At 38.0% G+C, this 91,161-nt stretch carries 76 protein-coding genes and 2 tRNA genes; 15 read left to right on the top strand and 63 right to left on the bottom strand.

What is annotated here, in order from left to right:
- Nucleotides 1-181: 181 nt before the first annotated feature.
- From QME58_01445 to QME58_01410, 8 genes are all read right to left on the bottom strand, one after another.
- Complete coding sequence (locus QME58_01445; protein MDI6802494.1) at nucleotides 182-829, bottom strand: response regulator transcription factor; 648 nt, start codon at nucleotides 827-829, stop codon at nucleotides 182-184.
- Nucleotides 830-842: 13 nt separating this feature from the next.
- Entirely contained in the window at nucleotides 843-3,974 is a 3,132-nt protein-coding gene (locus QME58_01440; protein MDI6802493.1) for a two-component regulator propeller domain-containing protein, read from the bottom strand.
- A 133-nt stretch (nucleotides 3,975-4,107) separates the two neighbouring features.
- Nucleotides 4,108-6,996, bottom strand: coding sequence for a right-handed parallel beta-helix repeat-containing protein (locus QME58_01435; protein ID MDI6802492.1), 2,889 nt, complete (start codon nucleotides 6,994-6,996; stop codon nucleotides 4,108-4,110).
- A 122-nt stretch (nucleotides 6,997-7,118) separates the two neighbouring features.
- Nucleotides 7,119-7,943, bottom strand: coding sequence for a metal ABC transporter permease (locus tag QME58_01430; protein MDI6802491.1), 825 nt, complete (start codon nucleotides 7,941-7,943; stop codon nucleotides 7,119-7,121).
- A complete protein-coding gene (locus QME58_01425) occupies nucleotides 7,936-8,697 on the bottom strand; it encodes a metal ABC transporter ATP-binding protein (protein ID MDI6802490.1) in 762 nt (253 codons plus the stop codon). The genes QME58_01430 and QME58_01425 overlap by 8 nt, the downstream gene beginning before the upstream one ends.
- Before the next feature lie 5 nt (nucleotides 8,698-8,702).
- Nucleotides 8,703-9,590 (bottom strand): metal ABC transporter substrate-binding protein, encoded by an 888-nt coding sequence (locus QME58_01420; protein MDI6802489.1) that lies wholly within the window; start codon nucleotides 9,588-9,590, stop codon nucleotides 8,703-8,705.
- A 13-nt stretch (nucleotides 9,591-9,603) separates the two neighbouring features.
- Nucleotides 9,604-10,773, bottom strand: coding sequence for a hypothetical protein (locus QME58_01415; protein ID MDI6802488.1), 1,170 nt, complete (start codon nucleotides 10,771-10,773; stop codon nucleotides 9,604-9,606).
- Nucleotides 10,774-10,850: 77 nt separating this feature from the next.
- A complete protein-coding gene (locus QME58_01410; protein MDI6802487.1) occupies nucleotides 10,851-11,210 on the bottom strand; it encodes a hypothetical protein in 360 nt (119 codons plus the stop codon).
- Nucleotides 11,211-11,322: 112 nt separating this feature from the next.
- On the opposite strand from QME58_01410, the gene QME58_01405 reads away from it, so the two are divergent.
- Nucleotides 11,323-11,859 (top strand): redoxin domain-containing protein, encoded by a 537-nt coding sequence (locus QME58_01405; GenBank protein MDI6802486.1) that lies wholly within the window; start codon nucleotides 11,323-11,325, stop codon nucleotides 11,857-11,859.
- Between the two features lie 96 nt (nucleotides 11,860-11,955).
- A complete protein-coding gene (locus QME58_01400; protein ID MDI6802485.1) occupies nucleotides 11,956-13,764 on the top strand; it encodes a M28 family peptidase in 1,809 nt (602 codons plus the stop codon).
- Between the two features lie 626 nt (nucleotides 13,765-14,390).
- Here the strand turns inward: QME58_01400 and QME58_01395 are convergent.
- The 21 genes from QME58_01395 to rfaE1 all read right to left on the bottom strand — a co-directional run bounded on the left by QME58_01395 (nucleotide 14,391) and on the right by rfaE1 (nucleotide 38,650).
- On the bottom strand, nucleotides 14,391-14,807 hold the full coding sequence (locus tag QME58_01395) for an HI0074 family nucleotidyltransferase substrate-binding subunit (GenBank protein MDI6802484.1): 417 nt from the start codon (nucleotides 14,805-14,807) through the stop codon (nucleotides 14,391-14,393).
- Nucleotides 14,795-15,091: a nucleotidyltransferase domain-containing protein gene (locus QME58_01390; GenBank protein ID MDI6802483.1), complete on the bottom strand. Its 297-nt coding sequence runs from the start codon at nucleotides 15,089-15,091 to the stop codon at nucleotides 14,795-14,797. Before QME58_01390 ends, QME58_01395 begins: the two co-directional genes overlap by 13 nt.
- Nucleotides 15,092-15,153: 62 nt before the next feature.
- Nucleotides 15,154-16,683, bottom strand: a complete 1,530-nt coding sequence (gene gpmI / locus QME58_01385; protein ID MDI6802482.1) for a 2,3-bisphosphoglycerate-independent phosphoglycerate mutase — start codon at nucleotides 16,681-16,683, stop codon at nucleotides 15,154-15,156.
- Nucleotides 16,684-16,726: 43 nt separating this feature from the next.
- The gene (gene pnp, locus QME58_01380; GenBank protein MDI6802481.1) at nucleotides 16,727-18,898 is read right to left on the bottom strand and encodes a polyribonucleotide nucleotidyltransferase; all 2,172 of its coding nucleotides are present in this window, start codon (nucleotides 18,896-18,898) and stop codon (nucleotides 16,727-16,729) included.
- A gap of 4 nt (nucleotides 18,899-18,902) precedes the next feature.
- Nucleotides 18,903-19,172, bottom strand: a complete 270-nt coding sequence (gene rpsO, locus QME58_01375; protein MDI6802480.1) for a 30S ribosomal protein S15 — start codon at nucleotides 19,170-19,172, stop codon at nucleotides 18,903-18,905.
- Nucleotides 19,173-19,191: 19 nt separating this feature from the next.
- Entirely contained in the window at nucleotides 19,192-20,130 is a 939-nt protein-coding gene (locus tag QME58_01370) for a bifunctional riboflavin kinase/FAD synthetase (protein MDI6802479.1), read from the bottom strand.
- The gene (gene truB, locus QME58_01365; GenBank protein ID MDI6802478.1) at nucleotides 20,099-20,830 is read right to left on the bottom strand and encodes a tRNA pseudouridine(55) synthase TruB; all 732 of its coding nucleotides are present in this window, start codon (nucleotides 20,828-20,830) and stop codon (nucleotides 20,099-20,101) included. The genes QME58_01370 and truB overlap by 32 nt, the downstream gene beginning before the upstream one ends.
- Nucleotides 20,817-21,179, bottom strand: coding sequence for a 30S ribosome-binding factor RbfA (gene rbfA / locus QME58_01360; GenBank protein MDI6802477.1), 363 nt, complete (start codon nucleotides 21,177-21,179; stop codon nucleotides 20,817-20,819). The genes truB and rbfA overlap by 14 nt, the downstream gene beginning before the upstream one ends.
- Before the next feature lie 8 nt (nucleotides 21,180-21,187).
- Nucleotides 21,188-23,908 carry a translation initiation factor IF-2 gene (gene infB, locus QME58_01355; GenBank protein MDI6802476.1) on the bottom strand — a complete coding sequence of 907 codons (2,721 nt, stop codon included), beginning with the start codon at nucleotides 23,906-23,908 and terminating at the stop codon, nucleotides 21,188-21,190.
- Nucleotides 23,909-23,923: 15 nt separating this feature from the next.
- The gene (gene nusA, locus QME58_01350) at nucleotides 23,924-25,246 is read right to left on the bottom strand and encodes a transcription termination factor NusA (GenBank protein MDI6802475.1); all 1,323 of its coding nucleotides are present in this window, start codon (nucleotides 25,244-25,246) and stop codon (nucleotides 23,924-23,926) included.
- 25 nt (nucleotides 25,247-25,271) lie between these two features.
- A complete protein-coding gene (locus tag QME58_01345) occupies nucleotides 25,272-25,724 on the bottom strand; it encodes a ribosome maturation factor RimP (protein ID MDI6802474.1) in 453 nt (150 codons plus the stop codon).
- A 119-nt stretch (nucleotides 25,725-25,843) separates the two neighbouring features.
- Entirely contained in the window at nucleotides 25,844-26,872 is a 1,029-nt protein-coding gene (ltaE, locus tag QME58_01340) for a low-specificity L-threonine aldolase (GenBank protein ID MDI6802473.1), read from the bottom strand.
- The gene (gene lnt, locus QME58_01335; protein ID MDI6802472.1) at nucleotides 26,859-28,514 is read right to left on the bottom strand and encodes an apolipoprotein N-acyltransferase; all 1,656 of its coding nucleotides are present in this window, start codon (nucleotides 28,512-28,514) and stop codon (nucleotides 26,859-26,861) included. The genes ltaE and lnt overlap by 14 nt, the downstream gene beginning before the upstream one ends.
- Nucleotides 28,489-29,094, bottom strand: a complete 606-nt coding sequence (locus tag QME58_01330) for a phosphatase PAP2 family protein (protein MDI6802471.1) — start codon at nucleotides 29,092-29,094, stop codon at nucleotides 28,489-28,491. The genes lnt and QME58_01330 overlap by 26 nt, the downstream gene beginning before the upstream one ends.
- Entirely contained in the window at nucleotides 29,087-29,707 is a 621-nt protein-coding gene (locus tag QME58_01325; protein MDI6802470.1) for a DedA family protein, read from the bottom strand. Before QME58_01325 ends, QME58_01330 begins: the two co-directional genes overlap by 8 nt.
- A 38-nt stretch (nucleotides 29,708-29,745) precedes the next feature.
- A complete protein-coding gene (gene ispF / locus QME58_01320) occupies nucleotides 29,746-30,222 on the bottom strand; it encodes a 2-C-methyl-D-erythritol 2,4-cyclodiphosphate synthase (GenBank protein ID MDI6802469.1) in 477 nt (158 codons plus the stop codon).
- Nucleotides 30,223-30,224: 2 nt separating this feature from the next.
- Nucleotides 30,225-30,497, bottom strand: a complete 273-nt coding sequence (locus QME58_01315; GenBank protein ID MDI6802468.1) for an acylphosphatase — start codon at nucleotides 30,495-30,497, stop codon at nucleotides 30,225-30,227.
- A gap of 8 nt (nucleotides 30,498-30,505) precedes the next feature.
- Complete coding sequence (rnr, locus tag QME58_01310; protein MDI6802467.1) at nucleotides 30,506-32,620, bottom strand: ribonuclease R; 2,115 nt, start codon at nucleotides 32,618-32,620, stop codon at nucleotides 30,506-30,508.
- A gap of 12 nt (nucleotides 32,621-32,632) precedes the next feature.
- Nucleotides 32,633-37,138 (bottom strand): translocation/assembly module TamB domain-containing protein, encoded by a 4,506-nt coding sequence (locus QME58_01305; protein ID MDI6802466.1) that lies wholly within the window; start codon nucleotides 37,136-37,138, stop codon nucleotides 32,633-32,635.
- Entirely contained in the window at nucleotides 37,131-37,631 is a 501-nt protein-coding gene (gene rfaE2, locus QME58_01300; GenBank protein ID MDI6802465.1) for a D-glycero-beta-D-manno-heptose 1-phosphate adenylyltransferase, read from the bottom strand. The genes QME58_01305 and rfaE2 overlap by 8 nt, the downstream gene beginning before the upstream one ends.
- Nucleotides 37,631-38,650: a D-glycero-beta-D-manno-heptose-7-phosphate kinase gene (rfaE1, locus tag QME58_01295; protein MDI6802464.1), complete on the bottom strand. Its 1,020-nt coding sequence runs from the start codon at nucleotides 38,648-38,650 to the stop codon at nucleotides 37,631-37,633. Before rfaE1 ends, rfaE2 begins: the two co-directional genes overlap by 1 nt.
- A 110-nt stretch (nucleotides 38,651-38,760) precedes the next feature.
- On the opposite strand from rfaE1, the gene QME58_01290 reads away from it, so the two are divergent.
- The 12 genes from QME58_01290 to QME58_01235 all read left to right on the top strand — a co-directional run bounded on the left by QME58_01290 (nucleotide 38,761) and on the right by QME58_01235 (nucleotide 48,820).
- Entirely contained in the window at nucleotides 38,761-39,540 is a 780-nt protein-coding gene (locus QME58_01290) for an RNA methyltransferase (GenBank protein ID MDI6802463.1), read from the top strand.
- Nucleotides 39,541-39,599: 59 nt separating this feature from the next.
- Nucleotides 39,600-42,740 carry a peptidase MA family metallohydrolase gene (locus QME58_01285; GenBank protein ID MDI6802462.1) on the top strand — a complete coding sequence of 1,047 codons (3,141 nt, stop codon included), beginning with the start codon at nucleotides 39,600-39,602 and terminating at the stop codon, nucleotides 42,738-42,740.
- Nucleotides 42,741-43,006: 266 nt separating this feature from the next.
- Nucleotides 43,007-43,867, top strand: coding sequence for a TRAP transporter TatT component family protein (locus tag QME58_01280; protein ID MDI6802461.1), 861 nt, complete (start codon nucleotides 43,007-43,009; stop codon nucleotides 43,865-43,867).
- Nucleotides 43,868-43,880: 13 nt separating this feature from the next.
- Nucleotides 43,881-44,888: a TRAP transporter substrate-binding protein DctP gene (gene dctP, locus QME58_01275; protein MDI6802460.1), complete on the top strand. Its 1,008-nt coding sequence runs from the start codon at nucleotides 43,881-43,883 to the stop codon at nucleotides 44,886-44,888.
- Nucleotides 44,885-45,403, top strand: a complete 519-nt coding sequence (locus QME58_01270) for a TRAP transporter small permease (protein ID MDI6802459.1) — start codon at nucleotides 44,885-44,887, stop codon at nucleotides 45,401-45,403. The genes dctP and QME58_01270 overlap by 4 nt, the downstream gene beginning before the upstream one ends.
- On the top strand, nucleotides 45,403-46,683 hold the full coding sequence (locus tag QME58_01265) for a TRAP transporter large permease subunit (protein MDI6802458.1): 1,281 nt from the start codon (nucleotides 45,403-45,405) through the stop codon (nucleotides 46,681-46,683). The genes QME58_01270 and QME58_01265 overlap by 1 nt, the downstream gene beginning before the upstream one ends.
- 96 nt (nucleotides 46,684-46,779) lie before the next feature.
- Nucleotides 46,780-46,935, top strand: coding sequence for a hypothetical protein (locus tag QME58_01260; GenBank protein ID MDI6802457.1), 156 nt, complete (start codon nucleotides 46,780-46,782; stop codon nucleotides 46,933-46,935).
- On the top strand, nucleotides 46,932-47,147 hold the full coding sequence (locus tag QME58_01255; GenBank protein MDI6802456.1) for a hypothetical protein: 216 nt from the start codon (nucleotides 46,932-46,934) through the stop codon (nucleotides 47,145-47,147). The genes QME58_01260 and QME58_01255 overlap by 4 nt, the downstream gene beginning before the upstream one ends.
- 233 nt (nucleotides 47,148-47,380) lie before the next feature.
- Nucleotides 47,381-47,881, top strand: a complete 501-nt coding sequence (locus QME58_01250; GenBank protein ID MDI6802455.1) for an IS3 family transposase — start codon at nucleotides 47,381-47,383, stop codon at nucleotides 47,879-47,881.
- Between the two features lie 144 nt (nucleotides 47,882-48,025).
- Nucleotides 48,026-48,442 carry a hypothetical protein gene (locus QME58_01245; protein MDI6802454.1) on the top strand — a complete coding sequence of 139 codons (417 nt, stop codon included), beginning with the start codon at nucleotides 48,026-48,028 and terminating at the stop codon, nucleotides 48,440-48,442.
- Between the two features lie 11 nt (nucleotides 48,443-48,453).
- Nucleotides 48,454-48,606 carry a hypothetical protein gene (locus tag QME58_01240; GenBank protein MDI6802453.1) on the top strand — a complete coding sequence of 51 codons (153 nt, stop codon included), beginning with the start codon at nucleotides 48,454-48,456 and terminating at the stop codon, nucleotides 48,604-48,606.
- A gap of 13 nt (nucleotides 48,607-48,619) precedes the next feature.
- Entirely contained in the window at nucleotides 48,620-48,820 is a 201-nt protein-coding gene (locus tag QME58_01235) for a heavy-metal-associated domain-containing protein (GenBank protein MDI6802452.1), read from the top strand.
- Nucleotides 48,821-49,365: 545 nt separating this feature from the next.
- Here the strand turns inward: QME58_01235 and QME58_01230 are convergent.
- From QME58_01230 to QME58_01110, 25 genes are all read right to left on the bottom strand, one after another.
- Nucleotides 49,366-51,249 (bottom strand): outer membrane beta-barrel protein, encoded by a 1,884-nt coding sequence (locus tag QME58_01230; protein ID MDI6802451.1) that lies wholly within the window; start codon nucleotides 51,247-51,249, stop codon nucleotides 49,366-49,368.
- A 31-nt stretch (nucleotides 51,250-51,280) separates the two neighbouring features.
- Entirely contained in the window at nucleotides 51,281-51,994 is a 714-nt protein-coding gene (locus tag QME58_01225) for a TonB family protein (GenBank protein ID MDI6802450.1), read from the bottom strand.
- Nucleotides 51,995-51,996: 2 nt separating this feature from the next.
- Nucleotides 51,997-52,398 (bottom strand): biopolymer transporter ExbD, encoded by a 402-nt coding sequence (locus QME58_01220; protein MDI6802449.1) that lies wholly within the window; start codon nucleotides 52,396-52,398, stop codon nucleotides 51,997-51,999.
- Nucleotides 52,395-53,075 carry a MotA/TolQ/ExbB proton channel family protein gene (locus tag QME58_01215; protein ID MDI6802448.1) on the bottom strand — a complete coding sequence of 227 codons (681 nt, stop codon included), beginning with the start codon at nucleotides 53,073-53,075 and terminating at the stop codon, nucleotides 52,395-52,397. Before QME58_01215 ends, QME58_01220 begins: the two co-directional genes overlap by 4 nt.
- A gap of 17 nt (nucleotides 53,076-53,092) precedes the next feature.
- Nucleotides 53,093-54,700: a TonB-dependent receptor gene (locus QME58_01210; protein MDI6802447.1), complete on the bottom strand. Its 1,608-nt coding sequence runs from the start codon at nucleotides 54,698-54,700 to the stop codon at nucleotides 53,093-53,095.
- Entirely contained in the window at nucleotides 54,697-57,720 is a 3,024-nt protein-coding gene (locus QME58_01205) for a tetratricopeptide repeat protein (protein MDI6802446.1), read from the bottom strand. Before QME58_01205 ends, QME58_01210 begins: the two co-directional genes overlap by 4 nt.
- A gap of 173 nt (nucleotides 57,721-57,893) precedes the next feature.
- A complete protein-coding gene (locus tag QME58_01200; protein MDI6802445.1) occupies nucleotides 57,894-58,313 on the bottom strand; it encodes a hypothetical protein in 420 nt (139 codons plus the stop codon).
- Nucleotides 58,310-59,242 (bottom strand): quinolinate synthase NadA, encoded by a 933-nt coding sequence (nadA, locus tag QME58_01195; GenBank protein MDI6802444.1) that lies wholly within the window; start codon nucleotides 59,240-59,242, stop codon nucleotides 58,310-58,312. The genes QME58_01200 and nadA overlap by 4 nt, the downstream gene beginning before the upstream one ends.
- Entirely contained in the window at nucleotides 59,239-59,379 is a 141-nt protein-coding gene (locus QME58_01190; protein ID MDI6802443.1) for a hypothetical protein, read from the bottom strand. The genes nadA and QME58_01190 overlap by 4 nt, the downstream gene beginning before the upstream one ends.
- 54 nt (nucleotides 59,380-59,433) lie before the next feature.
- Nucleotides 59,434-60,108: a deoxynucleoside kinase gene (locus tag QME58_01185; protein MDI6802442.1), complete on the bottom strand. Its 675-nt coding sequence runs from the start codon at nucleotides 60,106-60,108 to the stop codon at nucleotides 59,434-59,436.
- Nucleotides 60,109-60,112: 4 nt separating this feature from the next.
- Nucleotides 60,113-60,628 (bottom strand): 2-amino-4-hydroxy-6-hydroxymethyldihydropteridine diphosphokinase, encoded by a 516-nt coding sequence (folK, locus tag QME58_01180; protein MDI6802441.1) that lies wholly within the window; start codon nucleotides 60,626-60,628, stop codon nucleotides 60,113-60,115.
- Between the two features lie 2 nt (nucleotides 60,629-60,630).
- Nucleotides 60,631-61,002, bottom strand: coding sequence for a dihydroneopterin aldolase (folB, locus tag QME58_01175; GenBank protein ID MDI6802440.1), 372 nt, complete (start codon nucleotides 61,000-61,002; stop codon nucleotides 60,631-60,633).
- A gap of 55 nt (nucleotides 61,003-61,057) precedes the next feature.
- Nucleotides 61,058-62,755, bottom strand: a complete 1,698-nt coding sequence (locus QME58_01170) for a glutamine--tRNA ligase/YqeY domain fusion protein (GenBank protein MDI6802439.1) — start codon at nucleotides 62,753-62,755, stop codon at nucleotides 61,058-61,060.
- A 2-nt stretch (nucleotides 62,756-62,757) separates the two neighbouring features.
- Complete coding sequence (gltX, locus tag QME58_01165) at nucleotides 62,758-64,215, bottom strand: glutamate--tRNA ligase (GenBank protein ID MDI6802438.1); 1,458 nt, start codon at nucleotides 64,213-64,215, stop codon at nucleotides 62,758-62,760.
- 104 nt (nucleotides 64,216-64,319) lie between these two features.
- Nucleotides 64,320-64,408 (bottom strand) — tRNA-Ser (locus tag QME58_01160).
- Nucleotides 64,409-64,688: 280 nt separating this feature from the next.
- Complete coding sequence (locus QME58_01155) at nucleotides 64,689-65,759, bottom strand: hypothetical protein (protein ID MDI6802437.1); 1,071 nt, start codon at nucleotides 65,757-65,759, stop codon at nucleotides 64,689-64,691.
- Nucleotides 65,760-65,765: 6 nt separating this feature from the next.
- On the bottom strand, nucleotides 65,766-66,785 hold the full coding sequence (locus QME58_01150) for a PorV/PorQ family protein (protein MDI6802436.1): 1,020 nt from the start codon (nucleotides 66,783-66,785) through the stop codon (nucleotides 65,766-65,768).
- 23 nt (nucleotides 66,786-66,808) lie between these two features.
- Nucleotides 66,809-69,658 (bottom strand): TonB-dependent receptor, encoded by a 2,850-nt coding sequence (locus QME58_01145; protein ID MDI6802435.1) that lies wholly within the window; start codon nucleotides 69,656-69,658, stop codon nucleotides 66,809-66,811.
- A 31-nt stretch (nucleotides 69,659-69,689) separates the two neighbouring features.
- Nucleotides 69,690-71,459: a hypothetical protein gene (locus tag QME58_01140; protein ID MDI6802434.1), complete on the bottom strand. Its 1,770-nt coding sequence runs from the start codon at nucleotides 71,457-71,459 to the stop codon at nucleotides 69,690-69,692.
- Between the two features lie 32 nt (nucleotides 71,460-71,491).
- Nucleotides 71,492-73,720 (bottom strand): T9SS type A sorting domain-containing protein, encoded by a 2,229-nt coding sequence (locus QME58_01135; protein ID MDI6802433.1) that lies wholly within the window; start codon nucleotides 73,718-73,720, stop codon nucleotides 71,492-71,494.
- Between the two features lie 19 nt (nucleotides 73,721-73,739).
- Nucleotides 73,740-75,902 carry a hypothetical protein gene (locus QME58_01130; GenBank protein MDI6802432.1) on the bottom strand — a complete coding sequence of 721 codons (2,163 nt, stop codon included), beginning with the start codon at nucleotides 75,900-75,902 and terminating at the stop codon, nucleotides 73,740-73,742.
- Nucleotides 75,903-75,997: 95 nt separating this feature from the next.
- Complete coding sequence (locus tag QME58_01125; GenBank protein MDI6802431.1) at nucleotides 75,998-78,145, bottom strand: LysM peptidoglycan-binding domain-containing protein; 2,148 nt, start codon at nucleotides 78,143-78,145, stop codon at nucleotides 75,998-76,000.
- Nucleotides 78,146-78,213: 68 nt separating this feature from the next.
- Nucleotides 78,214-79,761 (bottom strand): acyl-CoA carboxylase subunit beta, encoded by a 1,548-nt coding sequence (locus tag QME58_01120; protein ID MDI6802430.1) that lies wholly within the window; start codon nucleotides 79,759-79,761, stop codon nucleotides 78,214-78,216.
- 93 nt (nucleotides 79,762-79,854) lie between these two features.
- Nucleotides 79,855-80,967, bottom strand: coding sequence for a tRNA 2-thiouridine(34) synthase MnmA (gene mnmA, locus QME58_01115; GenBank protein ID MDI6802429.1), 1,113 nt, complete (start codon nucleotides 80,965-80,967; stop codon nucleotides 79,855-79,857).
- Nucleotides 80,964-82,115, bottom strand: coding sequence for a T9SS type A sorting domain-containing protein (locus QME58_01110; GenBank protein MDI6802428.1), 1,152 nt, complete (start codon nucleotides 82,113-82,115; stop codon nucleotides 80,964-80,966). The genes mnmA and QME58_01110 overlap by 4 nt, the downstream gene beginning before the upstream one ends.
- A gap of 263 nt (nucleotides 82,116-82,378) precedes the next feature.
- Between QME58_01110 and QME58_01105 the strand changes: the two genes are divergently transcribed.
- On the top strand, nucleotides 82,379-82,915 hold the full coding sequence (locus QME58_01105) for an RNA methyltransferase (protein MDI6802427.1): 537 nt from the start codon (nucleotides 82,379-82,381) through the stop codon (nucleotides 82,913-82,915).
- A 7-nt stretch (nucleotides 82,916-82,922) separates the two neighbouring features.
- Here the strand turns inward: QME58_01105 and QME58_01100 are convergent, their stop codons facing one another.
- The 9 genes from QME58_01100 to QME58_01060 all read right to left on the bottom strand — a co-directional run bounded on the left by QME58_01100 (nucleotide 82,923) and on the right by QME58_01060 (nucleotide 90,881).
- Entirely contained in the window at nucleotides 82,923-83,588 is a 666-nt protein-coding gene (locus QME58_01100) for an ATP-binding protein (GenBank protein ID MDI6802426.1), read from the bottom strand.
- A 1-nt stretch (nucleotide 83,589) separates the two neighbouring features.
- Nucleotides 83,590-84,294 (bottom strand): monofunctional biosynthetic peptidoglycan transglycosylase, encoded by a 705-nt coding sequence (gene mtgA / locus QME58_01095; protein MDI6802425.1) that lies wholly within the window; start codon nucleotides 84,292-84,294, stop codon nucleotides 83,590-83,592.
- A 26-nt stretch (nucleotides 84,295-84,320) separates the two neighbouring features.
- Complete coding sequence (ruvX, locus tag QME58_01090; protein ID MDI6802424.1) at nucleotides 84,321-84,740, bottom strand: Holliday junction resolvase RuvX; 420 nt, start codon at nucleotides 84,738-84,740, stop codon at nucleotides 84,321-84,323.
- Nucleotides 84,741-84,753: 13 nt separating this feature from the next.
- Nucleotides 84,754-86,946: a bifunctional (p)ppGpp synthetase/guanosine-3',5'-bis(diphosphate) 3'-pyrophosphohydrolase gene (locus QME58_01085; GenBank protein MDI6802423.1), complete on the bottom strand. Its 2,193-nt coding sequence runs from the start codon at nucleotides 86,944-86,946 to the stop codon at nucleotides 84,754-84,756.
- 46 nt (nucleotides 86,947-86,992) lie between these two features.
- On the bottom strand, nucleotides 86,993-87,637 hold the full coding sequence (gene upp, locus QME58_01080; protein MDI6802422.1) for a uracil phosphoribosyltransferase: 645 nt from the start codon (nucleotides 87,635-87,637) through the stop codon (nucleotides 86,993-86,995).
- A gap of 21 nt (nucleotides 87,638-87,658) precedes the next feature.
- Entirely contained in the window at nucleotides 87,659-89,017 is a 1,359-nt protein-coding gene (locus QME58_01075; protein ID MDI6802421.1) for an FAD-dependent oxidoreductase, read from the bottom strand.
- Nucleotides 89,014-90,321 carry a ribosome biogenesis GTPase Der gene (gene der, locus QME58_01070; protein ID MDI6802420.1) on the bottom strand — a complete coding sequence of 436 codons (1,308 nt, stop codon included), beginning with the start codon at nucleotides 90,319-90,321 and terminating at the stop codon, nucleotides 89,014-89,016. Before der ends, QME58_01075 begins: the two co-directional genes overlap by 4 nt.
- Before the next feature lie 21 nt (nucleotides 90,322-90,342).
- Nucleotides 90,343-90,762, bottom strand: a complete 420-nt coding sequence (locus QME58_01065) for a response regulator (GenBank protein ID MDI6802419.1) — start codon at nucleotides 90,760-90,762, stop codon at nucleotides 90,343-90,345.
- Nucleotides 90,763-90,806: 44 nt separating this feature from the next.
- Nucleotides 90,807-90,881: transfer RNA gene (locus QME58_01060), tRNA-Pro, on the bottom strand.
- Nucleotides 90,882-91,161 lie beyond the last annotated feature (280 nt).

Here is a 91,161-nt window from a genome sequence, read left to right as displayed (position 1 = left end):
TTACTTGCATGCTCAAGGAGATATAAAATGACCCACTCGAGTACGCGAAGACCCTTATTATAGGACATAGACGACAATTAGGACACATGTACTAATGGTTAATTGTCAATAGTCAATTGTCAATCGATCGTTGACTATTGATCAATCAATTAATCCATCTATCCAGTAATCCAATTATTTGTTACAGCATATGCCTATGTTCTATCGCAAATTGGAGCAGTGTATTATATCCCTCGATACCCAACTTCTCGCATATGTGAGCACGATGGTTCTGGACTGTCCGATAACTGATGTGTAATTGCTCGCCTATTTCCTTGCTCGTTTTATTTTCGGAAATAAGTTTTAATACTTTTAGCTCCATCGCTGTGAGCAGCTTTAAGGAAGGTTTTTTGTTTAGTAATTCAGTAGCGGCATGTGTGTGTTTAGCAAGATTGTTTGAAAACTCAGGGCTAAAATAATATTTTCCAAGAGAAACTTCTTGAAGACATTTTTTAAAATCCGCTCCAGCAGATTCTTTTAATATATAACCCTTCACATTCAATTCTAGCGCTTCATCGAAGTATTCTTCCTCTTTAAACATTGTCATGACTATGTAATCTTTTGTGAAAGGTTTATCATTTAAATGCCTGATAAGCTCGAAACCATTCATAGATGGTAGTGAAATATCCACCACAACTATGTCGGGTTTGAGTTGTTCGCAGAGCTTAAGTGCTTCAGCGCCGTCACCAGCTTCACCCACAAGCTCGAAACCCGTCATATCACCAATAATTTTTATAAGTCCCTGCCTGACTATTGGATGGTCGTCAACAATAAATATTTTCTTAGCCATCATTCATTCCATCTTATGTGATCGGTATTTTGATATAAATAGCGGCGCCGTTATTGGGAGACGATTTAACTGCAATTTCTCCTTTCAGCAACTTCACTCTCTCGATAATATTTGAGATGCCAAACCCTTCGTTATTTTTTCCTTTTATCAAAACAGTGTCGACTTCAAATCCTTTTCCGTTGTCGGTAATTTGAATATTCAAGATGCCGTCTTTGTGCTTAACACTTACATTACATTCCGAAGCTCCTGAGTGTTTTACTACGTTGTTCAAAGCTTCCTGGATAATTCTGAATATGTGTATTTCTTCTATCTGAGAAAATAACTTGTCGATTTCGTCCGCATCGTATGTAAATTGTATTGGAGATACTTGTATAAATTTTTTCACGCACGATTGAATTGCCTTACGTAAACCGAGACGATCAAGTGTATGTGGGTGAAGGTCGTATGATATTTCCCGAACCTCATCTATCGATTCCTGGGCAAGCTCTGAAATATCGTGCAGCTCTTCCATAGTAAGATTACGAGCGGTGACATTCCCCTCGCATTGATGAAGCGCATTTTTGATAATCAATAAATTTTGTCCGAGACTATCATGAAGCTCGCTTGCTATCCGTTTCCTTTCGTGTTCCTGAAACTCGATGAATTTTTTTGATAATTCCTGCTGGGTAATTTTTTCTTTATTCATTTTAGCCGTTCGTATTCGATAGAACGAATATCCTAAAGTAATAACAAAGAGAGCGATAATAACTCGCGCCCACCAGGTTTCCCAATATGGTGGCGTAATAATTATTTTTACCGACCTGCCTTCATTATTCCAAACACCATCGTTGTTACTCCCTTTAACCCGAAATACAAAATCTCCTCCGTCTAAGTTGGTGTATGCGGCATAGCGCCTTGTTCCAGAATGTATCCAATCCTTATCATATCCCTCGAGCATGTACATGTATTCGTTTTTTCCCGGAATCGTATAATCCAAAGCTGCAAATTCGAATGAAAAGAAATTCTGTTTGTAAGAAAGCTGAATTTCATTTATTGTTTCCAAAGAACTGCTTAGCCGAACCGGTTTATCAAAAACTTTAAAATCGGTTATGACGATAGGCGGGATGTTATTGTTTTTTTTGATTTCTGTAGGACGAAAAGAGTTAAATCCATTAATGCCACCAAAGAACAAATCGCCGTTTTTACTTTTGAAGTATGCCCCCTGATTGAACTCGTTACTTTGCAGCCCATCGTGTAAATCGTAATTTTTAAACTCCATTGTAGTTGGATTAAAACAAGATAAACCTTTATTCGTGCTAAGCCACAAATTACCATTTGCATCTTCTAAAATACCATACACAACATCATTCGGTAATCCATCTTTTTGTGTATAGTGCGTAAACGTTTCCATCTCGCGATTAAACCGATTTAAACCCCCGCCCATTGTACCAATCCAAATGTTTCCGCGAACATCCTCATAAATTGACAAAATAGTATTGCTGTTGAGAGATTCGAGGTTAGCCGGCTCATAACGATAAGTTTTATACGTGCTTGTCGCAGGATTAAATCTATTCAGTCCCACTCCCCATGTTCCAATCCACAAATAGCCCTCCGAATCTTCCATAATCGACCAGACGTAATTACCGCTCAATTCATCGCTATGTTTTCCAGTTCTTTTATACCGGATGAATTTTTTATTCTTAGGGTCGAACATGTTAAATCCGTCGCCTGCCGTCCCGACCCAGAGATTCCCCTTTCGATCTTCACAGATTGCCATAATGTAGTTGGAACTTATACTGTTCGTATCATTCACATTATTATGATGATGGATAAAACGATTATTCACACGGTCGAATAAATCCAACCCGCCCATTTCTGTCCCAATCCAAAAATTACCTTGTTTATCTTTCAATAAAGCCATTACTGAATTATTACTCAAACTGAGTTTATCGTGAGGAGTGTGTGTATAATAAATAAACCTCTCGGTTTTCTTATCGTAACAATTTAAACCACCACCACGCGTACCAACCCACAAATTGCCAAACCGGTCTTCACAAATTGCACGAACAGTTGGATGATTCAAACCTTTATTATCATTTGCATCAGAACGATAGGAACGGAATTTATTTTTCTTCACATTATAGTAGTTTATCCCGTTGCCGCTTGTTCCTATCCATATTCCTCCAAGGCGGTCAGCGAAAACAGAATAAACTGTTTCGTCGCTGAGTCCATAATAATTTCGACTATCTGAACTGATTGCAGAAGATTTTCCACTTTCTGCATTCAACCGAATCAAACCGTCTCCCCGAGTTGCAATCCATAAAATCCCGTCTTTATCTTCGGCAATCTGACCGACATTATTACTGCCGATATGAAATCGACTGAATTCATTTTTTTCACGATTAAACCGATTTAATCCTTCAGCATAAGTGCTTATCCAGATGTTCCTGTTTTGGTCTTCAAAAATATTGATGATTCTATCACCGCTTATGCTTTTTGGATCATTCTTATAGTATTTATAATGAGTAAATTGTTGAGTGATCGGATTATAAACATTTAATCCATCCCAAGTTCCAATCCATAAAAATCCCTCGCTATCAACAATCATACATCGGACGTTGATATTGCTTAAACTTTTAGATATTTTTGAATCGATGCCCAAGCGAGTAAACTTGTTTAAATTTCTATCAAAACGATTCAGACCACCTCCCCAAGTTCCGACCCAAATCGTTCCTTTCTTATCTTCGGCAATACAAGTTACATTATTCGCACTCAAACTATTTGAATCTGTACGTTGATAATTATATCTGATGAATTCATTTTTATTACGGTCGTGCCGGTTTAAGCCGCCGTTGTAAGTACCGACCCACATTTCACCCGCCTGATCTTCATAAATATACCAAATCCAATTATCGGAAATAGAAGTTGAGTCGTCCTTATCATGCTTGTAAACTACAAAATCATAGCCATCGTATCTGTTTAAACCGTCCTGAGTTCCAAACCACATATAACCATAGCGGTCTTGAAGGATAGCATTAACCGTTGATTGAGATAAACCGTCATTAACGGTAAGACGGTCAAAATTTATCTCTTCAATTTGACAAATAGCGGCTTGAAACGTAAACAAATAAATAGAAAAGAAAACTATGTTATTCCACGGATGCATATTCTTTTACTTTTGCCTAAAGTATAAAAGATTTTGGAGATAATCAAATAACATATTGATGCTAAGTGAAAAAAGAGAACCCCGACGTTTATGTGCCGGGGTTTTGTGTGGTTTTCTAACTACTACCTGTCTCTCATTTTAATAGTAAAAATTTCTTTGTCGATACAAAAACTTGTCCTGAGCTTGTCGAAGGATCTCCCGCAACCAAACGATAGAAGAAAACGCCGCTCGCTAATTGCCGACTGCCTACTTTCGACTCCCCACTGCCAACTGCCGACTGGAATTCAACTTGATAATACCCCGCTTCTTTAAACTCATCCACAAGAGTTGCTACTTCTCTTCCGAGTACATCATATACCTTCAGCGTTACCCAACTGCCTATCGGCAACTGCCAACTGATGACCGTTGACGGGTTGAACGGGTTGGGATAATTTTGGTACAAAGCATATTCATTCGGCAATATAATTTCATCTTGAACGTCTGTTACTCCGTTACCCGAAACTTCAATGGAATCAATTCCTGAAATTCCATCGTGCAGAAAAATAATTTTGCCAGATTTCAATCCCAAGCTTGTCGGTTGAAATATGATGTAAAGTTTTTGAGAATCCATAACAGCAACGGAGAGTGTGTTTGGATAAAATGTAAATTGATAGTCGGTTGAGGATATCGAATCAACACTTAATTGATATGTGCCAGAATTATTAATATAGATGCTATCAACTTGTGTAAAACTAACTCCAAGGTCTCCATAATTTACACTTGTTTTGCTCAGTGAGAATACCGGTGCGATTCCTACTCCGGTTGCAATCAAACTATCCGGTGAAGATGAAGCATCGTGAATAATGATTAACTCTGAAGTTCTTATTCCCATCTCAACTGGATTAAATGTTACATAAAATATCGAACTATCAGATGGAGGAATACTCGCTGTTTGCTGTGAGATACCGAATTCAGAATTTTGTGATGTAATTTGATAAATATTCAAATAAGCTGTTCCAGTATTTCTAATCATAAAGCTATCGACAGAAGTAGTGTTGAGTCGAACACTATTGAAATCCACAATTGCTGGTTCGATAGAAATTTCTGGTGTGCTGAAATCAAAATAATCTACATAATCGCTTACACTATTTCCCAAACCGTTAGGATTAGTAATCGGATGGTATGGACCTGATGGATCGCCCCACCAATTTCGCCGTGCGTTTACTATTATGCTCGAAGATGAATTTTGAACGCCATAATTAGTGTTGTTATAAATTTCGTTACTGTTTTGAATTGACCCACTTATCAATGGATTAGCATTACCTGTACAGTATATACCAACATTGTTGGAGTGAATTTTATTTTGGAATATTTGAGGTGTTGTAGAGCTACCAGTTAAATAGACCCCATGCCCTCCTGAATTCTGTATGATGCTATTACTTACAGTCGGTTGGCTTGTACTTTCACAGTAAATATTTGTTGTGTATCCATAAACTGCTTGCCCTGCTTTCTCGATTACACAATACTCTAAGTTTGAAACTGCGCCATCGGCATCACTCGCATTGTGAAAATATAATCCGCCCCAACCATTGATCGTTCCGCTCCATGATGTGAAAGTTATTAAACTATCCGGCTTACCTATCGCCTGCAATTGCCCACGGTATAATGAAGAATAATAATTGCTGCCGATTTGTATGCCTGTGTTCAAATTAAACTTTACTACAACACCCGGCTTAATCTCTAACTTTCCATCGCCGCCATCGCTGTGTATTGCAATTCCACCTAACACTAAATACGGAATTCCGTCGTTGTACCAAACAGCATCGGGAATTACTATACCACCGCCTTCTATTCCTATTACTTCCGTTCCATTGTTGGTGTATGTATTGCCATTAATGAATGGACTCGAATTCGGAATCATTCTAATTGGATAAGTGGAGTTATTGCTAATTAAATTATTGCTTATCGCTGGTTTTCCACCATTGACAAACAGCCCTTCAAGATTCGATTCTAGCACATTGTTAGTCAAAGTAGGACTACTGTTCCAGATGTATATTCCAGTTACTACTGAATTACCGATTGTAGAATTATTAATAATTGTAGTGCTATTTCTTAACAATATTCCATGTCCACCTGAATTCTGTATGATGCTATTGCTTACAGTCGGTTGGCTTGTACTTTCACAGTAAATATTTGTTGTGAATCCATAAACTGCTTGCCCTGCTTTCTCGATTACACAATACTCTAAGTTTGAAACTGCGCCATCGGCATCACTCGCATTGTGAAAATATAATCCGCCCCAACCATTGATCGTTCCGCTCCATGATGTGAAAGTTATTAAACTATCCGGCTTACCTATCGCCTGCAATTGCCCACGGTATAATGAAGAATAATAATTGCTGCCGATTTGTATGCCTGTGTTCAAATTAAACTTTACTACAACACCCGGCTTAATCTCTAACTTTCCATCGCCGCCATCGCTATGTATTGCAATTCCACCTAACACTAAATACGGAATTCCATCGTTATACCACACAGCATCGGGAATTACTATACCACCGCCTTCTATTCCAATTGCTTGTATACTGTTAAATCGATACGAGTTTTTGTTATGAAATAATTTTGCGTTAGGTATCATTTGAATCGGAGATGAATTTTCATAACCGCCATATTCAAAAATGCAATAAGTCAGACGGCTCGTAGATGAAGAATTTAAAAAACGAATTTGTTTCCACTGTCCAGTTGAGGGAATTGTATTGGATGTAGTAAACCGGATTGAAACTGTAGGAGTTCCATTAGCGAGGAGAGTACCATTTACGGTTATACTCAATGTCGAGTCAAATTTAACTACGACTCCCGGCTCGATAGTTAAAGTTACACCTGTATTGACAGTTACGTTTCCGACGACACGGTAAGGGCTATTTGCTAATGTCCACGTAGTGTTTGTTGAGATTGTCCCATTGATTGGTGTGTCTTGAGCAAATGAAATGTTGTTGAAGCCAATAATTAATAAGAGCAATAAAACTTGTAAAAATATTTTCATAACTTCTCCTTCTGATTGTATGATTGCTTGATTAAATAAATTAACAGGTTGTAACTGAACGTGAGATAGCCAAAATGATGTGTAAATATAGCATAATTAATAAGATATACAAGTGATTTCTATCAACTTTTTAAGTACTTAACAATAAATGCAGAAATCAAAAGTATCAGAGCCGATCCGATGGTAGTTGGACCTACTGGAAAATCGAATTTGAACGAGAAAAACAATCCAATAATCGGAAGAATAATACCGATAGCGACAGATCCTAAAAAAATATACTTAACTTTCTTAAATATCAATAATGATATAGAAGTTGGGATAATTAAAAACCCAAAAACGAACAAATCGCCGGCAACCTGAGTTGCGACTGCGATAGTGATTCCGATTGTTAAAAATAGCAATACATCCCAAAATTTGACATTAAAACCTTGAGTGGCGGCTGTTTCAGGGTCAAGTGCTATAAAAACGAATTTTCTATAAAAAATAAAATGAGTTGAAAGAATTACGGTTGCTGTAATAAGTATGATATAAAACTTCTCGGCTGTTACAAATAAAACATCTCCCCGTAAAAGGTTTTCGATTTCGGCAGTTTCAACAGCGTAACTTTTTTGTAAAAATAAAATTCGCATAGCGATTGCGGTTACAAAGGTTAGTCCTAATATTGCATCAGCGGGTAAAATTTTTCTTTCGATAATGCGTGAGAGGAATCCTACTGCTAAAAGTGTTGATACTAAAGATGTAAAAAACGGATTAAAGTGAATGAAAGGAAGAAATGCGAAAGCAAGTCCCATCATCGATACTTGTGTTAGTGCCGCACCAACAAACACTATTCTTTTCGAGATAATATAGACTCCGATGAATGAACAAACCAACCCAACAAGTATGCTTCCAAATAAAGCAAAAGGAAAATCGTGAAAGAGAGATTTAATAATTTCTATATCAGACATTTCGGTCTCCAGTAATTACAATTTTTTTATCTTTGTATTCCATAACTTCAACCTCGATTCCATATCTTTCTGATAAATTTTTTGAGGTCAGGATATCCGAAACATTTCCAACTTGAAAGAAATTCTTCTCGATAAAAGCAATTCGAATCGCAGTATTAGCCACATCGCTTAACAGATGGCTTACTAAAATTACTGTATAACCAGCAGTATGAAGTTGTTTAATGAGCGAAAGGATCGACTGCCTTGAGGATAAATCCATTCCACTTGTTGGCTCGTCGAGAACTAAAATTTCAGGTTCGCTGATTAATGCACGGGCAATTAAAGCCCGCTGTTTCTGCCCACCCGATAAATCTTTGAACGACTGGTGTCGTAAATCTTCGATATCAACTTGCTGCAAACACTCCGTAAGAAGTCGATAATCCTTTGAGGTTGGAAATTTTAAAATCCCAAGTTTGCTGTATCTCCCCATCATTACTATGTCTTCTACAGTAAATGGCATAATCGGATCGATAAGGTCACGTTGCGGCACATAACCGAATGTTGAGCGGCTCAATTTACTTGTGTGTAGTTTAATTTCGCCGGATATCGGTTTGAGTGTTCCGATGATGGAGCGGAGAACGGTAGTTTTGCCCGCACCATTCGGGCCGACCAATCCCAAAAAATCACCTTTTTCAATTGCAAAATTAAGATTACTCAGAATAATATTATTGCCATATCCAAGTGTTACGTTTTTAAATTCAATCAGGTGATTCATATAATCTATTTCAAATTTTCTTTTAACATTTTTACATTATAATCAATCAGACTGATGTAAGTATCTGTGCGAGGAACTCCTCCGACTGAAGTTGCCAAACGAATTACTTTTGCATTTGCTGCAGCTGCTATGTGTTTAGGTACTGAATCGTCGTAAAATGGTTCTACGATAATTACTTTAATATTGTTTTCTTTTATAAGTTTTAAAAGTTTCAAAGTGTGCGACGGTGTTGGTGTAATACCAGGTCTCGGCTCTATGTAATCAATTACATTTAATCCGAAACGCTTTGCAAAGTACGTCCAACTCTTATGGAATGTAATCACATTAGAATTTTTAAACGGCTCTAGTTCCTTTAACCAATTTGTGATATTTATATTTAGCTCAGATAAATAATTATCCATATTTGATTTAAAATATGTTTCCTCTTCTGGCGAAACTTTTATTAACGCATTTAAAATATTTTGCATAATAATTTTTACATTCATCGGGTCGAGCCAGTAATGCGGATTTCCATACCTGTGAATATCGCCTTGACTCGCATCTACGTCTGAAGGGATTTCGAGTTTTTCAATATTGTTTGAGCAATCAACAACAATCAAACGGTTATTTCGTGAACCATCAATAATTTGCTGCGCCCAGAGTTCAAGTTCCATCCCTATCTGCAAAAAAATATCAGCATTGCGTAGTTTCATCATATAACTCGGTTTCACTTCGATATAGTGTGGGTTTTGTGTGCCTTTAACAATGAAATCGACCTCTACCCTATCGTTACCGATTGCTTTTGTAAAATCGGCAAGATCGGGAAGTGTTGTTACTACTTTGATAGTAGCAAAAGTATGGTTTAGAAAAATGAGTGAGAAGAAAATTGTTATTACTAATATATAAACTTTCATTTGAATATCTCCTTTAAAAAATATGTGCACGATGTGGACCTAATGAAAATAGAAATTGCAATGTAATTGAATTAATATTTTTTATTTCGTTACCTATGTTCAATTTTGTATGAGAAAACTGTAAGCGAAATACTGTTGTTTCCTCAACCGGATAAAATCCTAAGAACAGCGATGCACCATACTCGTAATCGTCGTTGTTGTATGGGAATTGCGAATAATCAACACGGGCTCCAACGGTGTATCGTTTATCCAATTGATAATCGCCAAAAAGATATAAGCCGGTCGAAAAAAATTGCTTACTCACCCGTTTACCATTTTCGATGAAGTAAGTTGTATCACCGTCGCGAAATGCTTTCCTGAAATTTATAAGCCACTCACCTTGCAAAGTTAAGGATTGATACATACTCGGTTTCCACTTGTATTTAAAATCCAAATTACCGTAGTAGAAACGTTCCTCATAATATCTGTCGTGTATCCCTGTTAGTCCACTTATTCCTAATTCCAGATCGCTGTAATCAGAAATCGGAAAGAAAGTAATCATTCGGCTGCTGAAGAAGTAGCGTGGGTCGGTAAGTGTATCTCCCAAAACCATCGATGCAATTTCGTGTGCATGCATATTTAATTCATCAGTGTGAACATCAGCGGGAAGTTTTCGCAATACATCGAATGTAATGCGTGAATAAAGTTCGCCGGTTGGTAACAAGCTACTCGCTGATAAGCCAAGCATATTAAGTCCTTCTTCGCCTAAAAAATTTTTCAGAACAAATGGTTGGTCAACGAACGACCAAGCATGCGGATGGATTATATTTAGTTTGCCAAACTCAACTAAGTATTTTCCGGCACGTATGTTCAAATTAAAAGGCAAGCCGCGCACGAATGAGGCGTATGCTTCCTCAATTTCGACTTTCCCTTCCAATCCGTGCCAGGAAAGAAAAATATCGCCGCGTGCATACGGATTCAAATAACCCTGTAAGCCTAACTCGATTTCATCAAGTTTACCAACTGGCGTTGATAAGTTAAATTTCTTGTGGCTTATGTCGTTGTGCCCATCCGATTCTTCTGCATCGTTAGTCGATATACTGAAGCGCGGTATTATGCTGATTTCCGGATTGAGTGTAGTTTGAGCATCAAGCTGAAAACCAAAAACGAATAAGCATGAAATAGATATGAATAATATTTTCATAAATTTCTCCTAATAAGTTAATGAAGATAAAAATATAAATTTGGACGGAGAAATCTCGCCGTCCTACAAATTAGTACTTAAGAGAAGTTAGATGGGGGACCGCGTGTATCGGGGTGTGTGTGAGTAACGGAACGAAATGGTTTCTCGTCGCTATTTAGAGGAAAGAAAAATTTTTGAAGAAAACCTATTGTTGATTGAATACTTGATAAATCGAATTCTTTTATTTTAACACGTTGGCACTGGATGCAATTAAAATGTGAACGAACTGAGGTATGGTCTTGGTGGTTAGAGCAATCGTGAGCAAAAACTTCATCCCCTTTGCTTGAAAATAAAAGTGCATCGTGTGTATGTAAGGAATTGCTAAACAACACGAATACAAAAGCAAAAATTGTAACTAATGCTGTTTTTGTATCATATTTATTTTGGAGCGAAATCATCCATTCACAATATATGGATTTTTATTTTCAAAACAAATCGCACGGTTAATCTTTTGCTTTTTCTCATATATTCTATTACATTTTAATCGTCATTTTTAAAAAGGTCAAGTTCATGAAAATTATACATATTTTTTTAATATTTTTAATAACAGTAACCGCAGATACTCAAACAATAAATATCGGAGACAAGTTAATCGACTTCACACTCCCCTACGCCACACAGGATACTATTATGCATCAGGGAATTACGCTTTCAGAAATAATCCAGAAGAAGCCAGTCGTGCTTGCTTTTTATCCAGCAGACTGGAGCTCCGGCTGTACGAAGCAACTCTGTGCTTTCAGGGATAACTTTGCGATGTTGGAAAAATTAGATGCCGAGATATTAGCTATCAGCGGCGACTATGTTTGGTCGCACCATTTTTGGGCAAAGCACCAAAACTATCCGTTCAAATTGTTAAGCGACCACGACCATAGCGTTGCGAAAAAATACGAGAGCTACAACGCTGAAAGAGGTTATAACAAGCGAACCGTTTTCGTAATAGACAAACAAGGGAAAATTGCATACATAGATAAGAAGTATGGCGTAGCCGACGATGAGTCGTTCAGCAATTTAAAAAACGCATTATCGAAATTGGCAGATAATAAATAGCAAACCGAAGAATATGCAAAACCTAAAAATGCGGGAATGCCAGTTGGCAATTTGCACTATTTAAAATCAGTAATCAATTTATACATAGGAAAAAATATGAAACATCTTCTATCAATACTTCTTGTTCTTTCAATCATTATCGGTTGCAGTTCTACTCAACCGAGAATTACTTCGAACGATGTTACAGCCGGAGAACTTCAACGTCACGTAATGTATTTAGCTTCGGATGAACTCGAAGGCAGACGGCCGGGGACAAAAGGCAACGAACTTGCCGCAAATTACATCGCGAAAGAATTCAAATCATATGGACTAAAACCATTAGGAGATAACGGAACATATTTTCAAAACTTCAAGTTTGTTTCGGAATTAAAAGTCGGCAAGAACAACTCGCTCGCTTTTAATGTCGATGGTAAAACTTTAAACTTCACACCCGATGTTGATTTCAGACCGATGAATTTTTCGAGTGATACATCAATCACCGCAGAACTCGTATTTGCCGGCTACGGCATCGAAGCCGACACTCTGCATTACAACGATTATACAGGAATAGATGTGAAGGATAAGCTTGCAGTAATATTGCGATACTCACCTGATGGAAACAATCAGTCAAGCAATTTTTCCGGTTACTCTTCTTTCACAAAAAAAATAATGACTGCACGTGATAAAGGTGCGGCGGGAGTAATATTCGTTACAGGTCCCGTCGATGAAGCTAACGCTCCTCTCATTCCACTTCGACACGAACGCGGTTCAATGAACTCGGGGATTGCAGTTATACAACTCGACCAGAATGCAGCCAATTCGATATTCGAAAATATTAGAATGAATTTACTCTCTCTCCAAAAATCCATCAACGAAAATAAAAAACCTAACTCGTTTAATTTTGCAAATACAAGTGTTACACTCAAAACCGAAATAGAAAAAATATATTCCAACACTGCAAACGTTGTTGGATATTTTGATGGTAATGATGCTTCATTAAAAAGCGAACACATTATTATTGGTGCGCACTTTGATCATCTCGGATTGGGCGGTGCGAGTTCCGGTTCAATCGTTCCCGATTCAATAGCTGTTCACAACGGTGCTGACGATAACGCATCGGGGACAGCCGGACTTTTAGAGATTGCACAAAGTTTAGCATCCCATCACACTCAAATGAAACGTTCGTATGTGTTTGCAGCTTTTTCGGCAGAAGAACTTGGCTTGTTAGGGTCGGCACATTATGTCAAAAATTCTCCACTCCCACTCGATAAATCTGTCGCTATGATTAATTTGGACATGATTGGAAGATTAAAAGACAGCGTCCTGACTATACAGGGGGTTGGTACTTCGCCTGTATGGAACGAGATTATTCAAAAACAAAATCAAGATTCGGTTTTCAAATTAAAACTTGGGCAGGATGGTTTCGGCTCAAGCGACCACGCAAGTTTCACCAGTAAGGAAATACCGGTTTTATTTTTCTTCACAGGTTTGCACAGCGATTATCACCGCCCCTCGGATGATTGGCAATTGATTAATTACGAGGGACAAAAAATGGTTACCGATTTTGTAATAGGTGTTGTGCGACAGTTGGATGCAGTAAACGCAAAACCGAGCTTTGTAAAAATCGAACAAACTTCTGGTATGCGTGAAGGTGGTAGAAATTTCCGTGTTTCATTTGGGATTATGCCCGATTTTGGAGACGATTCAAAGGGGATGCGAATAAGCGGAACGCGTGCCGGCTCACCCGCCGAAAAAGCAGGGCTTAAGGCGAATGATATTATTATTAATTTTGGTGGTAAATCTGTTAAGAATATTTATGATTTAACTTCCCTTCTCGGTGATTTTAAACCGGGTGATGAAGTTGAGGTTGTTGTGCTGCGTGGAGAAGAAACGCTAACAATGAAAGCTACTTTGCAAGGAAGATAATGAAATTATGAATTATGATTTGGGATTTGGGATTGGATATTTTGAATCGCGGATCGCGCGCTCAAGATTTAATGAATCTGGAAATTTTAGTCTCATTTATGAGCCTTTGTTCGAACAACCTAACTATGGTTATGCGATATTTTATAAGTCTTCGCATTACGGTGAACCGTAACGCTATACGAACAAAGCATCATCAATGATGCTATTATCTTTACAATGCACAATAACAATTTTAAAGAGTTTGCAATGGGACAGGTATTTTACAAATTATATTACCACGTGACATGGGCAACCGACCTTAGGCAATCACTGAATACGCCAAAGATTGGAGAGGTTCTTTATCCATTTAGCAATTTCAATTCCTCCATCCGAATCTGTTAGCGATATTATTGGTAAATTGAAAGGAAGCATACACAAAACCGAAATCGTATATCAATCTTCACATCACGGTAAACCTTCGGGAGATTGTTCGAGTTAAAGCTATATCATCGAACTCCCATCCATCTCAGCGGGTTGTGTTATCCAATCAGCTTTAGGATTGTCGGAGAAATATCTGCGAGTATCACGGTTCTTTCAATTTCTACTCAACATCAATGTATTGTCCGAACCATTTCTGATACCTGTTTTTATACAGAATGCTTTTTGTGTAATTCCTTGTATTTTGCTTTTATACGACTTAAAATTACATACATGAGATTGTAGTAAGAAGGTACGGTGTTGAAAACCTCATTTGAAATTTCTTCATCGTGCACGTGTGATATTAGGTTCCGATGGTCGCACATTTTTAGTAATAGCTCAACCTCGTCTTCTGAAGCCAATAAGATCGGTAAAAGCTCTCTAAAACAATTCTTTGGTGAATAACAATCAATGCCTTCTACGTAGTTTAAATAGGTCTTAACAAGTTTCCAGAATAATTCGAAAGTAAATTCGAATCTCTGAATTGCTGCATCACGGACGATATCCGAAAACTTTTCTTGCAATGCTCTGTTTAACTGCATCAGAGCTTTCTCAGTATCTTGTAAAATATTATCTAATTTTTCCATTTGATTATCTTTTCTTTGGCAGTTTTATAAAAACCGGTAGAAACTCTTTTAAAATCTATTACGTCCACTTTATACGGAATATTCATATCATCGATTTTTTCTTTTACCCACTGCAGCTTCATCAAAGGGATTTTGCCAGTGTCCTCGATTCCAATATCTATATCGTGATATAATTTTTGATTATCGGAAACTGCAGAACCGAAAACAAACAATTGGGCTGAGGGAAATTGTTCCATCAGAAATAGAAATATTTTATCTAAATATATTTTTGTTTTATCGGTCATAGCGCTATAAATATATATATCTATTTTGATATTACAAAACTCAGCCTAAGACTCATAAAAAACTATAGCAGCGAGCTTCCATCCATCTCCTTCGGCTGTGGTAATCCCATCAGCTTTAGGATTGTCGGTGTTATATCGGCGAGTATTCCCTTTTCTTTTAATCTTTGTGCAGGTGGATTTTGAACGATTAGAAACGGAACTAAGTTAGTCGTGTGTGCTGTGAATGGCTCACCGCTATCTTCAGCCATTTTATCAGCATTTCCATGGTCTGAGCTTATCAATGGAAGAAATCCGTATTCCTGTGAGACAGGTATCAAACGACTCAAACAATTATCAACTGCTTCAACTGCTTTTATTGCTGCTTCCATTATACCTGAATGCCCCACCATATCGCAATTGGCATAATTTACTAAAATAAAATCGTATTTGTCAGTTTCTATAGCATCAATAAGTTTGTCGGTTACTTCATAGGCGCTCATCTCTGGTTTCAGGTCATAAGTTGCAACTTCTTTGGGTGATTGAACAAGTATCCGATCTTCGCCTTTAAACACCTCTTCCCTACCGCCGTTAAAGAAAAAAGTTACGTGAGCATATTTCTCGGTTTCTGCTATTCTTAATTGTTTTAAATTATGCTCAGCTAAAATCTCACCAAATGTATTCGCCAAACTAATCGGCGGAAATGCAACAGGTACTTTGAACTCATCGTGATAATGAGTCATTGTTGCAAAATATAGATTCAGTTTATTTCGATGGAATTTATCGAAATCATCCATTATAAATGCACGAGTTAATTGACGTGTTCGGTCGGAACGAAAATTAAAGAATATGAATGAATCGTTTTGTTGAACATTACCAACAGGTTTTCCGTCATTTACACAAACGATTGGCTTTACGAATTCATCCATTACTCCTTTTTGATATGAATCCGAGATTGTTGCAATTGCATTCTCGCATTGTTGTCCTAATCCCTCGGTCATTGCTCTGTATGCTAACTCGGTTCTATCCCACCTATTATCTCTATCCATTCCATAATATCTACCCATTACGGTTGCAATTTTACCTACACCGATTTCATTAATCTTGGCTTGAAGTTCTTTTAAATAACCAAGACCTGAATCAGGCGGAGTATCGCGCCCGTCTAACAATGCGTGTATGAAAATTTTTTCGAATTGATGTTGTTTTGCAAGATGGAGAAGTGCGTATAGATGGGTATTCATGCTGTGTACGCCACCGTCGGAAAGCAACCCCGCTAAATGAATAGCAGAATGATTTATCTTTGCGTGTTCGACAGCTCCAAGGAAAGCAGGAATATTGAAATAATCGCCGAGTCGAATTGAGCGATTGATGCGAGTAATATCCTGCCAGACAATTCTACCTGCGCCGATGGTCATGTGTCCAACTTCGGAGTTGCCCATTTGTCCTTCGGGCAAGCCAACATCTTCCCCCGATGTGGTAAGTTTAGTCAATTTATTTTCCGCAAACAATTTATCAATAAATGGTTTGTTAGCATTTTGGATTGCATCAGTTTTTGGATTTAAACCTAATCCAAATCCATCTAAAATTATAAGTATTACTTTTTGTTTTGTTTTCATAAGGAATTATAAAAAAGCCCAAAACAAGTTTGGGCTTTATGATTTATCTTCGTGGTGGTCTTCGGGAATCTCTTCTATCGCCGGAAGGGGGTCTTCTATCCGAGCGAGGTCTATCCTCTTCAGGAACATAAGCATCGCCCATCAAAACAGCTTTGCGGCTTAAATTATTTCTTCCCTCAGAATCGATTTTTACTAACTTTACTTCGATTGGGTCGCCCACTTTTAAAAGATCGGTAACTTTATCAACGCGATTTATATCGAGTTGAGAGACGTGAACTAATCCCTCTTTACCCGGAAGGAATTCAACAAAAGCACCAAAGTCCATTATACGCGTAACTTTACCTGAATAAATTTTACCGACTTCCGGTAGTTCAGTAATTCTGTTAATCATTTCAAGGGCTTTGCCACTTGCCTCCCCCGAAATGGCTGCGATTGTAATAGTTCCATCGTCCTCGATGTTAATCTCGGTTCCTGTATCTTTTGTAATTTGTCGTATCATTTTCCCACCTGGACCGATAACAGCACCAATCATATCAATAGGAATTCTGACTGTAGTCAGGCGTGGAGCATAAGGTGATAGTTCCGGTTTGGGTTGTGCAATTGTTTCGTCCATAATGTTCAAGATGTGCAAACGACCTTCGCGAGCTTGTTCCAAAGCGGACGCAATTATTTCGAAACTGATTCCCTGTACTTTCATGTCCATCTGCAAACCAGTAACGCCATCGGTTGTACCAGCGACTTTAAAATCCATATCGCCGAGATAGTCTTCGTTGCCAAGAATATCGCTTAAAATAGCAACACCGTTTGATTCTTTGATTAATCCCATTGCAATACCGGCAACAGCTTTTTTAATTGGTACTCCAGCATCCATCAACGAGAGTGAACCTGCACACACCGTAGCCATCGATGATGAACCGTTCGATTCTAAAATATCGGAAACGATACGAATCGTGTATGGGAATTCTGTTTCCGGAGGGATTAAATTTTTGAGTGCACGTTCGGCTAAATTTCCGTGTCCGATTTCACGGCGACCCGTGCCGCCAAGTCTGCCGACCTCGCCGACACTGAATGGCGGGAAATTGTAGTGGAGTAAAAACCGTTTTGTGGTTTCGGGAAGCAAACCCTCTAATTTTTGTTCATCGGATTTAGTGCCGAGTGTACTTGTGGTTAAACTTTGAGTTTCGCCGCGTGTGAATAGTGCCGAACCATGTGTTCGTGGCAGCAATCCAATTTGACAACTAATGGGCCGGATGTCTCTAACTCCTCTGCCGTCTAATCGCTTTCCGTTTTCAAGAATCATCTGACGCATATCTTGCTTCTCGATTTTGTATAACAATTCAGATATAACTTTGTTTTGTTCCGGAAATTTTTCGGCAAGTTTCGTTTGAATTTCTTCTTCGATAGCACCACGTCGTTTGCTTCTGTCGTCTTTGGATAACACAGTGCGGTTAAGTTCTTTGATACGCTGGGAGAATAGTTCTTTTACACTATTTTCTAACTCGCTATCAATTGCTTTGGGGGTAGTTGCACGCTTTGGTTTTCCGATCGCTTTTTGGAATTTAATTTGCAAATCGCAAAGCACTTTGATATGTTCACGAGCAAATTGCAGAGCTTCAAGAAATAATTCCTCCGAAATCTCTTTTGCTTCACCTTCGACCATTACGATCGAATCGCTCGTACCGGCAACTGTAATATCAAGTTCACTTTCTTCTAATTGTTTGAATGTGGGATGAATGATGAACTCGCCGTTAATTCTTCCAACACGTACTTCAGCAATCGGAACATCGAAAGGGATATCAGATATCAGCAGCGCTGCCGATGCGGCAATTGCACCGATTGTATCGCCATCATGTTCTTGATCAGACGAATAAACAGTTACTATTATTTGAGTTTCGTTTTTAAAATCTTCGGGGAACATTGGTCTAATGGGTCGATCAATCAAGCGTGAAGATAATATTTCTTTCTCTGTGGGTCTTCCCTCACGTTTGAAAAAGCCTCCGGGAATTTTTCCAGCGGCAGCGGTTTTTTCACGATATTCGACTTGCAGAGGGAAATAATCCAGGTCTTCTTTAGGTTCTTTTGCCGCAACAACAGTAGCAAGCACCATCGTTTCGCCGTATTGTGCTAACACAGCAGCATCGGCTTGTTTTGCGAGCAAACCTGTCTCAATTGAAAATACTCGCCCGCCAATTTCTACTTCTTGTTTATGAAACATTTATTTACTTTCTAATATTTAATTCTTGAATAATTTTTCGATACCGTTCGATATTGTTGGCGATTAAATAATCCAACAAACGGCGGCGCTTTCCTACCATAAGCAGTAATCCGCGTCGTGAATGATGATCGAATTTGTTAGTTGCCAAATGTCCGGTAAGCTCGTTAATACGTTCAGTTAATAGAGCTATCTGAACTTCAGGTATTCCTGAATCTTTTTCGGTTTTACCATACTTTTGGATAATTTCGTGTTTTTGTTCTTTTGTTAATGGCATTTTAATTCCTTTATTACTTTTATTTTTTAGTTAATTCCTTGATGAAATTTTCACAGCATAATTTATCTTTATTTAATTGAATAATCAACTCGTCTGTGGAAGCGAATTTTTTCTCGCTTCTGATTCTTCTATGAAAATTAATAATTACATTTTTGCCGTAAAGTTCTTCGTCGAAATCGAAGAGATGCACTTCGATAACTCTTCGCATATCGTTACTGAAAGTCGGACGAACACCGATATTGAGCATTCCGAAATAATCGGATTTATCAACTTTTATACTCACAAAATAGACCCCCTCAGCCGGCAACAATTTCTTAACCGAGAGCGGTCGCAGATTGGCAGTCGGAAATCCGATGATTCGACCTCTACCATCGCCTTTGACAACGCTACCTTGCACTGTATATGAGCGAGCTAAATATTTTTCAGCGAGGCAAACATCACCTCGTAACAGAATATCACGTATCTTCGAGCTGCTCACAACCTCGTTATCTACTTTTACAGGTGGCATCATATCGACTGTAAAACCAAGTTGATTACCTAACTCTTTCAACTGTTCGATTGAAGCTTCACGGTCTCTGCCGAACATGTGGTCGTATCCAACAATTATTTCCTTCACACCAATTTTTTCAAAAATGATGTTTTTAAAAAAATCTTCGTATGGAAGCCGCGAAAACTCAAACGTAAAGTTTATTATAAATATCTCATCAATCTTGAATTCGGCAAGCAACTGCAGCCGTTCCTCAATCGAAGTGAGAAGTTTAGTAGGACCACGCCCTACAACTTCACGCGGATGCGGATCGAATGTAACAAGAACAGTACGAGCATTGGCTTTTTCAGCACGGTCTATTAATTCTTTTATAATTTTCTGATGGCCAAGATGAACACCATCGAAAGTTCCGATTGTAACAATCGTGTTTTGAATAAAATCAATTTCGCTGATTGATCGATAGACCTTCATTATCAAGTGTTCGCGTTGTAAGTTCTTCAATCGAGAATGCATCATCGAGAAGAAAATGACCTATTCTCGTTCTAACTAATGCGTTTAAATGTCCACCGCAACCTAACATTTCACCAATATCGTTAGCCAATGAACGGATATACGTTCCTTTGGAGCACACCACACGTAACTTGACTTCGGGTGGCTGGAAATCGATTAACTCTAATTGCGATATTTCAACTTCACGAGCTTCAAGTTCTATTTCTCTGCCTTTACGGGCATACTTATAAAGCGGCTTACCGTTTAATTTTATTGCTGAATACATAGGCGGTTTTTGCATAATAACACCGGTAAGCATTTTAAGAACTCTGTTTACATCATCCTTTGTGATATCGGCAAAACTACGGATTTTGATAATTTCGGTTTCTGCATCGTAGCTTGCAGTGCTAGCACCTAAAACCATCACAGCTTCGTATTCTTTTTCCATGTCGGTATAATCTGAAATTTGTTTTGTCTTCTTCCCCATTCCAACAATCAACAATCCTGTGGCTTTCGGGTCTAAAGTTCCGGCATGTCCTACTTTCTTCACGCCAAAATGAATCCGCATTTTTTTTACAACATCGAAGGATGACCAACCCATCGGTTTGTTTACCAAAAAGATTGAACCATTTTCTTTTAAAAAATTCGACCCCGGAATTTTGCTATTTTTATTCAGTTCCAACAGGCTTATCGTTTTCGTGTATCTTTTTAATGATGTTATTGATATGTTCTGCTCGATCGAGTGTTTCATCGATATAAAATTGAAGAGCAGGCGTATATTTCAAACTGATATTCGAAGCTAAACTTGTTCGTATATGTTTGGAATTGTTTTCTAACATTCTTAAAGTTTTAACCCGTATTTCCGGTTTCTCGAAAATGCTGACATATATTTTTGCAATTTTCAGATCAGGGGTCATGTGAACTTCGGTAACAGTAATAAAACCGAATTCTTTTGAATTATATTCACGTGAAAGTATCAAGCTAATTTCGTGCTTGATCACCGAAGAAACTTTTTCTAAACGTATCGACATTTTATTACCTATACAAGTTTACGTTTGAGTTCAACAATTTTGTATGGCTCGATGATGTCGCCAATTTTAACATCATTATAACCTTCGAGAGATACACCGCATTCGTATCCTGAATCAACTTCACGCACGTCGTCTTTAAAACGTTTGAGTGAAGAAATTCCACCATCGAATAAAACGAGTCCGTCGCGGATCAAACGCACTTTGCTGCTGCGTGTAATTTTTCCATTTAGTATGTAACAACCTGCAATTGTTCCTGCCTTTGGAATCTTGAAAACATCACGAACCTCAATTGATCCGAGAACTTCTTCTTTTTCCTCCGGCGCAAGCATACCCTCGAGCGCTTTTTTCACGTCGTTAATTACTTCGTATATAATCGTGTAGAAACGAATTTCGACTTTCTCCGTCTCGGCAAGTGTGCGTGCATTAACATTCGGCCGCACATGGAAACCAATAATAATTGCATTGGAGGCAGCAGCCAACAGCACGTCTGATTCCGAAATAGCGCCAACACCTTTGTGTATAACATTCACCCGGACTTCAGGGTTAGCTATTTTCATCAGGGCATCGGAAATTGCACCGACCGAGCCGTCAACATCGCCCTTAAGAACAACTGTTAATTCTTTAACAGTTCCTTCTTTAACTTTTTGTGAAAAGTTGTCGAGAGTTACAGTTCTGATTTCGCGGAAATCCTGTTCGCGTTTTAACTGCTGGCGGCGCACACTGATATCGCGTGCATCTCGTTCGCTTTCTGAAACTACTAACAAATCGCCTGCTTGAGGAATAGTGTCAAAACCGATTACCTGCACCGGTGCTGATGGACCTGCAGATTCTACCCGATGTCCGCGTTCGTCGAACATTGCCCTTACTTTTCCATAAGAAAAGCCAGCGATAAAAGGATCCCCGATTTTCAAAGTTCCCTTCTTAACAAGAACAGTGGCTACGGTTCCTCTCCCTTTATCAAGCTGTGCTTCGATTACAGCGCCACGAGCTTTAGTTTTAGCTACAGCTTTAAGGTTTAATACTTCGGCTTCAAGAAGAATTTTTTCGAGAAGTAATTTAACATTTTTTCCTGTTTTGGCAGATAATTCTACCGATTGATATTTACCACCCCACTCTTCGACGAGTATATTTTTTTCAGATAATTGCTGCCGAATTCTCTCAGGATTAGCTCCGGGTTTATCGATTTTGTTCATTGCAATTACGATGGGAACATTGGCTGCTTGTGCATGGCTTATCGCTTCAACGGTTTGAGGCATAACAGCATCATCGGCGGCAACAACTAACACTACGATATCGGTAAGCTGCGCTCCGCGTGCACGCATGGCAGTAAATGCTTCGTGCCCGGGCGTATCAAGGAAAGTAACACTTCTCGCTTCATCAACTTTTACAGAGTATGCACCAATATGCTGAGTGATACCACCAGCTTCACCAGCTACTACATTTGTTTCTCTGATAAAATCGAGCAACGATGTTTTTCCATGGTCAACATGTCCCATAATGGTTACCACAGGCGGACGCCATTCTAATAATTCTTCGTTTTCATCTTCTGTGTCAACAACTAAACGCTCTTCAAATTCGGTCATGAATTCAATATCAAGCCCAAACTCAGATGCTATCAGTGTTATTGTATCCTGATCGAGCCGTTGATTTATAGAAACCATCAACCCTAATTCGATGCACTTTTTAATTACGTCGGCTACGTCAACTTGCATCAAGTTAGCCAATTCGTTTACCGAAACATATTCGGTAACTTTAAGTTTTGATTTTTGTTTTTCTAATTCTTCTTGAAGTTTAGCTTCTTCTTCGAGCCGCTCTTTTTTCTTTTTCTTACGCATCTGAGCACGTGCGCTAACCGATGTATCGTCCATCTCCGCAATTGTACGGCGGATTGCACTTTCAACTTCTGCCACATTAATCTCAATGTGCCTTATCTTTTTCTTTTTCTTTTTCTTCCGATCTAATACATCATCCTCTTTTGTTACTACGACCGGTGCGGTTTTTTCTACTTTTTTCTTACGCTTTCTTTTCTTCTTTTTGGCTTTGGCATCTAAGTCTTGTGCATCTTTTGCAACAGCGACTGCCGGTTTATCAGCCTCGGGCGGTGTCAACACCATTTTTCCCCGAATGGTTAAACCCATTTTGGGAGTAAGTCGTGGTATGCTTTTTTTAGATTTTTTCTCTTTTTTATCTTCTTCAGTTTTTTCTTCCGGCTGAACTTGTTCAGTCGCTTCGACCTGAGTAATAGGATGAGGTTCCGGAGGTTGTACTACCTCTGTTATCTTTTGTTCTGGTTCGGTAGCAACAACTTCCTCAGCAATAATTTTTTCGACAACCGGAGCAGGTACAACAATTTTCGGTGCAGGCGGCTCAACAATTGTGGGAGTAATTGCGGGGGCTGGAATTTCTACCGCAGCTATTATCTCGATAACAGGAATTTCTTCTTCTTTTACGCGTGGCGTTTTTTTAACAGTTTTAGCTGGTTCTGCTTTTTCTACTTTCTTCTCTTCTTTTTTAGGAGTAGTTTTGAAAGATTGAATTTTTCGTTGATGTTTCTCGACGCTCTCTTTTTCTTTTTTGAAATGAGACAATATTAAAACACTCATCTCGTCAGTTATTGTAGAGTTGATTGTCTTTGCTTCGAAGCCCTTTTTAGTCAAAAAAGCGATGAGCGATTCACTCGCGATATTAAGCTCTTTGGCTACTTGATATAATTTTTTCTTTTTATCCACTTATTAACTTATTAATTATTTATCTTCGCTGTTTTCCGATTCTTCGGTTGCTTCGCTTTTCGATTTGGCTTCGAGAGCCGATTTTATATCTTCTTCGCTATCAATCTCGGCTTCCTCAAGTTCTTGAATCATTAATTCTTTCATCTGCTTGATCTTTGGTTTCGTTAAACCTTCGATTGCGAGAAGGCTTTTTATATCGGCTTCAATTACTTCACGGGCAGTTTCATAACCTTCTTCGACCAATCGTTCTATCAAAGGTTCACCCAATTCAGCACGGAATTCAGTGATGTCCATATCATATTCTTCTTCAACAACAAGTTTTTGCACATCAATATCGTAACCGACAAGTTTAGATGCAAGCCGAATGTTTTGCCCGCCTCTACCTATTGCTAACGACATTTGATCACGGTCGACGGTTACCATTACCTTTTTATTTGCTTTGTCGATCTTTATTTCTTTTAATTTAGCAGGCGCTAATGCTCGAATAATAAATTGAGATGGGTCATCGATATAATTAATAACGTCGATATTCTCGTTATTTAATTCACGCACAATTGAGTGAATCCGAACACCTTTCATACCTACGCAAGCGCCCACAGCATCAATGCGATCGTCGTGCGATTCGACTGCAATTTTTGCTCGTTCGCCGGGTTCACGTGCTATTGCTTTTATCTCGATGATACCATCGTAGATTTCGGGTATCTCGTGCTCAAATAGTTTTGACAAAAATTTCGAGTCTGAACGTGTTACAATAACATGAGCTCCATTTGCAGTTTTTCGAACCTCTTTAACTAATACACGTATTGTTTCGCCTTTTTTATATCGCTCTTTTGGTATTTGTTCGTTACGCGGTAAAACAAGTTCGTTGCGGTTATGGATTATTAAGATTTCGCTTTTCCTGACCTGATAAATTTCACCGGCGATAATTTCGCCAATCGAATTTGTGTATTCATTAAAGATGAGATCTTTTACTATTTCTTTAATCCGTTGGTTGAGCGTTTGCCTTGCGGTAGCGATTAACCTTCTACCGAAACTACTAACATCAATTATTTCTACGAAATCGTCTCCAATTTCGAGCGGTTCGTTGGTTTTTTTTCTGACGGCTGCCAATTCGATTTGGGTAGTCGGGTCGGTTATGGTTTCTACAATTTCTTTCTCAAGAAAAATTTCAATATCGCCTTTATCCATATTTACTACAACATCGAATTTTGCTTCAAGTCCGTATTTTTTTCGTGTTATCGTGGCAAAAACTTCCTCAATAACACTTACCAACATGTCTTTATCGATGCCTTTTTCTCGAACCATTTGTCCGAATGATTCAACTATTTCATAGTTCATATTTTTCTCCAAATTCTATTTTCTGTTACCAAGCTGCTTTTATATTAGCTTCAAAAATGTTATCAAACGAAATTTTCAAAATATCACCGCTTTCATTTTCTACTGCTATTGAATCGACGCTAACCTCTAAAAGTTTACCAACAGCTTTATAGAGTTCTTCTTGTTTTTTCAACTTTAATTCGATAAGGCGGCCTACATGTTTATGGTATTGTTCAATATATTTTAATGCACGCGAAATTCCGGGAGATGAAACATTCAAATAATATTTTCCGGCGATTACATCATCCAAATCTAAAATCTTTGCAATATCTCTACTCACGTTTGAACAAATTTCGGCAGTAATACCTTCTCGATTATCAATAAATACTTCTAACACTTTCGATTGCCGCTCACCCCTTAAAACGATATCTATCAAAAAGAGTCTATGTTGTTCAATTATCGGAGCGATGAGTGCTTCAATTTTTTGTTTGATATCCAAGCTAATTTCTTATTTTTCAATTGTTTAACGCCCTCCAAAAAAAAAGTCCCAATGGCGGGACTTTTCGAAGGGTGGCTTATAATACATAAAATCTGTTTGAAAAGCAAATCGAATTTGCATCAATCGAAAATGGTTTGGAACACTCTATTCGCCTGATTAATTTCTTCAAAAGAGACATCTAAGTGCGTTACAGCCCGGATACTGCTATTCCGTTCCGGAGTTAATAATATACCCTTTTTTTTCAACAGGTCTAATATTTCCTGCTGGGTTTTGTTGATTTGAATATCCGCTATAACCATATTGGTCTGCACCGACTCGAAATTAATTTTGAATGTCTTTAAATTTTTCAAGCCATCTGCAAGAAGTTTAGCTTTTTTGTGATCATCTGTGAGACGATTAATATTATTTTCTATCGCATACAAACCAGCCGATGCAATAACTCCGACTTGCCTCATACCGCCGCCGAACATTTTCCGATATACTAAAGCCCGATCAATAAATTCTTTGTCGCCTATGATCACCGAACCAATTGGTGCACCCAAACCTTTTGAAAGACACACAGAGATAGAATCAAAATATTGTGCATACTTTTTTAAAGAAATTCCTGATTCGACGGATGCATTCCAGATTCTTGCTCCATCAAGATGGAGTTTGATATTCCGCTCACGGGCTAACTGACTTATTTTTTTGATATCTTCGATAGGAAAAATTGTTCCGCCCGAACGGAGGTGTGTGTTTTCGAGACAAATTAATTTTGTTTTGGGAAGATAATAAGCATTAGGGCGTATCGCAGCCTGAATTTGTTCAGCAGTTATCACTCCCATGCTGTTTGGAATTGTTTTTATACTGACTCCGGACAGAGCGGCAGGAGCAGCATTTTCATAAACAAAAATATGCGAGTCCTCATCTGCAATTATTTCATCGCCATTATTTGTGTGTGTCCGAATACAAACTTGATTCCCCATCACTCCTGTCGGAACAAACAGTGCGGCTTCTTTTCCAAACATCTGGGCGACCTTCTCTTGTAGTTTGTTTACTGTAGGGTCTTCCCTATAAACATCGTCGCCTACTTCAGCATCCATCATTGTAAGTCGCATTGCCGATGAAGGTTTCGTAACCGTATCGCTTCTTAAATCAATAGTTTTCATAATTTTTTCTTCTAATGAACGTATAAAATTTTTGACCGAAACCAGCCATCAAAATAAATCCACCGAAGAGCAAACAAACTTCGGCTAACATATCACCATATTTAGTATAAACTGTGAGTTCTTCACGCGCTTGAATTTCGTGTTCGATGATTGCTGATTTGTACATCTTCGTTTCATCATAAACTCTGCCGTATGGATCGATGAAGCAGGAAATACCACCGTTTGCACAGCGGGCAATCCAACGTCTGTTTTCGATAGCCCGAAGAACAGCGTAACGTTTATGTTGATATGCTCCGAAGGTATCGCCCCACCAACTATCATTTGTAATTATCGTCAGGAATTGTGCACCTTTCCGTACAAAACCAGCAACAAATGTAGGATAAATTGATTCGTAGCAAATCAAATTGGAAAATTTAACTTTGCTACGGTTTTCCAACGGAAGCTCAAAAACAGTCGTGTCTTTACCGATTCCCCAACCGCCAATGCCAACTCCCCATTCAAGAAAATCTAAGAAATTCAAAAAATCGGCATAAGGAACACGTTCTGAGAATGGCACAAGCCGAATCTTTGAATATTTTTGAAGTCGATCAGATTTTGGTATTAATAAAAGCGAGCTGTTGTATGAATCGTATCTTTCTTCAGAGTACATCATTTTTTTAGCAGATCGTGGCGGTTGCTCATCCTCTTTGTAAATATGAATATCCGGAAATCCAGTAAATAGCGATATGTTCAAAGTATCGATTCTATCCTTTACTTTCTCGAAATGAGTCTGATACTGGGGCATCAATAAGTAATATGGAATAGCAGTTTCTGCCCAAATTATCAAATCGGTATTTTCCGAAACGCTATCACTCATTCGTAAATATAAATCTAATTGCTCCTCCTGTGTTACAAAATTCCATTTTTCCCAAGGGTCAATGTTTGGTTGTATAACTGCGATTTTTAAATTAGTATGTTGTGTATTTTCATTTGAGTTCCTAATAATTACGCTGCCTGAAATTTTTGGAATTAGATATAACAATGCAATTAAACCCAAGCAAGCAATCGTCCTGATAGCTTTTGGTTCCCATTCTTTCAACATCAATTTTACAACCACTACAAAAACAATAACATTCATCCACAATAACCAGAAGGATAATCCGTAAACACCGGTTAACGATACGAATTGAATTAAATTCAGATCATAAGTAAGAGCATTACCTAATGTTAACCAAGGAAAAGCAAACTCGGAAATTGAATGCAGATATTCGAACGAAACCCAGATGAATGGAAAAGTGAAAATTGCAACTTTGAAACTTAGATTACGACGGATAAAAGTAAATGCTACAATTGGAATAGAAAGAAACAAAGGATGCACAACTAACAGCGCTCCCCCAGCTATCATCAGGTATGGATCTTTAGCTTGGAAGAAACCACCTACCCAAGAAATTGCAATTAAGTTAAAAATAAAAAATGATAAATAAGAATACCGAATACTTCTGCCATACTCTTCGACGTTGGAGAGAAGAAAAAAAAGAGGTATAAAAGCGAATGCCGATAGAATTCCAAACTCGAAAGGTGGAAAAGAAAAACCAAAAATTATACCTGAAATAGCAGCTAATATTATGTTTTGATAATTAAGTTTTAATTTTAGAAGTTTCATAATCGAACCTGAAAAATTTCTTGTTCAGAAGTAGCCAAGAGTGAAAAATTAGAAAGGCTATAGAGGTACCTACGAATGCTCCTGCTACAACATCAGAAGGGAAATGAACACCTATATAAACTCTTGAAAATGCAATCGAAGATGCGAAAACAAAAAAAAGCCACTTTGTTTTTGAGTAGAAAAAAGAGATAAGAGTTGCGGTGGCAAAATAATTTGTAGCGTGAGACGAGGGGAAGGAATATCCCGAACCGCAATTTACCAACAAACGAATTTGATCTACTACCATCGTTCCATCCATTATATGGCAGGGTCTTGGTCGTCCTATCAGCGATTTAAGTATCGAGCTGTTGAACTGATCGCTTACAGCTATCGTAATAACAAGAAGTGTAATAACAATTCTCCCTTTTGTCCCTCCTTTGATTGCTAAAAAAAATACTGATAAAAAAATGAAGACCCTTCCTGCCAATGTTTTATCCCAGTCGGTAAGAACGGGCATCAAAAAATCGAAGTAGCTATTTGCTAAATTAGTATTGATAAATATAAACAATAACTTATCAACCTCAATAAAATACTCAAGCATTTTTTGTTTTCTTTCTCTGATATACGAGATAGTATATTATCCACAAAGAAGCAACGAGTATCATTACCGAGGTAACAATCATCCAGTATGTTTCCAAGTGCTCGCCTATCTTACGCCAATTTCTTCCCATTACATAACCCGAATAGAGGAGGATAACATTCCATACCATCGCACTGACGAGAGATAAAATAACAGTAATTTTGAGGTTCATTTCAGAAATTCCTGCAAAGAAGGAAACGATTGCCCGTGTGCCGGCTAAAAACCGATTTGCAATAATTATAGCATATCCATATTTGCTAAACCACTTTTCCATTTTATGAATATTATCGACAGGGATAAACTTGAATTTTCTTGTTTCGATTATATGTCGCCCAAACCACTTTCCGATTAAATACATTGTGATAAAACCTAACATACTGCCCAATGACGCAAAGAATAAGGTAGCAAAAAAATTCGATTTTCCGATTGCCACCATTGAACCACCGAATACAATTACGACATCACTCGGAGAAGGAGGAAAAATATTTTCGATATATGCGATGAAAAATATTCCCAAATAAATTAGGACCGGTTCGACTTCAGATAAAAATTGTATGATTGCTTGTAAGTCCATCAGTGGTAGTTGGTTGTGATAATTATTTGATTTTAAATTTAGAGTGTTTTGCTAATTAGTGCGACTGCATATACCGCTATGCCTTCACCTTTGCCCACGAATCCTAATTTTTCTGTAGTGGTTGCTTTTACAGAAATATCTGAACTTGCTAAATTGAGCGCGGAAGATAAATTTCCACAAATTTGTTCAATATATGGAGCCACTTTAGGAGCCTCCAACACAATTGTTGAATCAATATTTACTATTTCAAAACCATTTGTTTGTAATAAGGCACGGATTTTTTTTAAAAGTTTCAAACTCGATATACCTTTATACTGGGGGTCGATATCAGGAAAATGTTTCCCGATATCGCCAAGAGCAGCTGCTCCAAGCAAAGCATCGCCAATTGCATGGCACAAAGCATCAGCATCTGAATGCCCTAATAATCCTTTTGTAAATGGAATATCAATGCCGCCTAAGATTAATTTTCTATTTTCGGCAAAAGGGTGAACATCGTAACCAAAACCAATACGCATTTTCATAAAATATCAAACTTTTGATAAATATTTTCTATTTGTTTCAATTGAACTTTTACATCTCTAACATCGGCGAATCTCGGTCCTATTTGAACCGCTTTAATTAAATCATTGACTAATGAACGGTCGCCTTGAACAACAATTTCAACATCACCATTATGAAGATTTTTGACGAATCCGGTTAAGCCTAAACGGTTTGCAAGGTTCATTACAAAATATCGGAACCCAACACCCTGAACCATTCCTTTGACTATGATGATTGCTTCGACTTGCATTTTTCTGGTTAATCAATTATACGAAAATCGATTTGACGGTCGATTGAACTAACACGCACAACTTGGACATTAACTTTATCGCCTAATCTATAACGCTTCTTTGTTCGCCTGCCAATATAAGTATAATTTTTTTCATCAAAAACATAATAGTCGTCTTCAAGATCTCTAATATGAACTAACCCTTCCACTAACAAATCCATAATTTCTATAAATAGTCCGAACTTCGTGATCCCGGAAATGATTGCTCTGAAATCGTCGCCTACGTGCCGTTTCATAAATTCTACTTGCATAACTTTTATCGAAGCACGTTCGGCTTCAATTGCTAAACGCTCGCGGGCGCTCGATTGCACACATATTTCATCTATCGCAGCGTGCGTTTCTTTAACTTTTTTAGAGGCAGGCTCGGTCAAATATTCTGTTAATAATCTATGAACCACTAAGTCAGGGTATCGGCGTATTGGTGATGTAAAGTGTGTATAGTGTTTAAATCCTAATCCAAAGTGTCCAATATTTTTTACAGAGTAAATAGCTTTAGCCATCGATCGGATAGCAATTTCATTTATAACTGCTTCTTCTTCTTTGCCCCGGCAACTGGCGAGAAGTTTTTGCAGTTTTTTTGAAGTCATACCATCTCCCTTATCCAACGTGTAGCCGAATTGTGAAACGAAATCGGCAAGTTCTTTAATTTTATCAGGATCGGGTCTATCGTGAATGCGATAGATGAATGGTGTTTTGATATGTTCGGCTACAACTTTGTTGGCTAAAAGCATAAAATCTTCAACCAACCGATGGGCATCTAATCTCTCCTTCCTGATTATCTTTATCGGGTTACCGTGTTTATCGAATTTAAACTTAACTTCAGTACTCTCAAAGTCAATGCTTCCCTCTTTTAAGCGATTTTTAAGAAGAGTCTGGCTCAGTTTACGCATTATTAACAAAGTATCGGAGTAGTCTCCTTTTCCACTTTCCAAAATTTCCTGAACTTCTTCATAACTATAGCGTCTTTTATTGTTGATTACTGTTTTAGCCAATTTATAATCAATAATTTTACCTTGCTTTGTGATGGTTATAAAGACTGAAAAAGCTAATCTGTCGCGTTTGGGTATGAGGCTGCAAATCCCATTCGATAAAACTTCGGGAAGCATCGGAATAACGTCATTCGCCAAATACACACTCGTTCCCCTCGAGAATGCTTCGTGATCAATTTTTGACCCTTCTTTTACATAATGACTCACATCAGCAATGTGCACTCCTAATTCGTAAGTCGATGAATTTATTTCTTTCAATGATAGAGCATCATCGAAATCTTTTGCATCTTCTGGATCGATCGTAAAACATACTTCGTCTCTAAAATCAAGCCGTTCTTTAATTACACGATGAGGAATTTCCTCTGAAACATTTTCAGCTTCATTGATTACACTATTCGGAAATGTCAATGGCAATTTAAACTGATGAATAACAGAAATAATTTCAGTTTTTATTTCACCGGCTTTCCCAATTATTTCAATTACCCTGCCTTCAGGATTTTGATTAATGTATCTCCACTCTTCAATTACGAAAGTTACTTTATTGCCGGGACGAGCATCTAAAGTTTTTCCTTTAGGTATGAAGACATCTCGCCTGATGCGTGAATCGTCTGGTATTACGAAGAAAATGTTTTTATTTTTATCCACCACACCAATTAATGGTTTTTTGCTCCTTTTAATTATATCTACAACTTCACCTTCGTAGGGTAAAGTTTCAGCATCGTTTACAGTTTCTTTTAACGACACAGGAAATACTGCCACCGAAACAATATCATCATCAAGTGCGGTTGAAATGTAATTTGCAGAAATTAATACATTTCCTTCGTCAGGGGGATTTAATTTTACTAAACCAGAACCGTTTTTTAAACGTGTGAACACACCTATTCTGTGAGTTGATTTTGGCGGTTTATAGACGCCATATTTTTTTCGGGAAGCCGGACTCAGTTTGTTTGTCAGAACCAACTCTTTCAGAGTATTTTGTAGTGTTAGAATATCGAGTTCATCTTTCAGCGACAGTCGCCTTGCTAATTGATGAGCTTTAAAAGTTTCGTTTGGATACTTATAAATCAGTTTTAATATTTTTTCTTCTAGTGTCATATATTTTTTTGGTTAGAACGACCATCTATAGTATATTCGGGCGCTGTTAGTTAATTTTTTATCGATTGTATATTCGCCTGCATCAACTTTACGCTCTAATTGTAGGAATAAATTTTTCATTTTATCGGATTCCAAAATATCACCAAAGTTAAGTGTAAAACTGATATTAGCATTATTAATATCATCGAAAATTCTTCCACCGAATCTCCAATACGCATTGAATATTTGTCCGCTCAACCGGAGGTCGGCAGATTGTTGAATGCTCCCGCCATGATAAGTTATTTCCGCCGATCTAATAAATTCAAACTCACGTCTTAAAAAATCGGTAAGGATTCCGGATAATAATGTCGAAGTTGCGCCTGCAACGATAGAGGTTCCGGCACTTGAACTTAAACTTGAAACAATATCGGATTTTTCTCGAGCATTTAAGTCATCACGAAATTTATTAGTAAAGAGAAACGATATCGCATCGCTCTGCAAATCGCCTCCTTGAATGTCTTTTGAATATTCTTCATCGTCAATTGTAATATTCATGCTCAGATGCGGTTCAAGTCGGGTGCCTGAAATTATAAGTGTAATAGTTACTTTTTGTTCGGCTACCACTGAGTCGGGTGTAAGAGTTGGTGGTTTTCTTAAACCTGAATAAGTGGCTTTAATATCCAACTCAGGATTATTTGGGTCGCCTAAAAATTTTAATTTACCGGCAGCTTCAAACCTCTTGAAGAAATTGTAGTACGACCTGTCGGATATCGATATTTCACCGGTCGAATAATTTCTATTGCCAACCCGTTGTAAATTAATTTTGCCATCTAACTCTGCATACAATTCTTCGCTTGTAGCAGGATTAAAAATCATACGAATACTTGTTGTTCCTTTGGTTTCGAGGGTTATATCATATGTTAATCCGGCTAAAAATTTACTCTCGGTTTGTATCCCTCCTACCAGATTTTTGGCATTCGTATCGTGCATTGCAGAAAAAAACTGATGTTTCAAATTATCCTGTTTATCAGGTTTTATAGTATCGTCAAAGGCTACATACCTGACTATCCCTCCCGATTCGTCATAACTGCTTGATTGCGATGAAGGGAAAACAATATTCGCATCCTGAACTATCACATTTCCAGAGATATTAGATTTAGCCAATGAGCCTTTAAAATGAAGTCCTTGGTTGCCAACCATCCCAACAAGTCGTCCGTACATATTTTGCATCTTTCTGCGTGAAGTTTCCTTCAAAAGTAAAAGTTGACCGGTTGCATTCAAATCAAAATCACTAATCTTATATTCTCTTAAAGCAAAGAATCCGTTAATATTTACCTTCCCTTCCGTATAATCCGATTTATCGTTGCTAAGTTGAAATTGGGGAAGATAAATTTTGTCAACATCCGACAATAACGAACCAGATAAATTGTAGTAAATATAATTTTCGAGCAATAAAAACCTCGACTGCTGTAATTGGATTGTTCCAGAATAATTTGGCTGCTTCGGCGTTCCCGTTATACTCATATCGCAAATCAGCATACCTTGTAAGTCGTCGATTGCAGGTATTAATGGATTTAATACGCTTAATTGAAAACCGGACGAAACAATTTTCATATTCAAAGGTTCTTCGGGAAATAATTTTTCTCCTTCTTGAAATGATAAATCAATTGGTAGTTTTCCGTTGATCATAAAATCAGGTTTTGTTTGCAATCCTTCGCTCGCAAAATTAATGCTTACATCTAAATATTTATCGAGGTAATTGAATGAGCTTTTAAGTTCTCCAAAGTTTGAATTCCTGTAGAAGATACTGTCAACATTAACTGTCATACTTAGAACAGGATTTTCTAAACTACCTGAAAACTTCATCTCGGAATTTACTTTACCATATACTCTGTTTTTAGGATTTTTTAAATTATCACTCTTGATAAAATGGTGTAATCCTTCTAACTCAAATTTTTCGATACGGCTATTGAAATTGATTATACCATCGGCAAACAGCTTACCGTCGATATATATTTTTTCTATATTGTTCCGGTGAAGGATAAAATTTTCCAATTTTAATTCTTCGGGATTTACAGATATACCAAACGTTTCGTTACCTTCCCACGAGTAATCGCCCCAAGCAAAATTTAATTTCGGAAACAAAAATTCAAAAGAATTCGGGTGAACAGCAACTTCTGAAATAAAACTTAACCTGTTTGCTTTGCCTATATCCGAAGTATATATCAGTTTGCCTTTCGATCCGGAAAAATCAAGGTTTAATTTTAAATTATCCAAGTCGATTTTGTTGAAAACAATTTTTTGTACTTCTGAGGAAACATTTAGATTTAACTTCTCAAAAAGGTTTCTTTCGGTGAGAGAATCGATATTATATTTTATTGAACCTTCCGACATTAAAATCCCTGTGCCAGTTGAACCGATAAAGAAATCTTTAATTTCGATATTTCCTTTGTTCGTAATGCCTCCCCCATTTTTGATTACTAAACCTTTTACTGTCCCCTCGAAATTAAAAGGTATATTGTTAATTAGGTTAGAGATGGATGTTAAATTTTTTGATCGAATCTCATAATTGAACCAATAAGGGCTTTCCTCTTTTTGTTCGATGTAAGACTTCGAATTATATTCGACATTCAATCTATCGGATATTGAAGTTCGATGGGATATAGCTTTAGAAAAGCTTGAAACGATATCAGTGAATATGGAAGGAATTTTTGGGAAATCGAGATGACCGGTTAGTAAAATATCGGCCATCGAGGATTCAATTTTTAAAATCTTATTTGAGGTATCGCTTTGATTTAATGTCAGATGAAATTCTTCAGTTTGAAATTTATGCTTGCCAACTACTGATGGGAAGATTGTTAAGTTAGTAGTTGCATTCGCATTATTTATATTTGTTCCTGTCAGCGTTATCGTGGCTTGTAGCGATAGGTCGCCTTCGAAATGTTTATTGTTTAAAAAGTCAGCGAGATTTAAAGATGTAACAGATGTTTCGATATTATAAGTTGGTAATTGACGGTTTGTATAATCAAGATTAGCTGTGATGTACGATTTCATTCGGTCGGATTTGAGGAGAGAGACCATTTCGATTCGTTTATCATGAACCTGGATCGCGAGATTTGAATTATCTAATTTTACGTTTGCAAATTTCGATGAATCAATTTTTAAATTAACTTGTGCATTTAAGTTATCGATACTCGAACCGATTCCTTCAAAAGTTGCAGAAGAGTTAATATCGCTGCTGTATGTTACGTCATCCAATAGTTTAGCAAAATTTAAACCGTATGTTTTAAAATTTCCGCTATATTTCAACAACGAATCTTTTAGATTGAGATTGACCTCAGCTTGAGCTTTACCCGCATCCGTTTGAACATTTAATTGCGTTTTAAAATCTAAAGGGTTACCAATATAAGTTGCAAAAATAAGTGAGTTACTAATGTTTTTAAATTGAGGGATTTTAAAATAAGGCAGCAACTGATTCACATCAGATGGTTTGATGCGGGCTTCATCAATTTTGATATTCAAAAACAGATCTTTGGGTGTGTGCAGATTCGAGAGATTACCTTCGATTTTTAAGTATGAATTAAATGTTTGCAGGTTAAGATGATTCACAAAAATATCGCCAAACTCACCTCTTGCATCTAAATCCAAATAAACCGATCCATTCAGAAAATATACCGGCGACAGAAAACTTTTCAATTCGTTCAAATTTAGAATGCTCCCCGTTACTTTTAGTGCGACCGGTTTTTTTTCAAAATCTTCCAACAAAAGTTTGTCAAAAATATTCACATCCTTCAAGCTTGCTTCTATTTTTATACTGGAATTTTTTGAAGCCGCCACAAGAGTTTTTACTTCAATGTTTTCTTCATTGAGGACGATTTCGCCGCTGAGCGACAACAAACTGAACGATGTTGATGGCAGATAACCATGTAAATCTTTAATCTTCAATTTGATATTGTTATGCTTGAATACTCCGGAAATCTCTGTGCTTAAATTATTTACTGTTAGGTGGCGATAATCTAAATATTGAGTAGTAGTATCGATATGGTGTTTAAAAACTTCGCGTAGCGAATCGTGGACGAAAAATGTTCCATTTATTACTTTAACATTCTCAAAAGCAATCGTCCATTCAAATTTTGAAGGTGCTTTTTCCTTCGCTCTAAATATTTCAGAGATGTTCCATTTGCCATCTTTCGATTTCAAGATGTTCACTTTAGGGTGTTCTATTGTTAAACTACGGAGTGTAATTTTTTTACCCAAGATTGAATACGGGTCGTGATGTAGTTTAATTTTTCCAACAGAAAGAAAGACTTCGTCGCCATGCGTGATAGTAAGTGAATCGATTGAAAAACCTGTAATAAAATTTCCACTGATAGTACCAAGATAAAGTGAGCCATCGATATTTTCAGAAACATTTGAAAGGATAAATTCTCGCAGACGGTCTTTAAAAAATTTGGATTGAGTAAAACCAATGGCAACAATAAAGATAAAAACACACAATCCAAACAAATAAGCGATAATTTTTAGTACTTTTTTAATCATTCCCTGATTGAGTATTTGAACAATACTTTTTTATTATTGTATCTACGATATTTGTCGTAGAACGATCCTGAATAAACTCTATCGTAGCTACTTTACCACCGTTGGCTTCAACAATATTTTTCCCCACGATATTTTCTATATTCCAATCGGCGCCTTTCACCAGAACATCCGGAAGGATATCTTCTATTAATTTCAAAGGTGTTTCTTCTTCAAAGATACAAACAAAATCGACGGGACAAAGATTAGCTAACACAAAAGCCCTGTCCTGTTGACTAACAATCGGTCTTTTGTCGCCTTTAATTCTTCTGACTGAAGCGTCTGAGTTCAAGCCAACAATAAGAACATCTCCGGCCGATTTTGCTTTCATCAAGTATTCAACGTGTCCGCGATGGATTATATCAAATACCCCGTTTGTGAAAACGATTTTTTTCTTTTGCTTTTTTTGTAAAGCCCGAATGCTGATTAATTCTTCCTTCGAAACTATTTTTCCCATTATTTACCCGTTTTTCTTGGAGGTCGGTGATTCATATCTTCTAAAAGAGTCTGAAACAATTCATCTTTATCGATTGGTACAATTCCAACTTCACCGCACACGATACCCCCGGCAGTATTTGCCATTAAAGCAGCCTCAAGTATATCTGCTCCGCTTGTCATTGCCATAGTAAGGGTCGAGATAACTGTGTCCCCTGCTCCTGAAACATCTAACACAGAGCGTGCAGTTGTTTGGATGTTTTTGAAACTACCGTTCTGTCCAAACACCGCCATACCATACTCGCCTCTCGTGATTATGACGTGCTCTGCTTGTAATGTTTCAACGAGTTTTTTTCCCGCGTACTCGAGGTTTTGATCGTTCAGTAATTTTATTCCAAGCGCTTCTTCGGTTTCTTTCCGGTTAGGTTTAAAAACTGTAACGTTTTTATATTCAAAAAAATTATTAAACTTCGGGTCAATCGTAATTATCTTATCGTATTTTTTACTTATCTTAACAGCACCTAAAATAATTTCTTTACCCACAACCCCTTTGTTATAATCTTCAATAATGATAGCATCTATAGAAGAAATATTTGATTCTAAAATTTGTAAAAGTTTTTGTTGCAAACTGCTATTTGCTTCGCTCTTTGATTCTCGATCAATCCGAACTACATGCTGGTTATGTGCAATAACGCGAGTCTTAACTGTAGTCGGGCGGTCGTCATCGGAAATAATTCCAGATGTATCTAAACTTTGTTGTGTACAGATGTCTAAAAAATTCTTCCCGCTTCCGTCGTTGCCTAATAGACCAAGAAGCATTGGTATGCCACCTAATGATTTGATATTATTAGCAACATTAGCTGCTCCACCAAGCCTGTTAGATTCCGAATCTATTTCGACAACAGGTACGGGCGCTTCCGGAGAAATACGTGTAACTGTTCCCCAAAAATATCGGTCAATCATTAAATCGCCTATGATTGCAACTTTTTTGCCGTTTAAATTTTTGAAAATTTCTTCTAATCGTTTTTCTGGTATTAACATTATGTTATGAAGTTAATTTAAATATTCTTTTTAAATATATGCAGAAACTAACTTACTTTCAAGTATGTTATATTTTGAATTATTACCGTATTTATCTATATTTTAAATAAATGAAGATGCTATCTCAATTAACCAAAGAAAAATTGAAATCTATTCGTAAACTTTCTCAAAAAAAGTTTAGAGAAATCGAAAGAAAGTTCATAATTGAAGGAGTAAAAATCGTTCAGGAAGCTTTGGCTTCCGATTGGATAACGGAATCGGTGTTAGTTACAAATGAATGCTTTTCTAATCTTTCGAATAAAGATTTATTTAATATGATTGAGGAAAAAGGCGTTCCGGTATTTCAGATTTCCTCAAATGATTTGGACGCTATGACCGACACTCTAACTGCACAGGGTATAGCAGCAATTGTTGAAGAAAAAATTACAGAACCCTTAAATTATTCACTCAACTCAGTTATTGTTGCTGTTGACAGAATTTCGGATGCCGGTAACCTTGGAACTATTATCAGAATTTGCGACTGGTTTAAAACTGATGCTTTACTAATCGGGCAAGAGAGCGTGGAACTGTTTAATCCGAAAGTTGTAAGAGGTACGATGGGCTCGGTTTTTCATTTCCCAATTTACAGGAATGTTGATTTAGTGCGATGGTTAAGTGATGCAAAAACTTTTGGTTACAAAGTTTATGCGGCAACTATGAATGGAAGTCCGCTCCAATCACAAAATTATCAAAAGAAATCAGTTTTTGTTTTTGGCAGCGAGTCGCACGGGATATCCGATGAAATCCAAAGAATCGCAGATACAACCATAACAATCCCGAGGTTCGGCAAAGCTGAATCGCTAAATGTTGCTGTAGCTTGCGGAATCGTTATCGCTAATTTCAAATTATGAATCTTTTATACATTCAAAACGTTTAATTAATTACAGAATAAATAAGTATTGGTATCGATATGAAAAATATATATTTAAAACTATTCCTCTTGATTGCGGTTTCCCTTCTTATATTTGGAACGGTAACACCTCAAGAAACTAATTTTGGAAAAAACAAAGTTCAATATAAAAAATTTGATTACTCCTTTATCCAATCTGCTCACTTTGATGTTTATTTTACTGAAGGAGGTAAAGATATTGCTCAGTATGCTGCTGAAGCTGCCGAGTTAGCATACAAGTCTATCAGCAAGTCTTTTGGTTATGAAATCACGAACCGGATTGCTATTATTGTTTATAATTCGCACAACGATTTCCAGCAAACAAATGTAATTTATCAATATATGGAAGAAGGCATCGGCGGTGTAACTGAGTTGTTTAAAAACAGAATTGTAATACCGTTCGAAGGCGACTATAAAAAATTCAGACACGTGATTCACCACGAACTCGTTCACGGTGTAATCAACGATATGTTTTATGGCGGTTCGCTGCAAGCAATAATTGCGAACAATATAATGATTCAGCTTCCTCTTTGGTTCAACGAAGGTTTGGCTGAGTATGAAGCGCTCAAATGGGATACAGATTCCGATATGTTCATCCGCGATGCAACGATACACGAAAACCTGCCGCCAATCGAATACCTTGGCGGTTATTTTGCTTACCGCGGTGGTCAGTCGGTTTGGTATTACATTGCAAATAAATATGGCGAACAAAAGATTAGTGAAATTTTAAGTCGGATTAAAGGCTCACGAAACGTTGAACAAGGATTCAAGTCGGCAATCGGGCTTGGAATTGAAGACCTTAACGAACGCTGGCAAAAAGAAATGAAGGTTACTTATTGGCCCGATATTGCAAAGCGTGAAGAACCAAGCGACTATGCCCAACGATTAACCGAACATAAAAAAGAAGGGAGCTTTTATAATACAAGCCCTGCTATTTCGCCTCAAGGTGATCGTGTTGCTTTTATCTCGAATCGCGACGATTACTTTGATGTTTTTGTTATGAATTCGCTTGATGGCAAAATAGATAAGAAACTAATAAAAGGTCAACGAACTGCCGATTTTGAAGAGTTGCACCTCTTGACTCCGGGAATGTCGTGGTCACCCGACGGAACCAAACTTGCACTTGCAGCAAAAAGTGGCGCTCAAGATGCCGTTATAGTAGTCGATGTGAACAGCGGCACAAGTAGTAAATTAGAATTTGGTTTAGATGGGATATTTTCTGTTGACTGGTCTCCAAAAGGCGACAAACTTACATTTATAGGAAATACACCTAAGCAATCAGATGTTTACACATACGATTTTAATACAAAGGAATTACTAAATATCACACAAGATATTTTTTCCGACTATGAACCGGCATGGTCGCCGGATGGGCAAACAATTTATTTTACATCCGACCGGAAGGGTTTTCTCTCCCCCGATTCATATCCAACGAACTTCAAAATGCAAGACTATCAACATGATGAAAAAGACTTGTATAAAATAGATATTGAAACAAAATTGATTACACGGATTTTAGAACTCCCCCATAGCGAGGAAACCTCGCCAATAGCATCACCGGACGGTAAAAATATTTTATTTATATCGGATATTAACGGTATAAATAATATCTATGTTTACAACTTAGAAACCAATACATATAAACCACTCACAAATTCGTTAACCGGAGTTTACCAAATTTCTATGAGCAAAGATGGTAACAAATTATGCTTTGCCTCGATGGTCAATGGAGGTTTTGATCTCTTCCTTATGCGAACTCCACTTGAAAAAAACTTAAATCTATTAGAATTAGAACCAACAGATTTTATAAAACAACAACAGCAGAAACCGGTTAAACTTGTTGTGGAGTCAACTACAAAGGATACTATTAAACTTTCGGAAGATATTATCATTAGTACCGATGAGGACTCAACCAGTATTTATGGAAAGGATGTAAAAGTAGATTTAAGAAATTACGTTTTCAGCCAACCCAAATCTGTAAATACTTTTGATAAATCCGATACTACATCGGATAAAACAATAAGAGATAATCGCGATGAAAATGGCGACTTTATAGTCAACAAGTATAAATTAAATTTTTCACCCGATATTGTTTATGGAAATGCCGGCTTCAGTACTTATTATGGAATACAAGGCTCGACTGTGATGGCATTCAGCGATATGTTAGGCGATCACCAAATAATATTTATTACAAATTTAGTAGGCGACCTGAAAAACAGCGACTACATGCTTGCATATTATTCGTTACCAGCAAGAATTGATTATGGCATTTCAGGTTTTCATAGCGCACGTTTTATTGTCTTAGGTAATAATTATGTTAGCTTTTTGTACAGATTCAGAACTTATGGAGGTTCGGTCTCTGCCTCCTATCCAATAACAAAATTTTATCGCTTCGATTTGGGACTATCTTACTTCGCACTCACAAGAGAAAACCTCGATTTACCTTCCGAGCCGATTCAACGAAGGAGTTTAATTCTCCCATCGTTGAGTTTTGTGCACGATAATTCCCTCTGGGGAATAACTTCACCCGGAAATGGAAGCCGCTACAACCTAACTATGTATGGAACACCAAAAACTTCACAAGAAGGTTTAAATTTCGTTTCGATATTAGGTGATTATCGAACTTACTTCAAACTTTGGAAATATTATACTTTCGCCTTTCGATTCGCAGGAGGTGCGAGTTTCGGTGCTAATCCTCAAAGATTTATTATCGGTGGAGTTGAGAACTGGCTTAACCGGCAATTCACTAACGAGCAAGTGCCTATAGAGAATGCTGAAGATGTTCTCTTTCTGACAGCGGGTGTGCCTTTAAGAGGATACATTTACAATACTCGTATCGGTACAAAATATTTTTTAATCAACAACGAATTCCGCTTCCCGTTTTTTGGCTATCTGGCTGCAGGTCCTTTACCGATTTTTTTGCAATCTTTAACCGGTGTAATGTTTCTCGATTTAGGTGGCTCGTGGCATCATAAAAAAGATTTTCAAGCTTTTGCTAAAAACAGCGAAGGTACATATATGAAAGATCTACTTGGTGGAACAGGTTTCGGGACTAGATTAGTTCTACTCGGTTTTTTAGTTAAAGTTGATGTTGGATGGTGGTTCAACTTGCAAGGATTTTCGACACCTAAATATTACATTTCATTAGGTACTGATTTTTAGTGATATTAGAATATAGTTTGAAAAAATACATTAATAATAAATTTGACTACCAAAACGACGAAGATACCTCCTGTTACATAAAATGTTATGTTCCGTATCTTTTTCTTTGTTTCAGTTTTTAATAGCACCATTATATAAAACCTTTTTTATTAAAGTTATCATTTGTTCTTCTGTAAAATACAAAATCTGATTCCGAAATGAAATAGCTACGTGTTTTTAATCACACATTTCGGTATATTGAAAATAAATTTTTTGACCTTTTCACAATGAAAATAATAATTACGATAACATTTCTATTGGCTGTTATTTCTGGCTGCAGCATACAACAAATTGCCATCCGTTCGATGGGCGGTTTGATGGAAAATGGTTTTATTGTTTTGAATGAAGAGTCGGATTTAGATATCGCTGAAAAAAGCGCCGCATCAAATCTGAAACTACTTGAAGCAATGATAAAAAGCGATCCCAAAAATGAGAAACTCCTTTTACTTGCAACTATGGGATACTCGAGCTATGCTCTGGGTTTCGTAGAAGATGACTCTCCCGGACGAGCACGAAATTTTTATTTACGATCAAAAAATTATGGAATGCTTCTACTTAAAAAAAATAAAGCATTCGCTGCAACAACATCAGGAGATTTAGAAAATTTTTCCAATGCACTTCGAACATTTTCTAAAAGCGATATCCCACTTCTGTTTTGGACCGGAATCGGTTGGGGAAGTTATGTAAGTCTATCCCTCACAGAACCTGAAGCATTGGCAGATTTGCCGAAAGTAGAAGCGATTATGAAATATGTTGCCGAAAATGATAGTTCCTATTTTTATGGGGGCGCTCACTTCTTTTTAGGAGCGTTATACGGTAGCCGTCCAAAAGTTTTAGGAGGAAATCCCGACGAAGCAAAGAAACATTTTGAAAAATGTTTACATATAAACGGAGGAAAATTCTTAATGTCGTATGTTTATTATGCTCGCACTTATGCAGTTCAAATACAAGACCAAAATCTATTTGAAGAGTTATTAACAAAAGTGGATGAAACATCTATAGACGTTTTGCCCGAGGCGCGTTTATCTAACGCAATCGCAAAGAATAAAGCCGAAAGACTTCGTAATCAAATAAACGATTTATTTTAACACCGGAGAAACTTTGAAAAAATATATCTTATTCCTTTCAATTTTTATTATATCATTAGTGAACGCACAACAATTTACAATTAAATTTGCGACACTCGCTCCCGACGGGACTACCTGGATGAATGTTATGAGAGAGTATGATGCTGCGATTCGAAAAGAAAGCGGCGGCAAACTCGGTTTCAAACTTTATGCTGGAGGTGTGCAAGGCGATGAAAAAGATGTGCTGCGCAAAGTCCGTCTCGGACAATTACACAGCACCGGTATAACCGGAGTTGGCATCGGCGAAATTGCACCCAAAGCACGGATTCTCGATTCTCCCTTCCTGTTTAAATCTTACGATGAAGTAGATCATATCTACAACAAATTTGATCAAGAATTTACATCAAGTTTTGAAGATGGCGGCTATATTTTGCTCGGTTGGGCTGAGGTTGGCTTCGTCTATGTTTTTACGAACGTTCCAATCAACAAAAAAGAAGATATGAAGAATGTAAAAATGTGGGCGTGGGAAGGCGACCCGATTGCTGAAGCAGCTTTCAAATCGTTGGGTTTGAATCCGATACCTCTTTCGGTTACAGATGTTCTTACTTCACTGCAAACAAAATTGATTGATGGCGTTTATACATCGCCTCTTGCGGCTTTAGGACTTCAATGGTGGACTCGAGTGAAATATGTTTTCACACTTCCCCTTGCCGATGCCGCCGGTGCTGTGGTTATCTCCAAAAAAATGTATGACCAACTGCCAAAAGATTTACAAGAAATTCTTTTACGAAACGGCAAAAAATATATGGCGAAGTTAACACGACTTTCACGTGAAGACAATGCAAAAGCACTTGAGACTTTAAAGAAAAATGGAATAAAACAAACATCCCCCGCATCCGATAAATTTATTATTGAATACGAAGATATTGGAAAAATAGCCCGTCGCTCACTGGTGAACAAACTTTACTCTTCTGAATTCTTAAATAGAATTGAACAATCCATTTTAGATTATAGGAACTCGAAAACCAAATCGTCTCAATGAAATTCCTCCTGCAAATCAGCAATTCTATCTCTACAGCAGAAAAATCGCTTGCTGTAATTTTGCTTGGCTTGATGATTCTGCTTTCATTTTTGCAAGTAGTACTTCGGAATGTTTTTTCAACCGGTATTCTTTGGGTCGATCCGCTGCTTCGAAATTTCGTACTCTGGATTGCATTTTTGGGTGCATCGCTTGCAACTCATAACGAAAAAAATATTAATGTCGATATCTTCAGCCGCTTTCTTCCCGAAAGAAGGCGGCATTTTGTAAAAACCGTTATTTATGTTTTTGCTGCCGTAGTCTCTTTTTTCCTTCTGAAAGCTTCCTTGACTTTCTTATTCGATGAGTATGCTTCAGAAACTATTTTATTCACTATCGGCGAAGTAAATATTTTTTCTTGGTGGATGCAGCTTATTGTTCCAATCGGATTTGGAATGATGCTCTTCCGTTTCTTCCTTTTTGCTCTTCAATATTTTATTAAAGCTGTATTTCCTCAAACCACGAAAGTCGTTAGTTAATGGAAACAGTCTTAATCGTTATTGCAATTCTGTTACTCGCTTTATTCGGTTCTCCTCTTTTTGCAATCATCGGGGCAATTGCATTACTCGCTTTTCATTCGGCGGCTATCGATATGTCCGCCGTGATTGTGGAACTTAATCGTTTAGCAAGCTCACCTACATTAATTGCAATTCCGTTATTCACTTTCGCTGGTTATGTTTTAGCAGAAAGTAAATCGCCGCAACGGATAGTCGGTATAGCGCGTGCTTTGTTCGGTTGGTTCCCCGGAGGTTTAGCAATTGTTTCATTAGTTTCCTGTGCCATTTTCACAGCTTTCACAGGCGCTTCGGGTGTTACCATTATTGCACTCGGCGGTTTGCTTTACCCGATTCTGCTTAAGGAAAACTATCCCGAAAAATTTTCACTCGGATTGATGACCACTTCAGGGAGTTTAGGTTTGCTGTTCCCTCCAAGCTTGCCAATTATTTTATACGGGCTTGTTGCAAAAATCAGCATCGACAAATTATTTGTAGCCGGCTTCGTCCCCGGTATGATATTGCTGATTGTCCTCTCAGTTTATAGCGTCAGGCACGGAATAAAATCGGAAATTCCTAAAATTCAATTCACTTTTAAAAATTTATTTGAAGCATTTAAAAACGCCGCATGGGAAATACCACTCCCTTTTATTATTATTGGCGGAATTTACGGCGGCCTTTTCACTGTTACCGAAGCGGCTGCTATTACTGCTTTTTATGTTGTTGTAGTCGAGGTATTTATTTATCGCGACCTGAAATTATTTAAAGATGTTCCCAAAATAATGCAGGATAGTATGGTGCTTGTCGGTGCTATTCTAATTATTTTAGGAACCGCATTGGGTTTAACCAATTATCTGATTGATGCCGAAGTTCCGATGAAACTATTCACATTTATACAGGAACTTATTACGAGCAAAATATTATTCCTGATTCTGTTAAATATATTTTTATTGATAGTTGGGATGATGATGGATATCTTCTCGGCAACGATTGTTGTTGTTCCGTTAATCATTCCGATTGCATTAGCTTATGGCGTTGACCCTGTTCATTTAGGAATAATATTTCTTGTTAATTTGGAAATCGGTTATGTAACTCCACCGGTTGGATTGAATCTTTTTATATCAAGTTACCGTTTTCAAAAGCCGATATCCGAAGTTTATACTTCAACACTCCCCTTCATTTTAATCAGATTGATTATTCTGATTCTCGTTACATACATCCCGCAGTTGAGTTTGTATCTCGTGAATTTATTGGGGATTCAATGAGTAGATAATTTAGTTATTAGTTAATGGTTCTTGGTTTCGGTTGTCTTGTCCTGAAATAGGTTGACACAAAAAACGATAAAAGAAAGGACAAGACAGATGTATAAACAAAGGATATGTCATAGATACAGTCAAGCATTTACTATATCAGAAGCCAGGGCAGTGTATGATATACTTGGCGGCGCAACTATACAGACATGGTTACAAAAACTTGGTAAAACACATTTACTCAACAAAGTTATCCGATACAAATGAAAGACGAAAAAGATAAAATCAAAGAATTAGAGAGGCAGAAAAGAGAACTTGAATCTGCTTTAGCACAGGCACAGTTGAAAATCATTACATTAGAATCAACTATCGAAGTTTTGGAAGAAAAAGCAGATACTAAATTAAAAAAAAGGACCGACACAATATCGTTGAATGCAGCATCCGAGACAATCGATTTCACGAAGGAAAATATACAGTAACAGTAGTGTGTCATATGCTCAAGATAACCCGACAAGCATTTTACAAGTACAGAAAACATCGTGTTGAATAAGAACTCGAAGAAGAGATAATTGTCCAGATGGTAAAGGAGATACCACATGATACAGAATGATTTAAATCGTTTGCCATCGAAACCCGGTAGAGATAAATTCTTTGATATATTACGTAATAACGGGCTTTTGGTACAGCCGACTAAACGATACACCATAACGATTTGATAAAGGATATTACAGTTACTCGACCGAACGAAGTATTTGTTTCTGATATTACGTATCTTCGATTGAGCGATGGATTTTGTTATTTGTTTTTGGTTACCGATGTGTATTCGCGTAAAATAGTTGGATATAATCTCAGTAAAAGTCTTGCTGCTGATGGAGCAATCTGTGCGCTCAAGATGGCATTGAATAACCTTCCAACTGTTGAAGGACTGATACATCATTCGGATCGTGGTTTTCAATATTGTTCTGATAAATATGTACAACTGCTTGAGCCACGAGATGCGAAGCTCAGTATGGGTAAAGCAGGCAATCCGTATGAGAACGCTATCGCTGAGAGAGTGAATGGTATTTTGAAAACCGAATTTTTTCTGAATATGGCTTTTATCAGTGTTCAACAAACCATGCGTGCTGTTAAGGAAGCAGTGACTTTGTATAATGATCTTAGACCATATATGAGTATCGGATATATAACTCCGTCGTTTAAGTATGTTGCATAATGAAGTTATCAACATATCAACAAAAGAAAGAAAATCATTATTAACCTTGTCAACTTTTTTCAGGACAAGACACTATGGACTAAAAAACCAGAACTAAAAAGTAACAACCAATAACTTACTAAAACAAAAATAAAGGAGTAACAAATGAAATTACGTAATCTGTTGGTCCTGTTAGTGATAATATTAGTATCAGGTTCAATACTATTCTCACAAACTGAAACAAAGAAAACCGATGCAGCAAAAGAAAAACAAAAATCCTGCTGCCCAAGTGATAAAGCTGCAAAGACTGAAGCTAAAGTAGAAGCCAAAAAATCAGATTGCACATCAAAAGATGCAACACACAAACATGAAGCCGGCTCAGATTGTATGCGCAAAGAAGCTCAAGTAGATGGGAAAAAATCGGATCGCACAAGCAAGGAAGCCAAAGATGCGAAAAAAGAATGCGACAAGGGCGACGACTGCTGCCAGAAAACAGGTGTGAAGAAATGCGACGATAAATCGAAAGATGGCAAACACGAATGCCCAGATAAAACTGAAACTAAAGACACAAAGAAAAGTTGAGGAATTAATAAATGTATCAATATATTGTTCTTTCGGTATTGTTGATCAGCTTGTTGGCTGACTGCGGGCAGAAACAAGCCGCCCCAGGCGGCGAACAATCAGTAGCCGTAAATCTCGAAACTACAACCATCAGCAGACCATCAATTATGTGCGGTGTGTGTTAGCACAATCGAAAAAGTGGTCTCAGGTGTTGACGGAATCGAAAACGTAGAAGTTGATCAGGAAAAGAAAACTACAACTGTAAAATTCGATAAAGCAAAATTAGAAATTGCCTCACTCGAAAAAACAATTTCGGATGCAGGTTACGATGCAAACGATACACCGCGCAACCGTGAAACATACGACGCATTACCCGGTTGTTGCAAAGATGGTAAATGATTTCGAAATACGAAATCCAAAACTTAACCGAAAAACTACGCCAATGTTTAACCCAGAAAACTTATTATGAGAGATTAGTTTCTATTAAACCCGTTAGATAATTTTCTTAGTAAGGTTAATTATATCAAAAAATTGTTAATATCTAACGGGTTAAACTTTTTCCTAATGAATTTTTAGGGATAATTTAAAGAAGGCAGAATTCCAATATGTAACTTGAAATATCTCATTTTCTGTTAGGCAAGTAATTCCCGCATACTATCAATGATGGAGTTACGTACAAATAAACCTTCTTCTCCCTTTCTTGATAAGATTTTTCAGGATGTCTTTCAAATGGTAATTGCGATAATAGGTTATCCAAAAAGTAAAATTTTCCATCTGCGTGAACTTGCCGAATGCTTATTTCAGCTCATTTTCATCTACCAACAAGCTCAATATCCGAGACCTTCGTACTAATATGAAAGACACACCGAAACTTGCCCGCACGGCAGGCTTCGGTGTGCCCGCAATGACCGTAAAAATTATTGTTTAAACATTAAAAAAACGTTTTATGGAACGATATCAATAATAACAGTGCGATTATAAAACCGTTCTTCGGGTAAATTATTTTCGAACGGTGAACGACGAACATCTTCGCCAAAACCATAAGTATCGAATTTTACATTCTTTTTGCCGGCTTTGTTTAACTCACGCTGAATTACATTCATCGCATCGCTTGCACGGTTACGCGATAAAGTAAGATTGTGGCTCTCTTCACCGATTAAATCAGTATGACCGTGAATTACTACATTTGACCCAGACGGAATTTTAGGAACAACTGTTTCAGTTAAAAACTTATCATACGTTGCAACAGTTTTTGATTGGTCGAACTCAAATAATATACTGAAACGGAGTCCGGTTTGATCCTGTGGACCTTCGGAACGGGCAAGTCGAATTCTTTGCTCTTTGGTAATTGATGCACCGTTTTTTGCCTGACCAATCATAACGATTTTGTAATCACCTTCTTCAGCATCACCTAATATTGCATTGCCGCTGATTCTTTCCTGGTTTGCTTTGAAAGGTCCAAAATTTTTCACTTTGCCTCTGTTGTCGGTTACTTCTATGCTCCAAGAAGCTAATATATTTTCGGAACCTGCAACAGTGAACAACACATCGGCATCAATTGGGTCTTCCTGCAACGCCATAATTTTTACGGGTAGAAGCAATTCTAAATATTTTGAAGTAATATCAACGCGATTATCTTCAGCGGTTACTAAATTTAATTCGCGTGTTCCACCAGGTTGATGCGAAGGTATTTCAGGTTTCGTTTGTCCAAGAATTCCAATCCGTTTTGCATCGATTCCAAATATATCTACCAAATAATTTTTTAATGATTTTGCCATATCCAAACCTGTTTCATTTCCTTTTTTGGATGCACCATAAAGGGCGATTTCTGTATTTGGATATTTTCGCATCCGGTCGCCTAAAACGTTCAACACATTATAATAAACTTCCATTTGTCGTGCTGAACGCCCCGCCGCTTGTTGCGGCTTCGGCTCGAATAAATGTTCTTCTCTAAAATTATTTGCAGCATCAGAACTTAATTGAATATAACGTTTTGGAATTTTTGTCGAGCCATCATCGAAGAAAACAAAATTTCGAATCGGGAATGTTTCAGCTACGCTGCGGGCTTTCGGAACTATTTGGGGTGAACGAACCGAGAAAGTTACATCCTGTTCGGCACGTTGACGTGGAATTGTCATGCTTCCGAATTTAATTGCTGCACCAAAACGAATAGTTGTTAAATTCCATTTTTCAATTGTACGGACACCTTGTCCGAAATGAACTCCGATACTTGGCGATAATTCAACCTGCCATTCTTTTTCTTTTGAAGTTAATGGAATATCATAACCGACGCCTATCTGTCCGCCGAACAATGTTCCTCGCACACTGCTGAAATCTCCTTTATTATTTTCTGTTGGTGTTTGATATTCAAACGATTTTGAAACATTAAAACCAAGTTTAGGTCCTAAAAATAAATAGAATCCTTCGCCGGCTGGATTGAAACGAAGATTCGGTTCAATCGAAATATAATTTAACGATGCAGAAAGTTTATTTGCACCGCCGGAATTTACTTCGTTAAAATCGGCACCTCTGCCATCGTAACCTAAATTCAGGAAACCACCCCACATTACAGTCGGGCGATACTCGATCAAGCCACCAATGTATAAACCGGCGCCTGAGCCTTTTGTAAAAGCTGATGGTGATGCTTGCAATTCATTAAGTTTTGTAATATCTGAACTATAAATGTTATAGTTCAAGCCCAGACCTGCACCAAACCACCAGTGTGGACGGATACCCTCGTCTTGGGCAAAAATGTTTAGCGATAATGTTAGTGTAAAAATTAAAAGTAACGCAATTAATTTGAAACTTGATTTTGTTTTTTGATTCATTTAATTATTCCTTTTTATGTTTATAAGATTATTATTCCAACTTAAAAATAAATGTTATTTTACCGGTTTGTGGAACTTGATCGTATTGAGCCGGAAGTGGATCGAATCGCCAGGTTCGAAGAGCCGAAATAGCTTCACGTTCCAACGTTTCATCGCTTCTACGAAGCGGAACTATTCCGGTTACAGTGCCATCGGGTAAAACTGTAAACTGCAAAGCAACCGGCATTTCTTTATCAGTCCCTTCGGGATAGACAGGCATTCGTCCGCTTAAAAGTTTTCGGAAACCAACTCCCGACCATTCGATTGAGTAACCGGTTGTTTTTCCGGCGCCTGCTGCTGCCGAGCGATCAACTTTCGGAACTTTAGCTTTTGTTGGCTTTTCAGTTTCTGTACGGCGTTTCTCCGCTATCTCGCGTTGCTTCTTTGCCTTCAATGCTATCGCTTCTTCCGATTCACTCTTCATCGCAGGTAAATCAACTTTCGGTTTTTCAGCTTTTTGACCCGACTCAACCGGTTGTTCGGTTTTTTGCTGGGGTGTTTCTGTCTTCTCTTCAACTGTACTTTGATTTGGTGCACCGCTACTGCTTCCCCACTCAAGTTCAACCAACTCAAGCGGCTTTTGTTCTTTAAAGCCAAACAGTGCTAAAATTATAAAAAACAAGATGTGGAACAGCAATGTACCGGTTAAGGAAGCAATTTTCGTTTGCTTCTCGTCAAGTTCCAATATTTTTACACCGTTTGCCAATTTTATTTCGCAGACTCTGTTGCTATAAATAATCGGGTTGCACCGATTCCTTTAGAAATATCCAAAACTTCAACCACTTCTTCAAGCACTAAGCTTTTATCGGCTTGAATTACAATTTGATGATCCTGTGTGAAGACAGCTTTCAACGCATCAGCTAATTGGTCTTTGGTTACCTGCTTATTTTCGACGAACAATTTTTTATCCTTAGTCATGGCTATAGATATGGTTTTCCGTTGTGGAGGTTGCGAGCTTGTTGCAGCCGGAAGTGTAACATCCATTCCCCGCAGCACAGTGTAAGTTGAAGTCAATAGAAAAAAAATAAGGAGCAATAAAACTATATCAGTCAGCGAAGAAAAATGAAACACGCTCAAATATTTTTTATGTCCTTGAAATTGAAAGTTCATTTTATTACCTCCGTTTGTTTTGTCCTGATTTTTATATCACAGCTTGTTGGATTTACAGAAACGTGCAATTCTTCTTCGATAACATCAAGAATTTCGCGACCGACTCGTTCCATTCGCATTGCAATTTCTTGAGTTTTAGCGACGAGCCAGTTATAAGCACCATAAGCGAGTATTCCAACGAATAAACCAAATGCGGTTGTTATAAGAGCTTCCCAAATACCATCGGCTAATTCAACGGGTGATGCCTGACCGCCTGTTGCTGCAACCGCCTGGAAAGTTGTTATCATACCTAAAACGGTACCTAAAAAACCTAACATTGGCGCTATACCAGCGACCGAGGCAAGTATTCCTAAATGTTTTTCGAGTTGTGCGATTTCTTCACGACCCTGGTCTTCGATTGCTTCGCGGACTCGTCCGGGATTGTGATGAACTTTTTCGAGTGCCGCGAGTACAACTCTTCCCGATGGCGAGCGATCTTGTATTGCAAATTCTTTTGCATGGTCTAAATCCTTCTTCCCCAACATCATTCTCAAACTCATCTCGAATCTACCGGATGACGGACGTGAACGCCGTAATGTTAAGTATCTTTCAATTACAATATAACCGGCGGCAATTGATAAGAGAAGTATGAAGTACATCATAATACCCCCTTTGTAGAACATCGTCAGTAAATCCATTTTAAAAATCCTTTCATTTATAAAGAATATTGAAGTTTTAGGCGTAACCTGATACCGGGTGCTTTGTAGCCATACCACCAATCGTATGAAGTATTTAAAATATTTTCAACATCAAACGAGAGAACAGTCGATTTGAAAACATTCGATGAAACCCCGGCGTTCAATAAAAAATATCCGGGTAATTCGTCAGAACCCACACTTCCGATTTTACGGGATGAAAAATAATCTGCCGATAGCCAAATTTTCATTGGAATATTTAGGTTCATCTCGCCACGACTGTTTAATTGTAAACCCGGGATCATCGGCAGACGCACATTTGTGGAACGCTCATTGATTGATTGAACTATCCCGTTCAGAAATATTTTTGCATTCTGCTGAATTATCATCGAACTATTAAACTTGAATATGAACTGTCGTGTATCGGTATATTTTAAATTTACTAATCCATCTTGAACAAACGGAAACTGAGTATCGTCAGCTTCTGCAAAAGAAATTGTTGCATCGTTTGTAAATATCCCATAAGAATATTTTGTGCTTAGCCCGAAATGAATCGGTTTGAATTCGTTCCGCAAAACCATCTGCCGGATGAGGTAAGGATTTTCAATCGAACGTTTTATGTAAGAAGCCGACGAAACATCGGGTTCCAACCAAGCTGAAAGAGAGAAATTTGTGAAAGCATCCCACCGTAAAATAGCAACAGGAAATAAAAATTTTTGATCGCCCCCATCCGAATTAGCTCCGTAAACATACTTTAATCCTGCTATCGCCGATATATTTTCAGAAAACTTAAATTGTGCGGTAGTAGAAAAATTCAAGAGTCCCGGCGACTCAACAGGAATTTGATAATCCAACGATGAGGTCTCGAATGAAAAACGACTCATGAGGCCAACTGAAGCTACATCGGCAGCGGCTGAAGCATTAACAGAGGGAGAAAAGACACTTGCCTCGTTTGCATTATCGCTGATGGTGAGTGATGCCAAACCAAGACCAAGATTAAACGAAACGGGCTTAAATTCGGATGAAATTATTTGAGTATTAAAATCAAACAAACGACGTGTTCGTTCAATTGAATAATTTTTAAAACCGAATATACCAAACTTATCTCTCAAAAATTCGGTGTTTGCAGCGATACGGAAACTTTTTAAAAAATTGTTATCTGTGTAAATGCTGGAACTCCAATCGCCACCAACCAGGAATTGTGAAGCATCCGCATTTTTTACATGACCGTTTGTAGTTCCAAAGCCAGCGCGGATCGATGCTTCCCATGAAATATCAGAATAGCCAGCAGTTCCAAATAGATTCAAAGTTGAGTAATTGCCGGCAGCACCTTCGATGTATGCCCGCCACGGTTGCACACTTTCTTTGTATTGTGCAAATCTTCCGGCTGTAACCGGTACTCTAATTCTCTCACCTAAAATTGAAGTGTCGGCATCTTTCGCTTCAAAGTAGTCGATAGTTAACATTTCTCCCTTCCGCGCAAATGGTAATACGACTGCTTTCTTTCCAACGATCGTAATTTCAGGAATATCAAGCTTTGGCATTTCTTTCGGTTTATCTTCTTGTTGAGAAAATAAATTATTCAAACTAAAAAGCAAAACAATTATCAACACATTTATATACTTCATCGTCGTAATCTCCTTAATCTATCTTCAGCATCTTTTTTTACAATCGAATCGACCGGATTGTTAATAATTTGCTGATAGGCTTCACGTGCTTTTGTGCGGTCGTTTAATCGTTCGTAACATTCACCGGTACCAAGCAATGCCCGTTCTAATAGTGCCGGATATTGTGCAAATCCTTCGACCACTTGGTTGAAAGCTTCGAGAGCATCTTTCGGTCGTTTAAGTAACAGATAATTTTCGCCCATCAACAATAAAGCTTCCACAGCAATGTCATCACTCAATCGTGTAATAATTATTGTTAATGTATCGTTCGATGCGTTGTATTGTTTTTGGATTTGCAACATACGTGCAATCTGCAAACGACTTCGATGTGCGAAAAAATCGTTAACGGGTGCTTGTGCTATAATTTTATCAAATTCTTTACGTGCGTTTGCCGTTTCCTTCAAATTCAATAGCGAGATACCGACATTATATTGTGCTTCCCAAATCAAGTTTGAGTTAGTATAACGTTCAGCTAAATTTTTGAATTGAGTAAGCGACTCCCGCCACTGCTTCATTTTTTGCTGAAGATAACCGATTGCAAGTATCGAAGATGGGGCGTGTTCACTTTCGGGATTTTCAGTATAAACCCTCTCGAAATATTCAATCGCTTTTTTATGATTGTTTTCGAATTCAAACGACCTGCCTAATTGAAATAATGCTTTGGCTCTCACGGTTTGATTTGTTTGTAAATTTAGAATCTTCAAATATTCGATGGCGGCTTGTCCAAAACTACCTTGACTGAATAAAATATCTCCTTTTCTTAAAAGCAACTCATCCGTACCGCCAGCTTCAGATTGGTCTGAAATGATTGCATCTATTGCGGCTAATGCTTCAGCCGATTTTCCCTGAGCTTGATAAGTGAATTGCAATCCGTTTATAGCATCAGGACGTAAAAGACTTTTTGGATAATCCTTGATAACCCGCTCATAATAAATTCTTGCACTGTCGTATGTTGCTAAATTATAGAAAGCATCTCCTTTGTTCAACAAAACACGCGGCATAAGCTGGCTCTCGGGATAATTCGTTTCAAAGATACTGAATTCGTCGTTCGCCAAAGTGAATTGTTCGTTCGAAAAGAACGCCCAACCGATGTTGAATTGAGCCACTTCAACAAATAACGAATTAGGGAAGCGGAGGAGAAAACGCCGCAGATGTTCGATCCCGCGCTTGATATCGCCTCGCTGTATAAATGATAAGCCCAACTGAAACGCTGCATATTCAGCCAACCGTGGGTATTTATGGTCGTCAACCAACGAACTGTAGATTTGGCTTGCTTTGTCGTATTCACGCAGAAAGAAATAACAATCGGCTTTACGGAGCGATGCTTCGATGACCAAATTACTATTAGGGTTATCTTTAATAAACCGATCGAACGCTGAAATTGCCTGCCTGAATTTCTTTTGTTCGAACAACGACCAGCTAAAACCATACAGTGCATCAGTCTGTTTAGGATGTTTAGATGATAAAATATTTATTGCTGTTGAAAAAGCATTTTCAGCATCCTCAAATTTGGCAGCTTGATATAAAGCTTCACCTCTCCAGAGATACGCCTCAGCGATGAGTTGATGTCGGGTAAATTTTCTAATGAACTCAGAAAAATTTTCAACACTGCTGCTGAACCTTCCAAGATGATATAATGCGATACCTTCCTGTAAAAGTGCTGCCGCAGTTAATGTATCGGAAGCCGAATATTTTTGAACTTGTGCAAATGCAAATTGTGCATTTGATAAATCGCCTACTCTCAAGCTTGCCTCGCCTAACATACGATACGCTTCAGCACGGATTTCGCTTTTGGGAAATAGCCGTGACGCAATTTGAAATTGCCGCCTCGCTTCATGAAATTGTGTAGCACGATATCGAATCATTCCAATTAGATAATAGGCATTGTCGGCATAATCATCGTATGGAAATTTTTCAATTAATTTTTCAAACGCTTCAACTGCTGCGGCTGTGCTGTCGGTTAGTACCGAAATAGTTCCGATTTGATATAAGGCATTTTGAGCAAGTGAATCGGCACCCAGACTAATAGTACGAAATTCTTTTAAAGCATTTGCGTAATCGTTTGCTTTTAGGTAACTCCATGCTAATCCGTATCTTGCTTGTCGGGCATAAACTCCGAACGGAAAATATCGTAGTAATTCAGTGTAATACTTTTGAGCATTCCTGTAAGAACCGATGTAATACTCAGCTTCTGCAAAGAAAAAAAGCCATGCGTTTTTTTGCTTGGTTGTTAGTGTTGTAACAGTATTCAATTGTTCAATTGCACTTCCGTATCTTTGTGTGCGGATATAAAGTGCGGCTAAACGAATTCTTGTATCTGTCATTAACTCGCTTGAAGGATAGTCTGTTGTTAATTTTAATAACTGTTCAATAGCAGGATTTATTGCGTTCTGTTTTTCATAAACCCGTGCCCACAAGAAAAGAACATCATCTTTCCCGATACTTTTGCGCGTGAGAAAATTAGCATTATAAAATTCAAAAGCATTTTGGACATCCGATTCAGCATCTATAAGATTATCCAATTCGTATTCAGAAGCTGCTTTCCAATAATATGCTGCGCCTGTAAAAATATTTTTTGAATCGGATTTGATTAGTTCTTTGAAAGATTTCACTGCAGGTTTAAAACGGGCAGAGTTATATGCTGCTAAACCGTAATAAAAAAGTGTTGTGAGATATTGGTTGCCTGATACTTTTTGGTGAAACAACTCTTCGCTAGTCTGATAAGCGTCTTCGAACTTTTCTTGTTCGATAAACGATTGAACGAGTAAGCCGAGTGCCTCAATCCGATTCTCTGATTGTGGCAATGCTCGCAGGTAGTCTTCTAAAAGCCACTGAGCTTTCTGAAAAAGTCCTGCATCGTTTAACTGTCGGGCTTCATCGATTACACTGAATTGTGTTGATTTTTGATCGAGCAGAGGATGCTGAGCGAAGGCAAAATCCAGAGATATTGCGATGATGACTAATAAGGATAATATTTTCATTTTAATTATCGAATTTTGTTATAAATAAAAGGGTCGGATGCTCATACGCCTAGCCCCGTTATTCTGTTTCATTAAATGTAACTTACAGTAATATAATACAATACAATTATCTTTTCAAGTAAATATTTAGAAAAATCGCTTGGGAGGGAAAATAGAATCTTTGATCAGTTTTGTTAGTAAACGGTAATATTTAGAGTATCTGAAACAAATCTCTTATATTTGCTTTGAAGCAACATGACTGTTTTATAATTACCTGCGAAATAAGTGAACCAACTTGAATATGTCCGCCGAGCCTGTTGAAGTGTATCCGGCAACGCATAAATGATTACGGTTTTTCCTGCCCCTGGAAACATAATGTCTGCTGGGACGAGCATTTGAAGAGTGTCTATCATTCCATAGAAAGTACCTGTATATTTAACAGTCAACGCATCTATGCCGGTGGTTTTATCTGCTGTAAGAACGAGTCGGGGAAACTGGTCATCGATGTACTCGGTCGATTTCTCTTTGCAAGAGAAAAATATGATTGAGGTAAGAAAAATAGTATATCCAAAATAAACTACTAATAAATATCGTTTCCATTTTGTAACCATCACAGACTCATCTCGAGCATCCTCTGAATTGGCATCAAGGCATGTTGGCGGAGGTCTTCACTGATTATAATTTCGGGAGAACGGTTTTTCATGCATAGATAAAGTTTTTCCATAGTATTCAGTTTCATATACGGACACTCGTTGCACGAACAACTTGAATCGTTAGGAGGGGCAGGGATGAATAATTTATCAGGACAATATTTTTCCATCTGATGGATTATACCAACTTCAGTTGCAACAATGAATTCTTTATCAGAAGTTTGGCAAACATACTTAAGCAAACCGCTTGTTGAACCGATGAAATCGGCTTCGCTTAAGAGCGATTCTTCACATTCAGGATGGGCGATGAGTTTTGCATTCGGATGCTGGGCTTTTAACTCTATAATTTTCCGTTCGTTAAATGTTTCGTGAACAATGCAGCTCCCCTGCCAAAGCAACATATCTCTACCGGTTTTTTTAATCAGATACTTCCCTAAATTTCTGTCGGGTGCAAATATTATCTTTTGACTTCGGGGAAGTTTGTCAATAATTTTCTCGGCGCTGCTCGATGTGCAAATAATATCGCTTAATGCTTTAACTTCAGCAGTCGAGTTGATGTACGTGATTACGAGATGTCCGGGATGTTGTTCTTTGAAAAGTTTAAAGGCATCAGCAGGGCATCCTTCGGCGAGCGAACAGCCGGCTTCTAAATCGGGGAGTAAAACTTGTTTGGTTGGACTTAATATCTTAGCAGTCTCAGCCATAAAATGAACACCCGCAAAAACAATAACATCTGCATCGGTTGCAGCAGCTTTTTTGGAAAGCTCAAGACTGTCGCCGACGAAATCGGCTATATCCTGAATTTCAGAGAATTGATAATAGTGGGCTAGGATTACTGCATTCAGTTCTTTTTTAAGTTTTAAAACCTCATCTTCAAAATTTATTAAGCTCATGTTTCTTTGTTCTTATCTTTATCGGTGATGTCTTCATACTTCGCGTCTTCGACGTTCTCGAATGGATATTGTTTTACCTGCGATTGTTTATTAGTAGTACGACCTTTATCGAATATTCTACTGATAATTTTTATCACTCTCCAAAGAAAATAGAGGGTGAGCAATATTAAAATAAAACGTAACAAACAAATCTATCCCTTCTTTCGGATTGGGTTATAATATTCAACGGCGGCTTTATCGGGGCGGAGGATTTCAGCTACAAGTTCATCGAAATCCTGTTCGTTATTCACAAAATCCATCCCTGTTGCGTTCACGATCAACAGAGGTGCTGCTTTATAACGGAAAAAGAAATAATTGTAGGCTTCATTCAAGTCGCGTATATAATCGATCGCCATATTTTTTTCGATATCACGGTTCCGCTTTTTAATGTTCGACATCAATCTCTCGACACTCGACTGAATATAGACTACCAAATCAGGTGTAGGGATATTGTGTTCCATACTACCGATTAAAGTTTCGTATAGTTTTAATTCATCATCAACAAGATTGAGATAAGCGAATATTTTATCTTTCTCAAAAATGTAATCGGTTACAAGAAACCTATGAAACAAATCAGCTTGAAACAATTCTTGCTGCTGCTTATATCTGCTCAGCAAGAAAAATATTTGAGTTTGAAAAGCATAGTGCAGCGGGTCGTCATAAAATTTTGAAAGAAACGGATTTTCTTCAAACTTTTCCAACACCACCTTACCATTTAAAATATTGCCTAACTTTACAGACAAACTTGTTTTTCCTGCTCCGATAACCCCTTCGATTGCGATGTGCCTGATATTTGATTGTTCGATAAGTGAATTGATGTCTAACAATTTTCTATCCTTCTCGTTTTGTGTGATTGATTGTTAATGAATGAGTTGTCCGCATAACTAAACTTTTGTCGCGACAGTGTCTCAAAAGTGAAATCATCGTTTTACCGATGATAGGATGAACCGCCAGAGGAGCAATTTCGCTGATTGGTTCAAGTACAAATCTTCTGCGTTCTAATTCCGGATGTGGAATCGTCAAAATGTTATTTTCGAACGACCAGCCGTGATAAAATAAAATATCGATATCTATTGTCCTTGGATCCATATGAGAACGTTTTTTTCTGCCTAATTTAGTTTCTATTTTTTGTATTTTATTCAAAAGGTCAAGCGGATAAAATTCGGTTTCGATTTCGATAACAGTGTTATAAAATCTCTCCTGGTTGCTAACGCCCCAAGGTTCTGTTTCATAAATTGATGATACTAATTTTATCAGCGAAATTTTATTTAATTCTTTCAGAGCTTTTGAAAGAAAATTCAGCCTATCCCCGATATTCGAACCAAGACCTAAATAAACTCGAAACATACTTAACTTCGTTCTCGTGATACTATTATTTCAACATAATCTACAACACCCTTTACAGGTGGATGCGGTTTACGTAAGAAAACAGTTACATAATTAATGCCCTGATGTGTTCGTAAAATCAAATCGGCTATCGTATTGGCTAATGTTTCTAAAAGAAAATATTTTTTGCCGTTTATAATATCTTTAATTTGTGCATATACAGTTTCGTAATCAATTGTATCTTTTAAATTATCTGTTTCTATTGCTTTTGAAAAATTTGTATGCATCTCAATATCAACTTCAAATTTACCGCCGAGCCGCTGTTCCTCTTTATCGGCTCCGTGGTATGCATAAAATACTGCGTTTTTGATTCGGATAATATTTTGAGATGTCATACTTACTTAAAAGTTTGAAAAAATATATTACTTTTAAAAGTAATATGCAAGGTAATTAAATTGTTTTTTCGATTTTAGCCCATGTATCTTTAAGGGTTACTGTGCGATTAAAGATTAGCTTCCCATCTGTTGAATCGTAATCGGCACAGAAATAACCAAGTCGTTCAAATTGGTATTTATCTTTCGGCTTAGATAGGATCAGACTTTTTTCTAATTTACAATCTGATAATATTTCAAGAGAATTCGGATTGAGTGTATCTTTCCAATTATCACCCCCGGGATTAGCGACGTTGAACAAACGGTCGTACAGTCTTACCTCAGCATCAACGGCAGAATTCGCCGATACCCAGTGAATTGTTCCTTTTACTTTACGTTGGCTATTGAGAGAACCGCTCTTAGTTTCCGGATCATAGGTACAATGAATTTCTGATATATCGCCATTTTCGTTTTTAATTACATCCACACATTTTATGATGTAAGCATAACGAAGACGGACTTCATTACCGGGTGAAAGTCGGAAATATTTTTTTGGCGGGTCTTCACGGAAATCATCTTGTTCGATGTACACTACTTTCGAAAAAGGAATATTCCGTGTTCCCATACCTGGGTCTTCAGGATTGTTTACGGCTTCAAGTTCCTCAACCCGTTCATCCGGGTAATTTAGTATTACAACTTTCAGCGGACGCAAGACTGCCATAACACGCATAGCATGTTTATTCAAATCCTGCCTCAAGCTATCTTCGAGCAGCGCTACGTCAATCATATTTTCGCGTTTTGCAACACCAATACGGTCGGCAAAATGATGCAAGGATTCAGGAGTATATCCGCGGCGCCGCAAACCGCATATTGTCGGCATACGAGGATCGTCCCAACCTTCAACATAACTTTCTTCAACAAGTTGGAGTAATCTTCTTTTACTCATAACGGTGTAAGATAAATTGAGTCGCGCAAATTCGATCTGTTGAGGGTGATGAATACCAAGTTCATTTATGTACCAATCGTAAAGTGGTCGATGGTCTTCAAATTCTAATGTGCAAATGGAATGTGTTATACCTTCTATTGAATCGGATTGACCATGCGCCCAGTCGTATGTTGGATAGATGCACCACTTATCACCTGTACGATGATGCGTTGACCTTAATATCCTGTACATAATCGGGTCGCGCAAGTTGATATTAGGAGCCGACATATCTATTTTGGCACGCAGTGTTTTTGAGCCGTCGGCAAACTCACCTTGACGCATACGGGTAAATAAAATCATATTTTCCTCGACAGGACGATTTCTAAACGGACTATCTTTACCGGGTTCAGTAAGAGTTCCGCGATAATCGCGTATTTCATCGGCAGTTAAATCGCATACGTAAGCTTTCCCTTTATTAATCAGTTGAACAGCGTACTCATACAACTGTTCAAAATAATCAGAGGCATAATATTCTCTATCCTTCCAATTGAATCCTAACCAATGAACATCTTCTTTAATCGAATCCACATATTCAACATCTTCTTTGCTCGGATTTGTATCATCGAAACGCAAATTACACAGTCCATTATAGTCGCGTGCTATTCCGAAGTTTAAGCAAATCGATTTAGCATGACCGATGTGCAAATATCCGTTAGGTTCAGGAGGGAAACGAGTATGGACTCTTCCGTTATATTTGTCAGTCTGCAAATCTTCATTAATAATTTCGCGTATAAAATTTGTTCGAGCAGCAGTTTCGCCGTTGTTCTCGATTTTATTTTTTTCGTTACTCATTTTCAAATTTTTATTTTATTGATTGCTGTTTCGATTCTCGTAGTAACTTCTTCTTTGCCTAATATAAAAAGAATATCGTAAAGTCCAGGACCTTCACCCACTCCCGACACAGATAATCGTGTCGGATGAATCAGTTTGCCGGCTCCGATACCCAACTGTTCTGCAGTCTTTTTAAGGGTTGATTCGTAATCCTCTTTTGTTGGATTTTGCAGAAGTGAATATTCCTTTATTAATTTAGACAATTGGTTCGGGGTTTCTTGTTTCCAATGCTTTTTTAATACAGTATCATCATACGACTGCGGTTGTTCAAAGAAGTAGCTGCTTTTTTCTAAAATACCTGAGACATAATTTATTCTAACACGCATTGCACCGATTACATTTGCTAAATACTCATCCGATAAATTCAAATCTTTGTATTTAGAATTTACTAAAATGTCTTTCAATATCGGAACTAAATCTTCATTCGATTTTTGATGAATGTGTTGGAGATTTATCCAGTTGAGTTTTTCTATATTGAATATAGCGCCGGCTTTACCAACGCGTTCGAGAGAGAACTCTTTCACTAATTCATCAAGTGAAAAAATTTCTCGTTCATCGCCTGGATTCCATCCGAGGAAAGCTACAAAGTTAAGTAAACCTTCTTTCAGATATCCTTTTGTCTTATAATCTTCGACAGCCACATCCCCCTGCCGTTTGCTTAATTTGCTACGGTCGGCATTCAACAAAAGCGGGAGATGCGCCAGTATTGGAATTTCCCAACCGAAATATTCATACAATAAAATATGTTTGGGAACACTCGGCAGCCACTCTTCACCACGAATAACATGCGTTACCCTCATCAAATGATCGTCAACAACATTTGCTAAATGATATGTAGGATAACCATCCGATTTTATCAAAACCTGTTCATCAGTTAAGTCGCTTGCGATTTCTACTTCCTCGCGTATTAAGTCGTGAAATTTGATGATGCGGTTTTCGGGAACTTTCATACGAATGACATACGAAGTTCCATCTGCTAAATTCTTTTCGATATCTGATTCTGAAAGTTTGGAACAGGTTTTATCATACTTTGCAAAAGCGCCTGTTCCTTCTAAGTCATCTCTCATTTTTTCAAGTCGTTCGCTTGTGCAGAAACAATAATAAGCTTTACATTCCTGTACAAGCTGTTCTGCATATTTTCTATAAATATCAAGCCGTTCGGATTGAATGTAAGGACCAGAATTTCCACCTTTCTTCGGACCTTCGTCGAATTCTAAACCAGCCCAGCGTAAAGTGTCGATCAGATTTTCGACCGCCCCTTCAACATAGCGAGTTCTATCAGTATCTTCAATGCGGAGAATAAAAACGCCATTGTTTTGACGAGCAAAGAGATAGTTGTATAACGCTGTTCGCAAGCCACCAACGTGAAGATAACCGGTAGGACTTGGAGCAAAGCGGACACGGATTGTTTCTGATATCATTATAAGATTTTATTTTACGTTGAATATTTTCGATTTAAAAATACAAATAAGTTATTAGTAAATCAAGATAACAAAAAAGGGTGATTCAATTGAATCACCCTCAGCGGAGAGGGAGAGATTCGAACTCTCGATAGCAGTTTCCCACTATGACGGTTTAGCAAACCGTTGCCTTCAGCCACTCGGCCACCTCTCCGGATGGGAACAGTGCTGAACTCAGTACAAATCGTTATTAATATATTAAAAGTGTCTTTAATATCAAAATTTTAATCTGTTTTGTAATACTGTCTTACTTTAAAACCATATTTCTCGTTTCAATTACTTTATAATTGAAACGGACCTCTCGGTCACCTCTCCGGATGGGAACAGTGCTGAACTCAATACAACACGCTCTTGTACTGTTTACGATATTCGTGTAAATAAAAAACCTCTCCAATTTTATATCGAAGAGGTCTTTCATAACATATATTTATTTATTATCTATCAGTACTCAATCGGAATCTTCTGATTATATTATTACCACTATCAGAAATGTAAAGAGTCTTGGTCATAAACGCTGCACCTTTTGGAGCTTTTAGGAGATTCCCTTGTCCGGACGCCGCTATTTTCCCGTTACCAAATGATTCGGCTTTGTAAAGACCTCGCCTGTCGAACTTAGTTACAGTATCAGTAGCCTGATCAATAATAAAAATATCAAGTCTGGAACGATCTATAGTTACTGCAGAAGGTTCGATAAATCTTTTTGGTCGCATAAATTCCGATGGTGTTGTAAATTTTGGCAACCAACCTTCGAAGTCATAACTTTTTTGATAAACCATCCACAAGGCTCCGTATGTCATTCTTCCATCAACAGAACTTTGTATTAGTATAAAATCGTTACTATTAGGGAATGTTACTAATCCTGTCGGTCTTAAAATATCCACAATTCCGGATCCTTCACGAGTTGCTAAATCACCTAAGGGAGTAATTAACTTATCATTTTTATTAAACCATAATACACGACTATCAGGGTCAACAAAACTTGTATTATCGGGACCGTCACGTGCAATTAGATATTGGTTTTCTCTCAAAATACCAATTCCACGATATCGTCTTTTGGGTTTTGCAGGTTCTTTGAAGATAGTATCGACAACAGCGGTATCAAGATTATGCTTCGCTTCATACAGATGAATACGGAACAAACCACCGATAGTGTCGCCGGTTGCTACTCGGATAATTTCGCCTGATACTAATAAATCCAAACGAAGATCTTGAGCAATCGCAATAGGTCTTAGCATCTTAATTGTACTCAATATTATCCCCGCTTCGTTCATTTGAATTATCCGATTGTTGTCTGTATCTGCGATATAAAGGAGCTGGTCGTGCCCCGCAAGAATCGCCGTTGGATTGTTGAATCCTTCTAATGCTGGGAATATTTCAACATACGAGGTGTCCCCTAAATTTATAATCGTAGTTGTTGGGAGAGTTTCTGAATCAAACTTTTCCTGACAGCCGATAATTAGAATTAATGATAAGCTGATTAGTACAAATAATTTTGTTAATTTCATAAGACTTTAATATGTAAAATTTAATGATATTCTGTGAATGCTGCCTAACCTGTTAAAATTAGAATAAGCATAATCGACATCAATTTTTGCAATACTGATTGGTACTTTCACGCCGGCTCCTAAAGAAATATCCTCTTCCGAAGTTCCATCTTTGCCGAATATACTTTCGCCGATTGTTCGTTTGACTCCTGCCCGGATGAAAAACATTTCTTTCCAGCTATACTCGCCACCGAGCCGAATATTTTCGGCATTGTCGTTTGGATGATTTAATTGAATTGAGGTTGTTACACGGTGCATTTCAGTTTGATAAGGTTCAAAAGCAATACCCATTTTAAAAAGTGTGGGAGGTGAATAGGATTGAAAATTCGTTATCTTATTTCCATCATACAATTCAACTGTACCTGAGGGAGAAACATCGCCGCCGAAATTTGATACCACGACCGCAAATCGTACTGAACCTAAACCAGTCCAGTAGTAAGTACCTATATCAACTAAAACGCTTCGCATCTTTAAAATATCTAAAGTTTCTTCTACATACTTAACAGTTGCACCGAAGCTGAACTGACTTGTCATTTGCCTTGAATAAGTTAAACCAACTGCTATATCGCTGTATTTAAAATACCGTCCTGTTCCGAAAGGATTTGTTTCGTTCGTGATTGGCATATCATCTGTGCTAAGCGATAAAACACTCAAACCAATCACATCGGATGAGGATAATTTGTAAGCAGCCCCGATGAAATCGTGATTGATGTCGGCAACGTATTGTGTGTGTGCCAAGAAAACTTGATGTCCCGGAAGGTAAACCAAGCCAGCAGGATTCCAAAATAGTGCCGATGCATCGTTAGCTATTGCCACGTAAGCATCGCCGAAAGCAGTAGCACGGGCACCCACTCCAATTTTTAAAAACTGGTAAGCTGAAATACCCACACGCTGCCCGCCTAAATTAGGAATAAGTTGAGCATTGGTAATTGAAGTAAATAATGTTACTGATAATAGATATTTTATTATTTTTGGAATATGCTTCATGAAATTCACTCTCATAAAAAGTTTTAAAATCTGAATGATAGCCCCATTTTAAAAGTACGAGGGGTTAAATAACGAGCCGCATTGTAAGGCAGCGGATCGATTGGTGCTGTTAAATCCCGATATGTAGGGTCGTTCCAATCAACTGGTGTTATTTGTCCGTATTCGTAGGCAGTTCCTGTTATAGGGTTCAGGATTTGAGAATTTTTTCTGTCAAAAATATTCTGCATTTCGAAAGTGAAAACGAATTTCCCGAAACCTAAATTAATATACTTCTCGAAATTTAAATCGACATAGAACCAATCTTGTCCGATTTTGCTGTAAGGATTTTCACGGTCGCTTCTATATTCGGGTCTGCCGGTAGTAGGATTAATTCTGTAAAATATTTGTGGAGTATAGCGTTTGCCTGATTGATAAAACACCCTGAGGTAAACATTGTAATCATCCAAGATGCCGCTTCCAAAACCAAATAAGGGATTATTTTTTGCAACAAAGAAATTTATATTTGCAGAACCCTGAAATGGTCTGTCCCAGATTACAAACGACTCTTTTAAGTTTTCTTCAAGTCCCTGCTGGATGTTGAACACGTTCTCGTTAGCCGAAGAACTTTTACCGGTAGCAATATTATATGTACCAGACAAACTTAAGCGTAGCATCTTGCCAATACGGGTTTTATATTCTAACTCAAGCCCGCGTACGCGTGCATAATCCTGATTGATATAGATTGTATAAACACCCCGGATTGTTCCGATAACAGTAGCACGAAATTGTTTTGCAGTTATATAATCGAAAATGTCTTTATAAAAAGCAGTAACTGTCAGAACATCATTTTCGGTGATTTGATTTCGTAAACCTAATTCGTAAGCGACTGTAGTTTCAGGATTCAAGTTTGGATTTCCAATAGTTTGGAAAGACGAACGCGAACGAGTTCCGCTTAATTTTGAATAAACAAATTGAGGGCGTGGTAATTTGGAAAAATGTCCGTACGAAAAGAATAAAGTCTGGTTATCAGTTACAGGATGCGATATACCGAGTCGTGGACTTATACGAGCTTTCCAGTATTGTCCGAAAAATTTGTAGCTATCCTTTTTAAAATTTTCCTGAATAGCTTGAGGCACCAAAATAGCTGTCCCTTTTTCCATTGCATCATCAACATATTTTCCCGGGAACCAATAATCGAAACGTAAACCGAAGTTCAATATCATTCCGCTCATCGAAACACCATCCTGTGCATAAATTGCACCGAATGCCGGATATACTTTAAATATGTCGTTATCAAAACCTAATGGTTTTATCCATGGCTGAAAAATATCAACCATTTGCATTTCTTGAAAACGGGTTTCAATTCCGGCTTTCAGTTTATGATTATCGGTTGGATTGCTGGTCAAATCAAATTTAAAAGTAAATTCGTTCAGATGATGGTCGCGCCACGTCGAAGGACTTCCAAAATCATAGAACCCATCTCCGGGTATTACATATATCGTATCTCTTGAATCTGGATTTGGGTAAAAGTACTCAACCGGATAAGAAACAATGTCTTTCGGCTCAAGGTATTGTTCCCAGGTTTTACCGTTCGCATCACCACGGACATGTGCCGAGTAATAGCTTAAACGGATTTCGTAAAAAGTTTTTGGACTAATGGTATGAGTCCAACTCAAACTATTTTGTTGATTGATGGATGTAAATGTGTTTGCGCTATCCGGAATATTTTGGAAGGAGAACTGATAGCCCGGATTTGGCTCTACCCTATCCAATGTAGCTTGCACTGTTTGTGAGTTCTGATCGATTTGAACCGATTGATTGAAAGTATAGGAAAGTTTCATTGTTGCTACCGGTTTGTAAGTGAGTTTACCGAGAGCAGAATAGCTGTTACTTCTTTTCGGTGAAAAGCGCCTACCATAAAATATAGAAGAATTTAAACCCTTAGGTGCATAAAGTTTATAACCTTGTGGTTTACCACCTACTATATTTTCGACCCAACGCGTAAAACCATCAGTCAGGTTTGAATAAAAATTTCCAAAAAAACTTAAATTGCCTGGTATGTTCAATCCTAATTCAGGTAATACATAGGTAGTAAGAGGTTCGGGACCACTTAAATTAAAATCGTAAATATCTGTATTAAAGTTTGAGCGTGAGGTATTGTTAAAACCAAAATGATCCCGTTTATAACCCATCGACCCTGAGAAAAATTTTGCACCTTCTTTTGTGGTAATATTTACTACGCCGGATGTTGCCTGACCGTACTCGGCATTATACCCTCCGGTAATAACTTCAACTTCGGCAATCGCTTGAGGAGCTACTTGTAAACCAAAACCACGACCTGCTAATGGGTCTTGAACAGAAACACCATCAATCAGATATGCGTTCTCGTAACCTCTTCCGCCGCGAATATATATTTCGTTATCTGATTGAACAACACCGATTTGAAGCGAAACAACATCGCGAACATCTTTTACTACTGCAAGTTGGATATCTTCACTGGTTATTGAACGCCGGCTTGATGTTTCTTCGATGTTGAAGAGGGGCTTCTCACCGATAATTACAACTTCCTGACCAACGGACAAAACCGTTTCTTCTAATTTAACATTTAATTTTGTTACCTCGCTTGCAATTACTTTTACACCGGTATATTGAACTGTTTTGTAGCCTAACAAAGTAACTTCGATTGTATATGAACCGACTGTGATATTTTGGATAGTAAACTTTCCATCAAAATCAGATGAGGCGCCATAGTAGGTGCCTTTAACTATCACGTTCACGCTCGGTAACGATTCACCTGTTGACTTATCGGTTACAGAGCCGCTGATGCTGCCTTTTGGTTGTGTAAAAGCTAATTGTGCAGCTAAGAATAAAATTAAGATTAAAATATTTTTCATTGTTTATAAACTCCAATACGATGTATGAAAATTAACCGCCAAACTCATCAATAAAAACTTTTTTCAAAAATGCCGGAACCCCTTTACCCGCAACACCCGGTCGAGTGGGCCAAACTTTTTCGGCACCATTCATTAAGTGCAACGGTTGACTCAGGAACACAAATGTTTTAGCTTCATCTATTACACCGATGTTTACTGGACCATTCCAAAAAGCACTTGGTGGAACACGTCCCGGGACAGGCGGGATGCTTAAAATATATCTCGCATCGGCACGTTTGTATATATCTCGAACGAATAATGAATGTGCTGCACCTAAAGTTGCAGCGGGATTGAATCGTAGAGTCGGATAATATCCAGAAGGATAAGTTGAGTCAGGATAAATGGGCCAATCGTTCGGAATACGTGTATCGATTAAGACACTTCCGACTAAATCGACTGGTGCAAAATCGACGAGGGCGCCGCGAGGATCGCCTAAGAAGTAACCGAAGCGAGTTGAGTATAAAACTTTGCCGCCAGATCCGTTATACAAATATAATGGAAACTGTGCTACGGCTTGCATGTGCGTCCATGTGTCAGGTATATAATCGGTGAACCAAAAAACATACTCAAAAAGTTTTAATGTCCGTATAAAAGCCGGATTTAAAATCGGTGGTACTAATAATCCAACAACGCGATCGGTTGCTCCGCGACGGATATCAAGAAGGTCGAAATTGCCGAAATTACGAGGTGAGGTTACACCCTCTAAAGTGTCGATAGCAGCAAAAGCTTTTCTATAAAAACCAATAACAGTAGCATAGTCGCCTGCACCGTAGTTTGATATCGTCAATAAATTACTTTTCGGTTTTTTTACGAACCATTTGCGGGCACCATCAGGAAGATATACCGTCGGACTGTTTTCTGAAGCTAAATCTTTAGCTTGCAAATAAATTTTATTAGTGTCGTCTAAACGCAATCCCGAAACTTGCCCTATTTTGTTCATATTCGGAAATATTCCAACATAAACGTCGGCATCTACTTCGCCTGTTGCGTCATCGGTTCTTGATCTCGGAGCTTCAAGCGTTATCATCGTATGTTTAGCCGGAAATTCAAACCACATAGAACTGTCGTTTGGGTTATTTAAGTTTATTCTATAACTCTTTATAGTTTTGTCGCCATCTAAGTCTTTACCAATCCATGTAAATGTAGCAACTGTAAAAGTGGTATCAGGTTGTTGAACCGTTTTTAACGGGTCAAGCGGGTCTGTGGCAAACTCAACTGTAGGAGGAGTATTCTTAATTGGGAAAATCTGTTTTGCGCCAATTGGGTCAGCAGCGCCGATAAAGCCGGTCAATCTCGAATCGGAATCATCAAATATACCGTTGAAATTTTTATCCCAATATGGGAAAGGTTTTAACCGGATGTTAGCGCCGACTTCAATATCATCACGAAACGAATTATCTACAGCACGAACAATCACTGTAAATCTTTCGCGAGCAGTATAAAGGGGGAATGCAATTAAAGAATCGTTCTTAACAACCCAACTGTAACCAAGAGTATCAGGAATTTGTCCGGCTATAACACTATCGGTGTTAAAGTAGGAGAAGAGATATCCACGCACAAATCCATCGGGGTCTTCGCCCCACCAGCGTATTATTTGCCGGCTGATTGTTGGCGACAAGTTATGCGATGTATCTGTTTGAATCCACAGATATGTTTTAGGTAATAAGTTTGCTTTCGGATTATTAGGACCTTCTTTAGTGCAACTTAAAAACAGAGATCCAAACAGTAGAAGAAATATTCCGACTTTAATAATATTATTCATTAATAATTACTCCGATTTAAAGGTAGAACCTGTTATTTTACAAGTGCCATTTTCTTTATTTGTGTAAAGCTGCTTGTTTGTAAACGATAGAAATAAACTCCGGAAGCTAATTTTGAGCCGTCGAAATTCACACGGTAGGTGCCGGCTTTTTGGACCTCGTTTTTCAATATCGCAACTTCCTGACCGATTATGTTATAAATTTTAAGCGTTACAAACTCTTCTCTCGGAAGCGCATACTCAATAACGGTTGTAGGGTTGAACGGATTTGGATAGTTGTTGGTTAACTGGTATTGAGTTGGAAGCGAGGCATTCGGAACCTCTTGAACAGAAGTTATTACACCAAAATCTGAATTTGTTCGTGGAACTAACTTATATCTTCGGGCACTAAAGTGTAATATACCTTGAATATAACTTATCTTATCGCCAACATTTAGTATTCTAAAATTAAATCCACCGACGGTATCGCCGGGAACATTGGAAATATTATTTTTTCCGTCGCGGCGAATAATAACAGACCCTGTTCCATCGCTAACTTCATATTCTGTTGGATCGACAAATGTCGGATAAATATTTGTAACAGTAAGATTGTTTAATTGAACTAACATTCCTTCCCACTTTTCAGCTGATGGGGTTCCGTTACTTACACCAAAACCGATGTCTTTACATGGAATTGAAGAGGGTGTTGGAATAGGATTCCCTGATGAATGCACTTGTACATCTGAAATTGCATAAAGGTTAGTAACTTCATTTAATTCGGAAACTATTCCAGTTACCGTTACACTATCACCCAAGTTTACATGTCCCATAGTAGGCTCTACGCTGCTTATCCATATTCCGTTCCAGGGATCTTTGCCAGTTTGTAGGTACCAAACGTTGGTACCATAAGCTGTGAAAGGTCCATAAGGTGATAAACCAAGTTGTGTAGTGTCGGCTGTAATTATACCAGATGCGGTGGCAATTGCACCTGTTAAAGGACCACGACCATGTGAGAATGGAGAATATTGAATATCGCGTATTGTTGTGGGCCTATCTAACACATAATAGAAGAAGAATCCCCTTGCACTATTTGTAGAATAATCTGGACTTGGATTTGCAATTGTTGTTGTATAACCCGCACTATCGTATGCAGTAACGTAATATCTAACAAAAACATTTGCGGTTTGAAGAGGAATATATGTTCCTACTGAATCTCCAATAATAGTTGCCATTTTTATTGATTTAAATGCAGCGTTGTTGATACTATAAAAAAGTTTTGCACTGTCAACAGGTGCCCCACCGGGCTGTTGAAAAACTCTTGCTGTTACTAAAACGCTGTCGACAGGAGTTACTAAAACGGGATAACGACGAACAGAACTTACACCCGGTAAAACAGCACCAAAAACTATATCACCTGGATACATCGGGCAAATTCTGTATCCGCGTGAATTTTCCACACCAGAAGAAGTCCAAACATATCCTCTAATTGTATCAACTTTTGTATTTAACGATGGTAATGTATAAGTTGATAGAGGATTTCGGAAAACTCTAAGTGTATAATATCCAGACGCGTCATAAGTCGAAAATTCATTACCGTTAGCATCAACCATATTAAAAGTACCGTTGCCAGAATTAACATAATAGTTTACTGTTAGATTAGTAAGTTCTACGTATGCCATCTCGAATGGTTCACCGGTGCTGTATCTAATAGTCCCCCCCGTTCCGGTTCCGTTATGAAAATCAGTTACTGCTTTGGGAATAGGACCAGAAATTGTTTCCGGTACATTATCAAGAATTTCAATTGCAAATCCTGGCAATGGTCTGAATTGGGTTAGGCTATTCATATTGTCAATGGGAAATTCTTCAACTATTCCAGTAATTCTTATTATATCACCTCTTGTAACGTTTAAAAAACCGTTGTTCATTAAATTAATTGTATCAGCAGAGGAAGCACGAACAAATATATTACCCCATTCTGTAGGTTGTGCCGTATCAGACAATATCATTGTCCATCCAGTTGCTGTGTATGTAATGACTTTAGGTGGGACAAGGCATAAAGCTGTTAATGTAATAGTATCAGTCATTGCCGGGGTCGTAGTCTTCCACCTGTATGGTGAAGTCTGGAGGGTCCACCTGGCAGTATTTGTCAACTGAATAGCGTCTGCTAATAGTAAAGAATCAATTGAGACTTTCTGGATATCGCTAATTGTGCGTTCAACTCTTTGTGCGGAACTTACAAAACTTACTAAGAATACTACTACTAAAACTTTTATCAATGTTTTCATTTTCTCATCTCCTGAATTATTATTTTATAACTAAAAATTTTCCAATTTTAATTTTACCTGTATCATTATCTTTTACACTAAACAAATACAAGCCGGTTGCTATAATTTGGTCGCTCTTGGTTATTAAATCCCAAGCGTGTTCGCCACCTGAGAATTGTATCTTCTCCTGTATAGTTTGAAATTTTCTGAACCATTCAATATCCGATCCGCTGTAAGTTGCGGCATCGTGGTCTATTGTTTTTACTATGTCGCCCGCTAATGTATAAACCCGTATTTCGCATCGGGCTGGTAAGTTGTAAAAAATAAGTTTCTTGTTTCGTTCGCCGCCCGTGGCACCTTCCCAATATGCTTTCACATAATAAGGATTAGGATAAACTCCGATTTCCTTATTCGCGTCGGAGGTTGCATTTGTTCCGGCAATCACCCGTTTTAAAATTTTAGAACTTTCTAAACTCGGAAGCTTATTTGCCGAATCGCCTCTATCAAATGCCGTAATACCGTAAACATATTGCCAACCGTTGAGGTGTGTTAACTCAAGTTCTGCAGGTGGAAAACGATACCAGTACGCAACCGTATCGCCCGGAAAATATTTTGCAGTATCTAATAATATTTTACTAAACCCAACATCGAATGCGATATTATTGTTTGGTAAATCGTACTCGCCTACAAGCGACATGTTAAATAACAAATCTTCGGGGGCTGCGATATCGGCGCCGGCATTACTGCGATAGACACGATACCCTTCGAAATCTTTTTCTTGCGTAATCGGATCGACCGATTCTTCAGATGTGTGCTTGTTCCAGTATAATGTAACATTCCGGTCGGATACTTCAGCCCTAACTTTGGGCCTGCGTGGAGGTTGAGGTAAACTGTATCTATCTAAAATACCGTTACCATTAAAATCTTCGCCTTCATCTAAAATATTATTACCGTTTGCGTCTTCACCGTCGTAAGTTTTTTGTGCCCAAGCTAAATTTGAAAATAAAATCGAACGCTGTTCCGGTGTATCAAAACGAGCATGGTCTTGCCCAAATTTTTTGGCTGTAACAATTCCAAAAACTACAGTTAAACTATCTCCCGGATATAAAGTTTTATAAGGCCCGGCGGTAAGGAGCAAGGTTGAATTTTTTGGCGATGTTCGTAGTGCATCAATTTTACTTTTCGGATACATCGTTGTGGTCATTCGTGCATAACGATTCATCCAACGGGTTGGGTCTTCGTCATCAGGTGCTGGCGAAAAATATTCTATTTCACCGGAAGCCGTACGGAAAGTCCAGGCATTAAAATAAGTTTTAGTCGCTAAATCAAGTGCTGAATCGACTCCATTTGGAAAAGGTGTGCTGCCGAGAAGTTTCATTGCAATATAACTGTTTGCCGGTGGTCCTTGGTTATTCCCATCGAAATCGAAAGCGTAAGACATTCTACGGGCTGAATCAAAGCCGGCTGTAACGTTGAAGTAGCCGCCTGTTCCGGGTCGGACAAAATTAGTATTACGGACAACGAAATTGTTCCACAATCCGACATAAACTGAATCGAGTGTATCACGGACTGTAACTCCGGTTGATGGGTCGCGATAACCGGTGTTTTTAAATGTGTAACTTAAGATTACAAAAAAATCGGCGGTTGGTAAATTCCAGGCATAACTTTCCTGATGAACTGTTAGACCCAGAGGCATGTGGTAAGGAATCGTATCGCCTGTAACTGGATCGCGTGTATATTTGTCGGTGTAATCGCTAACAAAATCCAATTCGCTCACTGCGCCTTCGGTCGGATGACCTGCAAAAGGATCGATAGAACGCTTTATAATCTGGTCTCCCGGTTCAGACGAAAATTCATAATGAAGTCCAGTCGTTCCACTTCCGCTCCGGTCTGTGGTACCGGTAGATACACCTGCTCTGCCTCGTTTTCGGGAAATGGCGCCAAACCACACACCGCCTTGATAAAGATGCTCGATTCGCGAGCCACGCGGATATTCAGCAGCAAATTGCTGGGGCCAATACGCATTCCGAGTGCCTAATGTCCCATAATTTGTAACCGTTAATAGTAAATTACCGACGTTAACAACTTGTCGTTGATCCTTGTCGGTTGGTTTGTTAAACGTTTGCTGCTCATGTTCTTGAGTTATTATTCTTGATGATATTACAATCGTCAAACTGACAAATATTAATAGATATTTACGCATTGAGATATTAATCCGATAACTTATATTATTGTGTTCGCAATATACGATATTTTTTTTTAGCATACAAAATGATTTATTTCGAGAAGGAATAATAATTAAGTTCCAGAATCAAGATAGATAATGATTACTTGTCCGACCGTAATTTTATCACTACGAAAATTATTCCAACCTCTTATTTGTTGAACGCTTACATTATAAAGCGTTGCTATTTGAGAGAGTGTATCTCCTGATTTAACGTGATGTTCTAAAGTTCGTTTACCTTTTGGCGGCTGAACAGATTTCTTACTCTTTGCCTTTGAAGTTTCAGAATTTTCGGAGACGAGATAAATTTCTAATTCTTGTCCCGGCATAATTTTATTACTTCTTATTCCGTTCCAATTTTTTATGTCTTGCGATGTTACTCCATATTTTTTTGCTATGGTAAATAAGGATTCACCGCTTCGAACAACGTGGTTAGTCCAATATGATTTATTGAGATTCTTCTTGTTACTTTTTGTAATTTTCATACCTGATTCAGCAGTGAGAAATTTTTCTGCTTTATCAGCATCGACGAAAATATCTATCGTGGCATTTGCTTTCAATTGCCTCCCATAAGCAATATCGTTCCAATTCCTAAGGTCGCTGATGCGAACATCAAAACGTTCAGCAATTTCGCTGAGGGTATCGCCGGTTTTAACTTTATAAGTGGTTTTTGTTTTACCACGAGCATCAACTTTTCGTTTTGCACTTTTTTGGCTTTTAGCTGGGGAATCATCCTTTGATACGAGTAAAGACATTTTTGATGAAACCGGAATAAGTAACGATTGTCCAGCCGAAAGTTTTTTCTTTACTGAAATATTATTTGCTTCTGCGATAACATAAGATGAGATGCCATATTTCTTGGCTATCTTACCAATAGTTTCAGCCGATTTAACAAGATGAACAGCCCAATCTCTTTTCTTTTCGTCCAGCAGTTGAGCGAATTTTTCATTGAAGGTGTCGACAGAACCTTTCGGTAACTTTAACTCAAATCCTGTATATCCGGGGGGTGTGCATAATTGAAGAAGTTCAGGATTAAGATCCTGAAGTATGTCAACATCTGTCGATGCACATTCTGCAAGAATTCGCAGGTCAACACATTGGTCGATTTTCACAACTTCATAAATTAATTCATGGTCGCGTTCTACTGATATTCCGAATTTTTCCGGATTCATTGCTATAACAGCGGCAGCGATGTATTGCGGAACATAATTTCGTGTTTCAAGTGGAAGATTTTTTCTTAAGAACCAAAACACAGAAGTTCCCGAACGCCGCATAGCTGATCGGACACGTCCCGGGCCTGAATTATAAGAAGCGATTGCTAAATGCCAATCACCAAAATCATTATACAAATCGCGTAGATGCTGAGCAGCCGCGCGTGTTGCTTTTTCAACATTTCGTCTGTCATCATACCACCAATTCCCCTCAAGCCCATAGAGTTTGCCGGTTCCTTTTATAAACTGCCAGATACCGACTGCTTTTGCCCACGAACGTGCCACAGGATTGAGACCGCTTTCAATCATCGAAAGGTAAATTAATTCTTCCGGAACATTTTCGTCTTTAAAAATTCTTTTCATCATCGGGAAATATTTTCCTGAACGCTTTATCCAACGTTCCATGTGGTGCTTACCACGTCCGGTGAAGTAATCCATATAAATTTGAACGAACCCATTAATAACCAACGGAACTGTAAGTCCGGGTAAAACTTCTCGTGTTCTAAATTGTTCGGGTGATTCGGCTCCCTCGAGGAGATCATTCAGCTTTTCGCGTAAAGCAAAAATAGATGTTTGGTCTCCGAGCGAATCGATGTTGGCAATATATAATTCGTAATCTTCAACAATACTCAAGCTTAATTCGTTAAAGTCTTGGTTTTTCTCAATGCCAGGATAGTAACTAAGTTCGTTTAAAATATTAATAGCAAATTCAAACTCATTTGCACAACGAGTCGAATCACCATCGGTTTCAGCTCGTAAAGCTGATATGTAATGTTTGCGGGCACTTTCTAACGATTGAGCGACAATCGGGTCAATACCATTTTCCGAAGCAGTATCATTTGCGGCTTCTGAAAACAACGTATCAGCATTAACCGTTGAATGATTTGAGTTAATAAAATTTTGTATTGAATCGTTTTGAGCTGTGGGAGATTTTATAGGTTTGATGGTCTCCTTCCCTGTGCAACCTATTAACAGGAAAGTTAGAAAAAAAATATTTATGTATTTTGACAAATTAGTTTTCCGGTGTATTTTAATTTGTTTAAATATATAAGATTACGAGAAGAAAATCAAGTAAGTTATCATAGGGGTATATTACCGTGTTTCTTTTGGGGATTTGAATCGACCTTATTTTCGAGTATTTTCAAAGTTCGATATAAATGCAATCGCGTTTCGCTCGGTTCTATTACATCATCTAAATAACCACGGGCAGCAGCGATATATGGATTTGCAAATTTTTCTTTAAAATCCTCTTCCTTTTTTTGAATTGCAGCTTCTTTATCTTTTGCTTTTTCAATTTCTTTTTTGAAAATAATTTCGACCGCTCCTTTTGGACCCATCACAGCAATTTCGGCAGTGGGCCAACCAAAATTGAAATCGCCTCTGATATGTTTTGAATTCATAACATCGTATGCACCTCCGTAAGCTTTTCGTGTTATAACAGTTATTTTCGGGACGGTGGCTTCGCAGAAAGCATAAAGGAGTTTGGCTCCATTTTTTATTATTCCCCGCCATTCTTGTTCAGTGCCCGGTAAAAAACCGGGGACATCTTCAAAAACCACAAGTGGTATATTGAACGCATCGCAGAAGCGAACAAACCTGGCTCCTTTTATCGAAGAATCGTTATCTAAAACTCCAGCCAACACAGCCGGTTGATTAGCAATTATTCCAACCGAATATCCTCCGATACGAGCGAATCCAACAATTATATTTTGCGCATATAACTCGTGAACTTCAAAATAATCGCCATCATCAACAATTAAATGAATTACATCTTTGATATCATAAGGCTTATTTGGATTGTCCGGAATTAAGGTGTTCAATTTTTCTTCACGTCTGTTGGGATCATCTTGCGTTAGTTTGAACGGCGGGTCGTCCATGTTATTTGATGGTATGAAGCTGAATAATTTTCGGACTTTAAGTATGCAATCGACTTCATTCTCGCACGCAAAATGTGCGACTCCACTTTTTGTAGCGTGTGTTACGGCACCCCCTAATTCTTCGTGTGTTACTGTTTCGTGAGTAACTGTTTTTACTACATTCGGACCGGTTACATACATATAACTTGTATTCTTAACCATAAAAACAAAATCGGTGATTGCCGGTGAATATACAGCCCCGCCAGCACAAGGTCCCATTACAGCGGAAATCTGTGGAACTACACCGGATGCCAAAGTATTCCGTAAAAAGATATCGGCATATCCTCCTAAACTGACCACACCTTCCTGAATGCGGGCACCGCCGGAATCGTTCAGCCCAATTACAGGTGCACCCACTTTCATAGCCCTATCCATAATTTTGCAAATTTTTTCAGCGTGTGCCTCCGAGAGCGAACCACCGAAAACAGTAAAATCCTGACTGAACACAAAAACCAAACGACCATCAATCGTTCCGCTGCCTGTAACCACACCATCGCCTAAAAACTTTTCTTTCTCCAAACCAAAATCGTTCGATCGGTGTTCGACTAACATATCAGTTTCAAGGAAACTGTTTTTATCTAACAGCAAATCAACGCGTTCGCGTGCAGTGAGTTTGCCTTTCTTATGCTGGTCGTCAATGCGTTGCTGTCCGCCTCCAAGCTTAGCTTGTTCTTTTAAATCTCTCAGTTGTTGAATCTTATCTCTTGCCATAATATGACTCCTTAATAACTATTTGAATTTCGTATTTATGAATTATGATTCGGGATTTTAATTCCAAAATTGTCAATCCAAAATCTTACATAACTAAGTTATAACGTGGTCAATCACCCCACCACCAACAACATCATCTCCTTTATACATTACAACAGACTGACCGGGAGTGATTGCCCGTTTTGGTTCATCAAAAATAACTTGTATGGTTTCAGAATCGACCTGTTTGGCAAAAGCAGAGGATCCTGAATCTTTGTAACGGACTTTTGCAGTGATGGACGCTCCGTTTTTTAAATCTGTGATTGAAATTAAATTTACACTTTTAGCTATTAGTACACGATGCATCAAGTCAGCATCGCGACCAAGAGTAATCGTGTTTGTATCAGAATCTATTTTTGTAACATAAACCGGTTCACCAAATGCAACCCCCAAACGCTTTCTCTGACCGATTGTGTAAAACGGAATACCCCTGTGATTAGCTACAACTTTCCCATCGAAAAGCATATCGCCGCCGCTAACTTGTTTTTCAAGTTCCGGGTTTTGTTCTTTTAAAAACCTCTCATAATTATCATCGGGTATAAAACAAATCTCGAAGCTCTCTGCTTTATTTGCTGTTTTTAAACCAAACTTTTTTGCAAGCTCACGCACTTCAGGTTTTGTTAATTCGGCGAGCGGAAACATTGTCCGGCTCAGCAATTCTTGTGTTAAACCCCACAAAGCATACGACTGGTCTTTTTCAGTATCTTTTCCTTTAGAAAGAACAAATCGCTTTACTTCTTCATCGTAACGTATTTTTGCAAAATGCCCTGTTGCAATGTAATCAGCTCCTAAGGCAACTGATTTGCGAATTAACTCTTCCCACTTGATTTTCCGGTTGCAAACTACGCAGGGATTCGGAGTGCGACCGGCTACATATTCGCTGATAAAATTGTCGATTACTGCTTTTTTAAATTGTTTCGAAAAATCTAAAACATAATGTGGGATACCTAACTTTGCTGCAACCATTCTTGCATCATTTATTCCATCGAGCGAACAGCAGCTCGATTCATTTCCAATGTTACCGCCAACATCTTCGTAGTTGTATGTTTTGATTGTAATGCCTATAACTTCGTAACCTTGTTCTACCAACAAAGCCGCAGCGACCGAGGAATCGACACCGCCGCTCATCGCAACTACAATTTTTGATTTATTTTGAATCTTATTCATCGAAGGAGGATCATTTTTTTTGTACTCGTATAAATATTTTTTCCTGCTGCTGTTACAAGTTTAGAAAAATAGATACCTGACGATAACTGTGTTGCATTAAAATATACAGTTTTGGCACCGGCATCCTGAAAACCATTAACGAGTGTGCTTACTTCCTGCCCGTAGATATTATAAACTTTCAATGTTACGTGAGCATAATTAGAAAGCTGATATGTAATTTGTGTACCGGGATTGAACGGATTTGGATAATTTTGTTCGAGTATGTAACCCTCAGGAATAGAATGAGCTAACTTGCTGTCATCAACCGAAGTAGTTTTTGAATTCACCCAGGCAGTGTACCAAATACTTGCAAGTGCTGTGGTCGATCGTTGGAGCTGATCTTTTGTGAGGCGTTCTGTTTTTTCCCAAAGTGCTGAGTAATAACTCGCAGGTGCTGTTCCTGATCCACTATAACCTGAAACGGATTTAGCATAATTGTCCGCAAGCATAATGGAATCGACAAGCGAATTAGAATGAATTATGTATTCGAATATAAAATCGATTGGGGATCCGATATAATAAATCGAATCTGTTTGAATGTTGATTTGTGCCTGATATGAATTCAGCATCGTTGTTTCATATCGAGAATGAATACCTCTGTTCCCTGTAAGTTGTCCATCATAATTCAATGTGCAATGGAGGGGCTGATATCCATCGCCAACATAATGACCGATATCGCTTGCTGTCTGTTTTACTTTTGCTAAATCGTTTCGAGTTAATTGAGCAATTAATGAATCCATGAACCATTTCACGAACCACGGATTTGTTCCGTTCTCTTTCACACGCTGCCATCCGTAGATCATAATCAAAGAATCAAGATTACGAGTCATAGATTTGAAATAAGGATAATCATCTATGTCGAGAAAATGTCGCGGACTTTCGGCTAAGAATGTTGTATCCGAACTTATCTTTCGATTATCAGCATCCGAAGCATGTGCTTCGTAAAATAAACTATCAGCTTTGAAAGCGTTCATATCCGATGGAAGGTGCATAACTGCTTTGCGGTTAATAAATTTATGACCTGTTCCACCCCAACTATAAACTAATTGGTCGGATATTATGAATAGAATTAAATTCAGAACAACGATATTGATAATACGCTTACTCATTTACTAATTAGCTTTCACGATGATGTTAAAATTATTTTAGATTGAGCATAATATAACAACTATTTGATTAATCTTAAAACTTTGTTGTTACTGACTGAAGTTACGCAAAAGAGTCATTCTGAACGAAGTGAAGAATCTGAAACCTCAAATTCAGGCTATTTTTAGATGTTTCGCTTCGCTCAACATGACAAAAAGTCAATTCTGCGTAACTTCAGTTACTGATTTGAATTTGTTAGTCGGATTTATATATATTGAAATCACTTATGAGAAAATTAACACACACAGAAATTTCAAAATATCGTTATTCAAAAGAGCAATTGATTAACGAACCACGATTCCCGGTTCATGTTCTATTAGATAACATCAGAAGCTTATATAACGTCGGGGCAATTTTTAGAACATCTGACGGCGCCAGAATTTCAAAACTGATTTTAACCGGTTACACTCCTTATCCACCCCGGAAAGAAATCGAGAAAACCGCATTAGGTTCAATCGAAACAGTTCCCTTTGAATATTACAAAAATCCTTTAGATGCAATCGCAAAACTAAAATCGGAATCAGTTAAAATTTGTTTATTGGAACACACAACAGAAAGTAAACCATACTTCACTTTAGCGAAAGACGATTTTCCATTATGTCTCGTGGTGGGAAATGAAATTACAGGTGTATCAAAAGAAATAATCGAAGTCGCAGATTTTGCAGTAGATATACCGATGTTCGGTTTGAAGCAATCGTTAAATGCGGCCGTCGCTTACGCGATTGCAGTGTTTGAATTGGTGAAAATTTTAAAACAAGATTGATTTGGATTTAATAATCAACAAAATAAGCCAGTGTGAAATATTCAGTTTTCTCATGAGTATGAATACGCAGCACACCGTAATGCACCAACCTAACCAAAATTCGTGAAGCCCGCCGATCGCTTATGTTAACGAGTCTTCCAAATTCACGAACCGTAATTCTCTCGTTGGTTTCAAGGTATCGAAAAAGTCGCTTTTCGTTTTCACCAATCGAAAACCGCATCGGAGGGGTTTCAGGGTTTTCGCTCTTCAGGATTTTAACAACCTCTTTGCTCGCCATCATAGTTTTGTCGTTGATGCGAATATACACCCTTGTCGATTCCCCCTCATCTTTATTGTTTTCGCCAAGGTAATAATGTGGTTTAGTTTTGCTTTCATCGATGAAGCATACAATCACATCCCGTTGGTTGAAGGGCACAACTTCGATGAACGGCTCAATGGGCGGATCGACAAAATCTCTCGATGCTGTATAAATCAATTCAATTTCCGATTTTTCACTTTCGACTCCCACGATTTTCCCATCGTCATCAACACCAAAAAGTATGTAGCCCCCTTTTGTATTGGCGAATGAAATTATTGTCCGTGCAATTTTTTCAGGAGATGAAATACGTCGTTTGAATTCAAGTTCAAATCCTTCCCCCTCTTCGATTAATATTTTTACATCATGTAGGTTCATTCTACCAACCTCGTGCTTCCATCCTGTTCAAAACAATATTCGTTCTGAAATTTAACCAACGAGTATTCTCTGTGGGTTTATGCTTTCTTGGACTCGGCACGACAGCGGCTAACCGAGCAGCTTCCCATCTTTCCAACGAAGCGGCTGATTTTCCAAAATATTTCTGCGATGCAGCTTCAACTCCGAAAATCCCTTCACCCCATTCAATTGAGTTTAAATAAATTTCCAAAATACGGTCCTTCTTCAATATCCTCTCCATTCGGAGTGTAATAATTAATTCTTTTAATTTACGCAACGGGTTTTTTGATGTTGATAGATATAAATTTTTTACGAGCTGTTGTGTAATCGTGCTTGCACCACGAACTGCACGCCCTTCTTCTAAATTCCGCTCAAACGATTCTTGGACTTCATACCAGTCCACACCACCGTGTTCGTAAAAAGTTCCATCCTCTGCTACGATGATTGCATGTATCATGTGTTGCGAGATGCGTGATAGTGGAACCCATTTCTGAATTATTTTGAGATTTCCATCTTTTTCATCAATCCGCTGTTGCATTAATGCTGTAGTGGTTGGATTGTTTTTTTTTAATTCATGTATATTGTGTCCCGGTAATGAAAAATATCCAACAATCAGAAAAAACAATACTAAAATAATTATACTTTTAAATTTATTATTCTTTAGCCAATTGATAAAACTTGACTTCATAGAAGTCCTTTTTCCTAAACCATCAGTCATTTTTGTGGTGCAGAATCTAAATAAGATTGAAGGATTAAGGCAGCCGCCATTAAATCGATTTTCGATTTGTCCTGCCGTTGTTTTTTCTTTACTCCCATTTGGAGAAGAGTAGCTTTAGCCGTTGTGGACGTGAATCGCTCATCAACTGCAAAAACCGGTAATTGTGTTGAATTTTTTAATTGCTCAATAAAAGCTTCAACCTCTTGTGCTTTTTGTCCCCGCTCTCCTTTTAAATTAAAAGGTAGACCAACAACTATTGCCTCAATGTTAAAATCTCTGATTTGTTTATTAATTTTGTCTATTGTGGTTGAGTCATTAATAATTGTTTCGAGAGGTCGTGCAATTATACCGAGAGGGTCGCTAACAGCCAAACCGATTCTCTTTGTCCCGAAATCTATTCCTAATAATCTGCCCATTTAATTTCCCAGTTTAGTTTTGAGAACTCAACCGCACAGCTTTCGTAACTCCTTTAATCTTCCGGATTTTTTCGATGAGACGGCTGAGTTGATCCAAATTTTTTACGTTAACGATGATTGTTCCATCAAACATTCCGTCGGTAGCTTGGAGGTTGACAGAGCGTATGTTTGTGTTTTGATATGTAGAAACTGTATGAGTTAAATCGTTCAGTAATCCGGGACGGTCTTCACCTTCGATAGAAATCGCCGAGGCAAAATCTACCCCGCCGGTTTGTGGCCAAGCGACTTCAACTATCCGGTTTTGTTCGGTCTTTATGAATGCCTTTAGGTTAACGCAATCTTTTTTATGAATTTTTATTCCTTCTCCGATAGTTACATAACCAACAATCGCATCTCCGGGTATCGGATTACAACATTTAGCAAAGTTGTGCAGATAATTATCGTTGCTGCCGAATAATTTTATTCCTGTCGCTAAACTCCGGGCAGAGTCTAAAAATTTATCAAATACATTTTCAACATTCGGTTCTTTCGTTCCTGCCGGCGCCGGGTGTTTCAGCCGTTCAATGATTTCATGAGCAACCGTATCCGGGTTAATATCTAAAGTTGCAATGCCGAGATAAAAATCCTGAAGCGTGCGTGAGATGTTATAATCCTGCAGGTGTTTTTGTAGTTCGTCTTCGTTGAGATGAAGTTTATGTTTCTTAATTCGCTTTTCCCAAATCTCTCTTCCTTCGTGCATCTGTTTTCTTTGCTCTTCTTTTATCCATTTGCGAATATGCGACTTAGCTTTATTGGTAGCTACAAACTGTTCCCAATCCCTGTTTGGTTTTTGATTTTTTGAAGTGATAATCTCAACCTGATCACCACTCTGTAGTTTTGAATCAAGAGGAACGATTTTTCCATTTACTTTAGCTCCGATACAATGAAAGCCAACGCTCGAGTGAACATCGAAAGCAAAATCGACAGGTGTCGCCCCTTTTGGGAGAATTTTTAAATCTCCTTTCGGTGTAAACACATAGATTTCATCCTGATAAAGATTGAGTTTAAAACTTTCGATGAATTGTTTCGGCGAGGTTTCCTCGGTAGCTTGCTCGAATATTTCACGCACCCAGTTCACCCAATTATCCATTTCATTATCTAATACCGATTGATTTTCTTTATACTTCCAATGTGCGGCAACACCGTGTTCGGCTATCTCGTGCATAGCACGTGTTCGTATTTGCACTTCCACCATTTTTCCTTCAGGACCGATCACGGTTGTATGAATTGATTGATACCCGTTTTTCTTCGGTAGAGAGATATAATTTTTAAAGCGCTCAGGAATTGGGATGTAAATTTCCGAAATAATTCCATACACTGCAAAACAATCGTTGTTGTTGGGAGTATCTATGATTATACGGACTGCAAAAAGATCGTATAGTTCATCGATAAGTTTTTCCTGCGTCTTCATTTTATTGTTGATGCTGTAAATATGTTTTGGCCGCCCTTCGATCTCAAAAACGATTCCTTCTTCCTTCAGTTTTTTGTCGAGCGGTGATATAAATTTTTTTATATATAATTCACGCTCCCGTCGTTTTGCCTTTAACGATCTTGTTATCTCTTCGTATTCTTTTGAATGAAGATATTTAAAAGCGAGGTCTTCAAATTCCCATTTTATTTTAGCAAGTCCAAAACGGTTAGCAAAAGGTGCATAAATATCTAATGTTTCTTTAGCAATGCGTCCGCGCTTTTCGGCAGGTAGATACTCAAGAGTTCTCATATTATGCAAACGATCGGCAAACTTTATGAGCATCACACGAATGTCGTTCACCATCGAGAGTAGCATTTTTCGAAAGCTTTCAGCTTTGGTTACTTCGTGGCTTTGAAATATGTCGGTTATCTTAGTTGCACCATCAACAATATCTGCAATTACATTCCCGAATTCCTGCCTGATATCTTTAACTTCGTAATCGGTATCTTCTGCAACATCGTGCAGCAATGCAGCGGCTACTGAAATATCGTCGAGCGGAATTTCTTTTGCTACTATGAGGGCAACTTCGTATGGATGATTAAAATATGGCTCTCCCGATGCTCGTAAATCCTGTTTGTGTGCAGTTAAGCTAAAATCGAACGCATGCCGTATCAGTTCGTCATTGACTGTTCTAAGATTTTTGTGGCAAACCGCCAGCAAATCATCTAATTTCTTTTTATATATACCATCACGCATCTATATCCTCTGATAGAATATAATGGCGTTAGGTAATAAAAACAAATTATTCGCCTGTCCCAAAAATTCTATCCCCCGCGTCTCCTAAACCGGGCAGGATATATCCCTTATGGTTTAAACCACGATCTAATGCAGTTACAAATATTTTTACATCGGGGTGCATAGAATGAATTGCTTTAACACCTTGAGGCGAAGCGACCAAACTGACAAAGCAGATTTTTTTTGCCCCCTTTTGTTTTAAAAATGTTACCGCAGCGGCGCCGCTTCCACCTGTAGCTAACATCGGGTCAAGAATTAAAATGCGTGAATCTTTCAACTTCTTTGGAAATTTAAAATAATAATCTACAGGTTTTAAAGTTTCTTCATCGCGGTAAAGTCCGATATGCCCGACTCGTGCATCCGGCAGATACTCCACAAAACCACCAACCAAACCCAGACCGGCTCTGAGAATTGGTACTAGGATTACCCTATCGACTATTAAATGTCCTTTTGTATTTTCCAAAGGTGTTTGAACTACGATTTCTTTCGTTTGCAAATCTTTTGTTACTTCGTATGCCATTAGCCCGGCAATATGTCTTAAGATTGCACGAAACTGGTAACTCGGAGTTTTTTTGTCGCGTAAAAGGGTTAAGTCGCGTCTGATTAAAGGATGGTCGATAATAATCAAATTTTTAATTTTCTTTTTCGTCATTTCGTTTCCATATTTAATTTGTTAGAGTTTCTTCTTCATGCTATTCGCTGCAATTAGAATTGGATCCCACAACGGTGAGAAGGTGGGTGCATAGATTAAATCCAATTTTGATAATTCATCAACAGTTAATTTTTGTTGAATTGCAGCAGCAAGGGTGTTTGCCCTAAGTGCTGCCCCGTCTTCGCCGAAGACATTCGCCCCTAAAATTTTTCGTGATGTTTGATCGACAATCAATTTTACTGATAACTTTTTATTGCCGGGCATAAATGGAATTCTTGAGTTCGTTGTGATAAAGTCGGTTACAACCCGGTATCGTAGTGCTGTTGCTTCTTTTGAACTAATTCCAACTTTAGAAATTTCGAGAGAAAATAATTTTAATGCTGCCGAATATATTCCACCTGTAAATTTTGACCGTTCCCCTGCTGCATTTTCGCCTGCAACCCAAGCTGACCGGCTCGCAACTGTTGCAAATGGAATGTAAGCCGGTTTGGCGGTTACAATATTTTTTACCTCGCAACAATCACCGGCAGCATAAATACGATCAATGCTCGTTTCCTGATAATTGTTTACTTTAATAGCGCCGTTAATTCCTAAACGAATTCCGGCAGCTCTTGCTAAACCTGTGTTCGGCACTATCCCAATAGCAATTACCACAATATCTGTTTCAAAGGTTCCACGATTTGTTATCACAAATTCAATTTTTTCCGATTTCGATTTGATAAAGGCTTCGATTTTTGCATTCGGAATAAACTCGATTTCCTGCTTTTTGAGTTCTTTTAAAACTTCTTCACTTGTTTCAATCTCAAAATTATCTAAAGGCAAATTATCGTTATGAAGAATCGTAACTTTCAATTTTTTTTTCCGAAGAGCTTCCGCCATTTCCAACCCGATGAAACCTCCACCTACTATTACGGCTTTTTTGGGATTTTCAGTTTTTAAAAAATTCATTAAAGCCAAAGTCTCTGCCCTGGATCTCACATAAAAAACGTTGCGGGCATTTTCCCCATCGATATTAATTTTTTTAGGAACTGCCCCTGTTGCAATAATCAACCTATCGTAATGATATTCTTTTAAAGTATTTGCATTAAGATCGCGAACAATAATTTTATGATTATTAGGAATTATTTTTTCGACAAGCTGTAATATTTTTACAGAAAATTTTTTTTCTGATGCAAGTTTTTCAGGTGAAAACAAAACGAGTTTGGTCTCGTCTTCGATATCGCCGCCGATTAAATAAGGAATTTCGCACACTCCGTATGAGACTGTTTCGCTCTGTTCGAATAATATTACTTCGGCATGTGGATTAGTTCTTGCTGCTTTGGCAGCAGCACTGGGGCCGGCAGCTAAACCTCCGATGACTATGATTGTGCTACGCTTCATTTTTTCTTAAAATTTAAAGTCAGCGGAACGCCTTCAAATTTAAAGTGCTCACGAATTTTATTCTCTAAAAAACGAACGTAATTTTGGTGAACTAACTCCGGATGATTTGCAAAAAAAGAGAATACAGGGGGTTTTGTTTTTACCTGCATCACATGTTTAATTTTAATTTCTTTGCCTGTCGGTGTGGAAGGTGGAGTCGAATTAATAATATCAAGAAGAATATCATTCAATTTGCTTGTGGGAATTCTTTTCTGCATTTCCTCAAAAACACGTTTTGCAACTTCAATTGTTTTAAATACTCTCTGTTTAGTCTTTGCGGAAATAAAAATGATTGGTGCATAATCGTAAAGCCGAAGCATCAATTTTAATTTCTTTTCGAATGCGATAGCTGTGTATTGGTCTTTTTCAATCAAGTCCCATTTATTTACACAGATGATAATGCCGCGTTTTCTATTAGCGATGCTTTCAACGATATGCAAATCTTGTTTATCTATTCCCTGCTCTGCATCGAGCAGCAATAAAGCAATATTACACCTTGCGATGCTTCTGAGTGTTCGCAGGGCACTATAAAATTCTATACTTTCTTTTATCTTACTCGGTCGCCGGAGTCCGGCAGTATCAATCAGCAGTAATTCTTCTCCATAAATTTTTAATATTGAATCTATCGGGTCGCGCGTAGTTCCGGGAATTGGTGTAACGATATTCCGATTTTCGCCTAACAGTGAATTTACAAATGAGGATTTACCTACATTCGGTTTACCAACGACAGCTAATTTTAAGATACTATCTTTATCGGATTTTGCCCGTTTCGGAATGTCCGCAGTAAGAATATCGAGTAAATCGCCGATTTTTCTACCACCAAGCGACGAAACGGTAAACGGATCGCCAACCCCTAACTTATGAAATTGAGCTGAATCCGGTTCGCGGATTTCATTATCCACTTTATTTATAACTAATAATATTTTTTTATTTGATTTTCGAAGTATGTTTGCAATTTCCGAATCAAGCGGTGTTACTCCCTCTTTGACGTCGCATAAAAATAGTACAAGGTCTGCCTGATCGATAGCAATTTTAGCCTGTTCAAGCATTGCTTGTTCGATAATTCCTTCAGCTTTCGGGATGTAGCCACCCGTGTCAATAAGAGTGAATTCTTTTTCTGCCCAATCAGTGGTTGCGTAATGGCGATCGCGCGTAACTCCGGAAGTCGGATCAACAATTGCTTTTCGCTGTCCTATTAAACGGTTGAATAAGGTTGATTTTCCGACATTGGGTCTGCCGACAATTGCTACTATATAATCAGTCATGAGTTTGTTTTCGTAAGCGAATCAGATCAATTTAGCATACTTAGAAATTTGTGAAATTTGATGATTGAAATTATCGAAACCAACCGACTTACTTATGTAAGCAGCAGCGCCGTATGTTTTTGCGTAGGATATATCCTCCTCACGATCTGAAGTGCTTACAATTACGACGGGTATTTCTTTTAATTGATCGTGTTCCTTAATTATTTTCAGAACTTCCCTGCCGTCGCGCTTAGGTAGATTTAAATCGAGAAGAATAAGATTTGGTGTAGGAATATCAGCATTGTTGGAATAAGAATCTTCTTTGAAAAGGAAATTCAAAGCATCCTGTCCATCGCTGGCATAAAATAAATTAGCATTGATTTTATTACGCTGTATTACATATTGCAAAATACGTAGATGAGCTAAGTTATCCTCCACGACTAATATTTTCAATTGTTCCACCTGTTATTTTTATTTTATACCATTATGTTACAAAAATATTTTTGTCGGGGCGGCGAGATTCGAACTCGCGACCTCTTGGTCCCGAACCAAGCGCGCTAGCCGGGCTGCGCTACGCCCCGTTATAACAAAACTTTCTTTTTTTCTGAGCATAGCCGGGTCCCGCTCTTCTCAACTTAATCTTTAGTCGAGCGGGATCCGCAATTTGAATATCACTTAACCGCACTTCGTTTGTTAAGTGTTTTCAAATTGGGGCTGCGCTACGCCCCGTTATAACAAAACTTTCTTTTTTTCTGAGCATAGCCGGGTCCCGCTCTGCTCAACTTAATCTTTAGTCGAGCGGGATCCGCAATTTGAATATCACTTAACCGCACTTCGTTTGTTAAGTGTTTTCAAATTGGG

The sequence above is a fragment of the Bacteroidota bacterium genome, assembly GCA_030017895.1.
GTDB lineage: Bacteria > Bacteroidota > Ignavibacteria > UBA10030 > BY39 > JASEGV01.
This window is presented reverse-complemented; position numbering and strand designations above follow the sequence as displayed.

What these genes read in the sequence shown, in the direction of transcription:
- QME58_01245 (MDI6802454.1), top strand. Translation starts at nt 48,026, where the DNA reads ATGAAATTACGTAATCTGTTGGTCCTGTTAGTGATAATATTAGTATCA.
- QME58_01215 (MDI6802448.1), bottom strand. Translation starts at nt 53,075, where the DNA reads ATGGATTTACTGACGATGTTCTACAAAGGGGGTATTATGATGTACTTC.
- QME58_01445 (MDI6802494.1), bottom strand. Translation starts at nt 829, where the DNA reads ATGGCTAAGAAAATATTTATTGTTGACGACCATCCAATAGTCAGGCAG.
- QME58_01425 (MDI6802490.1), bottom strand. Translation starts at nt 8,697, where the DNA reads ATGAATCACCTGATTGAATTTAAAAACGTAACACTTGGATATGGCAAT.
- rbfA (MDI6802477.1), bottom strand. Translation starts at nt 21,179, where the DNA reads ATGTCGATACGTTTAGAAAAAGTTTCTTCGGTGATCAAGCACGAAATT.
- QME58_01430 (MDI6802491.1), bottom strand. Translation starts at nt 7,943, where the DNA reads ATGTCTGATATAGAAATTATTAAATCTCTCTTTCACGATTTTCCTTTT.
- rnr (MDI6802467.1), bottom strand. Translation starts at nt 32,620, where the DNA reads ATGACACTAGAAGAAAAAATATTAAAACTGATTTATAAGTATCCAAAC.
- QME58_01205 (MDI6802446.1), bottom strand. Translation starts at nt 57,720, where the DNA reads ATGAAAATATTATCCTTATTAGTCATCATCGCAATATCTCTGGATTTT.
- nusA (MDI6802475.1), bottom strand. Translation starts at nt 25,246, where the DNA reads ATGAACTATGAAATAGTTGAATCATTCGGACAAATGGTTCGAGAAAAA.
- QME58_01435 (MDI6802492.1), bottom strand. Translation starts at nt 6,996, where the DNA reads ATGAAAATATTTTTACAAGTTTTATTGCTCTTATTAATTATTGGCTTC.
- QME58_01170 (MDI6802439.1), bottom strand. Translation starts at nt 62,755, where the DNA reads ATGAGTAACGAAAAAAATAAAATCGAGAACAACGGCGAAACTGCTGCT.
- QME58_01145 (MDI6802435.1), bottom strand. Translation starts at nt 69,658, where the DNA reads ATGAAAAATATTTTAATCTTAATTTTATTCTTAGCTGCACAATTAGCT.
- QME58_01415 (MDI6802488.1), bottom strand. Translation starts at nt 10,773, where the DNA reads ATGAAAATATTATTCATATCTATTTCATGCTTATTCGTTTTTGGTTTT.
- QME58_01155 (MDI6802437.1), bottom strand. Translation starts at nt 65,759, where the DNA reads ATGAAATTAACAAAATTATTTGTACTAATCAGCTTATCATTAATTCTA.
- QME58_01315 (MDI6802468.1), bottom strand. Translation starts at nt 30,497, where the DNA reads ATGCAAGTCGAAGCAATCATCATAGTCAAAGGAATGGTTCAGGGTGTT.
- folB (MDI6802440.1), bottom strand. Translation starts at nt 61,002, where the DNA reads ATGACATCTCAAAATATTATCCGAATCAAAAACGCAGTATTTTATGCA.
- folK (MDI6802441.1), bottom strand. Translation starts at nt 60,628, where the DNA reads ATGTTTCGAGTTTATTTAGGTCTTGGTTCGAATATCGGGGATAGGCTG.
- QME58_01330 (MDI6802471.1), bottom strand. Translation starts at nt 29,094, where the DNA reads ATGCTTGAGTATTTTATTGAGGTTGATAAGTTATTGTTTATATTTATC.
- ispF (MDI6802469.1), bottom strand. Translation starts at nt 30,222, where the DNA reads ATGCGTATTGGTTTTGGTTACGATGTTCACCCTTTTGCCGAAAATAGA.
- QME58_01270 (MDI6802459.1), top strand. Translation starts at nt 44,885, where the DNA reads ATGAAATTCCTCCTGCAAATCAGCAATTCTATCTCTACAGCAGAAAAA.
- ruvX (MDI6802424.1), bottom strand. Translation starts at nt 84,740, where the DNA reads ATGGGCAGATTATTAGGAATAGATTTCGGGACAAAGAGAATCGGTTTG.
- QME58_01280 (MDI6802461.1), top strand. Translation starts at nt 43,007, where the DNA reads ATGAAAATAATAATTACGATAACATTTCTATTGGCTGTTATTTCTGGC.
- QME58_01075 (MDI6802421.1), bottom strand. Translation starts at nt 89,017, where the DNA reads ATGAAGCGTAGCACAATCATAGTCATCGGAGGTTTAGCTGCCGGCCCC.
- QME58_01150 (MDI6802436.1), bottom strand. Translation starts at nt 66,785, where the DNA reads ATGAAGCATATTCCAAAAATAATAAAATATCTATTATCAGTAACATTA.
- QME58_01120 (MDI6802430.1), bottom strand. Translation starts at nt 79,761, where the DNA reads ATGGCAAGAGATAAGATTCAACAACTGAGAGATTTAAAAGAACAAGCT.
- QME58_01395 (MDI6802484.1), bottom strand. Translation starts at nt 14,807, where the DNA reads ATGGAAAAATTAGATAATATTTTACAAGATACTGAGAAAGCTCTGATG.
- QME58_01140 (MDI6802434.1), bottom strand. Translation starts at nt 71,459, where the DNA reads ATGAATAATATTATTAAAGTCGGAATATTTCTTCTACTGTTTGGATCT.
- QME58_01085 (MDI6802423.1), bottom strand. Translation starts at nt 86,946, where the DNA reads ATGCGTGATGGTATATATAAAAAGAAATTAGATGATTTGCTGGCGGTT.
- QME58_01130 (MDI6802432.1), bottom strand. Translation starts at nt 75,902, where the DNA reads ATGCGTAAATATCTATTAATATTTGTCAGTTTGACGATTGTAATATCA.
- nadA (MDI6802444.1), bottom strand. Translation starts at nt 59,242, where the DNA reads ATGAGCTTAATAAATTTTGAAGATGAGGTTTTAAAACTTAAAAAAGAA.
- rfaE2 (MDI6802465.1), bottom strand. Translation starts at nt 37,631, where the DNA reads ATGGGAAAAATAGTTTCGAAGGAAGAATTAATCAGCATTCGGGCTTTA.
- QME58_01100 (MDI6802426.1), bottom strand. Translation starts at nt 83,588, where the DNA reads ATGAACCTACATGATGTAAAAATATTAATCGAAGAGGGGGAAGGATTT.
- QME58_01285 (MDI6802462.1), top strand. Translation starts at nt 39,600, where the DNA reads ATGAAAAATATATATTTAAAACTATTCCTCTTGATTGCGGTTTCCCTT.
- gltX (MDI6802438.1), bottom strand. Translation starts at nt 64,215, where the DNA reads ATGATATCAGAAACAATCCGTGTCCGCTTTGCTCCAAGTCCTACCGGT.
- QME58_01110 (MDI6802428.1), bottom strand. Translation starts at nt 82,115, where the DNA reads ATGAGTAAGCGTATTATCAATATCGTTGTTCTGAATTTAATTCTATTC.
- mtgA (MDI6802425.1), bottom strand. Translation starts at nt 84,294, where the DNA reads ATGAAGTCAAGTTTTATCAATTGGCTAAAGAATAATAAATTTAAAAGT.
- QME58_01420 (MDI6802489.1), bottom strand. Translation starts at nt 9,590, where the DNA reads ATGAAAGTTTATATATTAGTAATAACAATTTTCTTCTCACTCATTTTT.
- QME58_01410 (MDI6802487.1), bottom strand. Translation starts at nt 11,210, where the DNA reads ATGATTTCGCTCCAAAATAAATATGATACAAAAACAGCATTAGTTACA.
- QME58_01400 (MDI6802485.1), top strand. Translation starts at nt 11,956, where the DNA reads ATGAAACATCTTCTATCAATACTTCTTGTTCTTTCAATCATTATCGGT.
- QME58_01260 (MDI6802457.1), top strand. Translation starts at nt 46,780, where the DNA reads ATGTATAAACAAAGGATATGTCATAGATACAGTCAAGCATTTACTATA.
- QME58_01230 (MDI6802451.1), bottom strand. Translation starts at nt 51,249, where the DNA reads ATGAATCAAAAAACAAAATCAAGTTTCAAATTAATTGCGTTACTTTTA.
- QME58_01405 (MDI6802486.1), top strand. Translation starts at nt 11,323, where the DNA reads ATGAAAATTATACATATTTTTTTAATATTTTTAATAACAGTAACCGCA.
- rpsO (MDI6802480.1), bottom strand. Translation starts at nt 19,172, where the DNA reads ATGCCATTAACAAAAGAACAAAAACACGAAATTATCCAAAAGTATGGT.
- QME58_01370 (MDI6802479.1), bottom strand. Translation starts at nt 20,130, where the DNA reads ATGAAGGTCTATCGATCAATCAGCGAAATTGATTTTATTCAAAACACG.
- der (MDI6802420.1), bottom strand. Translation starts at nt 90,321, where the DNA reads ATGACTGATTATATAGTAGCAATTGTCGGCAGACCCAATGTCGGAAAA.
- upp (MDI6802422.1), bottom strand. Translation starts at nt 87,637, where the DNA reads ATGACGAAAAAGAAAATTAAAAATTTGATTATTATCGACCATCCTTTA.
- QME58_01440 (MDI6802493.1), bottom strand. Translation starts at nt 3,974, where the DNA reads ATGCATCCGTGGAATAACATAGTTTTCTTTTCTATTTATTTGTTTACG.
- QME58_01265 (MDI6802458.1), top strand. Translation starts at nt 45,403, where the DNA reads ATGGAAACAGTCTTAATCGTTATTGCAATTCTGTTACTCGCTTTATTC.
- gpmI (MDI6802482.1), bottom strand. Translation starts at nt 16,683, where the DNA reads ATGAAAACAAAACAAAAAGTAATACTTATAATTTTAGATGGATTTGGA.
- rfaE1 (MDI6802464.1), bottom strand. Translation starts at nt 38,650, where the DNA reads ATGTTAATACCAGAAAAACGATTAGAAGAAATTTTCAAAAATTTAAAC.
- QME58_01305 (MDI6802466.1), bottom strand. Translation starts at nt 37,138, where the DNA reads ATGATTAAAAAAGTACTAAAAATTATCGCTTATTTGTTTGGATTGTGT.
- QME58_01240 (MDI6802453.1), top strand. Translation starts at nt 48,454, where the DNA reads ATGTATCAATATATTGTTCTTTCGGTATTGTTGATCAGCTTGTTGGCT.
- QME58_01220 (MDI6802449.1), bottom strand. Translation starts at nt 52,398, where the DNA reads ATGAACTTTCAATTTCAAGGACATAAAAAATATTTGAGCGTGTTTCAT.
- QME58_01135 (MDI6802433.1), bottom strand. Translation starts at nt 73,720, where the DNA reads ATGAAAACATTGATAAAAGTTTTAGTAGTAGTATTCTTAGTAAGTTTT.
- ltaE (MDI6802473.1), bottom strand. Translation starts at nt 26,872, where the DNA reads ATGAAAACTATTGATTTAAGAAGCGATACGGTTACGAAACCTTCATCG.
- lnt (MDI6802472.1), bottom strand. Translation starts at nt 28,514, where the DNA reads ATGAAACTTCTAAAATTAAAACTTAATTATCAAAACATAATATTAGCT.
- QME58_01105 (MDI6802427.1), top strand. Translation starts at nt 82,379, where the DNA reads ATGAGAAAATTAACACACACAGAAATTTCAAAATATCGTTATTCAAAA.
- QME58_01210 (MDI6802447.1), bottom strand. Translation starts at nt 54,700, where the DNA reads ATGAAGTATATAAATGTGTTGATAATTGTTTTGCTTTTTAGTTTGAAT.
- QME58_01255 (MDI6802456.1), top strand. Translation starts at nt 46,932, where the DNA reads ATGAAAGACGAAAAAGATAAAATCAAAGAATTAGAGAGGCAGAAAAGA.
- QME58_01290 (MDI6802463.1), top strand. Translation starts at nt 38,761, where the DNA reads ATGAAGATGCTATCTCAATTAACCAAAGAAAAATTGAAATCTATTCGT.
- QME58_01390 (MDI6802483.1), bottom strand. Translation starts at nt 15,091, where the DNA reads ATGACCGATAAAACAAAAATATATTTAGATAAAATATTTCTATTTCTG.
- QME58_01325 (MDI6802470.1), bottom strand. Translation starts at nt 29,707, where the DNA reads ATGGACTTACAAGCAATCATACAATTTTTATCTGAAGTCGAACCGGTC.
- mnmA (MDI6802429.1), bottom strand. Translation starts at nt 80,967, where the DNA reads ATGAATAAGATTCAAAATAAATCAAAAATTGTAGTTGCGATGAGCGGC.
- pnp (MDI6802481.1), bottom strand. Translation starts at nt 18,898, where the DNA reads ATGTTTCATAAACAAGAAGTAGAAATTGGCGGGCGAGTATTTTCAATT.